At 61.4% G+C, this 102,258-nt stretch carries 100 protein-coding genes (1 of these 100 cut by a window edge); 56 read left to right on the top strand and 44 right to left on the bottom strand.

Going from position 1 to position 102,258, the window contains the following annotated elements; genetic code table 11:
- Together CAF73_RS10860 and CAF73_RS10855 are read right to left on the bottom strand one after the other, a co-directional pair.
- A partial coding sequence (locus tag CAF73_RS10860) for a YgcG family protein (RefSeq protein ID WP_085702669.1) occupies positions 1 to 682 on the bottom strand: 682 nt, incomplete at its 3' end.
- A 13-nt stretch (positions 683 to 695) separates the two neighbouring features.
- Positions 696 to 1,304 carry a LemA family protein gene (locus CAF73_RS10855; protein WP_085702668.1) on the bottom strand — a complete coding sequence of 203 codons (609 nt, stop codon included), beginning with the start codon at positions 1,302 to 1,304 and terminating at the stop codon, positions 696 to 698.
- A gap of 260 nt (positions 1,305 to 1,564) precedes the next feature.
- On the opposite strand from CAF73_RS10855, the gene bglX reads away from it, so the two are divergent.
- On the top strand, positions 1,565 to 3,856 hold the full coding sequence (gene bglX, locus CAF73_RS10850) for a beta-glucosidase BglX (RefSeq protein ID WP_085697471.1): 2,292 nt from the start codon (positions 1,565 to 1,567) through the stop codon (positions 3,854 to 3,856).
- Between the two features lie 134 nt (positions 3,857 to 3,990).
- Here bglX and CAF73_RS10845 read toward each other — a convergent pair whose 3' ends face one another.
- From CAF73_RS10845 to CAF73_RS10825, 5 genes are all read right to left on the bottom strand, one after another.
- Positions 3,991 to 5,148 (bottom strand): phosphatidylserine/phosphatidylglycerophosphate/cardiolipin synthase family protein, encoded by a 1,158-nt coding sequence (locus tag CAF73_RS10845; protein WP_085697470.1) that lies wholly within the window; start codon positions 5,146 to 5,148, stop codon positions 3,991 to 3,993.
- 1 nt (position 5,149) lies between these two features.
- A complete protein-coding gene (locus CAF73_RS10840; protein ID WP_085697469.1) occupies positions 5,150 to 5,740 on the bottom strand; it encodes a YceI family protein in 591 nt (196 codons plus the stop codon).
- 81 nt (positions 5,741 to 5,821) lie between these two features.
- The gene (locus CAF73_RS10835) at positions 5,822 to 6,124 is read right to left on the bottom strand and encodes an amidase (RefSeq protein ID WP_085702667.1); all 303 of its coding nucleotides are present in this window, start codon (positions 6,122 to 6,124) and stop codon (positions 5,822 to 5,824) included.
- Complete coding sequence (locus CAF73_RS10830; protein WP_085702666.1) at positions 6,121 to 7,200, bottom strand: serine hydrolase; 1,080 nt, start codon at positions 7,198 to 7,200, stop codon at positions 6,121 to 6,123. Before CAF73_RS10830 ends, CAF73_RS10835 begins: the two co-directional genes overlap by 4 nt.
- Before the next feature lie 180 nt (positions 7,201 to 7,380).
- The gene (locus tag CAF73_RS10825) at positions 7,381 to 8,259 is read right to left on the bottom strand and encodes an acyl-CoA dehydrogenase family protein (RefSeq protein ID WP_085702665.1); all 879 of its coding nucleotides are present in this window, start codon (positions 8,257 to 8,259) and stop codon (positions 7,381 to 7,383) included.
- A 153-nt stretch (positions 8,260 to 8,412) separates the two neighbouring features.
- Here CAF73_RS10825 and olsB point away from each other — a divergent pair, with 153 nt between their 5' ends.
- Positions 8,413 to 9,168, top strand: a complete 756-nt coding sequence (gene olsB, locus CAF73_RS10820) for an L-ornithine N(alpha)-acyltransferase (protein ID WP_085697465.1) — start codon at positions 8,413 to 8,415, stop codon at positions 9,166 to 9,168.
- A complete protein-coding gene (locus tag CAF73_RS10815; RefSeq protein WP_085702664.1) occupies positions 9,168 to 9,962 on the top strand; it encodes a 1-acyl-sn-glycerol-3-phosphate acyltransferase in 795 nt (264 codons plus the stop codon). Before olsB ends, CAF73_RS10815 begins: the two co-directional genes overlap by 1 nt.
- Before the next feature lie 14 nt (positions 9,963 to 9,976).
- On the opposite strand, the gene CAF73_RS10810 is transcribed toward CAF73_RS10815, so the two are convergent.
- Positions 9,977 to 10,549, bottom strand: a complete 573-nt coding sequence (locus CAF73_RS10810) for an ACP phosphodiesterase (protein ID WP_085702663.1) — start codon at positions 10,547 to 10,549, stop codon at positions 9,977 to 9,979.
- 171 nt (positions 10,550 to 10,720) lie between these two features.
- On the opposite strand from CAF73_RS10810, the gene CAF73_RS10805 reads away from it, so the two are divergent.
- Genes CAF73_RS10805 through CAF73_RS10795 form a run of 3 tightly spaced genes read left to right on the top strand, consistent with a single transcriptional unit; the run spans position 10,721 to position 13,302 of the window.
- Positions 10,721 to 11,023, top strand: coding sequence for a helix-turn-helix transcriptional regulator (locus tag CAF73_RS10805; RefSeq protein ID WP_065257584.1), 303 nt, complete (start codon positions 10,721 to 10,723; stop codon positions 11,021 to 11,023).
- Between the two features lie 33 nt (positions 11,024 to 11,056).
- The gene (locus tag CAF73_RS10800; RefSeq protein ID WP_085697462.1) at positions 11,057 to 12,220 is read left to right on the top strand and encodes an MFS transporter; all 1,164 of its coding nucleotides are present in this window, start codon (positions 11,057 to 11,059) and stop codon (positions 12,218 to 12,220) included.
- 32 nt (positions 12,221 to 12,252) lie between these two features.
- Positions 12,253 to 13,302 carry an alkene reductase gene (locus tag CAF73_RS10795; protein WP_085702662.1) on the top strand — a complete coding sequence of 350 codons (1,050 nt, stop codon included), beginning with the start codon at positions 12,253 to 12,255 and terminating at the stop codon, positions 13,300 to 13,302.
- A gap of 248 nt (positions 13,303 to 13,550) precedes the next feature.
- Here the strand turns inward: CAF73_RS10795 and emhR are convergent, their stop codons facing one another.
- The gene (gene emhR, locus CAF73_RS10790) at positions 13,551 to 14,183 is read right to left on the bottom strand and encodes an efflux system transcriptional repressor EmhR (protein WP_085697460.1); all 633 of its coding nucleotides are present in this window, start codon (positions 14,181 to 14,183) and stop codon (positions 13,551 to 13,553) included.
- A 266-nt stretch (positions 14,184 to 14,449) separates the two neighbouring features.
- Here emhR and emhA point away from each other — a divergent pair, with 266 nt between their 5' ends.
- Genes emhA through emhC form a run of 3 tightly spaced genes read left to right on the top strand, consistent with a single transcriptional unit; the run spans position 14,450 to position 20,232 of the window.
- Complete coding sequence (gene emhA / locus CAF73_RS10785; protein WP_039771445.1) at positions 14,450 to 15,607, top strand: efflux RND transporter periplasmic adaptor subunit EmhA; 1,158 nt, start codon at positions 14,450 to 14,452, stop codon at positions 15,605 to 15,607.
- Positions 15,608 to 15,610: 3 nt separating this feature from the next.
- Positions 15,611 to 18,775, top strand: a complete 3,165-nt coding sequence (emhB, locus tag CAF73_RS10780; RefSeq protein WP_085702661.1) for an efflux RND transporter permease subunit EmhB — start codon at positions 15,611 to 15,613, stop codon at positions 18,773 to 18,775.
- On the top strand, positions 18,772 to 20,232 hold the full coding sequence (emhC, locus tag CAF73_RS10775; RefSeq protein WP_085702660.1) for an efflux RND transporter outer membrane subunit EmhC: 1,461 nt from the start codon (positions 18,772 to 18,774) through the stop codon (positions 20,230 to 20,232). Before emhB ends, emhC begins: the two co-directional genes overlap by 4 nt.
- 57 nt (positions 20,233 to 20,289) lie before the next feature.
- Here emhC and CAF73_RS29755 read toward each other — a convergent pair whose 3' ends face one another.
- The gene (locus CAF73_RS29755; RefSeq protein WP_139832571.1) at positions 20,290 to 20,718 is read right to left on the bottom strand and encodes a hypothetical protein; all 429 of its coding nucleotides are present in this window, start codon (positions 20,716 to 20,718) and stop codon (positions 20,290 to 20,292) included.
- 393 nt (positions 20,719 to 21,111) lie between these two features.
- Here CAF73_RS29755 and CAF73_RS10770 point away from each other — a divergent pair, with 393 nt between their 5' ends.
- Both CAF73_RS10770 and CAF73_RS10765 read left to right on the top strand, forming a co-directional pair.
- Positions 21,112 to 22,371, top strand: coding sequence for an OprD family porin (locus CAF73_RS10770; protein WP_085697457.1), 1,260 nt, complete (start codon positions 21,112 to 21,114; stop codon positions 22,369 to 22,371).
- 167 nt (positions 22,372 to 22,538) lie between these two features.
- Positions 22,539 to 23,354 carry a methyltransferase domain-containing protein gene (locus tag CAF73_RS10765; RefSeq protein WP_085702659.1) on the top strand — a complete coding sequence of 272 codons (816 nt, stop codon included), beginning with the start codon at positions 22,539 to 22,541 and terminating at the stop codon, positions 23,352 to 23,354.
- 51 nt (positions 23,355 to 23,405) lie between these two features.
- Here CAF73_RS10765 and pcaC read toward each other — a convergent pair whose 3' ends face one another.
- The 12 genes from pcaC to CAF73_RS30160 all read right to left on the bottom strand — a co-directional run bounded on the left by pcaC (position 23,406) and on the right by CAF73_RS30160 (position 35,032).
- The gene (gene pcaC, locus CAF73_RS10760) at positions 23,406 to 23,798 is read right to left on the bottom strand and encodes a 4-carboxymuconolactone decarboxylase (protein WP_011332825.1); all 393 of its coding nucleotides are present in this window, start codon (positions 23,796 to 23,798) and stop codon (positions 23,406 to 23,408) included.
- A 10-nt stretch (positions 23,799 to 23,808) separates the two neighbouring features.
- Positions 23,809 to 24,600 carry a 3-oxoadipate enol-lactonase gene (gene pcaD, locus CAF73_RS10755; protein ID WP_085702658.1) on the bottom strand — a complete coding sequence of 264 codons (792 nt, stop codon included), beginning with the start codon at positions 24,598 to 24,600 and terminating at the stop codon, positions 23,809 to 23,811.
- A 12-nt stretch (positions 24,601 to 24,612) separates the two neighbouring features.
- Positions 24,613 to 25,977 (bottom strand): 3-carboxy-cis,cis-muconate cycloisomerase, encoded by a 1,365-nt coding sequence (locus tag CAF73_RS10750; protein WP_085702674.1) that lies wholly within the window; start codon positions 25,975 to 25,977, stop codon positions 24,613 to 24,615.
- Between the two features lie 47 nt (positions 25,978 to 26,024).
- A complete protein-coding gene (locus tag CAF73_RS10745) occupies positions 26,025 to 27,320 on the bottom strand; it encodes an MFS family transporter (RefSeq protein WP_085697454.1) in 1,296 nt (431 codons plus the stop codon).
- A 203-nt stretch (positions 27,321 to 27,523) separates the two neighbouring features.
- The gene (gene pcaG, locus CAF73_RS10740) at positions 27,524 to 28,090 is read right to left on the bottom strand and encodes a protocatechuate 3,4-dioxygenase subunit alpha (protein WP_085697453.1); all 567 of its coding nucleotides are present in this window, start codon (positions 28,088 to 28,090) and stop codon (positions 27,524 to 27,526) included.
- A gap of 1 nt (position 28,091) precedes the next feature.
- Entirely contained in the window at positions 28,092 to 28,796 is a 705-nt protein-coding gene (gene pcaH / locus CAF73_RS10735; RefSeq protein WP_011332820.1) for a protocatechuate 3,4-dioxygenase subunit beta, read from the bottom strand.
- Positions 28,797 to 28,832: 36 nt separating this feature from the next.
- Positions 28,833 to 30,038, bottom strand: a complete 1,206-nt coding sequence (gene pcaF, locus CAF73_RS10730) for a 3-oxoadipyl-CoA thiolase (RefSeq protein WP_176247721.1) — start codon at positions 30,036 to 30,038, stop codon at positions 28,833 to 28,835.
- Positions 30,035 to 30,814, bottom strand: a complete 780-nt coding sequence (locus CAF73_RS10725) for a CoA-transferase subunit beta (protein WP_085702656.1) — start codon at positions 30,812 to 30,814, stop codon at positions 30,035 to 30,037. Before CAF73_RS10725 ends, pcaF begins: the two co-directional genes overlap by 4 nt.
- A complete protein-coding gene (locus CAF73_RS10720; RefSeq protein WP_085702655.1) occupies positions 30,814 to 31,671 on the bottom strand; it encodes a CoA transferase subunit A in 858 nt (285 codons plus the stop codon). The genes CAF73_RS10725 and CAF73_RS10720 overlap by 1 nt, the downstream gene beginning before the upstream one ends.
- 282 nt (positions 31,672 to 31,953) lie before the next feature.
- Positions 31,954 to 33,300, bottom strand: coding sequence for an MFS transporter (locus CAF73_RS10715; protein WP_085697449.1), 1,347 nt, complete (start codon positions 33,298 to 33,300; stop codon positions 31,954 to 31,956).
- Between the two features lie 294 nt (positions 33,301 to 33,594).
- Complete coding sequence (gene pcaR / locus CAF73_RS10710) at positions 33,595 to 34,437, bottom strand: pca regulon transcriptional regulator PcaR (RefSeq protein ID WP_007917109.1); 843 nt, start codon at positions 34,435 to 34,437, stop codon at positions 33,595 to 33,597.
- Positions 34,438 to 34,864: 427 nt separating this feature from the next.
- A complete protein-coding gene (locus CAF73_RS30160) occupies positions 34,865 to 35,032 on the bottom strand; it encodes a hypothetical protein (RefSeq protein ID WP_170929711.1) in 168 nt (55 codons plus the stop codon).
- A gap of 46 nt (positions 35,033 to 35,078) precedes the next feature.
- Here CAF73_RS30160 and CAF73_RS10705 point away from each other — a divergent pair, with 46 nt between their 5' ends.
- Together CAF73_RS10705 and CAF73_RS10700 are read left to right on the top strand one after the other, a co-directional pair.
- On the top strand, positions 35,079 to 35,279 hold the full coding sequence (locus CAF73_RS10705) for a hypothetical protein (protein WP_007957826.1): 201 nt from the start codon (positions 35,079 to 35,081) through the stop codon (positions 35,277 to 35,279).
- A gap of 376 nt (positions 35,280 to 35,655) precedes the next feature.
- Positions 35,656 to 37,131, top strand: coding sequence for an inorganic phosphate transporter (locus CAF73_RS10700; protein ID WP_085697448.1), 1,476 nt, complete (start codon positions 35,656 to 35,658; stop codon positions 37,129 to 37,131).
- Between the two features lie 270 nt (positions 37,132 to 37,401).
- On the opposite strand, the gene ccoM is transcribed toward CAF73_RS10700, so the two are convergent.
- Both ccoM and CAF73_RS30155 read right to left on the bottom strand, forming a co-directional pair.
- A complete protein-coding gene (gene ccoM, locus CAF73_RS30660) occupies positions 37,402 to 37,518 on the bottom strand; it encodes a cytochrome c oxidase subunit CcoM (RefSeq protein ID WP_305880187.1) in 117 nt (38 codons plus the stop codon).
- 145 nt (positions 37,519 to 37,663) lie between these two features.
- Positions 37,664 to 37,825, bottom strand: a complete 162-nt coding sequence (locus CAF73_RS30155; protein WP_170929710.1) for a hypothetical protein — start codon at positions 37,823 to 37,825, stop codon at positions 37,664 to 37,666.
- A 185-nt stretch (positions 37,826 to 38,010) separates the two neighbouring features.
- Between CAF73_RS30155 and CAF73_RS10695 the strand changes: the two genes are divergently transcribed.
- From CAF73_RS10695 to CAF73_RS10685, 3 genes are all read left to right on the top strand, one after another.
- Positions 38,011 to 38,877, top strand: a complete 867-nt coding sequence (locus tag CAF73_RS10695; protein ID WP_085702654.1) for a LysR substrate-binding domain-containing protein — start codon at positions 38,011 to 38,013, stop codon at positions 38,875 to 38,877.
- A gap of 88 nt (positions 38,878 to 38,965) precedes the next feature.
- Positions 38,966 to 39,436, top strand: coding sequence for a RidA family protein (locus CAF73_RS10690; RefSeq protein WP_085702653.1), 471 nt, complete (start codon positions 38,966 to 38,968; stop codon positions 39,434 to 39,436).
- Complete coding sequence (locus tag CAF73_RS10685) at positions 39,433 to 40,644, top strand: aminotransferase class V-fold PLP-dependent enzyme (RefSeq protein WP_085702652.1); 1,212 nt, start codon at positions 39,433 to 39,435, stop codon at positions 40,642 to 40,644. The genes CAF73_RS10690 and CAF73_RS10685 overlap by 4 nt, the downstream gene beginning before the upstream one ends.
- Here the strand turns inward: CAF73_RS10685 and CAF73_RS10680 are convergent.
- Positions 40,614 to 40,955, bottom strand: a complete 342-nt coding sequence (locus tag CAF73_RS10680) for a hypothetical protein (RefSeq protein WP_007959194.1) — start codon at positions 40,953 to 40,955, stop codon at positions 40,614 to 40,616. The genes CAF73_RS10685 and CAF73_RS10680 overlap by 31 nt on opposite strands.
- 243 nt (positions 40,956 to 41,198) lie before the next feature.
- Here CAF73_RS10680 and rapA point away from each other — a divergent pair, with 243 nt between their 5' ends.
- Complete coding sequence (gene rapA, locus CAF73_RS10675; protein WP_085697444.1) at positions 41,199 to 44,045, top strand: RNA polymerase-associated protein RapA; 2,847 nt, start codon at positions 41,199 to 41,201, stop codon at positions 44,043 to 44,045.
- Positions 44,046 to 44,238: 193 nt separating this feature from the next.
- Here the strand turns inward: rapA and CAF73_RS10670 are convergent, their stop codons facing one another.
- Positions 44,239 to 45,588 (bottom strand): MFS transporter, encoded by a 1,350-nt coding sequence (locus CAF73_RS10670; RefSeq protein WP_085697443.1) that lies wholly within the window; start codon positions 45,586 to 45,588, stop codon positions 44,239 to 44,241.
- Between the two features lie 302 nt (positions 45,589 to 45,890).
- On the opposite strand from CAF73_RS10670, the gene CAF73_RS10665 reads away from it, so the two are divergent.
- Entirely contained in the window at positions 45,891 to 46,244 is a 354-nt protein-coding gene (locus tag CAF73_RS10665) for a YkgJ family cysteine cluster protein (protein WP_085697442.1), read from the top strand.
- 163 nt (positions 46,245 to 46,407) lie between these two features.
- On the top strand, positions 46,408 to 48,690 hold the full coding sequence (locus CAF73_RS10660; RefSeq protein ID WP_085702651.1) for a bifunctional diguanylate cyclase/phosphodiesterase: 2,283 nt from the start codon (positions 46,408 to 46,410) through the stop codon (positions 48,688 to 48,690).
- Here CAF73_RS10660 and CAF73_RS10655 read toward each other — a convergent pair.
- Positions 48,581 to 49,477 carry an NAD(P)-dependent oxidoreductase gene (locus CAF73_RS10655; RefSeq protein ID WP_007959172.1) on the bottom strand — a complete coding sequence of 299 codons (897 nt, stop codon included), beginning with the start codon at positions 49,475 to 49,477 and terminating at the stop codon, positions 48,581 to 48,583. The two genes, CAF73_RS10660 and CAF73_RS10655, sit on opposite strands and share 110 nt — an antisense overlap.
- Before the next feature lie 197 nt (positions 49,478 to 49,674).
- On the opposite strand from CAF73_RS10655, the gene CAF73_RS10650 reads away from it, so the two are divergent.
- On the top strand, positions 49,675 to 51,876 hold the full coding sequence (locus CAF73_RS10650; RefSeq protein ID WP_085697440.1) for a hypothetical protein: 2,202 nt from the start codon (positions 49,675 to 49,677) through the stop codon (positions 51,874 to 51,876).
- 332 nt (positions 51,877 to 52,208) lie between these two features.
- Here the strand turns inward: CAF73_RS10650 and CAF73_RS10645 are convergent, their stop codons facing one another.
- A complete protein-coding gene (locus CAF73_RS10645; RefSeq protein WP_085697439.1) occupies positions 52,209 to 52,514 on the bottom strand; it encodes a DUF2288 domain-containing protein in 306 nt (101 codons plus the stop codon).
- A gap of 350 nt (positions 52,515 to 52,864) precedes the next feature.
- Here CAF73_RS10645 and CAF73_RS10640 point away from each other — a divergent pair, with 350 nt between their 5' ends.
- From CAF73_RS10640 to CAF73_RS10595, 9 genes are all read left to right on the top strand, one after another.
- The gene (locus CAF73_RS10640; protein WP_064382946.1) at positions 52,865 to 53,992 is read left to right on the top strand and encodes a branched-chain amino acid ABC transporter substrate-binding protein; all 1,128 of its coding nucleotides are present in this window, start codon (positions 52,865 to 52,867) and stop codon (positions 53,990 to 53,992) included.
- 231 nt (positions 53,993 to 54,223) lie between these two features.
- Positions 54,224 to 55,147, top strand: a complete 924-nt coding sequence (gene livH / locus CAF73_RS10630) for a high-affinity branched-chain amino acid ABC transporter permease LivH (protein ID WP_007959165.1) — start codon at positions 54,224 to 54,226, stop codon at positions 55,145 to 55,147.
- Positions 55,144 to 56,400 carry a high-affinity branched-chain amino acid ABC transporter permease LivM gene (locus tag CAF73_RS10625; RefSeq protein ID WP_085697438.1) on the top strand — a complete coding sequence of 419 codons (1,257 nt, stop codon included), beginning with the start codon at positions 55,144 to 55,146 and terminating at the stop codon, positions 56,398 to 56,400. Before livH ends, CAF73_RS10625 begins: the two co-directional genes overlap by 4 nt.
- Positions 56,397 to 57,164 (top strand): high-affinity branched-chain amino acid ABC transporter ATP-binding protein LivG, encoded by a 768-nt coding sequence (gene livG / locus CAF73_RS10620; protein ID WP_085702650.1) that lies wholly within the window; start codon positions 56,397 to 56,399, stop codon positions 57,162 to 57,164. The genes CAF73_RS10625 and livG overlap by 4 nt, the downstream gene beginning before the upstream one ends.
- Positions 57,165 to 57,866: an ABC transporter ATP-binding protein gene (locus CAF73_RS10615; protein ID WP_003222380.1), complete on the top strand. Its 702-nt coding sequence runs from the start codon at positions 57,165 to 57,167 to the stop codon at positions 57,864 to 57,866.
- Positions 57,867 to 58,024: 158 nt separating this feature from the next.
- Positions 58,025 to 58,333: a DUF2282 domain-containing protein gene (locus CAF73_RS10610; RefSeq protein ID WP_085697436.1), complete on the top strand. Its 309-nt coding sequence runs from the start codon at positions 58,025 to 58,027 to the stop codon at positions 58,331 to 58,333.
- Between the two features lie 25 nt (positions 58,334 to 58,358).
- On the top strand, positions 58,359 to 59,246 hold the full coding sequence (locus tag CAF73_RS10605; protein WP_085702649.1) for a DUF692 domain-containing protein: 888 nt from the start codon (positions 58,359 to 58,361) through the stop codon (positions 59,244 to 59,246).
- Positions 59,243 to 60,001 (top strand): DUF2063 domain-containing protein, encoded by a 759-nt coding sequence (locus tag CAF73_RS10600; protein WP_085702648.1) that lies wholly within the window; start codon positions 59,243 to 59,245, stop codon positions 59,999 to 60,001. The genes CAF73_RS10605 and CAF73_RS10600 overlap by 4 nt, the downstream gene beginning before the upstream one ends.
- Positions 59,998 to 60,513 carry a DoxX family protein gene (locus tag CAF73_RS10595; protein ID WP_085697433.1) on the top strand — a complete coding sequence of 172 codons (516 nt, stop codon included), beginning with the start codon at positions 59,998 to 60,000 and terminating at the stop codon, positions 60,511 to 60,513. The genes CAF73_RS10600 and CAF73_RS10595 overlap by 4 nt, the downstream gene beginning before the upstream one ends.
- On the opposite strand, the gene CAF73_RS10590 is transcribed toward CAF73_RS10595, so the two are convergent.
- Entirely contained in the window at positions 60,462 to 61,370 is a 909-nt protein-coding gene (locus CAF73_RS10590; RefSeq protein WP_085683276.1) for a LysR family transcriptional regulator, read from the bottom strand. The two genes, CAF73_RS10595 and CAF73_RS10590, sit on opposite strands and share 52 nt — an antisense overlap.
- 103 nt (positions 61,371 to 61,473) lie before the next feature.
- On the opposite strand from CAF73_RS10590, the gene CAF73_RS10585 reads away from it, so the two are divergent.
- From CAF73_RS10585 to CAF73_RS10575, 3 genes are all read left to right on the top strand, one after another.
- A complete protein-coding gene (locus CAF73_RS10585) occupies positions 61,474 to 62,073 on the top strand; it encodes a short chain dehydrogenase (protein WP_085702647.1) in 600 nt (199 codons plus the stop codon).
- A 59-nt stretch (positions 62,074 to 62,132) separates the two neighbouring features.
- A complete protein-coding gene (locus CAF73_RS10580; protein ID WP_085702646.1) occupies positions 62,133 to 62,786 on the top strand; it encodes a COG3650 family protein in 654 nt (217 codons plus the stop codon).
- A 95-nt stretch (positions 62,787 to 62,881) separates the two neighbouring features.
- Positions 62,882 to 64,495, top strand: coding sequence for an NAD(P)/FAD-dependent oxidoreductase (locus CAF73_RS10575; protein WP_085702645.1), 1,614 nt, complete (start codon positions 62,882 to 62,884; stop codon positions 64,493 to 64,495).
- 65 nt (positions 64,496 to 64,560) lie between these two features.
- Here the strand turns inward: CAF73_RS10575 and CAF73_RS10570 are convergent, their stop codons facing one another.
- Complete coding sequence (locus CAF73_RS10570; RefSeq protein ID WP_085697429.1) at positions 64,561 to 65,655, bottom strand: PLP-dependent cysteine synthase family protein; 1,095 nt, start codon at positions 65,653 to 65,655, stop codon at positions 64,561 to 64,563.
- Between the two features lie 246 nt (positions 65,656 to 65,901).
- On the opposite strand from CAF73_RS10570, the gene nhaA reads away from it, so the two are divergent.
- The 3 genes from nhaA to CAF73_RS10555 all read left to right on the top strand — a co-directional run bounded on the left by nhaA (position 65,902) and on the right by CAF73_RS10555 (position 68,295).
- The gene (nhaA, locus tag CAF73_RS10565) at positions 65,902 to 67,089 is read left to right on the top strand and encodes a Na+/H+ antiporter NhaA (RefSeq protein WP_085702644.1); all 1,188 of its coding nucleotides are present in this window, start codon (positions 65,902 to 65,904) and stop codon (positions 67,087 to 67,089) included.
- 199 nt (positions 67,090 to 67,288) lie between these two features.
- The gene (locus CAF73_RS10560) at positions 67,289 to 67,558 is read left to right on the top strand and encodes a hypothetical protein (protein ID WP_085697427.1); all 270 of its coding nucleotides are present in this window, start codon (positions 67,289 to 67,291) and stop codon (positions 67,556 to 67,558) included.
- Positions 67,555 to 68,295: a zeta toxin family protein gene (locus CAF73_RS10555; RefSeq protein WP_085697426.1), complete on the top strand. Its 741-nt coding sequence runs from the start codon at positions 67,555 to 67,557 to the stop codon at positions 68,293 to 68,295. Before CAF73_RS10560 ends, CAF73_RS10555 begins: the two co-directional genes overlap by 4 nt.
- A 174-nt stretch (positions 68,296 to 68,469) precedes the next feature.
- Here CAF73_RS10555 and CAF73_RS10550 read toward each other — a convergent pair whose 3' ends face one another.
- Entirely contained in the window at positions 68,470 to 68,934 is a 465-nt protein-coding gene (locus CAF73_RS10550) for a glycine zipper 2TM domain-containing protein (protein WP_007969461.1), read from the bottom strand.
- Between the two features lie 166 nt (positions 68,935 to 69,100).
- On the opposite strand from CAF73_RS10550, the gene CAF73_RS10545 reads away from it, so the two are divergent.
- A complete protein-coding gene (locus CAF73_RS10545) occupies positions 69,101 to 69,337 on the top strand; it encodes a hypothetical protein (protein WP_039771369.1) in 237 nt (78 codons plus the stop codon).
- 5 nt (positions 69,338 to 69,342) lie between these two features.
- On the opposite strand, the gene pdxH is transcribed toward CAF73_RS10545, so the two are convergent.
- The 5 genes from pdxH to dinG form a co-directional block, all read right to left on the bottom strand.
- Positions 69,343 to 69,990, bottom strand: coding sequence for a pyridoxamine 5'-phosphate oxidase (pdxH, locus tag CAF73_RS10540; RefSeq protein ID WP_085702643.1), 648 nt, complete (start codon positions 69,988 to 69,990; stop codon positions 69,343 to 69,345).
- A gap of 24 nt (positions 69,991 to 70,014) precedes the next feature.
- Positions 70,015 to 71,118: an OmpA family protein gene (locus CAF73_RS10535; protein WP_085702642.1), complete on the bottom strand. Its 1,104-nt coding sequence runs from the start codon at positions 71,116 to 71,118 to the stop codon at positions 70,015 to 70,017.
- 113 nt (positions 71,119 to 71,231) lie between these two features.
- Positions 71,232 to 72,377, bottom strand: a complete 1,146-nt coding sequence (locus tag CAF73_RS10530) for a serine hydrolase domain-containing protein (protein ID WP_085702641.1) — start codon at positions 72,375 to 72,377, stop codon at positions 71,232 to 71,234.
- Positions 72,378 to 72,483: 106 nt separating this feature from the next.
- On the bottom strand, positions 72,484 to 74,964 hold the full coding sequence (locus CAF73_RS10525) for a beta-galactosidase (protein WP_085702640.1): 2,481 nt from the start codon (positions 74,962 to 74,964) through the stop codon (positions 72,484 to 72,486).
- A 95-nt stretch (positions 74,965 to 75,059) separates the two neighbouring features.
- On the bottom strand, positions 75,060 to 77,204 hold the full coding sequence (dinG, locus tag CAF73_RS10520; protein ID WP_085702639.1) for an ATP-dependent DNA helicase DinG: 2,145 nt from the start codon (positions 77,202 to 77,204) through the stop codon (positions 75,060 to 75,062).
- A gap of 99 nt (positions 77,205 to 77,303) precedes the next feature.
- Here dinG and CAF73_RS10515 point away from each other — a divergent pair, with 99 nt between their 5' ends.
- Complete coding sequence (locus tag CAF73_RS10515) at positions 77,304 to 77,768, top strand: CopD family protein (protein WP_085702638.1); 465 nt, start codon at positions 77,304 to 77,306, stop codon at positions 77,766 to 77,768.
- A 132-nt stretch (positions 77,769 to 77,900) separates the two neighbouring features.
- On the opposite strand, the gene CAF73_RS10510 is transcribed toward CAF73_RS10515, so the two are convergent.
- The 4 genes from CAF73_RS10510 to CAF73_RS10495 all read right to left on the bottom strand — a co-directional run bounded on the left by CAF73_RS10510 (position 77,901) and on the right by CAF73_RS10495 (position 80,601).
- Positions 77,901 to 78,659 (bottom strand): collagen-like protein, encoded by a 759-nt coding sequence (locus CAF73_RS10510; RefSeq protein ID WP_085697420.1) that lies wholly within the window; start codon positions 78,657 to 78,659, stop codon positions 77,901 to 77,903.
- Positions 78,652 to 78,930 carry a DUF1145 domain-containing protein gene (locus CAF73_RS10505; protein WP_085702637.1) on the bottom strand — a complete coding sequence of 93 codons (279 nt, stop codon included), beginning with the start codon at positions 78,928 to 78,930 and terminating at the stop codon, positions 78,652 to 78,654. The genes CAF73_RS10510 and CAF73_RS10505 overlap by 8 nt, the downstream gene beginning before the upstream one ends.
- A gap of 162 nt (positions 78,931 to 79,092) precedes the next feature.
- Positions 79,093 to 79,815 (bottom strand): OmpA family protein, encoded by a 723-nt coding sequence (locus CAF73_RS10500; RefSeq protein WP_085697418.1) that lies wholly within the window; start codon positions 79,813 to 79,815, stop codon positions 79,093 to 79,095.
- A 90-nt stretch (positions 79,816 to 79,905) separates the two neighbouring features.
- On the bottom strand, positions 79,906 to 80,601 hold the full coding sequence (locus tag CAF73_RS10495; RefSeq protein WP_011332779.1) for an OmpA family protein: 696 nt from the start codon (positions 80,599 to 80,601) through the stop codon (positions 79,906 to 79,908).
- A 199-nt stretch (positions 80,602 to 80,800) separates the two neighbouring features.
- On the opposite strand from CAF73_RS10495, the gene CAF73_RS10490 reads away from it, so the two are divergent.
- The 4 genes from CAF73_RS10490 to CAF73_RS10475 are packed head-to-tail and all read left to right on the top strand — an operon-like array spanning position 80,801 to position 82,505.
- Positions 80,801 to 81,298, top strand: a complete 498-nt coding sequence (locus CAF73_RS10490) for a DUF6231 family protein (protein ID WP_085702636.1) — start codon at positions 80,801 to 80,803, stop codon at positions 81,296 to 81,298.
- A 4-nt stretch (positions 81,299 to 81,302) separates the two neighbouring features.
- On the top strand, positions 81,303 to 81,779 hold the full coding sequence (locus tag CAF73_RS10485; RefSeq protein WP_085697416.1) for a YchJ family protein: 477 nt from the start codon (positions 81,303 to 81,305) through the stop codon (positions 81,777 to 81,779).
- A 31-nt stretch (positions 81,780 to 81,810) separates the two neighbouring features.
- Positions 81,811 to 82,296, top strand: a complete 486-nt coding sequence (locus CAF73_RS10480) for an LEA type 2 family protein (protein WP_085697415.1) — start codon at positions 81,811 to 81,813, stop codon at positions 82,294 to 82,296.
- Positions 82,297 to 82,301: 5 nt separating this feature from the next.
- Positions 82,302 to 82,505 carry an SEC-C metal-binding domain-containing protein gene (locus tag CAF73_RS10475; protein WP_003198420.1) on the top strand — a complete coding sequence of 68 codons (204 nt, stop codon included), beginning with the start codon at positions 82,302 to 82,304 and terminating at the stop codon, positions 82,503 to 82,505.
- Positions 82,506 to 82,664: 159 nt separating this feature from the next.
- Here CAF73_RS10475 and CAF73_RS10470 read toward each other — a convergent pair whose 3' ends face one another.
- A complete protein-coding gene (locus CAF73_RS10470; protein WP_085702635.1) occupies positions 82,665 to 83,222 on the bottom strand; it encodes a cysteine hydrolase family protein in 558 nt (185 codons plus the stop codon).
- Positions 83,223 to 83,369: 147 nt separating this feature from the next.
- Between CAF73_RS10470 and CAF73_RS10465 the strand changes: the two genes are divergently transcribed.
- The 11 genes from CAF73_RS10465 to pdeM all read left to right on the top strand — a co-directional run bounded on the left by CAF73_RS10465 (position 83,370) and on the right by pdeM (position 97,310).
- On the top strand, positions 83,370 to 84,014 hold the full coding sequence (locus CAF73_RS10465) for a glutathione binding-like protein (RefSeq protein ID WP_039771345.1): 645 nt from the start codon (positions 83,370 to 83,372) through the stop codon (positions 84,012 to 84,014).
- Positions 84,015 to 84,242: 228 nt separating this feature from the next.
- Positions 84,243 to 86,693 (top strand): penicillin acylase family protein, encoded by a 2,451-nt coding sequence (locus CAF73_RS10460; RefSeq protein ID WP_085702634.1) that lies wholly within the window; start codon positions 84,243 to 84,245, stop codon positions 86,691 to 86,693.
- Positions 86,694 to 86,871: 178 nt separating this feature from the next.
- Positions 86,872 to 87,906, top strand: a complete 1,035-nt coding sequence (locus tag CAF73_RS10455; RefSeq protein ID WP_085697411.1) for a ligase-associated DNA damage response exonuclease — start codon at positions 86,872 to 86,874, stop codon at positions 87,904 to 87,906.
- Positions 87,903 to 89,591 carry an ATP-dependent DNA ligase gene (locus CAF73_RS10450; RefSeq protein ID WP_085702633.1) on the top strand — a complete coding sequence of 563 codons (1,689 nt, stop codon included), beginning with the start codon at positions 87,903 to 87,905 and terminating at the stop codon, positions 89,589 to 89,591. Before CAF73_RS10455 ends, CAF73_RS10450 begins: the two co-directional genes overlap by 4 nt.
- A gap of 333 nt (positions 89,592 to 89,924) precedes the next feature.
- Complete coding sequence (locus CAF73_RS10445) at positions 89,925 to 90,707, top strand: transporter substrate-binding domain-containing protein (RefSeq protein WP_085683295.1); 783 nt, start codon at positions 89,925 to 89,927, stop codon at positions 90,705 to 90,707.
- A gap of 56 nt (positions 90,708 to 90,763) precedes the next feature.
- Positions 90,764 to 91,492, top strand: coding sequence for an ABC transporter permease (locus tag CAF73_RS10440; protein ID WP_085697409.1), 729 nt, complete (start codon positions 90,764 to 90,766; stop codon positions 91,490 to 91,492).
- Positions 91,489 to 92,199, top strand: a complete 711-nt coding sequence (locus CAF73_RS10435) for an ABC transporter permease (RefSeq protein ID WP_011332767.1) — start codon at positions 91,489 to 91,491, stop codon at positions 92,197 to 92,199. The genes CAF73_RS10440 and CAF73_RS10435 overlap by 4 nt, the downstream gene beginning before the upstream one ends.
- 12 nt (positions 92,200 to 92,211) lie before the next feature.
- A complete protein-coding gene (locus tag CAF73_RS10430; protein ID WP_085702632.1) occupies positions 92,212 to 93,330 on the top strand; it encodes a succinylglutamate desuccinylase/aspartoacylase family protein in 1,119 nt (372 codons plus the stop codon).
- 13 nt (positions 93,331 to 93,343) lie between these two features.
- Positions 93,344 to 94,108: an ABC transporter ATP-binding protein gene (locus CAF73_RS10425; protein ID WP_007954993.1), complete on the top strand. Its 765-nt coding sequence runs from the start codon at positions 93,344 to 93,346 to the stop codon at positions 94,106 to 94,108.
- 59 nt (positions 94,109 to 94,167) lie between these two features.
- On the top strand, positions 94,168 to 96,654 hold the full coding sequence (locus CAF73_RS10420) for a ligase-associated DNA damage response DEXH box helicase (protein WP_085702631.1): 2,487 nt from the start codon (positions 94,168 to 94,170) through the stop codon (positions 96,652 to 96,654).
- Complete coding sequence (gene pdeM, locus CAF73_RS10415) at positions 96,654 to 97,310, top strand: ligase-associated DNA damage response endonuclease PdeM (protein ID WP_085702630.1); 657 nt, start codon at positions 96,654 to 96,656, stop codon at positions 97,308 to 97,310. The genes CAF73_RS10420 and pdeM overlap by 1 nt, the downstream gene beginning before the upstream one ends.
- Positions 97,311 to 97,349: 39 nt before the next feature.
- Here pdeM and CAF73_RS10410 read toward each other — a convergent pair whose 3' ends face one another.
- Complete coding sequence (locus CAF73_RS10410; protein ID WP_085697404.1) at positions 97,350 to 97,559, bottom strand: hypothetical protein; 210 nt, start codon at positions 97,557 to 97,559, stop codon at positions 97,350 to 97,352.
- A gap of 106 nt (positions 97,560 to 97,665) precedes the next feature.
- Positions 97,666 to 98,232 (bottom strand): dCTP deaminase, encoded by a 567-nt coding sequence (dcd, locus tag CAF73_RS10405; RefSeq protein WP_007954988.1) that lies wholly within the window; start codon positions 98,230 to 98,232, stop codon positions 97,666 to 97,668.
- A 353-nt stretch (positions 98,233 to 98,585) separates the two neighbouring features.
- On the opposite strand from dcd, the gene CAF73_RS10400 reads away from it, so the two are divergent.
- Positions 98,586 to 98,795: a cold-shock protein gene (locus CAF73_RS10400; protein ID WP_002554837.1), complete on the top strand. Its 210-nt coding sequence runs from the start codon at positions 98,586 to 98,588 to the stop codon at positions 98,793 to 98,795.
- A gap of 118 nt (positions 98,796 to 98,913) precedes the next feature.
- Here CAF73_RS10400 and CAF73_RS10395 read toward each other — a convergent pair whose 3' ends face one another.
- Complete coding sequence (locus CAF73_RS10395; RefSeq protein WP_007954986.1) at positions 98,914 to 99,921, bottom strand: DUF481 domain-containing protein; 1,008 nt, start codon at positions 99,919 to 99,921, stop codon at positions 98,914 to 98,916.
- A gap of 177 nt (positions 99,922 to 100,098) precedes the next feature.
- Between CAF73_RS10395 and CAF73_RS10390 the strand changes: the two genes are divergently transcribed.
- The 3 genes from CAF73_RS10390 to CAF73_RS10380 all read left to right on the top strand — a co-directional run.
- A complete protein-coding gene (locus CAF73_RS10390) occupies positions 100,099 to 100,440 on the top strand; it encodes an MGMT family protein (RefSeq protein ID WP_170929714.1) in 342 nt (113 codons plus the stop codon).
- 43 nt (positions 100,441 to 100,483) lie between these two features.
- Positions 100,484 to 102,043: an AmpG family muropeptide MFS transporter gene (locus tag CAF73_RS10385; protein ID WP_085697402.1), complete on the top strand. Its 1,560-nt coding sequence runs from the start codon at positions 100,484 to 100,486 to the stop codon at positions 102,041 to 102,043.
- A 115-nt stretch (positions 102,044 to 102,158) separates the two neighbouring features.
- Positions 102,159 to 102,258 carry the 5' end (the start) of a proline--tRNA ligase gene (locus CAF73_RS10380; RefSeq protein ID WP_085697401.1) on the top strand. 1,616 nt of this gene lie beyond the right edge of the window, so the window shows 100 of its 1,716 coding nt (coding positions 1-100); the start codon lies at positions 102,159 to 102,161; the stop codon falls past the right edge of the window.

The raw sequence follows: 102,258 nt of genomic DNA, 5'->3' as shown, positions 1-102,258 counted from the left end.
GGTGGTGCTGGGCGGCAATCCACTGGACGAACCTTCCACGGTGTATGAGTCGGCCGGCGGGAAGGATACCGAGCATCTGGCAGACAAAAACAGTCAGGATGAACAACATCACTAGAAATACGAACAACGCCGGGTGCCGCGAGACGAAATCATCCGCAGGATCGCCGGCCGACTCATACACCGTGGAAGGTTCGTCCAGTGGATTGCCGCCCAGCACCACCAGCATCGCTGCCACGCCGTCACTGATGCCTTTACTGAAGTTACCGGCCTTGAACGACGGCGTGATCACCTGATGAATGATCACCGAGCTCTGGGCATCGGTCAGCCGGTCCTCCAGCCCGTAGCCGACTTCGATGCGCAACTTGCGCTCGTCCCGGGCGACGATCAACAGCGCGCCGTTGTTCTTGTCCTTCTGGCCGATGCCCCAGTGCCGGCCGAGTTCGACGCCGTAGTTCTCGATGGTCGCGCCTTGCAGGTTCGGCAAGGTCACCACCACCAGTTGCTCGCCGGTCACCTGTTCGTGGGCCTGCAACTGCTGGCTCAGTTGCGCGCGCACCGACGGTTCGATCATCTGCGCGTCGTCCACCACCCGCCCGGTCAGTGCCGGAAAGGTCAACTCGGCCCGGGCGCTGACGGCGAACAGCCACAGCATCAGCACCAGGCCCATCTTCAACACACGCATGGGCATCCCCGGCTCAGAACTTCACTTCCGGGGCCTTGTCCGCGCCGGGGCTGGTGGCTTCGAAGGTCTCGCGGATCGGCAGGTTGCTGTACATCACGCTGTGCCAAAGGCGACCCGGGAAGGTGCGGATTTCGGTGTTGTACTTCTGCACTGCCAGAATGAAATCCCGGCGCGCAACGGCGATACGGTTTTCCGTGCCTTCAAGTTGCGATTGCAGGGCGAGGAAGTTCTGGTTGGCTTTCAGGTCCGGATAACGCTCGGACACCACCATCAACCGGCTCAAGGCGCCAGTCAGTTGATTCTGGGCCTGATCGAACTGCTTGAGCTTTTCCGGGTTGTCGAGCGTGCTGGCATCGACCTGGATCGACGTCGCCTTGGCCCGGGCCTCGATGACTGCCGTCAACGTTTCCTCTTCGTGCTTGGCGTACCCCTTCACGGTTTCCACCAGATTGGGGATCAGGTCGGCACGGCGCTGATACTGGTTCTGCACTTGGCCCCAGGCGGCCTTGGCCTGCTCATCGAGGGTCGGGATGTTGTTGATGCCGCAGGCGGTCAACAATGTGGCCAGCACCAGCAGGGTGGCGACCTTCAATCGCGAGCGGTAGACAGGACTGACATTCATCGGACGGGTGCTCCCTTGCACATTTCAAGAATAATGAATCGCGAAACATTCTCAGCCGACGGTTGCGGCATAATCGCCCGCGCCACTGGATTGCAGCGGGCCGATGGGCTAAAAAGAGGCCCTGCGCGATCACGTCGCCGAAACTTTCGACGTACATTCGGCTGTCGTTTTCTGAATCAGCACCCGAACAACAATAGTCGCTCCCTAAATTTTGGCTGGCCGGCATTGCAACGCCGTTTAGGCCCTTGAGAAAACTATTCATGAAGAAGCTGTGTTTGCTGGGCCTGTTCGTCAGCCTGGCCAGTCATCAAGTACTGGCCGCCACGACCCCGGTACCCCTGGAAAACAAGGACGCGTTCATCAGCAACCTGATGAAGCAAATGACCCTCGACGAGAAGATCGGCCAGTTGCGCCTGATCAGCATCGGCCCGGAAATGCCCCGCGAGCTGATCCGCAAAGAGATCGCGGCGGGCAACATCGGCGGTACGTTCAACTCGATCACCCGCCCGGAAAACCGTCCGATGCAGGACGCTGCCATGCGCAGCCGCCTGAAGATTCCGATGTTTTTCGCGTACGACGTGATCCACGGTCACCGTACGATTTTCCCGATTCCGCTGGCCCTGGCATCGAGCTGGGACATGGACGCCATCGGCCAGTCCGGGCGCGTTGCCGCCAAAGAGGCCGCCGCCGACAGCCTCGACATCACCTTCGCGCCGATGGTCGACATCTCCCGCGACCCGCGCTGGGGCCGCAGCTCAGAAGGTTTCGGTGAAGACACGTACCTGACTTCGCGTATCGCCAAAGTCATGGTCAAGGCCTATCAGGGCGAGGCCCCGAGCGCGGCCGACAGCATCATGGCCAGCGTCAAGCACTTCGCCCTGTACGGCGCGGTCGAGGGCGGTCGCGACTACAACACCGTCGACATGAGCCCGGTGAAGATGTACCAGGACTATCTGCCACCGTACCGCGCCGCGATTGATGCCGGCGCCGGCGGCGTGATGGTGGCGTTGAACTCGATCAACGGCATCCCGGCCACCGCCAATACCTGGCTGATGAATGACCTGCTGCGCAAGGAATGGGGCTTCAAGGGCCTGGCGGTCAGCGACCACGGCGCGATCTTCGAACTGATCAAGCACGGCGTGGCCCGCGACGGGCGTGAAGCGGCGAAGCTGGCAATCAAGGCCGGCATCGACATGAGCATGAATGACACCCTGTACGGCAAAGAGCTGCCGGGACTGCTCAAGTCCGGCGAGATCGAACAGAAAGACATCGACAACGCAGTGCGTGAAGTCCTCGCCGCCAAGTACGACATGGGCCTGTTCAAGGACCCGTACCTGCGTATCGGCAAGGCTGAAGACGACCCGGCCGACACCTACGCCGAAAGCCGCCTGCACCGCGCCGACGCCCGCGAAGTGGCGCGTCGCAGCCTGGTGCTGCTGAAGAACCAGAACGAAACCCTGCCGCTGAAGAAAACCGCCAAAATCGCGCTGGTCGGCCCGCTGGCCAAGGCCCCGATCGACATGATGGGCAGCTGGGCAGCCGCCGGTCGTCCGGCGCAGTCGGTGACCCTGTTCGACGGCATGAGCAATGTGATCGGCGACAAGGCGAACCTGATCTACGCCCGCGGTGCCAACATCACCAGTGACAAGAAGATCGTCGACTACCTGAACTTCCTCAACTTCGATGCCCCGGAAGTGGTCGATGACCCGCGTCCGGCCAACGTGCTGATCGACGAAGCGGTGAAAGCTGCCAGGGACGCCGACATTGTGGTTGCCGCCGTGGGTGAGTCCCGTGGCATGTCCCACGAATCGTCGAGCCGTACCGACCTGAACATCCCGGAAAACCAGCGCGAGCTGATCCGTGCCCTGAAAGCGACCGGCAAGCCGTTGGTGCTGGTGCTGATGAACGGCCGTCCGCTGACGATTCTTGAAGAGAAAGAACAGGCCGACGCGATTCTGGAAACCTGGTTCAGCGGCACCGAGGGGGGCAACGCCATCGCTGACGTGCTGTTCGGCGACTACAACCCGTCGGGCAAGCTGCCGGTGACCTTCCCGCGTTCCGTGGGCCAGATCCCGACCTACTACAACCACCTGAGCATTGGCCGGCCGTTCACGCCGGGCAAACCGGGCAACTACACCTCGCAGTATTTCGATGACACCACCGGGCCCCTCTTTCCGTTCGGTTACGGCCTGAGCTACACCAGCTTCAGCCTGAGTGACATGGCGCTGTCCTCGACCACCCTGAACGCTACCGGCAAGCTCGACGCCAGTGTCATGGTCAAGAACACCGGCAAGCGCGATGGCGAAACCGTGGTGCAGCTGTACATCCAGGACGTCACCGGTTCGATGATCCGTCCGGTCAAGGAGCTGAAGAACTTTCAGAAGATCATGCTCAAGGCCGGCGAGCAGAAGGTCGTGCACTTCACCATCACCGAAGATGACCTGAAGTTCTACAACGCCCAGCTCAAGTACGCAGCCGAGCCTGGCAAGTTCAACGTGCAGATCGGTCTGGATTCACAGGACGTGACGCAACAGAGCTTTGAGTTGCTGTAATCCCGCGCCCCGATCGTTCCCACGCTCCGCGTGGGAATGCAGCCCGGGACGCTCCGCGTCCCAAAGCGGACGCAGAGCGTCCATTGAGGCATTCCCACGCGGAGCGTGGGAACGATCAAATCTGAAAACTGCACTTAGCCGCGTCTATCGAGCAGATTGACCACCACCCGATCCACCCAGCCCCAGATCCGCTGCTTCACCCGCCGCCACAACGGTCGGCGCTGCCATTCCTCCAGACTCACCTGCTGACTCAGGCCGAAGTCCTTCTCGAAACTCGCCACCACCGCTGCCGTCAATGACGGATCCAGCGCTTCCAGGTTCGCTTCAAGGTTGAAGCGCAGGTTCCAGTGATCGAAATTGCACGAACCGATGCTCACCCAATCGTCCACCAGCACCATTTTCAAATGCAGGAAACACGGCTGGTATTCGTAGATTTTCACCCCGGCCTTGAGCAGGCGCGGATAGTAGCGATGCCCCGCGTAGCGCACCGACGGGTGATCGGTGCGCGGCCCGGTCAGCAGCAGGCGCACGTCGAGACCACGGGCGGCGGCCTTGCGCAGGGAACGGCGGATTTTCCAGGTCGGCAGAAAATACGGCGTGGCCAGCCAGATCCGCTGCTGGCCGCTGTTCAGCGCGCGGAACAGCGATTGCAGAATGTCCCGATGCTGACGGGCGTCGGCGTAGGCCACACGGCCCATGCCCTCGCCCGTGTCCGGCACGCGGGGCAGCCGTGGCAGGCCGAAATGCGCGTTGGGCCTCCACGCGCGGCGGTGGCGGTTGGCAATCCATTGGCGGTCGAACAGCAATTGCCAGTCGAGCACCAGCGGGCCGGTGATTTCCACCATGACCTCGTGCCACTCGCTGGTGTCGTGGCCCGGCGTCCAGAACTCATCGGTGACCCCGGTGCCACCGACCACCGCCAGACGCTGGTCGACCAGCAACAGCTTGCGATGGTCGCGATAGAAATTGCCGACCCAGCGCCGCCAGTTCAGCCGATTGTAAAAACGCAGTTCGACCCCGGCACCGGTCAGCCGCCGACGCAACGTGAGGGTGAACGCGAGGCTGCCGTAATCGTCGAACAGGCAACGCACCCGCACGCCCCGCTCTGCCGCCAGCACCAGCGCCTGCACGATGGTTTCGGCACAGGCGCCGGCCTCCACCAGATACAGCTCCAGTTCGATCTGCTCGCGGGCGCGGGCGATCTCGTCGAGCATGCGCGGGAAGAATTGCGGGCCGTCGATCAACAGCTCGAAGCGGTTGCCATCACGCCACGGAAATACCGCGCCGCGCATGTCAGCGCGCCGTGAAAATCAGCACCGCACCCACCGGCACCGACAGACTGATGGCCGACAGGCCGGCCATGTTGCGCAGGCTTTCCAGGCCCGGCAGCAGATCGAAATCCTCGGCGCTGATCACCAGCGGTTCCAGGGTCACCACTTGAAAGCGTCGGTCATCGAGGCGCGTGGCAAGCAATTCGGCGGGATATTCGCGCTGTTTGCCATGCAGATTGACGGTCAGCGGCAGGCGCAATTCAAGCTGCGCGCCAGGGGCCAGATCGTTGATCGGGCGCAGGTCGATCCGGGTGCTGATGGTCGCTTCGGGGAATTGCTCGATCTGGAACAGTTCCTTGCGCATGCGCTCGTCGCGCAGCGGGATGCCGCTGTTGATCGAATCCAGTTCGACTTCGACCACGGCGCGGCCATCGGGATCGACCTTGCCGTGCAGCACCAGAAAGCGCTGCACTTCAGAAATATTGGCGTTTTTCGTGCTGACGAACGACAGCCGCGACGACTCGCCGTCCAGATACCAGTTGGCCTGGGCCGGCAGCGCAGCAGCGCCCAGCAGCAGGCCGGCGAAGGCGTTGCGCAGAGAACGGTTGAACATTGAAGACTCGTGGGGCCGATAAACCTGCACGAACCTTAACTGCCTGGAGCCGGGTTGCAAACCGGCAGTTCATTTTGCTGATCAGGGATTGAGACGACAGCCCTGACGCTCGCCCTGCCATTGGGCGCTGTTGCTACGGCCCATGCCGCTGGCACTGATGAGTTTTTGTGCAGCGTTATCGGTCAGCTCAGCGGGCAACCACTGCTTGACGTAACCCCGGCAATATTCGGCGTCGTTGTTCATCACGTAGCGGCACGAACAATATTCCTTGGCGGTATAGGCGCTGATGATGTCCGGGAAGGCCCACAGGTTTTCCCGTTCGTGCCAGCCCCAGCCCAGCAGCACGACAAACAGCACCAAAAGAATGCGACTGAACAGTTTCATGGCCGCACCGCCGCGAGCACGCGCTTGAGCAATTCGTTGTGGCGATAGCTGCCGTCGCGGTCATCGCCGTAGCGCACGATCACCAGTTTTTCGCTCGGGATCACGTACAGCGCCTGGCCCCAATGGCCGAGGGCGGCAAAGGTGTCGGGCGGTGCGTCGGGCCACGGAGAAGGCGCGCCATCCGCCGGGCGATTGAGCCACCATTGGCCGCCGGGCACGGCTTCGTCCTGATGAGCCTTGTAGCCGGCGAAGGGTTGGCGGTTGAAGGCGACCCAATCCCTGGGCAGCAACTGCCGGTCGTTCCAGCGTCCGTCACGCTCCATCAACAGGCCGATTCGCGCCAGATCCCGGGCCGTCATATAAGCGTAGGAAGAGGCGACGAAGGTGCCTGTGGCGTCGGTTTCCCAGGTGGCGTGGCGGATGCCCAGGGGATCGAAAAGTGCTGTCCACGGATAGTCCGGATAACGCTGTGGGCCGACGATGGTTTTCAGTGCGGCGGCCAACAGATTGCTGTCACCGCTGGAATAACGGAACGCCTGACCCGGTGGAGCGTAGCGGTCGTGATCGGCGGTGAAGGCGGCCATGTCGCGGTGGCCACGGGTGTAGAGCATCGCCACCACCGAGGATTTCAGCGGGGCGTATTCGTAATCTTCCTGCCAGTCGATGCCCGAGGCCCAGTGCAGCAGATCCTTGAGGGTGATGGCCGGGTGTTTTTCCAGCGCCGGGTAGAACGTTGCGGCCGAGTCCTCGAGCTTGAACAGGCCTTCGCCGTACGCCACGCCGAACACCGTGGCCATCAGGCTTTTGCTGATCGACCAGGTCAGGTGTGGAGTGTCGGCGGTGGTTGCGTCGCCATAGCGTTCATAGACGATCTGGCCGTCGCGGATCACCAGCAAGGCGTCGGTGCGGATGCCCTGGCGAGTGTCGTCGTCGCGGGCGGCAAAGGCGTAAGCCTCCAGTGCCTCGACGGCCTGGCCGTTGAGTTTCGGGCCGGTCGGCCACTGCTCGCCCGGCCATTGTTCGGCCTGAACCGTGAAGCTGATCAACAGCAGAAACAGGGACAGGCCTTTGAACATGGTGAGGGCTCTTGGGGAGAACCTGCTGAGGGTAGTCAGGGTTGATGACAGATTTGAGAATTTGGCCGCCCATGAAACCGCCATCGCTGGCAAGCCAGCTCCCACAGGGGTAGAGGATTGCCATTGATAGCCTGTACACCAGCGACTGTGTGGGAGCTGGCTTGCCAGCGATGAGGCCGGTCAGTCCAGCGCCAACGCCTTGGCCAGGCGTTTGGCCCGCGCGCCCGCCGCCAGTTGCATGACCGATTGATCGCGCTGCCACATCGCCGCCCACTCGGTATTGCCGTCACGCAGGGCCTGATCGACTTCCGCTTTGAGCCCGTCAAACTGCGCAAACAAGCCACCAAGCAACACATGCCCGGCGGGATTGTTCGGTGGCTGCCGACTGACTTCCGCACACCCGGCCAACAGCGCCAGCAAGCGCAATTGCAACGGCTGTGGCCAGCCGCTGTCCTGACCGACGCCGTACAACCAGGCAGTCATCGCGCTGAGCACATAGATATCTTCAAGGGTGCGGAACGGTTTGACGTAGGCATCCCAACCGTCCCCGGCGAGCAGCTCGCACAACGCTTCATCGAGATGCAGTCGGCCATGGCTGATGTCCGGCATCAGCGGCAGGGCCGGGAGCTTTTCCACCCGCACACCGGGCTCACCGGGATAGACCACCGCCAGGCTCAGGCGCGGTGATTCGCCGGGTTGCTCACTGCGTGCGGCGATCAGCAGCCAGTCCGCCGCATCGCCGGCGGTGACGAAATCCTTTTGCCCGGTGAGGCGCAGGTCCGTGAGCCGGGTCTGCATGTCCGCCGGGCGCAGGCTGCGCTGTTCAGTCGCACACAACGCACCGAGGCTTGGTGGCGCGCTTGGCCAGAGCATTCGCAACGCCGCCTGATAGCCCACCAGAAACGCCAGCCCCGGCGTCGCCATCCGCCGCCCGCCTGCCACCGCCAGTTCGAACGGCGTCACGCTGCCCAGTTGCTGCAGCAACGTGGCGAAGCCCTCCGCCAGATCGGCATCGGCGGGCAGGCGTTCGCGGCATTCAAGCAGGATCGACCAGGTCATCAGAGGCTCCTTGTGGGCTGTCATATAAGCATCACCAAACATTCATGGCGATGACACCGGGGCTACATAGCCTGACTTTGCACAACACGGCTGCATAAAGAAAGTCGATCGGCTGCAACCCATGACGGGTTCAAGGCCCGTACGGAGATTCACATGACTCAGATCGCCCGCATCAGCGACACCGGCAATGAACGCCGCCTGCAAGCCGAACGCCTGATCGGCGCCGAGGCCTTGCAGCAAGCCCAGGCCTTGCGCTTCAACGTGTTCAGCGGCGAGTTCAACGCCAAGCTGAACGGCGCGGAGCTGGGTCTGGACATGGATGACTATGATGTTCACTGCAGCCACATCGGCGTGCGTGACCTGAACACCGGCCGTCTGGTGGCAACCACCCGTTTGCTCGATCACGCTGCCGCCAGCAGCCTGGGCAAGTTCTACAGCGAAGAAGAATTCAGCCTGCACGGCCTCGCCGGCCTGCAAGGCCCGATCCTGGAAATCGGTCGCACCTGCGTCGACCCGGCCTACCGCAACGGCGGCACCATCGCCGTGCTGTGGGGCGAACTGGCCGAAGTCCTGAATCAGGGCGGTTACAGCTATCTGATGGGTTGCGCGAGCATCCCGATGCAGGACGGCGGCGTGCAGGCCCACGCGATCATGCAGCGCCTGCGCGAGCGTTATCTGTGCACCGAACACCTGCGCGCCGAACCGAAGAATCCGCTGCCTAGCCTCGACATTCCATCGAACGTGATCGCCGAAATGCCACCGCTGCTCAAGGCCTACATGCGCCTGGGCGCGAAGATCTGCGGCGAGCCGTGCTGGGACGAGGACTTCCAGGTCGCCGACGTGTTCATCCTGCTCAAGCGCGACGAGCTCTGCCCGCGCTACGCCAAACACTTCAAGGCGGCCGTGTGATGAGCCGGCTGCGGGTGTACGCGCGGATCGCGCGAGTGCTGCTGGTGGTGACGCTGGGCCTGAGCATGGCCAGTGTCTTCGGCGTTTTCGAACGCCTGGGGCTGGCCCACTCGATGGAACGTCGGCAGCGCTGGTCGCGGTTTTTCATGGCGCGCCTGAGCAATGCCCTGCCCTTTCGTGTGACCGTTCACGGCGAGCTGCCAAAACAGCCGATGCTGTGGGTCAGCAACCATGTGTCGTGGACTGACATTCCGCTGCTCGGCATGCTCACGCCGCTGTCGTTTCTGTCCAAGGCCGAAGTGCGCACCTGGCCGGTGGCCGGCTGGCTGGCGGCGAAGGCCGGCAGCCTGTTCATCCGTCGCGGTGCGGGCGACAGCCAGTTGATCCGCAAGCAGATGACCCGTCACCTGCAAACCGATCATCCGTTGCTGATGTTCCCGGAAGGCACCACCACCGATGGCCGTTCGCTGCGCACCTTTCATGGTCGCCTGCTGTCGGCGGCGATTGATTCCGAGGTGATGCTGCAACCGGTGGCGATCCGTTATCTGCGCAAGGGCAAGATCGATTCGCTGGCGCCGTTCATTGGTGACGATGATCTGCTGTCGCACCTGATGCGTCTGTTCAGCAACGACTGCGGCGATGTCGAGATTCACCTGCTCAAGCCGATTGCCTGCCAGGGCCGGGAGCGCGCGGCGCTGGCGTTCGAGGCACAGCAGGCGGTGCAGAAAGCCTTGTTCGGCGATGTACTCAAACCGGTCGAAGCGCAACACGCCCGCGATCTGATCGCGGCCTGATCGGCGACTTCCGCCTACAGCTGCCGGCCGGCAAAGTCCTGCAGCTGTGGGTAGAACAAACGAAAGTCTTCGCTCAACGGTTCATACAACCGCCGCAAGTCTTCCATCGCCCCCGCCAGTTCTTCAGGTCGGGTCAGGCGCCGGGAGATCCCGCGCAACACCTGTTCCAGCACTTCGAATTGCTGATACGAACCCAACCAGTCATTGGCCACCATGTGCGGGACGATCTTCGCCAGGCGCTCGGGCAACTGCCGCTCGCTGGACAGCACACGGTAAACGTCGGAGGTGAACTGGGCGAGCGGGCGGTCGGCGTACAGCGTCCAGTCCCGGGCCAGGCAATGGTCGAAAAACACGTCGAGGACGATGCCCGCGTAACGACGGCGGGTCCTGGAGAACCGCGCCAGTGAGACATCCACCAGCGGGTGGCGATCGGTGAACACGTCGATCTGCCGATGCAGGGCAATCGCCGCTTCGATCTCCGGGTCGAACTGCCCTTGCAGCCGCCCTTTGACGAAATCGCCATACAGACTGCCAAGCAGTTGACCGGGACGCTGGCCACCGAGGTGTAAATGTGCGAGATAGTTCATGGGCGCAGCTTAGCACCGCGCCCGCGTTTGTTTACACCTCACATATCGTTATAACCCGATATACCGATTTATGCGGTCATCAGATCAAATTCATATTGGTATATCGCGAAGTACCGATTTAAAGTTCGCCCCATCGCGATATAGCGCTACACACATCTTGAGCACCCAGCCATGAACATTGACCTCGACGAAATAATAAAAGCCCTGGCACACCCAGTACGGCGAGACATCCTCAACTGGCTGAAAGACCCGAAAGCCGAGTTTCCGGAACAGATCCACAACCACGAGTACGGCATCTGTGCCGGGCAGATCGATCAACGCTGCGGCCTGTCGCAATCGACCGTTTCCGCCCACCTGGCCACCCTGCAACGGGCCGGGCTGATCAGCAGTCAGAAAGCCGGCCAGTGGCACTTTTTCAAACGCAACGAGGACGTGATCCAGGCGTTCCTCAGCACCCTCAGCAAAGAGCTCTGACCCTTAACGTCAGCCAGCCAAAAGGAACAAACGATGCCCCTCTCACTATTCATACTCGCCTTGAGCGCCTTCGCCATCGGCACCACCGAGTTCGTCATCATGGGCCTGCTGCCCGATGTGGCGGCCGACCTCGGTGTGTCGATCCCCGGCGCCGGCTGGCTGGTGACCGGTTACGCTCTGGGCGTGGCCATCGGTGCACCGTTCATGGCAATGGCCACTGCACGACTGCCGCGCAAGGCTGCACTGGTGGCGTTGATGGGCATCTTCATTATCGGCAACCTGCTTTGCGCGATCGCCAGTGACTACAACGTGCTGATGTTCGCCCGAGTGGTTACCGCTCTCTGCCACGGTGCGTTCTTCGGCATCGGTTCGGTGGTCGCGGCCAACCTGGTCGCTCCGAACAAACGCGCCTCGGCCGTGGCCCTGATGTTCACCGGCCTGACCCTGGCCAACGTGCTGGGCGTACCGCTGGGCACCGCCCTCGGTCAGGAAGCCGGCTGGCGCTCGACCTTCTGGGCAGTGACCGTGATCGGTGTGATCGCGCTGATCGGCCTGATCCGCTTCCTGCCCGCCAAGCGTGACGAAGAAAAACTCGACATGCGCGCCGAACTGGCCGCGCTCAAAGGCGCCGGTATCTGGCTGTCGCTGAGCATGACCGCGCTGTTTGCCGCCTCGGTATTCACCCTGTTCACTTACGTCGCACCGCTGCTGGGCGATGTCACCGGTGTCTCGCCCCGAGGCGTGACCTGGACCCTGATGCTCATCGGCCTGGGCCTGACCGTCGGCAACATCATCGGCGGCAAACTGGCCGACAGGGGCCTGGCCGCGACGCTGATCGGCGTGTTCATCGCGATGGCCGTGACCTCCACGGTACTGACCTGGACCAGCATCGCGCTGATCCCGACCGAGATCACCCTGTTCCTCTGGGCCACCGCGTGTTTCGCCGCCGTGCCGGCCCTGCAAGTGAACGTCGTGACCTACGGCCAGGCCGCACCGAACCTGGTGTCGACCCTGAACATCGGCGCCTTCAACGTCGGCAACGCCCTCGGCGCCTGGGTCGGCGGCAGCGTCATCGCCCACGGCTACGGCCTGACAAGCGTGCCTCTCGCCGCAGCGGCGCTGGCGGTCCTCGCGCTGCTGGTGACCCTGATCACATTCCGCCAGAACGGCAATCCCGAGCTGGCCACCGCTAACTGATTCACTCACTTACCTCACGAGGGTTGTATCTCATGGCAACGATTTTCGATCCGATCAAACTGGGCGACCTCGAGCTGTCCAACCGCATCATCATGGCGCCGCTGACCCGCTGCCGCGCCGACGAAGGCCGCGTACCCAACGCGCTGATGGCCGAGTACTACGTACAACGCGCTTCGGCCGGCCTGATCATCAGCGAAGCCACCTCGGTGACCCCGATGGGTGTCGGCTACCCGGACACCCCGGGCATCTGGTCCAACGACCAGGTGCGCGGCTGGACCAACGTGACCAAGGCCGTTCACGCAGCCGGCGGCAAGATCGTTCTGCAACTGTGGCACGTCGGCCGGATCTCCCACCCGTCGTACCTGAACGGCGAAGCGCCGGTTGCACCGAGCGCCATCCAGCCAAAAGGCCACGTCAGCCTGGTTCGCCCGCTGGCCGACTATCCAACCCCTCGTGCGCTGGAAACCGCTGAAATCGCCGACATCGTCGACGCCTACCGCGTCGGCGCGGAAAACGCCAAGGCCGCCGGCTTCGACGGCGTGGAAATCCACGGCGCCAACGGCTACCTGCTCGACCAGTTCCTGCAAAGCAGCACCAACCAGCGCACCGATATCTACGGCGGCTCCCTGGAAAACCGTGCCCGTCTGCTGCTGGAAGTGACTGACGCGGCCATCGAAGTCTGGGGCGCCGGCCGTGTTGGCGTGCACCTGGCTCCGCGTGCCGATTCCCATGACATGGGCGACGACAACCTGGCCGAAACCTTCACCTACGTCGCTCGCGAGCTGGGCAAGCGTGGCATCGCCTTTATCTGCTCCCGCGAGAAAGAAGGCGCCGACAGCCTCGGCCCACAACTGAAAGAAGCCTTCGGCGGCGCATACATCGCCAACGAACGTTTCACCAAGGAAAGCGCCAACGCCTGGCTGGCAGCGGGCAAGGCTGACGCTGTGGCATTCGGTATCCCGTTCATTGCCAACCCGGACTTGCCGGCTCGCCTGAAGGCCGACGCGCCGCTGAACGAACCGCACCCGGAAACGTTCTACGGCAAAGGTGCGGTCGGTTACCTCGACTACCCGACTCTGTAAGCCATACCGCAGAAACGCAAAAGCCCCCGACTCGCGAGAGTCGGGGGCTTTTTATTGGTCGCTGGGTGGGCGGCCGTTCACATTCGTTCACAGGCTCGACACAAAATCCCTACAAAATACGTAGCTCGCTACATATCAACCCGCGCCGCAGAGGTATATAAAAGCATCCCATTGCAGCGGGGCGAGTGAACACGGACCTTCATCCGCATCCTTCATTGACACAAACTGATCCAATAACGAATTTTGTTTCATTTGCGCAGGCTGGGGCTCAGGCGCAGCATGTCCAGCCCGGTATCGACCCAGCGCTCGGCCTCGGCGTAGAGTTCGAAGCTGTCCGGCGCCAGGAGCCATCCATAAAGAAGGCCGTCGATATAGGCGTGAATGCTGATGGCTGCCCGGGCAGTGTCGAGGTCTGCCGGCAGCTGCCCACGATTGACCGCATTACTCAATGTCAGCGCGATCCGCACATTGCAATCGAGGCTGGCGGTCCGGCGCTGCTGGCGCAGATCGCACATTTCATCGGTGAACTCGCACTTATGAAACAGAATTTCGTTGATGCGCCGGGTTTTTGGGTCCAGCGCAATTTGATGAAACAAATGAATCAGCAACTTGCGCATGCAGCCCAGCGGATCGGGTTCGTCCTCGCTTTCGCTGGCCTTTGCCAGTTCATCCAGCGGTTCCTTCAGCGTATCGAGCATCGCCTGCAACAGATCGGCCTTGTTGCTGAAGTGCCAGTAGATGGCACCGCGCGTTACACCCGCAAGGCTCGCAATGTCGGACAGCGTCGTACGGGCCACGCCCCTTTCATAGAAAGCTTTCTCGGCGGCTTCCAGAATCTGGCTTCGCGTTTCCTGAGCTTCCTCTTTGGTGCGACGAACCATGGCAGTAAAACCTCAAACAGGATGTTTCAGGGATGGCTGAATATCCGCTGAATAAAAAGGGGTGAATCTCTCGCGGATCGACTCCCCGGCCTACAATTTCAGACCTTGCCACGACTTTTGTAACCGGTTGGGTACGCAGCCAAGGTGTTTACAAACAACCATGAACGTAAGTATATTCATTAGCAAGCTACTTATCCACCCGGTAACCCTTTTTTACCCTTCCACACTTCTTGTGCGCTTTTCGCGCGCCTGACCCGAGGATCTTCATGCAATTCAAGCCAGCTGTTACCGCTCTGGTCACTGCCGTCGCCCTGGCATCGCTGCTCAGCGGATGTAAAAAGGAAGAGGCGGCTCCCGCCGCACCACCTCCTCAGGTCGGCGTCGTCACCCTGCAACCACAAGCCTTTACCCTGACTTCCGAACTGCCGGGCCGCACCAGTGCGTTCCGCATCGCCGAAGTTCGTCCGCAGGTCAACGGCATCATTCTCAAGCGTCTGTTCAAGGAAGGCGGCGATGTCAAAGCCGGCCAGCAGCTGTATCAGATCGATCCGTCGGTCTATGAAGCGACCCTGAAAAGCGCCGAAGCCAACCTGCGCTCGACCAAGTCGATCTCCGACCGCTACAAGCAACTGGTCGACGAGCAGGCGGTCAGCCGTCAGGAATACGACACCGCCGTGGCCAACCGCCTGCAATCGGAAGCGTCGTTGCAGAGCGCACAGATCAACGTGCGCTACACCAAGGTCTACGCACCGATCTCCGGTCGTATTGGCCGCTCTTCGGTGACCGAGGGCGCGCTGGTCAGCAGCGGCCAGACCGACGCGATGGCCGTGATCCAGCAACTGGACCCGATCTATGTCGACGTCACCCAGTCCTCGGTCGAGTTGCTGGAACTGCGCCGCGAGCTGGAAAGCGGCCGTCTGCAGAAAGCCGGCGACAACGCCGCTGCGGTCAAGCTGACCCTGGAAGACGGCAGCCAGTACAAGCTCGACGGTAAGCTGGAATTCTCCGAAGTGTCGGTCGATCAGACCACTGGTTCCGTGACCCTGCGCGCTGTGTTCCCGAACCCGGATCACACCCTGCTGCCGGGCATGTTCGTCCACGCGCAGTTGCAGGCCGGTGTGAACAGCGCCGCGATCCTCGCACCGCAACAAGGCGTGACCCGCGACCTCAAAGGCACTCCGACCGCGCTGGTCGTCGGCCCGGACAACAAGGTCGAACTGCGTCAGCTCAAGGCCAGTCGCACCGTCGGCAGCCAGTGGCTGATCGAAGACGGCCTGAAGGCCGGCGATCGCCTGATCACCGAAGGGCTGCAATTCGTCAAACCGGGTGTTGAGGTCAAACCGACCGAAGCGACCAACGTCGGCAAGAAGAACCCGGCCCCCGCTCAGGCAGCTGACAAAGCCGCCGGCGGCAAAGGGGAGTAATCCATGTCAAAATTTTTCATCGACCGTCCGATTTTCGCCTGGGTAATTGCCCTGGTGATCATGCTGGTCGGGGCACTTTCGATCCTGAAGCTGCCGATCAACCAGTACCCGAGCATTGCGCCACCGGCCATTGCGATCTCCGTGACCTACCCGGGTGCTTCGGCACAGACGGTTCAGGACACCGTGGTCCAGGTGATCGAGCAGCAACTCAACGGTATCGACAACCTGCGTTATGTGTCCTCGGAAAGTAACTCCGACGGCAGCATGACCATCACCGCGACCTTCGAGCAAGGCACCAACTCCGACACCGCGCAGGTCCAGGTCCAGAACAAGCTGAACCTGGCCACCCCGCTGTTGCCGCAGGAAGTGCAGCAACAGGGTATCCGCGTGACCAAGGCAGTGAAGAACTTCCTGCTGGTGATCGGTGTGGTGTCGCGTGACGGCAGCATGACCAAGGACGACCTGTCCAACTACATCGTGTCGAACATGCAGGATCCGATCTCGCGGACCGCCGGTGTCGGTGACTTCCAGGTCTTCGGTGCCCAGTACGCGATGCGCATCTGGCTCGACCCGGCCAAGCTGAACAACTTCAACCTGACCCCGGTCGACGTGAAAACCGCGATTGCGGCGCAGAACGTCCAGGTTTCGTCCGGTCAGCTCGGTGGCTTGCCTGCCGTGCAGGGCCAGCAGCTGAACGCCACGATCATCGGCAAGACCCGTCTGCAGACCGCCGAGCAGTTCAAAGAGATTCTGCTCAAGGTCAACAAGGACGGCTCGCAGGTTCGCCTCAAAGACGTCGCCGACGTAGGCCTGGGTGGCGAGAACTATGCGATCAGCGCCCAGTTCAACGGCAGCCCGGCTTCCGGTCTGGCGGTGAAACTGGCCAACGGCGCCAACGCCCTCGACACTGCAAAAGCACTGCGCAACACCATCGACAGCCTCAAGCCGTTCTTCCCGCAAGGGATGGAAGTGGTGTTCCCGTACGACACCACCCCGGTGGTGACCGAGTCGATCAAGGGTGTGGTTGAAACCCTGGTCGAAGCGATCGTGCTGGTGTTCCTGGTGATGTTCCTGTTCCTGCAGAACTTCCGCGCCACCGTCATCACCACGATGACCGTGCCAGTGGTACTGCTGGGTACTTTCGGCATCCTCGCGGCGGCCGGGTTCAGCATCAACACCCTGACCATGTTCGGCATGGTGCTGGCCATCGGTCTGCTGGTGGACGATGCCATCGTCGTGGTGGAAAACGTCGAGCGGGTCATGGCCGAGGAAGGGCTGTCACCCAAGGAAGCGACCAAAAAGTCCATGGGCCAGATCCAGGGCGCCCTGGTCGGTATTGCCCTGGTACTGTCGGCGGTTCTGCTGCCGATGGCGTTCTTCGGTGGTTCCACCGGCGTGATCTACAAACAGTTCTCGATCACCATCGTCTCGGCCATGGCGCTGTCGGTACTGGTTGCGCTGATTTTCACCCCGGCGCTGTGCGCCACCATGCTCAAGGCGATTCCGCACGGCGAACATGGCACCCCGAAAAAAGGTTTCTTCGGCTGGTTCAATCGCAACTTCGACCGCAGCGTCAAAAGCTACGAGCGCGGTGTCGGTAACATTCTGCGTCAGAAAGTGCCGTACCTGCTGGCCTACGCGCTGATTCTGATCGGCATGATCTGGCTGTTCATGCGTATTCCATCGTCCTTCCTGCCGGAAGAAGACCAGGGCGTACTGTTCGCCCAGGTGCAGACCCCGGCCGGTTCCAGTGCCCAGCGCACTCAGGTGGTCGTGGATGAAATGCGTGAATTCCTGTTGCGTCCGACCAAGGATGGCGGTGAAGGCGACGCCGTAGCGTCGGTGTTCACCGTGACCGGCTTCAACTTCGCCGGCCGTGGCCAGAGCTCGGGTATGGCATTCATCATGCTCAAGCCGTGGCACGAGCGGAACGCCGACAACAGCGTGTTCAAACTCGCCGCACGCGCCCAGCAGCACTTCTTTACCTTCCGCGATGCGATGGTATTCGCCTTCGCTCCGCCAGCGGTACTGGAGCTGGGTAACGCCACCGGTTTCGACGTGTTCCTGCAAGACCGTGCCGGTATCGGTCACGATCAGCTGATGGCTGCGCGCAACCAGTTCCTCGGCATGGCCGCGCAAAGCAAGGTGCTCACGCAGGTACGTCCGAACGGTCTGAACGACGAGCCGCAGTTCCAGCTGGAAATCGATGACGAGAAGGCCAGTGCCCTGGGCATTACCATCGCCGACATCAACAACACCCTGTCGATTGCGCTGGGCAGTAGCTACGTCAACGACTTCATCGACCGTGGTCGGGTGAAGAAGGTGTACGTGCAGGGCCGTCCGGACTCGCGCATGAGCCCGGAAGACCTGAAGAAGTGGTACGTACGCAACGCCACCGGCACCATGGTTCCGTTCTCCGCGTTCGCCAAGGGCGAGTGGATCTACGGTTCGCCGAAGCTGTCGCGTTACAACGGTGTGGAAGCGGTCGAGATCCTCGGTGCCCCGGCGCCCGGCTACTCCACCGGTGAAGCCATGGCCGAGGTCGAGGCGATTGCTGCCAAACTGCCGAAGGGTGTCGGTATTTCCTGGACCGGTCTGTCCTATGAAGAGCGTCTGGCAGGTTCGCAGGCGCCGGCACTGTTCGCGCTGTCGCTATTGATGGTGTTCCTGTGTCTGGCGGCTCTCTACGAGAGCTGGTCGATTCCGATCGCCGTCGTGCTCGTCGTACCGCTGGGGATCATCGGGGCATTGCTGGCGACCAGTCTGCGCGGTCTGTCCAACGACGTGTACTTCCTGGTGGGTCTGTTGACGACCATTGGTCTGGCGGCGAAAAACGCCATTCTGATCGTCGAATTCGCCAAGGAACTGCACGAACAGGGCAGCAGTCTGCGCGATGCCGCCATCGAGGCTTGCCGCATGCGTCTGCGTCCGATCATCATGACGTCCCTGGCGTTCATCCTCGGCGTGGTGCCTCTGGCAATTTCCACCGGGGCAGGTTCGGGCAGCCAGCACGCAATCGGCACCGTGGTGATTGGCGGTATGATCACTGCCACCGTTCTGGCGATCTTCTGGGTCCCACTGTTCTTCGTCACTGTGTCGTCCATGGGTCAGCGCAAAAACGCCGACAAGGATGACACCATCGAAACTCCTAAAGAGGCTGGCCAATGAGCAAGTCGCTACTCTCCATCGCAGTCGCCGCGTTCGTGCTGAGCGGTTGCTCGCTGATACCGGATTATCAGCAGCCTGAAGCACCGGTGGCTGCGCAATTCCCGCAGGGCCCGGCGTACTCGCCGGCCGAGGCACCGGCGCAGGCCGCTGCCGAACAGGGCTGGAAGCAGTTTTTCCATGACCCTGCCCTGCAGCAGCTGATCCAGGTCGCCCTGGAAAACAACCGCGACCTGCGTGTCGCGGCGCTGAACATCGACGCCTACGCGGCTCAATACCGCATCCAGCGTGCCGATCTGTTCCCGGCCGTGTCGGCCAATGCCAGCGGTAGCCGTCAGCGGGTTCCGGCCCGTGCGTCGCAGACCGGTGATTCGACGATCACCAGTTCCTACTCCGCTACCGTCGGCATCAGCGCCTACGAACTCGACCTGTTTGGTCGGGTTCGCAGCCTGAGTGAACAAGCGCTGCAACAATACTTCGCCACCGAAGAAGCGCGCCGCAGCACCCAGATCAGTCTGGTGGCCAGCGTGGCCAATGCCTACCTGACCTGGCAGGCCGACAAGGAACTGCTCAAGCTGACTCAGGACACCCTCGGTGCCTTCGAGGAAAGCTACAAGCTGACCAGCCGCAGCAATGAAGTCGGTGTGGCTTCGGCGCTGGACCTGGCACAGTCGCGCACTTCGGTCGAGAACGCCCGGGCTCAACTGGCGCGTTATACCCGCCAGGTCGCCCAGGACGAAAACAGCCTCACTCTGCTGCTCGGCACCGGTGTGCCGGCCAACCTGCAAGCGGCCAAACCGCTGTCGGATGACCTGCTGGCCGACGTGCCGGCCGGCCTGCCGTCGGATCTGCTGCAACGTCGTCCGGACATCCTTCAGGCCGAATACAACCTGAAGGCGGCCAACGCCAACATCGGCGCGGCCCGCGCAGCGTTCTTCCCGAGCATCAGCCTGACCGCCAACGCGGGCAGCCTGAGCCCGGACCTGTCCGGCCTGTTCAAGGGCGGTTCGGGTACGTGGCTGTTCCAGCCGCAGATCAACCTGCCGATCTTCAACGCCGGCAGCCTGCGCGCCAGCCTCGACTACGCCAAGATCCAGAAGGACATTGGCGTGGCGAACTACGAGAAGTCCATTCAAACGGCCTTCCAGGAAGTCGCCGATGGCCTGGCCGCGCGCCAGACCTACACCGAGCAGTTGCAGGCCCAGCGTGATTTCGTCGCTGCCAACCAGGACTACTACCGTCTGGCCGAGCGTCGCTATCGCATCGGCGTCGACAGCAACCTGACCTTCCTCGATGCCCAGCGTCAGCTGTTCAGTGCCCAACAAGCCCTGATCACCGACCGCCTCGCGCAGCTGACCAGTGCGGTCAACCTGTACAAGGCACTGGGCGGTGGCTGGAATGCGCAGACCGCGCAGAACGAGCCGCTGAAAGAAGAAGCGCCGAAGATGAAGTTGTTCTGACTCAAAAAAAGCCCACTAAACAGTGGGCTTTTTATTGCAGCGACAAAACTTCAATAATCATTTTTCCTCTACTTTAAACTCTTCGACTACCACCTTTTGCTCCTCTGGTACTCCACTCTCTTTAATTCGGAACGACAAAGAACCTTCAATCAAGTTAGCTGTTAATGAAGATGAAAATTTTTTCAATTCAATTTCACCTGTACCACGAACGCCGAAGAGTCCCTCCAGCGTTCCCACTCCCCAGGTTGCGGATACCGTCGACTCACTTTCTTTTATTTCGATGGGATACGTTCCAGTAGTTAATTTACTACTGCACTTCAGTTGCAAAACTGGTGCTTCTTCACCATCGTTTCCAAAATAAGCGAGCAAAGCAAATTTTTCCCCTTTAGGGAAAAACCTAAAAGAAGTGGTATGAAGTGTTACCACCTGACCACCTATATGATGTTGCACCGTCATTGAACCAACAGGCTGCTTTGAACTATTCATATCATTCGTCCCATAAAAAATTGAATTTCATATTTACCTTGCACAATAACGTTAGGGAAAATCCGCAATCAGAACAACTGTCATATCTGACAGGTCCAGCAACAATTAAAGATGGTTGGATTTAATATTTAGATCGAAATATTCTAAATGTCAGTCATCTATCTTGCGTTCGATAATCGCCCAAAACCCGCTTTTGCCAATTGAACCCTCCAGTTAATTCCCCGCACCATTTGCCCTACAAAACCAATAACAACAGGTTCGACACCATGCTCCCGCGCCCTGCTCCATCCGGCTGATCGCCGCCGCTCGCCCCCTGATTCCATTGAATTCCTGCGCCTCAGAAACGGCCGCAGCGTCCCCGTTCGCCCAAAAAAACAAGAGAGACCCGAGAACATGACAACGTCCCCTGCGCCCTACGCACTTCCCGGCCTGATCGCCCTCGCCCTGGCCGGCGTCGCGCTGCCCGCCGCGGCTGAAGAAGCCGGTTTCATCGAAGGGGCCAAGGTCAACCTGAACCTGCGCAACTTCTACATCAACCGTAACTTCACCAACCCGACCAAGGCTCAGGGCAAGGCTGAAGAGTGGACGCAGAACTTCATCCTCGACGCCAAGTCCGGCTTCACCCAGGGCACCGTCGGGTTCGGCATCGATGTACTGGGGTTGTATTCGGTGAAGCTCGATGGCGGCAAAGGCACGGGCGGCACGCAACTGTTGCCGCTCGATCGTGACGGGCGCCCCGCGGACAACTTCGGCCGCACCAACGTCGCGTTCAAGGCAAAGCTGTCGCAGACCGAAGTGAAGGTCGGCGAGTGGATGCCGGTGCTGCCGATCCTGCGTTCGGACGACGGTCGCTCCCTGCCGCAGACCTTTCGCGGCGGGCAGATCACCTCGAAGGAAATCGACGGCTTGACTCTCTACGGCGGCCAGTTCCGCGCCAACAGCCCCCGTGACGACAGCAGCATGAGCGACATGTCGATGACCGGCAAAGCCGCTTTCACCTCCGATCGCTTCAACTTCCAGGGCGGCGAATACGTGTTCAACGACAAGCGCACCCAGATCGGCCTGTGGAACGCCGAGCTCAAGGACATCTACAGCCAGCAATACGTCAACCTGATTCACAGCCAGCCGGTCGGCGACTGGACCCTGGGCGCCAACCTCGGTTTCTTCTACGGCAAGGACGACGGCAGTGCCCGTGCCGGCGACCTCGACAACAAGACCTGGTCGGGCATGTTCTCGGCGCGATACGGCGGCAACACCTTCTACGTCGGCCTGCAAAAGCTCACCGGCGACAGCGCCTGGATGCGCGTCAACGGCACCAGCGGCGGCACTCTGGCCAACGACAGCTACAACGCAAGCTACGACAACGCGCAGGAACGTTCCTGGCAACTGCGCCACGATTACAACTTCGCCGCCCTCGGCGTGCCCGGCCTGACCCTGATGAACCGTTACATCAGCGGCGACAACGTGCACACCGGCACCATCACTGACGGCAAGGAATGGGGCCGCGAATCGGAACTGGGCTACACCGTACAAAGCGGCGCGCTCAAGAACCTGAACGTCAGATGGCGCAACTCGACCATGCGTCGTGACTTCAGCAACAACGAGTTCGACGAAAACCGTCTGATCGTCAGCTATCCCATCAGCCTGCTCTAGGCCGCCTGTCCGAATGGCTGGCGTTGCACCAGCCATCATCTAGAGTGGAAAAACCTGAAGGACTCAGGTGCTCCACCCTCTTCGCTTCCGTTATCTGTTGATGTAGGTCCTCAAGACTTGGCCAGGTTGTCATCGGAAGACCCTGCTGATCACCGGAGGACCACCTCATGATCACCCGACTCAAACCGGCTTCCGCCGACAAGGACTGGGATGCCAAGGCGTACCAGCAGTTTTCCCGTCTCAGGCAACAACCGGTCGATGAATTGCTCGGTCGTGTCGACCTGGACGATCCTCAACGCATTTATGACCTCGGTTGCGGGACCGGGATTGCCACGAAGGTTCTGGCAGATCGCTGGCCGCTGGCAAACCTCAAAGGCATCGACAGTTCGCAGGACATGCTTCAGGTCGCCCGTTGCCTGCCGATCAAGGCGCGCTGGCAACACGCCGACCTGCAACGCTGGAAACCCCGCAAGCCGGCCGACCTGTTGTTCGCCGCAGCCGTGCTGCACTTCATCGATGACCATCGAACGCTGTTGCCGGGATTGCTCCGCCACCTCAACCTTGGCGGTTGTCTGGCCGCGCACATGCCGGACTGGCGCGATGCGCTGTGGTACCGGCTGATGCTCGACACCCTCGACGATGCCGGCCCCGGTGGCAAACCGTTGGGCAGCCCACAACTGCGCGAGCGCATGGCGGCCCGGCCGTTATTGTCGCTGGAGGATTACTACCGTTTGCTTGCGCCACTGACCCGGTCGCTGGATATCTGGGAAACCGAGCAGTTGCAGGTGGTCGACGGCAAGTCGCCGGTATATGACTGGGTGAAGGTGTCGGCGCTGCGACCGGTGATGCTGGGGCTGACGTCAGAGGAACAGGCGCGCTTCATTTATCACTACCTGATGCGGGTACATGCGCATTATCCGCAGGAGGAAAACGGCCATACGTTGTTTGCGTTCAAGCGGATTTTCATTGTCGCCAAGGTGTGAGGTTCGAAGGATCGCAGTCTTCAACTGGCTGCGATCCTTTGAATTCAACGATTACTCGCGTGATTCGGTGCCCAGCTCATCCCAAACCGACTCGGCCAGATGAAACGTCGCATTCGCCGCCGGAATCCCGCAGTAAATCGCGCTCTGCATGATCACTTCCTTGATCTCGCCGCGACTCACGCCATTGTTGGCCGCCGCGCGCAAGTGCAACTTGAGTTCACCTTCACGGTTCATGCCGATCAGCATCGCGATGGTGATCAGGCTGCGGGTGTGACGCGGCAGGCCCGGGCGAGTCCAGATATCGCCCCAGGCGTGACGGGTGATCATCTCCTGGAATTCCGAGTTGAACTCGGTCAGCGTGGTCAGGCTGCGATCGACATGAGCGTCGCCGAGCACCGCGCGGCGCACTTGCATGCCGTCGTCGTAACGTTGTTTCTCGTCCACGGGAATCCCCTCAATCGGCCAGCAAAAAGGTCAGCACACGGTCGCTGAACGCGTCGCCGGCCTGAACGTTGGAAAGGTGCGCCGCATAAAACTCGGCGTACTCGGCACCGCGCACGTGCTCCTGAATGAAATGCCCGCCGGACGGTGGCGTCACCGCATCTTCGGTACCGGCGATCACCAGCAGCGGCGCCGTGATCGACGCCAACTGCTCGCGGAAATCCGCATCGCGTACCGCTGCGCAGTTGGCGGCGTAACCTTCAGGATTGGTCGCGGCCAGCATGTCGGTGATCTGCTTGGCCGCTGCGGGATTGGCGGCAGAAAAGTCCGGGGTAAACCAGCGGGCAATCGATGCATCGCGCAACGCGACCATCGCCGCCGGGCCGTCGCGCAGCACGGTTTCGATGCGCGGGTTCCACACCGACGGATCGCCGATTTTCGCCGCAGTGTTGCACACGATCAGTTTGTTCAGACGTTGGCCGGCGTTGATCCCCAGCCACTGGCCGATCAGGCCGCCCATCGACAGACCGCAGAAGTGCGCGCGTTCGATATGCAGCGCATCCAGCAGCGCCAGCACGTCGCGGCCCAGTTGCTCGATGCTGTAAGGGCCCGGAGTCACCAGAGACTGGCCGTGACCGCGCGTATCAAAACGCAGCACCCGGAAATGTTCGGTGAAGGCCGGCATCTGCACGTCCCACATGTGCAGGTCGGTGCCCAGCGAGTTCGACAGCACCAGCACCGGCGCATCGACCGGGCCTTCCAATGTGTAATGCAGTTCGCCATCGGCGAGTTGAACGAAAGCCACAGCCCTCTCCTTTCAATCAGACAATGCGTTGTGTTCGGCCACTGCCCGCTCGACCCAGACCTGCGCCTGACCAAGGTAGTGGGCGGGATCGAGCAGATGATCCAGTTCGGTAGCACTCAGTTCGGCGGTTACCTGCGGTTCGTCACCGAGTACCGCCCGCAGTTGCCGCTGTTCGGCCACCGCCCGTTTGCAGCATTGCTCGAGCAGATGATGCGCGGTATCGCGGCCGACCCGTTGCGCGAGCACAATGCTCACCGCTTCGGCCAGCACCAGGCCTTGGGTCAGTTCCAGGTTGCGGGCCATGCGCGCGGCATCGACTTCCAGACCGTCGGCCAGCAGCCGGGCCTGTTTCAGCGCGCCGGACACCAGGCAGCAGATTTCCGGCAGGGTTTCCCATTCGGCGTGCCACAGGCCAAGGCTGCGTTCGTGCTCCTGAGGCATGGCGCTGAACAGCGTCGACACCAGCCCCGGCACCCGCGTCGCCGCGCCGATCAACACCGCCGCGCCCACCGGATTGCGTTTGTGCGGCATGGTCGAGGAACCGCCCTTGCCCGGTGCCGAGGGTTCGAACACTTCCGCCGCTTCGGTCTGCATCAACAGGCTGATGTCGCGGCCGAATTTGCCGAGGCTGCCGGCGATCAGCCCAAGCACAGCGCCAAATTCGACGATGCGATCACGCTGGGTATGCCAAGGCTGTTCCGGCAAAGTCAGTTGCAGTTCTTCGGCCAGCGCCCGGGCAATCGGCAACGCCTGCTCGCCGAGCGCAGCGAGGGTGCCGGACGCGCCGCCAAATTGCAGCACCAGCAGCCGTGGCTTGAGTTCGCGCAGACGCTGCCGGCTGCGGGTCACGGCGCCGAGCCAGCCGGCGATCTTCATGCCGAGCGTCACCGGCGTCGCATGTTGCAGCCAGGTGCGCCCGGCCAGCGGTATCGCGGCGTGGCGCTGCGCCTGAATGGCGAGGGAGTCGGCCAGCTGCGCCAGCTCCCCTTCAATCAACTCCAGCGCCTGACGCAATTGCAGCACCAGCCCGGAATCCATCACATCCTGGCTGGTAGCCCCCAGATGCACGTAGCGCTCGGCTTCGGCATCGGTCGCGGCGATCTGTTTGCCCAACGCCTTGACCAGCGGAATCGCCGAATTGCCGGCCGTGGCAATCGCCTCGCCCAGCGCTGCGAAATCAAACAACCCGGCGCGGCAGGCGTTTTCGATCGACGCCACAGCACCCGCCGGAACCAACCCGATCCGCGCTTCGGCCCGGGCCAGCGCCGCTTCGAAGTCGAGCATCGCCTGCACCCGGCCCTGATCACAGAACACGTCGCGCATATCGCGGGCAGTAAAGTAGGCATCGAACAATTGATTGCCCGGTCGCTGAGTCATAAACAGTCCTTGCCGGCGCGGGCCGATGTGGCCCGCGCGCATCGGTTTTAAAGGTCGTGGTGCAAATACTTCGCTTCTTTGGGCAGGCGCAGGCTGAACAGGAACGCCACGGCCATCATGATCGTGACATACCAGTAGAACGCGTTTTCCATCCCTCCAGCCTTGAGGCTCAGGGCGACGTATTCTGCCGAACCGCCGAAGATCGCGTTGGCCACCGCATACGCCAGGCCGACGCCGAGGGCGCGGACTTCCGGCGGGAACATTTCGGCTTTCACCAGGCCGCTGATCGAGGTGTAGAAACTGACGATCGCCAGCGCCAGAGTAATCAACACGAAGGCCAGGAACGGGCTGCCGACACTTTTCAGACTGAGCAGGATCGGCACCGTGAACAGCGTACCGAGGCCGCCGAACCAGAGCATCGAGTTACGTCGGCCGATCTTGTCGGCGAGCATGCCGAACAGCGGCTGCATGCACATGTACAGGAACAGCGCGCCGGTCATGATGTAACTGGCGGTCTTGGCGTGCATGCCGGCGGTGTTCACCAGGTACTTCTGCATATACGTGGTGAAGGTGTAGAAAATCAGCGAGCCGCCGGCGGTGTAGCCGAGCACGGTGATGAACGCAGCCTTGTGGTCGCGCAACAGCGCACTGATGCTGCCGGCGTCCTTGTGCTCACGCGTTTCCTTGTTGGTGGTTTCTTTCAGCGTGCGTCGCAGGAACAACGAAATAAGCGCCGCCACCGCCCCGACCACGAACGGAATCCGCCAGCCATAGGCACGCAATTCCTCTTCGGACAGGAACTGTTGCAGGATCACCACCAGCAGCACCGCCAGCAGTTGCCCTCCGATCAGGGTCACGTACTGGAACGAGGCGAAGAACCCGCGCTGCCCCTTGAGCGCGACTTCGCTCATGTAGGTCGCAGTGGTGCCGTACTCACCGCCCACCGACAGGCCTTGCAGCAGACGCGCGAACAACAGCAGCAACGGCGCCCAGACGCCAATGTCCTTATAAGTTGGCAGACAGGCAATCAGCAACGAGCCGAAGCACATCATCAGGATCGAAATCAACATCGAGTTCTTGCGCCCGTGCTTGTCCGCCACCCGACCGAATATCCAGCCGCCGATCGGTCGCATCAGGAACCCGGCGGCGAATACGCCTGCCGTGTTTACCAGTTGCACCGTGGGGTTGTCGGAGGGGAAGAACGCCGGGGCGAAATAGATCGCGCAGAAGGCGTAGACGTAGAAGTCGAACCATTCGACGAGGTTGCCGGACGACGCGCCGACAATGGCAAAGATGCGCTTGCTGCGCTCTTCACCGGTGTAATGGGAGGTGAGGGTTGTCATTGTTTTTCACTCGATAGGGACAGTGAGAGTCTAGACACACTTCGCAACAGTCCCGTTCCACATTGGATCACCAACCAGACCCGATCTCTGATCGTTCCCACGCTCCGCGTGGGAATGCCGCCATGGACGCTCTGCGTCCACTGTGACGCGGAGCGTCACGGTATGCATTCCCACGCAGAGCGTGGGAACGATCAGTATCCGGTTCAATAATCGAAGAACACGGTTTCCGCATCAGTGCCCTGCAGGATCACATTCCACTGATAAACACCCGCTGCATCCGGCTTCGCCAGCAACGTGGCGCGGCGCTCGGCCGGTACGCATTCGAGCAGCGGGTCATTGACGTTCGCCGGATCGCCTTCGAAATAAATCCGCGTCAGCAAGTGCTTCACCAGACCGCGCGCGAACACCAGCACCACCAGATGCGGCGCCTGGGTCGTGCCCTTCAGGCCTTCGACCGTGCCCGGCTTGATCGTGGTGAAACGGAAGCGCCCTTCGGCATCCACCGGCACCCGGCCGAAGCCTTCGAAATTCGGGTCGAGCGGTTTGGCCTGCTCGTCTTCCGGGTGATCGTATTTGCCGGCGGCGTTGGCCTGCCAGACTTCGAGCATGGCGTCGTTGACGACATCGCCGTTGCCATCCACCACTTGCCCGCTGATCGCCACGCGCTGGCCGAGGGTCAGTTCATTGGCGAGGTGTTCACGGTTCAGCCAGGTCAGGCCGATGTGGTAATACGGCCCGACGGTGTGGGACGTGGTCGCAGTCAGGGTCATCTCATTTCTCCATCGGCGTGGCTTCGCGGCCGCGCAGCACGATGTCCCAGCGATAAGCGAGGGCGTAGGACGGAATGGTTTTTTCCAGATCGAAAGCGGCGATCAGGCGTTCCTTGGCCGAGGTGTCCGGCACGCAGTTGTAGATCGGGTCGTACGCCAGCAGCGGATCGCCCGGGAAATACATCTGCGTGACCAGGCGCGTCAGAATGCTCGGCCCGAACAGCGAAAAATGTACGTGCGCCGGGCGCCAGGCGTTGTGGTGATTGCCCCACGGATAGGCGCCGGGCTTGATGGTCTGGAACTGATACCAGCCGTCGGCGTCGGTCACGGTGCGGCCGGTGCCGGTGAAGTTTGGGTCCAGCGGTGCGTCGTGCAGGTCGCGGGCATGGTTGTAGCGACCGGCGGCGTTGGCCTGCCAGATCTCCACCAGAATCCCCGGCACCGGCAGACCGTCTTCATCGAGCACACGCCCGTGAATAATGATCCGCTCGCCAAGCGGTTCACCCTGATGCTGGGCGGTAAGATCGTTATCGGTGTCGGCCACACGCTCGGCGCCGATGGTCGGGCCGGTGATTTCCGACAACGAGTGCGGCAGAAACACCAACGGCTTGGACGGCGAACGCAGATTGGTGGATTGATAGGTCGGGTGCAGGTACGGCGGCTGGGTGCCTTCCTGCGGGCGGCGGTAACCAGGCTTGTCAGTCATTTCGCTTTCCTCTGTTCAATTCGTCACGGCTGTGTGTCAGATGCGTTCGATGGCCAGGGCCAGACCCTGGCCGACACCGACGCACATGGTCGCCAGACCTTTCTTGCCGCCGGTCTTTTCCAGCTGATGCAGGGCGGTCAGCACCAGTCGCGCGCCGCTCATGCCCAACGGATGACCCAAGGCAATCGCGCCGCCGTTCGGGTTGACCTGGGCCGCATCGTCCGCCAGCCCCAGCTCGCGCAATACCGCCAGACCCTGGCTGGCAAACGCTTCGTTGAGTTCGATCACATCGAAATCGCTGACCGCAACGCCGAGGCGTTCAGTGAGTTTGCGCACCGCCGGCACCGGGCCGATGCCCATCACCCGTGGCGCAACCCCGGCACTGGCCATCCCCAGCACTTTGGCCCGGGCGGTCAGACCATGTTTTTTCACCGCTTCGGCCGAGGCCAGAATCAGCGCGGCGGCACCGTCATTCACCCCCGAAGCGTTGCCGGCGGTGACCGTCTTGTCCGGGCCGTTGACCGGTTTGAGTTTGCTCAACGCTTCAAGCGTGGTGTCGGCGCGAGGGTGTTCGTCCTGGCTGACCACGGTTTCGCCCTTCTTGTGGGCGATCCGCACTTCGACGATTTCCTCGGCGAAGTAGCCGGCAGCCTGGGCAGCGGCAGTACGTTGCTGGCTGCGCAGCGCGAAAGCGTCCTGGTCCTCGCGGGAAATTTCGTAATCGTCGGCGACGTTGTCGGCAGTCTGCGGCATCGCATCCACGCCGTACTGGGCCTTCATCAACGGGTTGATGAAACGCCAGCCGATGGTGGTGTCTTCCAGCTTCATGTTGCGCGAGAACGCCGCATCAGCCTTGCCCATCACGAACGGCGCGCGGGACATCGACTCGACGCCGCCGGCAATCGCCAGCTCCATTTCGCCACTGGCGATGGCGCGGAACGCCGTGCCAATGGCATCCATCCCCGACGCGCAGAGGCGATTGAGGGTGACGCCCGGCACGCTCTCCGGCAGACCGGCCAGCAGCAGCGCCATGCGCGCGACGTTGCGGTTGTCTTCGCCGGCCTGGTTGGCGCAGCCGAGGAATACTTCGTCGATGGCGCTCCAGTCCACCGACGGATTGCGCTCCATCAGGGCCTTGATCGGCACGGCGGCCAGGTCGTCAGCGCGAACCGCCGCCAGACCTCCACCGAAACGACCGATGGGCGTACGAATCGCATCGCAGATATAAACGTCGCGCATCATGCTTCTCCCGGTGCCTGGCCGTGGGCCGCTGCGGTACGGGCTTCGAGATCGCGCAGGGCGGCCAGCTCGACTTCGGTCGGTTCAGTAGTGGTGGCCACACTGTCGGCAAAACGAATGGCCCAACCGGTGGCGGCGACCACTTGCTCACGGGTCACGCCCGGGTGCAGCGCGGTGACCACGAACTCGTTGGTGCCCTCTTCCGGCTCCATGATGCACAGGTCGGTGATGATCCCGACCGGGCCAGCGCCCGGCAGGCCCAGACGTTTGCGCGAATCGCCGCCCTCGCCATGGCCGACCGAGGTGATGAAATCGAGCTTGTCGACAAACGAACGCGCCGACTGCTTGAGGATGATCAACACGCTTTTGGCGGAGCCGGCAATTTCCGGCGCGCCACCGGCACCCGGCAAACGGACCTTCGGCTGGTGATAGTCGCCGACCACGGTGGTGTTGATGTTGCCGAAACGGTCGACCTGCGCTGCGCCGAGGAAACCGACGTCGATGCGCCCGCCCTGCAGCCAGTAGCGAAAAATCTCACCGGTCGGCACGACGGTGTCAGCGGTTTCCGCCAGTTCGCCATCACCGATCGACAATGGCAATACGCTGGGTTTAGCGCCGATCGGGCCCGACTCATAGATCAGCACCATGTCCGGCGACGAGGTCAGGCGCGCCAGGTTGGCGGCTTTCGACGGCAGGCCGATGCCGACGAAGCACACCGAGCCGTTCTTCAGGCGACGGGCCGCGGCGACGGTCATCATTTCATTGGTGGTGTAAGTCATTACTTGGCCTCCGAAGCAGCGGCCAACTTGGCCTGGAACTCGCTGAAATCAGCGCAGCCATGGATGTATTCGTTGATCCACGCAGTAAACGTCTCACGGTCGCGGGCGATCGGATCCCACGCCTGATAGAAACGGTTGTCACGCTCGGTGTAACCGTGGGCGTAGGACGGATGCGCGCCACCGGGTACATGACAGACCGCGCTCAAGGCCCAGGTCGGCAGCACGCAGGCGTTCATCGGCGCGTTGAGGTTGTCGACGATTTCTTCGACGGTGACGATGCAACGCTTGGCGGCCAGTGCGGCTTCTTTCTGCACACCGAGAATGCCCCACAGCAGCACGTTGCCCTGACGGTCGGCCTTCTGGGCGTGGATCACGGTCACGTCCGGACGCACCGACGGCACCGCCGCCAGTACTTCGCCGGTGAACGGACAAGTCACGGATTTGATCAGCGGGTTGACCTTCGGCAGGTCGGAACCGGCGTAGGCCCGCAGCACTGCGAACGGTAGGCCGGAGGCGCCGGCGATGTAGGCGTTGGCCAGGTCAGCGTGGCTGTGCTCTTCGATTTCCAGGGCGTGCGGCCATTGTTTCTCGACCGCGTCACGCAGGCGGTGCAGCGAACCCACGCCAGGGTTGCCGCCCCAGGAGAAGATCAGCTTGCGTGCACAGCCGGCGCCGATCAGTTGGTCGTAGATCAGGTCAGGCGTCATCCGCACCAGGGTCAGATCTTTCTTGCCCTGACGAATGATTTCATGACCCGCCGCCGTAGGGATCAGGTGAGTGAAGCCTTCGAGCGCGACGGTGTCGCCGTCGTTGACGAATTGCTTCACCGCGTCGTGCAGCGAAAGGATCTCAGCCATGGAGCGGGCTCCCGTTTCTGTAATGAATCGCCAGTGAATAAAAAGGCGCGAGGTTCTGCGCCGGAGTCACTGAAGATTAAGCCGCTGATTTTCGCCAAACAATCCGATAATCGACTGAGCGTTCGTTTATCGAACAGATTGTTATCAACCTATCTTTCCGTCACTGATCGTTCCCACGCTCTGGGTGGGAATGCAGCCCGGGACGCTCCGCGTTCCTTCGGGATCCCAACGTGGAGCCACCGCTGAGGCCAGTTCGACGTGGGAACGATCCTGCAATGAAACTCAAGTCGCGTCCGCGTGACTGACCAGGCCCTTGATCACGACCGCTGCCGTAGCCAGGCCCGCCGGAATCACCAGCGCTGTCAGCACTTGCTCGAAATTCCAGCCCAGGCCCAACAGGGTGGCGCCCATCCACGCCCCGAGAATCGCGCCGAAGCGGCCGATCCCGAGCATCCACGAGACACCGGTCGCGCGGCCCTGAGTCGGATAAAACCGCGCCGCCAGCGAGGGCATCGCCGATTGCGCGCCGTTGACGCACATGCCCGCCACCAGCACCAGCGTCGCCAGCAGCGTGATGTTGCCCAGGCTCTGCCCCACGGCGTAGGCAAACACCCCGGCCAGCAGGTAGAAAATGCCGATCACCTTGTGCGGATTGAACCGGTCCATCGCCCAGCCTACGCCGACCGCGCTCAACACCCCGCCGAACTGGAACAGCGCGCCGATAAACGCCGCCTGCTCCATGCTCGCGCCGCTGTCACGCATCAGGGTCGGCAGCCAGCTGGTCAACAGATAAACGATCACCAGACCCATGAAGTAGGTCAGCCACAGCAGCAACGTACCGACGCTGTAAGTGCCGGAGAAAATCACCGCGAACACGTTGCGTGCTTTGACGGTTTTCTGTTCCGGCACACTGAAACTCGCGGCCTGAGCGACGGTGGCAGGATCAATGGGGGCGAGAGTCTTGCGTACCTTGTCGGTGCCGCGATTGCGCACTACCAGATAACGCGCCGATTCCGGCAACCAGAGCAGCAACACCACAGCGAGGATCAGAGGCAGAATCCCGCCGATCAGCAATAGACTGTGCCAGCCAAATGCCGGGATCAGCTTGGCCGAAATAAATCCGCCGCCGGCCATGCCGAGGTTGAAGCCGCAGAACATGCTGGTCACCAGCAACGACTTCTTGCGCTCCGGGGTGTATTCCGACAGCAGCGTGGTAGCGTTCGGCATGCCGGCCCCCAGCCCCAGACCGGTGAGGAAGCGCAGCACCAGCAACTGATCGACGTTGGTCGCGTAGGCCGAGGCCAGGCTGAAACCACCGAACAGAAAAACCGCGCCGACCAGTACGACTTTTCGCCCGAAGCGGTCAGCCAGCGGACCGGAGCCCAGCGCACCGAAGACCATGCCGATCAGCGCGGCGCTCATCACCGGGCCGAGGCTGGCGCGGTCGATGCCCCAGTCCTGGGAAAGCGCCGGAGCAATAAAACCCATGGCCGCGGTGTCGAGGCCATCGAGGAACACAATCAGGAAACACAGGATCACGACGCGCCACTGATAGCGCGAGATCGGTTGGGCATTGATGAAGGACTGCACATCGAGGCAGTGACCTACAGCGGACTGAGGCTGGTTCATTATTTTTATTCCACGCAAAAAACGCAGTCGAACGGCGGCCGGCCAGAGAGCGGCACGGTCACAACTATATAAGGAAGAAATCGGGCGTTGCGCTAATGCCGGCAACAGGAACAGGAGCGGCGACAGTCGGGGAACGTGCGCATGGGAAGTTGCCTCTTGTCATTATTATGGGAGTCGACAATCCGGCGAGCTCATTCACATTCGCGCCGGATGACGCTGCCGCGACATTAATGATCCGAGGGTTTTAGCGTCAATTCGATAAACGCAACTCTGTGCGTTTATCGAACAGGTTCATCAGGCGAACAACTGCGCACTGAGGTCACGACTGGCGCTCAACAGGCCGGGCAGAAAGCGCTGCTCAAGTTCGGTGCGGCTGACGCGACCGGCGTGGGTGCTGACATTGAGCGCGGCCACCACTTGGCCGGAAGCATCGTAGACCGGCACGGCAATCGAACGCAGGCCTTGCTCCAGTTCCTGATCGACGATGCACCAGCCCTGCTGCCGGACTTCCTGCAAACATTCGAGCAAGGCGTCGGGGGTGTGAATCGTGCGGCTGGTCTTGGCCACCAGTTCGGCGTGGTCGAGGTATTCGCGCAGCGAGGTGTCGTCCAGCGCTGCCAGCAGAATCCGTCCCATGGACGTGCAATACGCCGGCAAACGCCCGCCCACCGAGAGGTCAACCGAAATCAGACGCTGAGTGGTTGCCGAACGGGCGATGTAGAGGATGTCGTCGCCCTCCAGTGTGGCCATGTTGCAGGCTTCGTGCAGTTGCTCGCTCATGCGATCAAGGTACGGCTGGGCCGAGACCGCCAGCGGTGTCGAGGACAGATAGGCGTGTCCGAGGGTCAGCACTTTGGGCAGAAGTGAATAAGTGCGCCCGTCGGTGGTGGCGTAGCCGAGTTTGATCAGTGTGTGCAGGCAACGGCGCACGGCGGCGCGGGGAATTTCCGTGCGGTGGCTGATCTGGGCGATGGTCAGGTGGCGCTTGCGCTCCTGAAACGCCTGCACCACCGCCAGGCCACGGGCCAGTGAGGTCATGAAATCCGGATCGCCGGTCAGGGCCTGGATACGCTTGGCCGGCGAAGCGACGATCGGCGGCGCTACCGAGGTGAAGGAATTGCGCATTTGATCGTTCATGTGGTTCCTTTTTTTCTTGTTCGGATCAACGGCTATACAAGCGGCTCGCCGGCAGATACACAAGCGACAGACCGCCAACATCGGGCGATTATCGAACCGTCGACCGATAATCGCAATCGCCCTGACCTCCTCCGGCGGGCTGCTCCGAGCAGTTTTGAACCTGGAACGCCTGCATAGTTAACGAGCCTTAGTTGTCCGACTAAATGGCGCCAGAAATCAAACACTGCGCAACAAAGATGCAACTATTGCCGGAAGTTGCACGTCACAAAACAATCACACATGCGCAAACGTTTTTAACTTGGCAAAGATAGTCAATCCCGAATCGGCCGCTATAATGCACCTCAGTGACACCGCGCTTTTTATTTGCCGACGGTGCCACCCGCTGGCGCGATGTCCATCGCCGCCAGCCCCGGCCAGCGCCTGATGCTCATTGCTCATGCACCGCCAGCGCGCTCGCTGAAACAGGAAACTGATGCTGCGTCAGTTTTAATCTGGTGCCGTAGCCGCCTGCAACATGGAAGTCCCGGCCGTCTTCCCGATAACACCGCTGCCTGTCCAGGCAAGCGTTGGTCGACGAACCGGTTAAATGCTTCATGCAGTGCGTTCACCGGATATTTATCTCAACTCATACAGGTAGCACTGTGACGAAAGACGAACTGCGCGCGGAACTTGAGCGCCAGGAACAACGTTACAAGGAAGTTTACGGCGGGGAAGTCACCACCTACGCCGCCCAGCCCGAACCGGAACGCAAAGCCTGGCGTAAACGCCCTACCGTTCAGGATCAGGTCTTCCAGCAAGAACTGAAAAAAATGGAAGAGGAACTCAAAGCCGAAGAGCCTTGAAACCGTCCTTTGCATCTTTCGAGGGTAAGCGTACTCACCGGGTTACAAGCACGGTGGACTGACGATGCCTTGCGCGCCCGCTACCCGCGGGCAGCGGCCAATTCCCCCTGTATTGCGCAGGTCTGGAGTGTGTCAGACGCGTTTCTCAGATATTTCATACAAGTTTCAGCCTCCTCCCGACAACCGGCCAATTCGCCTACGCCTCGCATTTTTATCAATTGAATCAATGGCTTGCAAAACCATGCAGAAAGCTGGGGTAATGCACCTTGATACAAATTAATTTGGCGAAGTCGGTAACCGATGAGCAGGTAGGGGATCGATTTCCAGTCTTTTCTGGCATAATCGCGCCCCCTTATGACCGGGTCAGAAAACCTTCATGATCGATTTATTCAGCGGACTGGATGCCTGGGTGCTTGTGAGCCTCCTGCTCGCCCTGACATTTGTCCTCGCCTTCGAGTTCATCAATGGATTTCATGACACCGCTAACGCGGTAGCCACTGTTATCTACACCAAAGCGATGCCGCCTCACCTGGCGGTGTTCTTCTCGGGCGTGTTCAACTTCCTCGGCGTATTGCTGGGCGGCGTTGGCGTGGCGTATGCCATCGTGCACCTGCTGCCCGTAGAACTGTTGATCAACGTAAACACCGGCCATGGTCTGGCAATGGTGTTCTCGCTGCTCGCCGCCGCGATCGCCTGGAACCTGGGCACCTGGTACTTCGGTATCCCGGCCTCCAGTTCGCACACGCTGATCGGTTCGATCCTCGGTGTCGGCCTGGCCAACGCCCTGATCAACGAAATTCCACTGGCCGACGGCGTCAACTGGCAGAAAGCGATCGATATCGGCGCCTCGCTGGTGTTCTCGCCGATGGCGGGCTTCCTGATCGCCGCGCTGGTGCTGATCGGCCTGAAATGGTGGCGCCCGCTGTCGAAGATGCACAAGACGCCGGAACAGCGCCGCAAGATCGACGACAAGAAGCACCCACCGTTCTGGAACCGTCTGGTCCTGGTGATCTCGGCCATGGCCGTAAGCTTCGTGCATGGTTCCAACGACGGTCAGAAAGGTATCGGCCTGATCATGCTGGTACTGATCGGTATCGTGCCTGCGCAGTTCGTCCTCGACCTGAACAGCACCACCTACCAGATCGAGCGTACTCGTGACGCGACCCTGCATCTGAGCCAGTTCTACAAGCGCAACGCCGACACCCTGGGCGAGTTCCTGGCGCTGGGCAAAAGCGTGGAAGGCGACCTGCCGGAGAAATTCCGTTGCAACCCGCAACAGACCGAACCGACCATCGCCGCCCTGCTCGACACCCTTAAAGGTGTAGCGGACTACCACTCGCTGTCCTCGGAAAGCCGCATCGAAGTGCGTCGTTACCTGCTCTGCCTGGACGACACTGCGAAGAAGGTCAGCAAACTGCCAGGCCTGGCCCCGCGTGAGAAATCCGACCTGGACAAGCTGCGCAAAGACCTGACCACCACCACCGAATACGCCCCGTTCTGGGTGATTCTGGCGGTCGCCCTGGCCTTGGGCCTGGGCACCATGGTCGGCTGGAAACGCGTGGTACTGACCATCGGCGAGAAGATCGGCAAGCAAGGCATGACCTACTCGCAAGGCATGTCGGCCCAGATCACCACCGCCAGCCTGATCGGCCTGGCCAACATCTTCAGCCTGCCGGTATCCACCACCCACGTCCTTTCCTCGGGCGTGGCCGGCACCATGGTCGCCAACAAAAGCGGCCTGCAAGGCGGCACGGTGAAAACCATCCTGCTGGCCTGGGTCCTGACCCTGCCGGCCACCGTCGCCCTGTCGGCCGGCCTGTTCTGGCTGGCGTCGAAAGCGCTGGGTAGCTGATAGACAGCTGTAATGAAAAAGGCGTGATTCGCAAGGATCACGCCTTTTTTATTGCTTCCAGAAATGGGACGCGGAGCGTCCCGGGCGGCATTCCCAAGCAGAGCGTGGGAACGATCAAAGCAAAAGCAGTCCGCCAGCCGCAACACCCGAAAAACCGATATTCACAAAAAACACTCAAAGCATGGTCGGCCAAAAGGCCGCCAGGAAGACAAAAAAAAGGGCAACCGAAGTTGCCCAAAATGCCTTGCGTGCTCATCAAATCCAGAAGAATCAACGCTTCTTGCGCTTGTTCGCATCCTTCCAGATAAAAAATCCAAACCCTGCAAAAAACAGAACCATCAGGCCCACAGTCAGGACCCCGGCAAACACCACGTTATCGAAAAACATGACTGGCCTCCTGGCCCCTGCTCTGCTGCGATGGAACCAAGTTAACCAATCAGGCAGGCGCAGGAATTGACCGGGATCAATGCCGGTCACCGCACGGAGGAAAGGAAGGGAAATAACTGACCTGCATCAAAGGATGCAGGGGAGATCAACGCTTTTTCGGTTTGTTTTTTGGCTTTTTTTTCGGCTTGCCCAACGGCATGGCCTGCTCGAAAGCCTGGCGTACCTCATTCAGGCGCTTCTCGTTGAGGTCATGGATACGCTTGGCGCGTTCAGTGTTGAGGTCGATCAGCTTGTCGTCTTGGCTCATGGCGTTCGGTGCATCGCTTGGACTGAATCACAACTGCCGGTTCACCGACAGGACTGCGCCAATAATGCGGCCTGACGCAGGCGCTGACCAGCCACTGACCTAAACGCTGTACAACAATTCATGTACCGCCCACCGGATTTGCCCGCACAATCGGCGCTTTGCCGTTAATAAGAAGGATCTGCGTCGTGCCCCTGCATCAGGATCTGCCCCCGCTGATGGCCTTGCGCGCTTTTGAAGCCGTGGCCCGTCATTTGAGTTTCATCAAGGCTGCCGATGAGCTGTCGGTGACCCAAAGCGCGATCAGCCATCAGGTGCACAAACTCGAAGAATTCCTCGATCAGCGATTGTTCGTGCGCCGCACCCGGGCGATCGATCTGACACCTGCCGGCGAACAGTATTACCGGCAAATCCAACCGGCCCTGGCCGCGATTGCCGCCGCCACCCACGAACTGCGCGGCGAGCGCCCCACCACTCTGCGCATCGGTCTGCTCGCTTCCTTCGCCACTTTATGGCTGGCACCACGTCTGGCGGACTTCCACGCGAAATACCCGAACATCCATGTCGAGCTGCTGCCCGCCGTGCAACTGGCCGACGTCGACGCCGGCGAGGTGGATCTGGCGATCCGCTATGGCAAGGGCGGCTGGGCGAGAGTCGAGGCCCGCCGGTTCATGGGCGAAACCCTGACACCGGTGTGCAGCCCGGCCTTCAAGGCCAAAGGCGTGAACAACGGGCCCTTGCTGATGGCCAAATCGCACCAGCCGTTCGAATGGATCGACTGGCAGCAACACAGCGGCATCGATCTGGCTCATGTGCCCAGCGTCATGCTCCACGACTACAACATCGTCGTCGAAGCGGCCGTGGCCGGTCAGGGCATTGCCATGGGTCGCCAGCGAATGATCGAACGACGAATCAAGGAAGGCGCCCTTGTGCCGGCCTTCGACACGCCGCCGATGCTCGGCGATATCGGCTATTGGCTGGTCACCCCGCAACGCCCGCCCACACCGGCGGCGCAAAGCTTCTGCCAGTGGCTGGAGGAAACCGCGAACGCGTGAATTTTTTGGATACGTCGGATTAAATCTATCCGTTTGTCGCCCTTCCCTCGGGACAACATGCTGAAGCCTTCATTCAGGAGGACTTCCCATGACCGATTCCCTCAGCCAACGTGTTCAACAACTCGGCCTGCGCCTGCCCGAACCGAGCCAGCCGATCGCCAATTACGTCAACCACGTGGTCAGCCAGAACAATTTGTTCATCTCCGGGCAGATTCCGTTGCTCGACGGCAAACCTGCGTTCATCGGGCGACTGGGCGAAGCGATCTCCGAGGAAGAAGGTGCCAACGCCGCCGAATTGGCGGCCCTGGGGCTGCTCGCCCAATTGAGCCATGCGCTGGGTGACGACCTGTCGAAACTGGTGCGCATCCTGCGCCTCGGGGTTTTCGTCGCCGCCGCACCGGACTTCAAGGCTCAGGGCGTCGTTGCCAACGGCGCCTCGAATCTGCTGGTCAACGCTCTCGGCGACAAGGGCCGTCACGTGCGCACCGCAGTCGGCGTGTCGAGCCTGCCGGCCGGCGTGGCGGTGGAAATCGACGCGATTTTCGAGATCAAGCCGTGAACATCGACGACCTCACGCACCTGCGCGCCGCCACACCCGGCTGCGCCCAGGTGATCCACTTCAACCACGCCGGCGCCTCGCTGCCAAGCCAGGCTACCCTCGACGCAGTGATCGAACAGTTGCAACGCGAAGCGCTCGGCGGGCCAATGGAATCGGCAGACAACCGGGTACAGGAACGCGCGCGCAATGCGGCCGCCGCCCTGCTCAACGCCGAACCCGAGGACATCGCCTTCGCCAGCAGCGGCTCGGCAGCCTGGAGTCAGGCGTTCAACGCACTGGGGCCGTGGCAGCCCGGGGAGCGAATTCTGGTGGGCCGCCATGAATGGGCCGGCAATCTGGCATGCATGGCCGAAGCGGTGAAGGCCGGCGCGCGGCTTGAAGTGATTCCTTGTGACGCCCATGGTGCGGTCGACCCGCAAGCTCTGGCGCAGATGATCGACGGCCAGGTACGGCTGATCGCACTCACCTGGCTGCCGGCCAACGGCGGCCTGATCAATCCCGCCGCGCAGATCGGCCGCGTGGCGCGGCGCCACGGCATCCCTTATTTCATCGATGCCGGTCAGGCGCTGGGGCAGTTGCCCTGTGACGTTCAGGCGTTGCAGTGCGACATGCTCAAGGGTGCCGGACGCAAGTTTCTGCGCGGCCCGCGCGGCACGGCGCTGATGTACATCCGGCCGGCATTTTTGCAACGGCTGCTCCCCGTGCAACGCGATGTATTGTCGGCGCCGTGGGACGGCAGACGATTCACCCTGCGCGACGACGCGCGCCGCTTTGAAACCAGTGAAGTATCGCTGGCCCTTCTGGCCGGGCTGGCCAATGCGCTGGAAGAGTACAACCGCCTCGGCGCAATCCCGGTTCGCCAGCAGATCGAACAACTGAGCAGCGAATTGCGCCAACGCCTGAAGGCGATTCCCGGCCTGACGCTGCGGGATCTCGGAGCGACCCACCAACAATCCGGGCTGATCGCCTTCACGCTGGAAGGCTGGGACAGCGTGGCGCTGAAGCAGACATTGGCCGAACGGCGAATCAACATCGGCGCCAATGGCGTGGCCTACACGCCGCTGGACATGCAGGCGCGCGGGCTGACAAATATCGCGCGGGTGGCGGTGAGCTATTTGAACACGCAGGAAGAGATCGACGTGTTGCTGGAAAACCTGACGGAATTGGCCGCCCGGCCTCAGATTTCGATGTCGACCCAAAGCCCCTGACGCGGCTGATCTTCCATCAGCGGTGCCACCGGCACGGTGTTGTCGGCATTCAGTTCGGTACCGGGCACGGCGAGATGCGCTTCGGGGTCATCGTCGGCTTCGCGGCGCCGGCGATCGCGCTCCTGCTGGCGGCGCTGCTCTTCGCGCAGCAGATAGCCGTCCTCTTCCGGATCGCGCTTTTGCAAGTCGATGGTGCTTTCGTTGGAGCTTTCCTGCACCGGCACCACAGGGGGAATATCCGGTCGCTGGCGGATCGGATCCTGCTGGGAGGTGATCGGCACGGCGCTCAGGGGGAGCATCGGTGGCAGCATATGAAGGGTCTCCTGTCAGCAGGTTATCGGCGGCGCCCAGGGTGCCTTGAGCCATCGGTCGCAAACTTGTGACCGGTTTGGCACTCAGGGGTGCCGCAACATCCCGTAAAACCGATGCATGACCTAATCTTCCCTGCAATTGGCCGATTGCGTTTAAAAGCCGGGCCGAGGCTCCTTATCCTTTGGCCTCGGGCCCTCATTCCGTTAAGATAGCCCGCTTTTTCAAGGTGGGAGTCAGGCAGCATGGCGCAGCAGTATCAACCGGGGCAACGCTGGATCAGTGACAGCGAAGCAGAGCTTGGTTTAGGCACCGTTCTGGCACAGGATGGCCGCTTGTTGACCGTGCTTTACCCGGCCACTGGCGAGACTCGCCAGTACGCGCTACGGAATGCGCCCCTCACCCGCGTGCGGTTCTCGCCCGGCGATTCGATCACGCACTTCGAAGGCTGGAAGATGACTGTCCAGCAAGTCGACGACGTCGACGGCCTGATGGTCTACCACGGCCTCAACGCGCAGAACGAAGCCGTCACCCTGCCGGAAACCCAGCTGTCGAACTTCATTCAGTTCCGTCTGGCCAGCGACCGCCTGTTCGCCGGCCAGATCGACCCGCTGGCGTGGTTCTCCCTGCGCTATCACACCCTGGAACACACCAGCCGCCAGTTGCAGTCTGCGCTCTGGGGCCTGGGTGGCGTGCGTGCACAACCGATCGCCCACCAGTTGCACATTGCCCGTGAAGTCGCCGACCGCATTGCGCCGCGTGTATTGCTGGCGGACGAAGTGGGTCTGGGCAAGACCATCGAAGCCGGTCTGGTGATCCATCGCCAGTTGCTGTCGGGCCGCGCCAACCGCGTGCTGATCCTCGTTCCGGAAAACCTCCAGCACCAATGGCTGGTGGAAATGCGCCGGCGTTTCAACCTGCAGGTCGCGCTGTTCGACGAAGAACGCTTTATCGAAAGCGATGCCACCAACCCGTTCGAAGACACCCAACTGGCGCTGGTGGCGCTGGAGTGGCTGGTCGACGATGAAAAGGCGCAGGACGCCCTGTTCGCTGCCGGCTGGGACCTGATGGTGGTCGACGAAGCCCACCATCTGGTTTGGCATGAAGACAAAGTCAGCCCGGAATACTCGCTGGTCGAACAACTGGCCGAAGTCATTCCCGGCGTGCTGCTGCTCACCGCGACACCGGAACAACTCGGTCAGGACAGCCACTTCGCCCGTCTGCGCCTGCTCGATCCGAACCGTTTCCATGACCTGGCCGCCTTCCGCGCCGAGAGCGAAAACTATCGCCCGGTGGCCGAAGCCGTTCAGGAGCTGCTGGACAAGGGGCGCCTGTCGCCGGCCGCGCACAAGACCATCCACGGCTTCCTCGGCAACGAAGGTGAAGCCCTGCTCACCGCCGTCAACGATGGCGACAGCGAAGCCAGCGCCCGACTCGTGCGTGAACTGCTCGACCGCCACGGCACCGGCCGCGTGCTGTTCCGTAACACCCGCGCCGCCGTGCAGGGTTTCCCGGAGCGCAAACTGCACCCGTACCCGCTGCCGTGCCCGGACGAATACCTGGAACTGCCGCTGGGCGAACACGCCGAGCTGTACCCGGAAGTCAGTTTCCAGGCCCAGCCGGACGCCAGCGAAGAAGAACGCTGGTGGAAATTCGACCCGCGCGTCGAGTGGCTGATTGACCAGCTGAAAATGCTCAAGCGCACCAAAGTGCTGGTGATCTGCGCCCACGCCGAGACCGCGATGGACCTGGAAGACGCCCTGCGCGTGCGCTCCGGCATCCCGGCCACGGTGTTCCACGAAGGCATGAACATCCTCGAGCGTGACCGCGCCGCCGCCTACTTCGCCGACGAAGAGTTCGGCGCGCAGGTGCTGATCTGCTCGGAAATCGGCAGCGAAGGTCGCAACTTCCAGTTCGCCCACCACCTGGTGCTGTTCGATCTGCCGTCGCACCCGGACCTGCTGGAGCAGCGGATCGGTCGTCTGGACCGGATCGGCCAGAAGCACATCATCGAACTGCACGTGCCGTACCTGGAAACCAGCCCGCAAGAGCGCCTGTTCCAGTGGTACCACGAAGCGCTGAACGCGTTCCTCAACACCTGCCCGACCGGCAACGCCTTGCAGCATCAGTTCGGCCCGCGCCTGCTGCCGCTGCTCGAAGAAGCCGACGATGGCCAGTGGCAAGCGCTGATCGACGAAGCGCGCACCGAGCGCGAGCGACTGGAAGCCGAGCTGCACACTGGTCGCGACCGCCTGCTGGAACTCAACTCCGGCGGCGCCGGCGAAGGTGAAGCGCTGGTCGAGGCCATCCTCGAACAGGACGATCAGTTCGCCCTGCCGATCTACATGGAAACCCTGTTCGACGCCTTCGGTATCGACAGCGAAGACCATTCGGAAAACGCTCTGATCCTCAAGCCGAGCGAGAAGATGCTCGACGCCAGCTTCCCGCTGGGCGACGACGAAGGCGTGACCATCACCTACGACCGCAACCAGGCGCTGTCGCGCGAAGACATGCAGTTCATCACCTGGGAACATCCGATGGTGCAGGGCGGCATGGATCTGGTGCTGTCCGGTTCGATGGGCAACACCGCCGTCGCGCTGATCAAGAACAAGGCGCTCAAACCAGGCACCGTACTGCTGGAACTGCTCTACGTCAGCGAAGTGGTTGCCCCGCGCTCGCTGCAACTGGGTCGCTACCTGCCGCCGGCCGCCCTGCGCTGCCTGCTCGACGCCAACGGCAACGACCTGTCGTCGCGTGTGGCCTTCGAAACCCTGAACGATCAACTGGAAAGCGTGCCGCGCGCCAGCGCGAACAAGTTCATCCAGGCCCAGCGCGACCAGCTGACGCCACGGATCAACGCCGGTGAAAGCAAGGTCGCCCCACGCCACGCCGAGCGCGTCGCCGAAGCCCGCCGTCGTCTGGCAGCCGACACCGACGAAGAACTGGCGCGCCTGACCGCGTTGCAAGCGGTCAACCCGACCGTACGCGACAGCGAACTGGACGCCCTGCGCAAGCAGCGTGAACAAGGTCTGGCGATGCTCGACAAAGCGGCGCTGCGACTGGAAGCGATCCGGGTGCTGGTAGCGGGCTGAACCGCCCTGCTCCATCGCCAAAAATGAAAAGGCCCGCAGTGATGCGGGCCTTTTTTGTACACCGCAGATCGTTCCCACGCTCCGCGCGGGAATGCCTCAAGGGACGCTCCGCGTTCCAGCTCTTGAATGGGACGCAGAGCGTCCCGGGCTGCATTCCCACGCACGCGTGGGAACGTTCAGGCGATGCAGGTCATCAAGCGGTAACGGCCTGACTCTGCGGCTCAACCACTGCCACCAGCCCTTCCTTCATCCGCTTCGCATCCCGCACAAAACACCGCGACGCGAGGAACAGGAACACCATGGTCAGGAACAGCGCCGCCGGAATCAGGTACATCGCATCATGCAGGCCGACAGCCTTGAACGCTTCGGTCATCTGCTCGGCACCCGCCGAGACCATCGCCGACTTGGCGAAGTGATCCGACAAACCGCCCACCACTACCGGCCCCAGGCCGCCGCCGAGCAGATACAACCCGGCGAAGAACAGCGCCATCGCCGTAGCCCGCAGGCGCGGCTCGACCACGTCCTGAATCGCCGTATACACGCAGGTATAGAAGTTGTAGGCGAACAGCCAGCCAACGCTGAACACCGCGACAAACACCCCGATCTCGATACGCCCGGCATGCAGCGCCCACGCCGTGCAAAGGGTCGAGATGATCAGGCTGAACGCGGCAAACAGCAGTCGCCCGTTGGCCACCCGCTGGTGAATCTTGTCGGCGATCCAGCCGCCGAGGGTCAACCCGACAAGCCCGGTCACACCGACGATCACGCCGGTCGCCACCGCCGCTTCCTGCAACGGCATCAGGAAATAACGCTGGAGCATCGGCACCAGGAACGAGTTGCAGGCGTAGGTCGCGAAGTTGAAGCACAACCCGGCCATCACCAGCCACAGGAAGGTCGGCACGGCGAGAACGCGGCGGATCGGCTTGTCGACTTTCTCCTGGGACACCTGCACGGTTTCCGCCGCGCCGCGCTTGGGTTCCTTGATGAAGAACATGAACACCGCCAGCACCAACCCTGGCACGGCGGCAATAAAGAACGGCGCGCGCCAGCTGTCGAACGCCTTGACCATCCAGCCGATGGTGAAGAAAGCCAGCAGCAGCCCCAGCGGCAGGCCGAGCATGAAAATGCCCATGGCCCGAGCGCGGCGATGGGCCGGGAACAGGTCGCCGATCAGTGAGTTGGCGGCGGGTGCGTAACTCGCTTCCCCGATGCCGATCCCCATGCGCACCAGCAGGAAACTCCAGAAACTGCCGACCAGACCGTTAACGGCAGTCAGCGCGCTCCAGGTCGCCAGGCCCCAGCCCATCAGTTTGCTGCGCGAACCGGTGTCGGCCAGGCGCCCCAGTGGTAATCCGGCAATCGCGTAGACCAGCGTGAACGCGGTGCCGACGATCCCGAGCTGGAAGTCGCTGAGGTGCCATTCCATGCGGATCGGTTCGATGATGATCGCCGGAATGGTGCGGTCGAAGAAATTGAACAGGTTGGCGAGGAACAGCAGGAACAGAATGCGCCAGGCATTCGCCGCTTGGGTCGAGTTCTGCATGGGTCCGTCTCTTTATTGTTATTGGGGCTTCACTGCCAACGCATCCGAGCCCGGGACCTGCAATCTAGTCACGCTCGTCGGGGCTGTCTGTCATCATTCGTCAGCCTGATGACAAGCCATGGCCGTGTAACGAAACGTAAGCCCTTGAAATGCTTCGAATCCCCCTGAAACCGGGGGTTTCGCGGAAAAATCCGGCAATGAAAAAATACTTTCGCGCCCCCCTTCCCAACGCCGTGGCAAAGCCTAGAATGGCCGCCGGATCCGTCCGGATCCTGCCGATCAATCCCTTTGATACCCCGCCCATGTCCGAAGCCAGTCCGTGTCTGAATTGCGGTGCCTGCTGTTCCCATTTTCGTGTTTCTTTTTTCTGGGGTGAATGCGCATCCTCCGGCGGGACAGTCCCCGATGAACTGGTCACTCAGATCACGCCCAGCCGGGTCGCGATGATCGGCACCGACCGCAAGGCGCCGCGCTGCACCGCGCTGGAAGGCGAAGTCGGAAAGTCAGTGGCCTGCACGATCTACGACAAGCGTTCCAGCCCCTGCCGCGAGTTCGAAGCATCGTGGGAAAACGGCGCGCAGAACATCGACTGTGACAAGGCACGTGCCCGTTTCGGCCTGCCGCCACTGCAACCGCACTGGAACGAAGTCGCCTGAACAGCGGCATCCGGGCACTTAGCGCCAATCGCTATGACGCTAATGCCGAAATCATTAGCGCCAATGTGCCACTATCGCTTGCACGGCAAAAACCGCCTCTATACTCCAGACATTCGCCTGCGTTGATGACGCAGTAAGGACGCACTCAGAGACGGGGCATGCTATGGAGTGGCTTGGTTTGCAATTTGTTGCCGAGCAGCCGGAGAGCGGGCAGGTCATCCTCAATTGCACACACAATCCCCTGTTGGTGCTGGTGGCCTACCTGGTCGCCTGCGCCGCGAGTTTCGCCACCCTCGACATGGCCGAACGGGTCGCCCACGCTGAAGAACCCGGTTCGCAGCGACTGTGGCGCTGGATCGGCGCAACCTGCCTGGCCGGCGGCATCTGGGCCATGCATTTCATCAGCATGCTGGCGTTCCAGGCGCCGATCGACATTCAGTACGATCTGCCCGTGACCCTGTTTTCGCTGTTAATTGCGTTACTCGCATCCTGGCTGGCGATGCACACCCTGAGCACGCCCCAACCAAGCCTGCTGGAATACCTCAAGACCGCCATCGTCATCGGCCTTGGCATCGCCGGCATGCACTACGTCGGCATGGCGGCCATCGAATCCGCCGCCACGACTTACTACCAACCCACTCTGTTCATCTCATCGATCGTGATCGCCATCGGCGCCAGCTTCGCCGCGCTGTGGGTGGCCGGTCATCTGCGCGAAGGCAACGGCCTGCACATCCAGATGCTCAAATACGTGGCGGCGCTGATTCTCGGCGCGGGCATCCTCAGCATGCACTTCACCGGCATGGCGGCACTGCAACTGGTGCTGCCCGAGGGGCAATTGCCGACTCAGGCGTCGCAAACCAGTCACTTGCAGTTGGGCCTCACCGTCGCGTTGATCACATTGCTGATCCTCGGCAGCGCCATCAGCGCCGCATTGGCCGACAAGAAGCTGCAGAACAAGGAACACGACCTGCGCCGGGTCAACGCCCTCCTCAGCCAGCTCGATCAGGCACGCATGTCGCTGCAGCACGTGGCCAACTACGACGCCCTGACCAACCTGATCAACCGGCGCGGTTTCAATCAGATCTTCGCGGAAAAACTCAGCCAGAAATCCAGCGAAGGCGGCATGCTGGCCGTGATGTTTCTCGATATCGACCACTTCAAACGCATCAACGACAGCCTCGGCCATGACGCCGGCGATCAACTGCTCAAGGTTATCGCCCAGCACATCAAGGGCTCGGTCCGTAGCCATGAAGACGTGGTGGCGCGGTTTGGCGGCGACGAGTTCTGCATCCTGATCGGCCTGCGCGACCGCGAAGAAGCGCGCAATCTGGCCCAGCGCATCATGCTCAAGATGAAAGAGCCGATCGAACTGGCCGGACGGCGCATGGTGATGACGACCAGCATCGGCATCAGCCTGTTTCCCGAAGACGGCACGACCTGCGATGAACTGCTCAAGCACGCAGATCTTGCGCTGTACCAGTCCAAGGGCGCCGGGCGCAACGGCGTGCACTTCTTCGATTCCAACCTGAAAAACCGCGCCAGCCTCGAGTTGCAACTGGAGGAAGAACTGCGCCATGCGCTGCGTGAAGAGAACGGCCTGCTGCTGTATTACCAGCCGATCTTCGAACTCAAGACCGGCAAGGTCACCAAGCTCGAAGCGCTGATCCGCTGGCAGCATCCGGTGCACGGCCTGCTCACCCCGGATCGCTTCATTGCCATCGCCGAAAACAACGGCCTGATCGCCGAGCTCGACAACTGGGTCCTGCGCAAGGCCTGTGAAGACCTCGGCGAGTTGTCGCGCCATGGTTGCGAAGACTTGAAGATCGCCTGGAACTGCTCACCGCTGAATCTGGCCCGGGAAGAACTGGCCAATGAAATCGAGCATGCCTTGCGCAGCGCCGGCGTCGCCCCGGAACGGCTGGAACTGGAAGTCACCGAAAACGCCTTGATGGGCAACATCGCCAACACCCTGGTGCTGTTGCGGCAGATCCGCGCCCTCGGCGTGTCACTGTCGATCGACGACTTCGGCACCGGCTATTCGTCGCTGGCCTACCTCAAGCGCCTGCCGCTCAACACCTTGAAGGTTGATCGCTCGTTCATCCTCGACATTCCCAAGGCCACCGCCGACATGGAGATCGTCCAGGCGATCATCGTCATGGCGCACACCCTGCATTTACAGGTGGTCACCGAAGGCGTCGAGAGCCTGGAGCAATACGAGTTCCTCGAGCGCTCGGGCTGCGACTTCATTCAGGGTTACCTGCTCAGCCGCCCGGTGCCACTGGCGGAACTGCGCCCGGTGCTGGAGGAAATCAACCAGCGCAAACACGCGCACACGGTCAATCCGCTGAGTCTGGCGCGCGGTACATTTGCACCAGTGTCGCTGGATCCTTCTGCAAAAAGCCTTGTGCCCCATGCAGGCGCATCAGTTGTGCGGCCAATCCGCTGATCGGCGTGGCCGAGCCGGTTTCCCGGGAAAACTTCACTGCGGTATCCAGATCCTTGAGTAGCGTGCGCACGTGCCACTTCACCGGCTCGAAACGGCTTTCGGCCATTTGCGGGGCGAGGATCTGCAACGGTCTGGAATCGGCAAAGCCACCGGCCAGCGCCTCGGCGATCAGGCTGGCATCGACCCCGGCCTGTTCGGCCAGCGCGACCACTTCGGCGATCACCAGCGCATTGCAGGCAACGATCATCTGGTTGCAGGCCTTGGTCACCTGGCCGGCGCCGACGCCGCCCATGTGCGTGACGCGCTGCCCGAGTTCGAGCAACACCGGGCGTACCCGATCAAGGTCCGCTGCATCACCGCCGACCATGATCGCCAGACTGCCCGCCTCGGCCCCGACCACTCCGCCGGACACCGGCGAATCGAGCCAGGCCATGCCCGTCTTGCCGGCAAGCTCAGCCGCCATTTCTCGGGTGGCCGTCGGTTCGAGGCTGGAAAAGTCCACCAGCAACTGACCGGGTTTCGCCCCTTCGGCCACGCCGGCCGGGCCGAACACCACCTCGCGCACCACCGCCGTGTCCGCCAGGCACAACATCACCACATCAGCCTGTTCACAGAGTTCGGCGGGGGTTGCCACCTGCCGGGCGCCGGCCTCGACCAGCGGCGCGCACTTGGCCGGGTTGCGGTTCCACACGGTCAACGGATAACCGGCGGCCAGCAGACGGCGGCACATCGGCAGGCCCATCAGGCCGATTCCGGCAAACCCCAACGAAGGTCGCGTTGACATCATTTAGCCTCCTTTTGATTAAAGATCGCCGAATAATGGCCGATCCATCATCAATCAGGAAAGGATTCCCCCGCGCGGCACTCAGGCCATCACCCTGACGCACGGGCCAAACACGCGCAGAAAAAAGACGCGAGATTCCCATTCCGTGAGGCTCGACGACAGCGGTCGCCGATCCAACCAGTCCAGGTAAATGGCGCACAATGACTTCTAAAAACAATCCGGCCACTGCGGTATCCGATCTGACTCTGAGCCCTGCGGCGAACAGCCCTGCCCCAATGAAGCCATTGCCACCTTCGCGTCCGCTGGGCACCCAGCAATACCTGTATTTCACCGAAACCAATACCGACCGCATCCTCGACAATCTCGATGGCCTGCGTGACCTGGTGTTCCCGCGCCCGCCGCATCTGGAAGGCGACAACGAACAGCACAACGACCAGGAATTCCCCTCGGTGTGCCTGATCGGCCTCGGTCGCTGCGGCTCCAACATCGCCCTCGACGTGGCAGAGCTGGTGTACAACGCGCGCAAGTTCTACCTCAACGAATTCAACAACGAAGATCGTCCTTCGAGCGAGCGTCGCCTGGCCGACAAAGGCTACAGCCCGGCCCAGTGGATCAAGACCAACCTGCGGATCGGCCCGAACAAGGGCAGCAAACCGGTGTTTCTGGTGGAACCGCTGGTGATGCTCGGCGACCTCGACAAGGACATTGCCGGGCGCATCCGTTTCTCGCGCAAGGGCGAAAAAAGCGGTTTCCTGCGCGATTACAGCAAGATGAAGATCATGGACTTGTCGGAAGTCCACGCCGGTGGCGCCGGTAACGCGCCGATCCTCGGCCAGTATCTGGCGAAGATCATCCTCAACAAGGACACCCAGCGCTTCTCCAGCCCTGACTGGAAAATGATCCACTCGTACCTGATCGACAGCTGCGGGATCAAGGCCAACCAGTCGCGCCTGTATTTCTCGATCTTCAGTGCCGGCGGCGGTACCGGTTCGGGCATGGCCTCGGAATTCGGCCTGGCTCAGCAGCACTCGTACATGAACAAGACGTTCGACACCAAGCCGATGGACGAGCATGACGGCAAGAGCGGTCATTCGTTCGTGTTCGAACCGATCTTCACCAGCGGCATCTGCGTACTGCCGAACATTTCCGACCACCGCAGCGAAATGTCCGAGGCGCTGCACATCAACGCCGGTCGCCTGCTGTGCAAATACCTGTCGGAAGAATGGGATTTCTCGTACAACTTCGCCAACGAAGACAGCAGCGAAGCCAGCGTCATGGGCCGTATCCGCCCATGGAACGCGATGATGCTGATCTCCAACGACATCATGCGTTACGCCGAAGAGAGCGATGACGGCAACATCCAGAACATTGATGTCAATGCGATGGAGAAACACGCCAACCAATATATCTCGCAGCAGATCTTCAACATTCTGACGGCCCAAGCGGTTACGACCGACTACGACCAGAACTATTTCCGTCGCGCCGGCATCGACATCGGCGAGACCATTCGCCTGGATGCCAACGACCTGTTCATGAGCCTGGCCGGCCCGGTGGCGATTGCCTACGCCGAGTCCGTGGTGCCGGAAACGCCGCCGCCGAGCAGCGACAAATTCAAGGTATTCGACAAAGAGCCGCAACGCCTGAACATCGACGACCTGTTCTTCCGCTCGATCGACCTGCCGCACTTCAACAAAGTGACCCAGGCCATCGAAGGCATCAGCCTGTTGCCGATCGAGTCCAAGCGCTATCGCGCGTCGCTGGAGCAGTACAAGAATTCCGGCTACGACGCGGCCGCGCTGCACGACCTGCACTTCTTCAAGAACTGCTCGTCGGTGGTCTCGATCGTTTCGCTGCCAAAAGACTACAAGCTGTCGTACATGGACCTGAACCGGTTGAAGACCCACCTCAACAGCCTGTTCCCCAACACCACGCTCAAGCGCTACGCGCTGGTGATAGGCGCCTCGGCCAACCTGTCGCTGACCACCCTGATCGCCAAGAGCCCTTGCCTGTCGGACGACTTCCTGACGCTGATCGTGGCGTTCATCAAGCGTTGCTTCGCCAAGACCCCGTACCGTTTCGATGACACCCTGGACAATTCGATCCTCGATTTCATCATCAGCGAAGCATTCGACGAAGACCGCATCGACGACCTGCTGAACGAGTTCGAGAACCCGGCGAAAATCCTCGATACCAACTGGTATGCGATCAAGCCGATGTACGAGAAGAAGTACCGCGAGCTGATCAACGACAAAGAGAAGTTTGTCTCGATCAACGACATTCGCCTGTCGCGCGATTGCGTGAAGAAGTCGATCAAGTACCTGCGCGAGATCTACCGTCACCGGATCGGCAAGACCAAGGTTATTTCCCTCAATAACCATACTGGCAAGTCTTACTCGGTCTGATCGAAGACCGGGTCGCCCCCATCGCTGGCAAGCCAGCTCCCACAGTTTTCGTGGTGTCCACAATATTGTGTTCACTCGGCCCCTGTGGGAGCTGCGGTGCGACGACTCGACTTGCCAGCGATGAGGCCCCGAAATTCCCTGAAAATTTCAGTCTTTCCAACATCCCGAAACAATTAAGCAGCCGTTAGGCTGCTTACTGAACTGTGCCCGTTACGTTTACGTCACCGTTATGCCACCCACGCTTGTGGCATTTCTCTACGGCAACGTGCCATCACGCTACTCGGCTACACACTTTTTCCCGGCAGTGACACGCACCACAAAAGGGCATCGATTCAGCGCGACGCCCTTTCCTGGATCAGAATCCACGGTCGCACCACAACCGACCACAACTCGGGATCGCGCTCAAGAATGTCTTGCGCCCGCGGCGCAGAGAGCTTGGCGACCTTATCTTCGCCCAGCCAGGCAGCCACTTTCGCGCTCTGATTCGATGCCATTGCCTCTGCCACGGCGATCAAATCCAGCTCGGCGCTGACCCATAACAGGTCACCCTTGGCAAAGAAGGGCTCCAGCTCCTTCCACGTAATAGTTGCGGTTTCACCAAGCAGCTTGGCATAGAGGGTGCTAGGTTCTTGATTCATGGGACTGTCCGGAAAAGAAATCGGCGCGAATGATAACGTCGGTGGTCCGGCAGAAAAACCCGGTTGCAAAAGGCCGTACCGAACGAAAAGAGCAGGAACGCCAGGGAATGCTGATGATTGGGTATAAACCCTCTGAACGCCCCGCCGCAATTCTGTCTTTTTCTTTCATTTAAGCGACACCCTCAGGTTTTGCCCCCTGGCGCCAGCTTCCCAGGCCAACAACCGGCGCTCTACACTGTACCGGTACAGTTGCCGGGGGCTTTTCCGGAGGGTATCGCCTAGATATCTGTCCCGGTTCTGCTGCTACGGCGTCAGGACTCTAAAAAATACAACAGTAAGAGTGGAGCACTATGACTAAGGCTACTAAGCAGATTTCCAAACTGTTTGCCGCTATGGTTCTGGCCGGGGTTGCCAGCCATTCGTTCGCGGCTGACACCATCAAGATCGGTATCGCCGGCCCCAAAACCGGTCCAGTAGCCCAGTACGGCGACATGCAGTTCAGTGGCGCGAAAATGGCCATCGAACAGATCAACGCCAAAGGCGGCGTCGACGGCAAGAAGCTCGAAGCCGTTGAATACGATGACGCTTGCGATCCTAAACAAGCGGTAGCGGTTGCGAACAAGGTCGTCAACGACGGCGTCAAGTTCGTGGTCGGTCACCTGTGCTCCAGCTCCACTCAGCCTGCTTCGGACATCTACGAAGACGAAGGCGTGATCATGATCACCCCGGCTGCCACCAGCCCGGACATTACCAACCGTGGTTACAAAATGGTCTTCCGCACCATCGGTCTGGACAGCGCCCAGGGCCCTGCCGCCGGTAACTACATTGCCGATCACGTGAAGCCGAAAATCGTCGGCGTGCTGCACGACAAGCAGCAGTACGGTGAAGGCATCGCCACCGCCGTCAAATCCACCCTCGAGAAGAAAGGCACCAAGGTTGCCGTGTTCGAAGGCGTCAACGCCGGCGACAAGGACTTCTCCGCGATCATCGCCAAACTCAAGCAAGCCAACGTCGACTTCGTCTACTACGGCGGCTACCACCCGGAGCTGGGCCTGATCCTGCGTCAAGCCCAGGAAAAAGGCCTGAAAGCCAAGTTCATGGGTCCGGAAGGCGTGGGTAACGACTCGATCACCCAGATCGCCAAGGACGCATCCGAAGGCCTGCTGGTGACCCTGCCGAAATCCTTCGACCAGGATCCGGCCAACGTGGCCCTGGCCGATGCATTCAAGGCCAAGAAAGAAGACCCGAGCGGTCCGTTCGTGTTCCCGTCCTACTCGGCAGTTGAAGTGATTGTCGGCGGTATCGCTGCGGCCAAGTCCGAAGACCCTGCCAAAGTGGCTGAAGCCATTCACGCCGGTACTTTCAAGACCCCGACCGGCGATCTGAGCTTCGACGCCAAGGGCGACCTGAAGGACTTCAAATTCGTGGTTTACGAGTGGCACAACGGCAAACCTAAAACCGAAGTGTCGCCTCAGTAAGGCGCTGCCTGACTGACTGCCAATAAAGCCCACGGCGTGCCGTGGGCTTTGTTTTACGAATGTATTGGGCCGCGCTGGCGTGATCCGCCAGTCTCCCCACCTGAAAATCTCAAAACCGTCATCAGCGGTTCGCTGGCAAAACCCGGATTCGAAGTGGATAAAGATCCACGGGACCGGGCGGGAAAATGACTCCACCAGTGAAATGCGTATCAGGTTTTTAGGAGCGCTGTAATGCCTGACATCTATCACTTCTTCCAACAGCTGGTTAACGGCTTGAACGTTGGCAGCATGTATGCCCTGATCGCCATCGGCTACACGATGGTCTACGGCATCATTGGAATGATCAACTTCGCCCACGGCGAGGTGTACATGATCGGTTCCTACGTGGCGTTCATCGCCATCGCCGGGCTGACCATGATGGGACTCGAAAGCGTCCCGCTGTTGATGACCGTGGCGTTCATCGCCAGCATCGTCGTCACCAGCTCCTACGGTTACAGCATCGAACGCATTGCCTACCGCCCGTTGCGCGGCAGCAACCGTCTGATCCCGCTGATTTCCGCGATCGGTATGTCGATCTTCCTGCAGAACACGGTTCTGCTGGCGCAAGACTCCAAGGACAAAGCTATCCCCAACCTGATTCCGGGCAATTTTGCCTTCGGCCCAGGTGGCGCACATGAAGTGCTGATTTCCTACATGCAAATCGTGGTGTTCGTGGTGACCCTGATCGCCATGCTCGGCCTCACGCTGTTCATCTCCCGCTCTCGCCTGGGCCGCGCCTGCCGCGCCTGCGCCGAAGACATCAAGATGGCCAACCTGCTGGGCATCAACACCAACAACATCATCGCCCTGACCTTCGTCATCGGTGCTGCGCTGGCGGCCGTCGCGGCCGTGCTGCTGAGCATGCAATACGGCGTGATCAACCCGAACGCCGGTTTCCTCGTCGGCCTCAAGGCCTTCACCGCTGCGGTACTGGGCGGGATCGGCAGCATCCCCGGCGCCATGCTCGGCGGGCTGGTGCTCGGGGTGGCGGAAGCCTTTGGTGCCGATATCTTCGGCGACCAGTACAAGGACGTCGTGGCTTTCGGCTTGTTGGTTCTGGTGCTGTTGTTCCGTCCGACCGGCATTCTGGGCCGTCCGGAGGTTGAGAAAGTATGAACAGGAATCTTAAACAGGCGCTGTTCAGCGCCTTGCTGGTCTGGGCCGTGGCCTATCCGGTACTGGGACTGAAACTGACCATCGTCGGCATCAACCTGGAAGTGCACAACACCAGCCCGGCCATTCTGGCGACCATCGCCATCTGCTCGGTGCTGATGTTCCTGCGGGTGCTGTTCAACCAGCAGATCAGCAAGGCGTGGCGTTCGTCGCCGGGCATGCCGCTGATCCCGGCCAAGGCCAGCAACTTCCTGACCCTGCCGACCACCCAGCGCTACTTCATCATCGCGCTGATCATCGGTGCGCTGGTGTGGCCGTTCTTTGGCTCCCGTGGCGCGGTGGACATCGCGACGCTGATCCTGATCTACGTGATGCTCGGCCTGGGCCTGAACATCGTGGTCGGTCTGGCCGGTCTGCTCGACCTGGGTTACGTCGGCTTCTACGCCGTCGGCGCCTACAGCTACGCGCTGCTGTCGCACTACTATGGCCTGAGCTTCTGGATCTGCCTGCCGATTGCCGGCCTGATGGCGGCGACGTTCGGCTTCCTGCTCGGTTTCCCGGTATTGCGTCTGCGCGGCGACTATCTGGCGATCGTGACCCTGGGTTTCGGGGAAATCATCCGCCTGTTCCTGCGTAACCTGACCGACATCACCGGCGGCCCGAACGGCATCAGCAACATCGAGAAACCGACGTTCTTCGGCCTGACCTTCGAACGCAAGGCCGCGGAAGGCCTGCAAACCTTCCACGAGTACTTCGGCCTGGAATACAACTCGATCAACAAGGTGATCTTCCTCTACCTGGTTGCCCTGCTGCTGGCGCTGGCGGCGCTGTTCATCATCAACCGCCTGCTGCGCATGCCGATCGGCCGTGCGTGGGAAGCACTGCGTGAAGATGAGATTGCCTGCCGTGCGCTGGGTCTCAACCCGACCGTGATCAAGCTGTCGGCGTTCACCCTAGGCGCGAGCTTCGCCGGTTTTGCCGGCAGCTTCTTCGCCGCCCGTCAGGGTCTGGTGACGCCGGAATCGTTCACCTTCATCGAGTCGGCGATCATCCTCGCCATCGTGGTGCTGGGTGGCATGGGCTCGCAGCTGGGCGTGATTCTCGCGGCCGTGGTGATGATCCTGCTGCCGGAAATGATGCGTGAGTTCAGTGAGTACCGCATGTTGATGTTCGGCGCCCTGATGGTGCTGATGATGATCTGGCGACCTCAAGGTCTGCTGCCCATGCAACGTCCTCACATGGAGCTGCGCAAATGAGCCGCGAGATCCTGAAAGTCGAAAATCTGAGCATGCGCTTCGGCGGCCTGCTGGCGGTCAACGGCGTGGCCCTGACCGTGAAGGAAAAACAGGTGGTGGCACTGATCGGGCCGAACGGCGCCGGCAAGACCACCGTGTTCAACTGCCTGACCGGTTTCTACCAGCCGTCGGGCGGCAGCATCCTGCTGGACGGCGAGCCGATCCAGGGCCTGCCGGGCCACAAGATCGCCCTCAAAGGCGTGGTGCGCACGTTCCAGAACGTGCGGTTGTTCAAGGACATGACGGCGGTCGAGAACCTGTTGATCGCCCAGCACCGTCATCTGAACACCAACTTCCTGTCCGGCCTGTTCAAGACCCCGGCGTTTCGCAAGAGCGAGCGCGAGGCCATGGAGTTCGCCGAGTACTGGCTGGAAAAGGTCAACCTGAAAGAGTTCGCCAACCGCCCCGCCGGCACCCTGGCCTACGGTCAGCAGCGTCGCCTGGAAATCGCCCGCTGCATGATGACCCGTCCGCGGATTCTCATGCTCGACGAACCGGCCGCCGGCCTGAACCCGAAGGAAACCGAAGACCTCAAGGCGCTGATCAGCGTGCTGCGTGAAGAGCACAATGTGACCGTGCTGCTGATCGAACACGACATGAAACTGGTCATGAGCATTTCCGACCACATCGTCGTGATCAACCAGGGCACGCCTTTGGCCAACGGCACGCCGGAACAGATCCGCGACAATCCTGAAGTGATCAAAGCCTACCTGGGGGAAGCGTAAATGCTGCAGTTCGAAAACGTTTCCACCTTCTACGGCAAGATCCAGGCCCTGCACAGCGTCAACGTCGAAGTCCGCCAGGGCGAGATCGTGACCCTGATCGGCGCCAACGGTGCCGGCAAGTCCACGCTGCTGATGACGCTGTGCGGTTCGCCGCAGGCCCACAGTGGCAGCATCCGCTACATGGGTGAGGAACTGGTCGGCCAGGACTCGTCGCAGATCATGCGCAAAAGCATCGCCGTGGTGCCGGAAGGCCGTCGGGTGTTTGCCCGCCTGACTGTCGAAGAAAACCTGTCCATGGGCGGATTCTTCACCGACAAGGGCGACTATCAGGAACAGATGGACAAGGTTCTCGGACTTTTCCCACGCCTGAAAGAACGCTTCAACCAGCGTGGCGGCACCATGTCCGGCGGCGAACAGCAAATGCTCGCCATCGGCCGCGCGCTGATGAGCAAGCCGAAACTGCTCCTGCTCGACGAGCCGTCGCTGGGCCTGGCACCGATCATCATCCAGCAGATCTTCGACATCATCGAACAGCTGCGCAAGGACGGTGTGACGGTGTTCCTGGTCGAGCAGAACGCCAACCAGGCGCTGAAAATCGCCGACCGCGCCTACGTGCTGGAGAACGGCCGGGTGGTCATGCAAGGCACCGGTGAAGCGCTGCTGACCGACCCGAAAGTACGCGAGGCGTACCTCGGCGGTTGATGGATCGCAGCAAACAGAAAACGGCCTTCGGGCCGTTTTCTGTTTGTGCCGGAAAAAAACTTTTACCGATCGCTGTAACGCATCGCCAAGTCGTTTCTCTAGTGGGGCAAGCAAGCGCATTCGCTTGTTCAACCCAAGTAAAAGACCGGAGAAACATCATGACTGCTACCACCCGCACCCTGTCCGCCACCGCCCTGGTTCTGGCCCTCGGTTCTGCCCTGAGCATGGCCGCCGTTTCGACCGCTCAGGCCGCCGACAACAGCAACATGGAAAAATGCTTCGGCGTGGCCATGAAAGGTCATAACGACTGCGCCGCCGGCGCCGGCACCACCTGTGCAGGCACAGCGAAAATGGATTACCAGGCCAACGCCTGGAAATTCGTACCGAAAGGCACCTGCACCACCACCGAAAGCAAGACCTCGCCGACCGGTTTCGGCCAGATGGAAGCCTTCAAGGCCAAGTCCTGATCCACGGCCTGCCCGAGTGACGAACATGATCACCTCCTGCGACCATGCCTCCCCCCGCACTCGGGCAGCCCTCACCGGGCTCCCGCCCCGCGCCGGGCTGGGGCTCAAGACCGGGCACTTTCGTGAAGTGCTCGGTTCTCTTCCGGGCATCGGATTCTTCGAGGTCCACGCCGAAAACTACATGGTGGCCGGCGGCCCGTTCCATCATTTTCTGGGTTTGATCCGCGAGGCGTATCCGCTGTCGCTGCACGGTGTCGGGCTGTCTATCGGTACCGAAGGCGCGCTGGATGTCCAGCACCTCAAACGCCTGGCGGCACTGATCGAGCGCTATCAACCCCAATCCTTTTCCGAACACCTGGCCTGGTCCAGCCATGGCCCGGTGTTTCTCAATGATTTGCTTCCTCTGGCGTATGACACACCGACGCTGAACCGCGTCTGTGACCACATCGACCAGGTGCAGAACACCCTCAAACGCCCGATGCTCCTGGAAAACCCGGCAACCTATCTGGCGTTCGAGCGCTCGACCATCGACGAAGCGGATTTCATCCGTGAAGTCGTCCGGCGCAGTGGCTGCGGCCTGTTACTGGACGTGAACAACGTCTACGTCTCGTGCATCAACCATCAACGTGATCCCTTGGCCTATCTCGACGCACTACCTCTGCGCGCGGTGGGCGAGATTCATCTGGCGGGGTTCGCTGAAGACTCCGACAGCCTCGGTGATCGTTTGCTGATCGACGATCACGGCGCGCCAATCGATCAAGCCGTCTGGTCTTTGTACCGGCAAGCGCTGGAACGCGTCGGCCCGGTGGCGACGCTGATCGAACGGGACAATCAGGTGCCGGCCTTTAACGTGCTGTTGGCAGAAGCGCAGCAAGCCGATGCGCTGTTGCTGGGTGCGGGAGCTCGGCCATGAGCACTCAAACCGCGTTCAGCGCCGCGTTGCTCGATACCGGGCTGCCCTGCCCCGACGGTTTGTGCAGCGCCAACGGCGCCGATCCGGCCAGCCGTTTCGCGGTCTACCGCAACAACGTGCAGGGTTCGCTGATCAACGCACTGGCCGACAGCTATCCCGTGGTGATGCAGTTGGTGGGTGACGAATTCTTCCAGGCCATGGCCGGCGTTTTCGTGCAAAGCCATCCGCCACACAGTCCGTTGATGAGCGACTACGGCAGTGAGCTGGCGGACTTCATCAGCAGATTCGAACCTGCCGCGAGCGTCCCCTATCTGGCCGACGTCGCGCGGCTGGAACGCTTGCGCACGCTGGCTTATCACGCGGCCGATGCTTTGCCTTTGAGTCAGGAGCGGATCGCCGCCGTGTTTGCAGATGCCGATGCGCTGAATGAACTGCGCATCGGCCTGCACCCTTCGCTGCATCTGCTCGATTCAAGCTTCGCCGTAGTGAACATCTGGGCCGCGCATCAGCACGACGCCACACTGGCCGGGATCGATCCTCTTCACGCCCAACACGCGTTGATTCTGCGCAACGGACTGGAGGTCGAGGTGTTCGCCGTGGATCGCGGCGCCGGCCAGTTCATTCGCCACCTCAAGGCCGGCCTGTCACTCACGCAGGCGCTGGAGTCCGCCGAAGCCTTCGACCTCAGCCAGACCCTCGCCCTGCTGATCAACCGCCAAGTCATCACTCATTTCTATCCAAAGGTGTCGTCATGAACAGTCTCGTTGCGCGCGCCATCGCGCTGCTGGAAAAAATCCCACACAGCCTGATCGCCTTCATCGCGCGTTTTTCCATCGCGGCGGTGTTCTGGAAATCCGGACAGACCAAGGTCGAGGGCCTGGCCATCGACCTGATCGACGGAACATTCCAGATTGGCTGGCCGCATCTGGCGGACTCGACGATTCCGCTGTTCCAGAGCGAATACCACGTGCCGTTGCTGTCGCCGGACATCGCCGCGCACATGGCGGCGTTTGCCGAGCACTTCTTCCCGATGCTGATCCTGATCGGCTTCGCCACACGGTTTTCAGCGCTGGCCTTGCTGGGCATGACGCTGGTCATCGAGCTATTCGTCTACCCCGACGCCTACCCGACTCACGGCACCTGGGCAGCGGTTCTCCTGTACCTGATGGCCACCGGGCCGGGCAAAGTGTCGATCGATCACTTGATCGCCAGGCACTACAACCGGTCCAGCGCTTCGCCGCTGAGTTTGAACCAGCCGATCAGGTAATCCGCCAGCACCTGAGTACGTTTCGGTAATCCCCCCTGATAAGGGTGCACCAGGTACATCGGCATGCGACGGGTCTGAAAATCGCGAAGGAGCCAGCGCAATCGGCCGTCAGCCAATTCCGCCTGCAACAGATAGGACGGCAGGCGAGCGATCCCGGCGCCGGCCAGTGCGGCTTTCTTCAACAGGTTGTAGTGATTGCTGGCGAACGGTCCCGACACCCGCACCCGCAGCAGTTCGTGTTGCTGGTGATAAAGCCATTCCTCGCGACCGCTGTAATGACTGTTGAGCAGGCAACGGTGTTCGGCCAGTGCCTGCGGCGTCAGTGGTTCACCAAAACGTTCCAGATAGGCGGGGCTGGCGCAGGTCATTTCCTGCCAGGCCAGCAGCGGCCTGGCCACCAGTCGCTCGTCATTGGCGACCTCGGTGCGAATCGCCAGATCGAAGCCGTCGCGGGACAGGTCGCGGTAGCTGTTGTTCAGCTCCAGTTCGATCTGCACTTCGGGGTATTTCTGCGAGAAGTCCAACAGCAAACCGTCGAAGAACGTTTCTCCCAGCGACACCGGAACCGTCATACGCACCGGGCCAGCCATGTCGTCCTTCAATCGCGCCAATGCCTGACGCGCTCGCTCTACCTGGACTACAAGCGCCTGTGCCTGTGGCAACAACGCCGCACCGGCCGCGGTCAGGCTCAGCCGACGCGTCGTACGTTGCAGCAACACCACGGAAAAACGCGCCTCCAGCTGACTGATACGCTTGGACAACTGCCCCTTGCTGCACCCCAATTGCTGCGCCGCCAGGGTAAAACTGCCGGCCTCGATCAACACCGCGAACGCCGCCAGATCATCCATCTCGCTCATGGATTGTTTCCATTTGAAAACCAAAGGTTGCTCATTAGTGCGCTTATCCGCAGAAAAAACCACTCTAGACTGAAACCTCGTTCAATCACTTGAGGCAATCACGATGAAAATTCTGTTGATCGGCGCCGGCGGCACCATCGGTTCGGCGGTGGACAAAGAGCTGTCGCAGCGTCATGAAGTCATTCGTATCGGCCGCAACAGCGGCGATTTCCAGGTGGATATCAGCGACAGCGCATCGATTCGCAAATTGTTCGAACAGACCGGCAAGTTCGACGCGCTGGTGTGTGCCGCCGGCAACGTAACCTTCGCCCCGCTGGGTGAAATGACCGAAGACAGCTTCGCCCTCGGCCTGAAAGACAAGTTGATGGGCCAGGTCAATCTGCTGTTGATCGGCCGCGAATTCGCCAACGACGGCGCATCCTTCACCTTCACCACCGGCGTGCTCAGCCACGATCCGATCCGCAGCGGCGCGTCGGCTGCACTGGTCAACGGCGCGCTCGACAGTTTCGTCCGCGCAGCGGCCATCGAGCTGCCACGCGGTCTGCGCGTCAACTCGATCAGCCCGACCGTGCTGGTGGAAGCCATGGGCAGTTACGCCCCGTACTTCCGTGGCTACAAGCCGGTTCCTGCGGCGGATGTGGCATTGGCCTACGCCAAAAGTGTCGAAGGCTTGCAGACAGGTCAGACATTTCACGTGGGCTAAACCCTTGTGATGAACGGTCAGCCTGCGTAACGTGGCGACACTTGTCTGGAGAGCCAAAGATGCGTGTTGCCCGTTCCCTGATCGTTGTTGCCCTGCTCCCGTTGTTTGCCGCGTGCCAGTTGTTCGATGGTGCGCGGGAAAGTGCCTCCCACGTCGGCCAGACGCGGATGCAGGGACAACTGACCGCTGCCGACGGCAAACTGGTGTTCCAGGCGTGCGGCGAGCAGCGCCAGTACGTGGTCAATGACATCGGCGGCACCAGCATCCTGCAAGAGGCCGCCACCCTGGCCGATCAACAGGGCAAGTTGTTCGCCGACGTGCGCGGAAAGATCGCCGGCGACCGCCTCGACCTGACGCAGCTCTATCGCGTCGAACGTTCCGGCACTGCCTGTGACGACCCCAACTTCAAACAGCTGATCCTGCGCGCCTCCGGCCATGGCCCGGAATGGAACGTCAAGGTCAGCGGCAAGGGCCTGGTCCTCGACCGCGAAGGCCAGCCACCACTCGCCGTGCCCTACGTCGAAGAGCAACTGGGCGACGGTCGTTTCAACCTCAGCAGCGAAGCCAACAACCAGCGCATCGAGTTGTGGGTAGCGCCGCAGCGCTGCGTCGACAGCAACACCGGCAGCGTGCAGCACATGAGCGCCGAGTTGCGTATCGACGGCAAGGTACAGCGCGGTTGCGGGTATTTCGGCGGTTCACGTAACGACTGATCGTTTTACCCTCACGGGATCCGGCCGTTGCGGCTTATAATCGCCGCCTTCAAACGCCCTGGCGCAGTTGTGCGCCCCGCGAACCGGATCCTGTCATGTTACGAATCACCGAACTCAAGCTGCCGATCGACCATCCCGACGAAGACCTGCGCGCTGCCATCGTGCAACGCCTGGGCATCGCCAGCGATGACCTGCTCGATTTCACCTTGTTCAAGCGCAGCTACGATGCGCGCAAAAAGTCCTCCGAACTGTGCTTCATCTACACCATCGACCTCGAAGTGCGCGACGAGGCCAAAGTGCTGGGCAAGTTCGCCGACGACCGTAACGTCAACATGGCGCCGGATGTCAGCTACAAATTCGTCGGCCAGGCGCCAAGCGACCTGAACCAGCGCCCGATCGTGGTCGGGTTCGGCCCGTGCGGGATCTTCGCCGGCCTGTTGCTGGCGCAGATGGGCTTCAAGCCGATCATCCTCGAACGCGGCACCGAAGTGCGCCAGCGCACCAAGGACACCTGGGGCCTGTGGCGTAAAAGCGTGCTCAACCCCGAGTCCAACGTGCAGTTCGGCGAAGGCGGCGCGGGCACGTTCTCCGACGGCAAGCTGTACAGCCAGATCAAGGATCCGAAATTCCTCGGCCGCAAGGTTCTGCATGAATTCGTTAAGGCCGGCGCGCCGGAAGAAATTCTTTACGTCAGCAAGCCGCACATCGGTACGTTCCGTCTGACCGGCATGGTCGAGACCATGCGTGAAGAAATCCGCTCTCTGGGCGGTGAAGTACGCTTCCAGGAGCGTGTCACCGACGTGCTGATCGAGGACGGCCAACTGGTCGGCGTCGAACTGGCCAGCGGCGAGATCCTGCATTCGAAACACGTGATTCTGGCGCTGGGCCACAGTGCCCGCGACACTTTCCGCATGCTCCACAGCCGTGGTGTGTTCATGGAAGCCAAGCCGTTCTCGGTGGGTTTCCGCATCGAGCACCCGCAATCGCTGATCGACCGCGCGCGCCTCGGCAAGTACGCCGGCCACCCCAAGTTGGGAGCCGCCGACTACAAACTGGTGCACCACGCCAAAAACGGCCGTTCGGTCTACAGCTTCTGCATGTGCCCGGGCGGCACGGTGGTGGCGGCGACTTCCGAGCCGAACCGCGTAGTCACCAACGGCATGAGCCAGTACTCGCGTAACGAGCGTAACGCCAACTCCGGCATCGTTGTCGGCATCACCCCGGAAGTCGATTATCCGGGCGGCCCGCTGGCCGGGATCGAGTTGCAGGAACGTCTGGAATCCCACGCTTTCATCCTCGGCGGCAGCGACTACAAGGCGCCGGCGCAATTGGTCGGCGACTTCATCAATGGCATTCCTTCGACCGAGTTGGGCGAAGTCGAGCCGTCATACAAACCGGGCGTCGCTCTGGGCGATCTGGCCCTGGCGCTGCCGGAATTTGCCATCGAAGCCATTCGTGAAGCATTGCCGGCGTTCGAGAAACAGATTCGCGGTTATTCACTGCACGATGCGGTGCTGACGGGAATCGAGACCCGCACCTCGTCACCGCTGCGCATCACGCGTAACGAGGCGCTGCAGAGCATGAACGTCAAAGGTCTGTTCCCGGCCGGCGAAGGCGCGGGTTATGCGGGCGGGATTCTGTCGGCGGGTGTGGACGGGATTCGGATTGCGGAAGCCGTGGCACGAGACATCCTGGGCCTCGAAGCCTGATAAACAAGCTTTGAAGTGACACAACCCCTGTGGGAGCGAGCTTGCTCCCACAGGGGTATTCGGCGTCAGATATTGGCGCGTAATACGCTGGCCGGCAGCGCCTCACCCCGTTCGGCACTCGCCGCCACGACCGCTATCAATCCCTCCAGCTCATAACCCTGCGCCTTGAGCCACGCCTGATCGTAGTAGGTGTCCGCATAGCGCTCGCCGCCATCGCACAGGATCGCCACGATCGACCCCGACTCCCCCGCCGCTTTCATCTGCTGCGCCGCCATCAACGCACCGATCAGGTTGGTCCCGCTCGACCCGCCCACATGCCGGCCCAGACGCTGCGCCAGGTAATGCATGGCCGCCAGCGACAAGGCATCCGGCACCTTGACCATCGCATCGATCACCTTGGGCAGGAACGACGCCTCCACCCGTGGCCGGCCGATGCCTTCGATCCGCGAACCGTGATCCAGCCGCAAACTCGCGTCGCCGGTCTGGTAGTAGTCGAAGAACACCGAACGCTCGGCGTCGGCGCAGAGCACACGGGTGCAGTGCTGGCGATAACGCACGTAACGGCCGAGGGTCGCGGTGGTGCCGCCAGTGCCGGGGCTGGAAATCAACCAGGTGGGGCACGGGTGTTGCTCGTAGCGCATCTGCTGGAAGATCGACTCGGCGATGTTGTTGTTCGCCCGCCAGTCCGTGGCGCGCTCGGCGTAGGTGAACTGGTCGATGAAATGACCGTCGTGCTCGCGGGCCAGGCGTTCGGACTCGGCGTATATCTGCGTCGGGTCTTGCACCAGATGACTCTGGCCACCGTAGAACGCAATCTGCGCGATCTTTTCCCTGGACGTGGTCGCCGGCATCACCGCAATGAACGGCAGGCCGAGCATCCGCGCGAAGTACGCTTCGGAAATCGCCGTCGAACCGCTGGACGCCTCGATCACCGGCGCGCCGGGTTTCAGCCAGCCGTTACACAAGGCGTAGAGAAACAGCGAACGGGCCAGCCGATGCTTGAGGCTACCGGTCGGGTGGCTGGATTCATCCTTGAAGTACAACTCGATGCCCGCGAACCCCGGCAGCGGCAAGGGGATCAGGTGAGTGTCGGCGCTGCGCTGGAAGTCCGCTTCGATGATCCGGATGGCTTCGCGGGCCCACTGTCGGTTGTCGCTCATGGCTGTCGTTCTCATTGAATCGGGCAGAAGTGCCTTCACAGGCTCAGCCCCCAAGCTTAGGAAAAAACCTACAGCACTGACAGATACAGCTGAGCTTCAATACCTTTGGCAACTGCTAGGCTCTGCTGCAGGTCTGGCATGCGCCTTGTAACCATATATAACAAAAAAGAATATAACTTTTGTTTTAACAACTAACAGTACGGGTTAGGGTGTGCCACCTTTTGACTTTATCGATGGAGATCGACCTTGCCTCTGCGTAGCACTTTCACGCGTTTCTTTCAGTTGGAAGCTGCCAGCGGTCTGTTACTGATCGCCGCGGCCATCCTGGCTCTAATCATCAACAACTCGCCGCTGTCGTGGTTGTACAGCGGCCTGCTCGACACTCCGGTGGTGGCGCAGATCGGCGCGTTGAAGATCGCCAAGCCCCTGCTGCTGTGGATCAACGACGGTCTGATGGCGCTGTTCTTCCTGCTGATCGGCCTGGAAGTGAAGCGCGAAGTGCTCGACGGCCAGTTGTCGAAACCGTCGCAGATCGTCCTGCCCGGCGCGGCGGCCATCGGCGGCATGCTGGTGCCGGCGCTGATCTACTGGTTCCTCAACCGTGACAACCCGGCCGCCCTCGACGGCTGGGCCATTCCGACCGCCACCGACATTGCCTTCGCCCTCGGCGTGCTGGCCTTGCTCGGCAAGCGCGTGCCGGTGTCGCTGAAGCTGTTCCTGATGACATTGGCCATCATCGACGACCTCGGCGCCATCGTGATCATTGCGATCTTCTACTCCGGCGAGCTCTCGACCCTGTCGCTGGGCCTCGCTGCCGCGTGCATCGCGGCGCTGGTGGCGATGAACCGGCTCGGGGTGGTCAAGCTCGGGCCGTACATGATCATCGGGTTGATCCTCTGGGTCTGCGTGCTCAAGAGCGGTGTTCACGCGACGCTGGCGGGTGTGACCCTGGCTTTCTGCATTCCGCTGCGCACCAGGAATGCCGAGCCTTCGCCACTGCTGACCCTCGAACACGCGCTGCACCCGTGGGTCGCCTACGGCATCCTGCCGCTGTTCGCCTTCGCCAACGCCGGCCTGTCGCTGACCGGCGTGACCGCCGAAAGCTTCACCCACCAGGTTCCGATGGGCATCGCCGTCGGCCTGCTGCTGGGCAAGACCATCGGCGTGTTCGGCCTGACCTGGCTCGCCGTCAAATCCGGCATCGCCGCCCTGCCCGAGAACGCCAATTGGGGTCAGGTGCTGGGCGTGGCGATGCTCTGCGGGATCGGCTTCACCATGAGCCTGTTTGTCGGCTCCCTCGCCTTCGTGCCGGGTGCCAGTGAATACGCCGGGATGGACCGGATGGGCATTCTCACCGGTTCGGTGTTCGCGGCATTGATCGGTTATGCAGTAACGTTGGCGGCGAGCAGAAAAAGATCCACTAAAAGCAGTTAACACGATCAATACGGCGCCTCTCGCTGGAAGGCCCAGGATTCAATGAAAGATTCACACACATGATTGGGCTCCAGCCCCCTGCAAACCGTTGGTAAGTGTCCCGTTGGTGCTGCTCGCAGCGCTTAACCTGAGCCTTTCAAGTGTGCTATATCTTCTGTTGACAGCAGCGTTACCCCAGAACGTTTTTTCGGAGTTTTCCATGTCACGCAAAGCAGAAAAGCGCCCAATGACGGACAGTCAGATCGCCGTGCAGGAATCTTATATTCCGGACATTGCCCTGAAAGCGTTCAATAACGCCTACAAAATGGCACTTGCCAATGGGGCTGCGGTGCTTGTCGCCAAAGATGGTCAGTTGTTTGAAGTGACAGAAAAGTCTTCAGTCGCACTGCGTTCGATCGGCACCTATGGAAACCTGAAAAGCGGGACTCGCCTGCACATCAGCAAACTGTCTAAACAGGTCGTTTCTTGAGCACACCGAGGATACGTATATTCGCCGGACCAAATGGATCAGGAAAAAGCACCTTTAATCGGTTGGTTCCTGCGCATCTATTAGGCAATTACATAAACCCGGATGATATAGAGCGTGCAATCAAAGACACTGGATATTTTGATTTCACCACCTATCGCATCGAATCTCACAAAAATGACATTTTCGACTTTTTCCGCAGCCACGCCCTGCTGAAAAAAGCTCCGGAGTCATTGGCAAAATTGGATTCGATTGCGATTGAAGGTGACAGGCTCAGCTTCTCGGATACTCAAATCGACTCATATGTAGCCTCCGCTCTCTCCGACTTCATACGGCGTTCTCTGATCAAAGAGAAAATCAGTTTTACGTTCGAAACTGTAATGTCCTCCTCAGACAAGGTCGATTTGCTCTACGAAGCCCAGAGATCCGGGTATAGGGTTTACGTCTATTACGTTGCAACAGCCGACCCGGAAATCAATGTTGCCAGGGTTGCCTATCGCGTATCGCAGGGTGGTCACAACGTTCCTCCTGAAAAGATACGAAAGCGTTATTGGAGATCTCTGGCGCTTCTATCGGACGCAATCCTCACCTCGAACAGAGCCTATATCTTTGATAACTCCGACGAAGGTAGCGAAGGACTGACACATGTAGCAGAGATTACGGACGGGGAGCTGATTGAAATTAAATCAGACGTACAGCCACCTTGGTTTAAAGAGTTCGTACTCGATAAACTGATCTAGATCACAAGCCTTCGACTTCTCTTAATGTCGGCCCTTATTCACGTCGAAAATCCCCCACGCCTTTAAAGATACGTCCTACCAAATCGCATTCGTCTATCGCGATCCCTGCTGAACACCAAACAAAAACCCCGACCAGTCACCTGATCGGGGTTTTCCTTTACCGCTCGTTTGCGCTTAGTGCGAAACGCGGCTGGTCCCACCGACAGTCGAAATCCGTACCCGCTCACCGACGCGGAACACTTCATTTTCCTGAACCTGCTGCACGTAGGCGCGCATGCTGCCGTCGTCTTCGCGCACGGTGATTTCGACACCTTGAGTGCGGGTCAGGCCTTCTTCAGTGGCCGAACCGATCAGGCCGCCGGCCACGGCACCGATAACGGCTGCAACGATGCTGCCTTTACCGCCGCCGATGGCGCTGCCGCCGACACCGCCGACCACTGCACCGGCGGCGCCGCCGATCGGGGTCTTGGTGCCTTCGATTTTCACCGGACGCAGGGATTCGATGGTGCCCATGCGAATCGTCTGCACGCGACGCGCTTCGTCACGGGAGTAGGAGTCACCGGTCAGGCTCGACTGGCAGCCGGTCAGCAACATCGCCATCGTGGAAAAGGAAGCAACCAGCAGAACAGACTTACGCATAGCATCAACTCCAAAGGACAGGTATTCATTAAACTCCGCAGCTTGACGCCTGTCACGACGTGGCCCGGATAAAGTTGCTTTCATTCAGGTCCGGTACAGGCACCCGCGAACTCACCCAACAGTAGCGCCAAATCCCATTTCCTGCGCCGTCGACCCAAGGATTTCCATGGATTACTTCATCATTGTCGTCACCACCGCCGCCGGCCTGTACTTCCACTGGTGGCTGTATGTGCGGATCAAACGCTGGATGGATCGCGATCTGGCCTTGTCACTGGCCGGCAAGGATGAAGGCAAACGCGCATTCATGCTCGAACGGCTGGAGCAGGCTCAGGCACAGAAGATCAAGCGCCGGGACCTGCCGAAGTGGCTTGAGGCCGCTGCGGCAGGTTATCCCGCTCGGTAGACTGCTCAGGGTGCCAGACGTTCAAGAATCCACTCGGCGCCCTGCACACGGTAGTTGAGGCGATCGTGCAAACGGCTCGCGCGGCCCTGCCAGAACTCGATGCGTTCGGGGAGCAAGCGGTAGCCGCCCCAGTGTTCCGGGCAGTGAGGCTGAGTGTCGGTGAAGCGCTGTTCGGTCGCCTTGAGCAAGTCTTCCAGTTCACCCCGGCCGTTGATCACCCGGCTCTGCGGTGAAGCCCAGGCGCCCAGTCGGCTGCCCAGCGGTCGCACCTGATAATACGCGTCGGACTCTTCGGGCGAGACCTTCACCACCCGCCCTTCAATCCGCACCTGGCGCTCGAGGGTCGGCCAGAAGAACGTCATGGCCGCGAACGGATTCGCGGCCAGATGCTGGCCCTTGGCACTCTCGTAGTTGGTGAAGAAGGTGAAGCCCTGCTCGTCCAGCCCCTTGAGCAGCAGAATGCGGCAATGCGGACGGCCGTCCGCATCCACCGTGGCCAGGGTCATCGCGTTGGCTTCCACTGGCGCCTGTTCGGTTTTCACCGCTTCGGCAAACCACTGGTGAAACAACGCAAAGGGCTCGGCCGGGGCTTGCGCCTCGGTCAGGCCGTCCCGGGTGTAATCACGACGCATATCTGCCAGAGACTGGGTCACGGCGCATTCCTTTTCGTTAGCGGATCACTTTTTGGTGGTATCGGTCGCAGCGACTTTCTTGTCAGTTGCGGCAGCTTTGGCGGGCGCGGTCTTTTTCGCCGGAGCCTTGGCCGGGGCCTTCTTCGCTGGAGCCTTGGCAGCAGCTTTCTTGGCCGGGGCCTTTTTGGTGGCCGGTACGTCGGCTTTCTTCGCAGCCGGCGCCGGGGTCACCGGTTTGGCGGCAGGCTTGACGTCCTGAGCGGCGACCATGGTCACTGGCTTCGGTGCTGGCATGTTGTACTTGCTCAGCAGCGCAACCATGGTGTTCTGCGGGGTCACCAGCAGTTCGACACGACGGTTGAGGGCACGGCCTTCAACGCTGTCGTTGGCGGCGCGCGGTGCTTCGGAACCCATGCCGCGCAGCATCAGGCGATCACGCTGCAGACCGCTGAGACGGAAGATCGCCGCCACCGCCTGGGCACGTTCCTGGCTCAGCTTGATGTTGGCCGGAGCGGCACCGGTGGTGTCACTGTGACCGAGCACCAGTACGGCGGTTTTCGGGTCGGCTTCAAGGATTTTCGCCACGCGGGTGAACGGGCCGAGTGTCACTGGCAGCAGCATGGCCGGGCGATCCGGGTTGAACGAGCCTTCCACCGGCGCGGTTACGACCAGTACGTTTTCACGACGCTCGAGTTGCAGGTTGCTGTCCTTGATCGCGGTGCGCAAGCGCGGCTCGTAATCATCCAGCCAGGCCTGAGTCACTTTCGGATCGGGCATCGGCACGACTTTGGCCGTGTCCTGCTCCTTGCCGCCAAACGGCCACCACCATTTGCCGCCCTTGTCGGCCTCAGCCTTGGCGACTTCGACCGGTTTTGCCTCGGGCTTGGCTTCAGCTTTCACTTCAGCCTTGTCCGCCGAGTCGTCCGAACCAAACGGCCAGTACCAGGGGTTGCTGCTCTCGGCCTTGGCCACCGGCGCGGCAGCAGCCGGTTTCAACGGTGCGGGTGCCGGAGCCGGCTCCTTGGCGGCGACTTTGTCGGAAGAACCGAACGGCCACCAGCTGCCGCCATCGGCGTCGTTCTTCGGAGTCTGTGCACAACCGGTGATTGCGAAACACAGGGCCAGGGCGAGAGTTTGTTTGGACGACATTGGAAACCCACAAAAAGAATTAGTGAACAATCAGAGGACTTTCGCCCGGATAAACAGACGCTTTGAAACGAAAATCGCCATGAGGTTCCGGCCCTGGAACCTCGGGCGACGCTTTACAGACAAGTGGCAAGTACCCGCGCCAGCTTCTGCGCGCGCGGATCCATCAAGACGTACGGCCCCAGTGTATTTGTCACAAATCCAAAGGCCACATCGTGCTCCGGATCAGCAAAACCGATGGAACCGCCGGCACCCGGATGCCCGAATGCACGCGGGCCGAGGCCGTAAGTGGCATTCGGCACGTCGGGTTGATCGAGCATGCAGCCGAGACCGAAACGGGTGCGGGTCAGCAAGGTCTTGTCCTCGCCGAGGCTGTGTTCGCGGGTCAATTCGTCGAGCATTTCGCTTTCCAGCAGGCTGCCGTCGAGCAGACCGGCGTAGAACCCTGCCAGACTGCGGGCATTGCCGTGGCCGTTGGCCGCTGGTTGCTGCATGCGCCGCCATTCCGGCTTGTTGGTGCTGGTGAGCACCGACGGCGGATTGGTGAAGGCCCGGGTGGTCATGGCTGTCGGCTCACGCATGGTCACTTGCAGCAGGCGCTGGGCGGCCGCATCACCGGTGTTGCCCTTGCCGCGGGCGATGTGCGCCACGCGATGGAATTCTTCGTCGGCCAGACCGACATGGAAATCCAGCCCCAGCGGTTTGGCGACCCGCGCCACAATCGATTCCCCCGGCCCGCGACCGTCGGCGCGCCGCAGCAATTCGCCGATCAGCCAGCCGTACGTGATCGCGGCATAGCCGTGACCGGTGCCCGGCGTCCACCACGGTGCTTCGGCCGCGAGGGCGTTGACCATGGTTTGCCAGTCGTACAGCGCTTCAGGTGCCAGCAATTCGCGCAGGGCCGGCAGACCGGCCTGATGGCAAAGCAATTGGCGCAGGGTGACGGATTGCTTGCCGGCGGCAGCGAATTCCGGCCAGTAACGGGCGACTGGCGCATCGAGCTGCAACTTGCCTTCGGCAACCAGTTGCAGCGCGGTGACGGCGGTGAAGGTCTTGGTGCAGGAGAACAGGTTGGCGATGGTGTCGCTGTGCCAGGCCTCGGCGCCGTCCTTGTCGGCGGTACCGGACCAGAGGTCAAGGACGGTTTCCCCGCCAACCCGGATGCACAACGCGGCGCCGCGTTCCTGGGGATCGTCGAACAGTGCGGCGAAGGCTTCGCGCACCGCTTCGAATTGAAGCTCGTAATGTCCCTGAATCTGCACCCGCAACTCCCCCGCGAAAACGCTCTACAAAGTGGCCCGCATTGTTCCAGCCCGTGAGGGTTTTGGGAACTGCTGCGGGCCGGGCGGTCTTCAGGTTTCGTAACGATCAGTGACCGTTGCCGGAATGCCCGCCGCTGTGGCCAGCGCCCTGCCCCGGGCCTTTGCCGGCGTCAGCCTTGCGGCCGCCTTCGGCTTCGTGGCCAGCCTTGTCCGATGCGGCAGCCGCTTTTTGCGCCTCTTTGTTCAACTGATCGACGGTCGCCAGGTTGCTCTTGCGCACGGCTTCGACAAAACCCTGGAACGGCAGATCAGTAACGCCAACCAGACCAAAGTGACCGTTCTCGCCATCGAGCAGGCGGCCGGTCACCGGTTGATCCAGATACTGGAACCAGTGCACGCCGACAATCGACGGTTCGCTCAGCGCCTGCTTGAGGAAGTTGGCGTAGGCCGGGCCTCGGTCTTCTTCCTTGCTCAACGGGGTCACGCCGCCCCAGAACGGGCCACGGTCGGTGGAGCCGAAGTTGAATTCGGTGATCAGCACCGGTTTGTCGAGGCTGCGCAACGCGGCAAAGTCATAGCCGTCCTGCGGTTGCAGGGTGTACATGTTGAAACTCAGCACGTCGCAATACTGGGCGCAGGAGGCCACGGCTTCCGGGGTGCTGGTGGCGAAACGGCCGCCGAGCAGCAACTGGTTCGGCGCATGCCATTTCAGCGAGTCGGAAATGGTCTTGAAGTAGGTGTCGGCAAAAACCTTCTGGAAGTATTTGAAGTCGGCCTCGATTTCCGGATGCTCCGGATTCGGCAGTGGCGCCTCGAAACCCGGGTCTTCCATCAATTCCCATGCCGGCAGATCAATCCCCCAGGCCCTCGACAGCCCCGCCTGGTTGCGGTACTTGTCGCGCAACTGCTTGAGGAACGCACGTTTGGCCGGCACGTCTGTAGTCATTTTCAAGGTGCCGTAGGCCAGCGCGTAGCGAGATTTCGGATCATCTCCGGGGCCGGCCCAGGCCAGTTCGTTGTCGGCGAAGTAGCCGATCAGCCACGGATCATCGCGATGATCGCGGGCGGCAATCGCCACGGCGCGCTCGGTGGCCATGGCGAAACGTGGATCAAACGGGTCAGGCATGCCGCCCCACCAGTCGGTGCCGGTGCTGATGCTGGTGTAGTCGCCGACGATTGACAGCGGCAAGGTGTACGGCATGCGCTCGGCGTCACCGAGGACGGGGGCGCTCCAGTTACCGATGGTGTTGAAGCCCCAGGCTTGCAGGCGATCAAGGGTGTGGCTGGCCCACTTTTGCTCGTCGACCGTGTTTTTGCACGGTGTCGCTACGCTTTGCCCGGTGGTAGCAGCCGACTCGGCAACCCCGGCTTTCGGCTGTTCGGAGGCGGCTACCGGTGCACTGGCGTTGGTTGCCGCCTCTTCTGCGGCACCAGCCTTGGCGGCTTCGGCCACTCCGGCCTTGTTGTCGCTGTCCGGGATGCAGGGCTCGCCATACAGGCGCTGAAGGTTGGCGCCGTAGAAGTCGTACCAGCGCCCGAAATTGTAACCACGGCCCTGATCGACACCGTTACCGCCACGGTTGTCACCTTCGCCGAAGTGGCTGGCCAGCGGCTCTCCTGGTTTGGGCAGGGATTCGAACATGTATTCGCGACCGGCCACGTAGGTCTGGTTGACCTCGGGGCTGACAGTGTTTACGCCCAGGGAATAGAACGGATGGCCCTCGGGCGTCACCAGATACCAGCGACCGTCACGCTTTTCGGTGCGGAAGAAACCGCTGGCCTTGAACGCCGGGCCTTTATTCCAGCCACCGAACTTGTCCAGCGACGACTTTTCGCGCTCGGCCAGCCAGGTTTTCAGTTGTTGCTGTTCTTTGGCGGCGGCGGATTTCAGTTGTTCGTCGTTGGCGACTTTTTCCGGCCACTTACCGCGAGTCGATTGGCCATAGGCATCCACCAGATTGCCGTAGGCGGATTTGATCACCTCACCTTCGTCCTGCACGCCAAAACGCTCAAGCAACAGACTTTGCGCGGCTTTCGGCTGGTCCATCGACAGGCTGACCGACACTACCTGGCTGCGATCCAGCTCACCGCTGCTGCTCGCCAGCAGGACGCGCTGCCCGTCAATCGTCATCGGCATCACGGGCCCGGCCTTCATGCCCTGGCTCAGTGGCGAGGTCGCGGTCAATGGCACCAGCAAGGTCTGCGCCGGGCCGGCCGGCAGATCAACGCGGCTGACCAGGGTCTTGCCGTCGTTACTCTGGATTTGTACGTAGACGGTCACCGCCCAGTTCATCGCACTCTGGATGCGCAGGCTCATCATGCCGGACTGCGACCAGTCCCAGGCACCGGTCTGCGGGGACAGACGCAAGGTCGGGCGGGCCGTCGGATTGAACGTCACCCGGCGCAGCACTTCACCTTCCGGGGTCTGCTCGGCATTGGCTTGCGGCAGGTCGGCGTTTTCGGTCGCCACTTTCACCACATCGGCGGGGCGGACAAAGTTGAACAGGGTCTGCTGGCCGGCAGGTGCCGCCAGCAAGGGGCCAGCGAAAACCAGGGCAAAAATGGCAGGCAACGAACGACGAATCATGAGAACGGAATTCTCCCTAACGACCCGCAAGGGCCAATGGAAAAGCAATGACAGAGAGATAGACAGCGCGGCGGGCAAAACTGCCCACCGATGTCTCAGGATATTTCACGACGGAAAGGAGGCAACGCATTGAGGATCGCCTTGCCGTAGCGCTGGGTGACCAGTCGCCGATCCAGCAAAGTGATGGTGCCGCGGTCTTCTTCGGTGCGCAGCAGACGACCACAGGCCTGAACCAGCTTCAGCGAGGCGTCGGGCACCGAGATTTCCATGAACGGATTGCCGCCCCGGGCTTCGATCCATTCAGACAACGCGGCTTCGACCGGATCGTCCGGCACCGAGAACGGGATCTTGGCAATCACTACGTGCTCGCAATAGGCCCCTGGCAAGTCCACACCCTCGGCGAAACTGGCAAGACCGAACAGCACGCTGGAATCGCCGCCATCGACCCGCGCCTTGTGCTTGTTCAGGGTTTCCTGCTTCGACAGGTTGCCCTGAATGAACACTTGCTTGCGCCAGTCGCGGTCAAGGCCGTCGAACACGTCCTGCATTTGTTTGCGCGACGAGAACAACACCAGACTGCCGCGAGAGCCTTCCACCAGTTCCGGCAGATCGCGGATGATCGCGGCGGTGTGGGCGGCGGCATCGCGCGGGTCGGCCTTGAGGTCCGGCACCCGCAACACTCCGGCGTCGGCATGATGGAACGGGCTCGGCACCACGGCGGTGACGGCTTTTTTCGGCAGGCCGGCGCGCATGCGGAAGCGATCGAACGTGCCGAGCGCGGTCAAGGTCGCGGAAGTCACCAGGCAGCCGTAGGCCACGTTCCACAGACTGCGGCGCAGGGTTTCGGCGGCGAGGATCGGGCTGGCGTTGACCTCGATATCGAACAGCGAACCGCTTTCGGCCAGGGTCAGCCAGCGGGCCATCGGCGGGTTGTCTTCCGGGTCTTCGGCGGTGAATGCGGTCCACAGTTCCCAGTTGCCGGAGGCACGGGACAACAGGCTGCCGAACAGTGGATACCATTCTTCGGCCTGATTGCTGGCGATGCCGATGTTGACCTCGCCGTCCATGCCTTCCTTGAGCAGATCCGTCAGGCGGGTGAACAGATCGTTGAGGCGGGCGAAGCCTTTTTTCAGCTCGATGCCCAGCTCGCGCATGTGTTCGGGAATCACCCCGCCGATGAAGCGATGACGCGGGCGTTCGCGGCCCTCGACGTCTTCGCCGGGCTTGAAATCGGCAATCTGTTCGCAAGCGGTGAACATGAACTGCTGCTGGGTCTTGATCTCCCGCGCCAGCTCCGGCACCTGCTCGATCAGCTTGCCGAGGTCACCCGGCAGCGGGTGCTGGGCCAGCAGTTTGGTGAGGTTCTTGGCGGTGGTTTCCAGCCAGTCGGCGGTGGAACGCAGGCGCGTGTAATGGGCGAAGTGGCCGATGGCCTTGTCCGGCAGGTGATGGCCTTCGTCGAACACATAAATGGTGTCGCGCGGATCGGGCAATACCGCCCCGCCGCCCAGCGCCAGGTCGGCCAGCACCATGTCGTGGTTGGTGACGATCACGTCGACTTTGCCCATGCCTTCGCGGGCCTTGTAGAAGGCGCACTGGCCGAAGTTCGGGCAATGCCGGTTGGTGCACTGGCTGTGATCGGTGGTCAGGCGCGCCCAATCGGCGTCTTCCAGCGCGTTGGGCCAGCTGTCGCGGTCGCCGTCCCATTTATTGCCGGCGAGCTTCTCGATCATGCTGGTGAACAGCTTCTGACTGGCCTCATCGACCTCGATCTTGAAGCCTTCTTCTTCGAACAACTGGGCGGTGGCGGTCTGGGCATGGCCTTCCTGCAGCAGCATGTCGAGCTTGGACAGGCACATGTAGCGGCCACGGCCCTTGGCCAGGGCGAAGCTGAAGTTCAGCCCGCTGTTGCGCATCAGGTCGGGCAAGTCCTTGTAGACGATCTGCTCTTGCAGGGCGACGGTGGCGGTGGCGATCACCAGGCGTTTGCCGGCCAGTTTCGCCGTCGGGATCGCGGCCAGGCTGTAGGCCACGGTCTTGCCGGTACCGGTGCCGGCTTCCACCGCGACAATCGCGGGGTCGCCACTGCGCCGGCCTTCGTCATCGGTGTCGATATCCCCGAGGACCTTGGCGACTTCAGCGATCATCAGGCGCTGGCCGTAACGCGGCTTGAGGCTCTTGGCCTCTAGAAAACGCGAGTAGGCGCCCTGGATCGTGGTTTTGAGTTCAGTGCTGATCATTGAGTGTCGGGCGCAAAAAACGCTGGATAAATTTTCAGTGGTTCGAATGGGGGGCTATCATACCCCGCGAATCGATCCCGCGCAGAACGGAGTACCCCAATGACACCTTTTAGCCTCGTTTACCCCATCCATGTACTGGCCGCGCTGGTGTGGGTCGGCGGTATGTTTTTCGCCTGGATGGTGCTGCGTCCTGCGGCGATGAAGGCGCTGGACGGTCCCGGGCGCCTGACGCTCTGGGTGGAAGTGTTTCAAGGTTTTTTTCGTTGGGTGTGGGGGGCGGTGATTTTGCTGCCGGTGACCGGAGTAGGCATGTTGCATCTGCAACACATCGCCTTCGATAGCGCGCCGCGTTACGTGCAAGTGATGATGGGGTTGTATGTGGTGATGACTGCGCTGTTCATCCGCATTCAGGCATTGATGCTGCCGGAACTGCGCACGGCGGTGCAGGCGAAAGACTGGCCGGCCGGTGCGGCAGTGCTGGGGCGGATTCGCAAGGTGGTGGGGTTCAATCTGCTGGTCGGGATGGTGCTGGTGGCGATTGCCGCAGCGCGACCGTCGTTCTGAAGTGATGCTGGTCGTTCCCACGTCGAGGCGTCGAACCGTCCGCGTGGGAATGCAGCCCGTGACGCTCCGCGTCACTGGACGCGGAGCGTCCCTTGAGGCATTCCCACGCAGAGCGTGGGAACGATCAATCGGTCAGAGGCGCTGTACGGTGACAGACCCCGCCGCACCCGCAGGCCCCGGCTGTCCGTCGGCCCCCGGTTTGCCGCTCTTGCCACCATCGGCACGATAGACCAGGCAGCCCTTGGACTTGCCACCCGCACCCGGCTTGCCCCCGGGACCGGCCGGACCACCGGCACCGCCGGCGACTTCGACCTTGATCAGCTCGGCCGGAAATTCCCGCGGCACTTCAAGACGCACCAGTGCGCCCGGTGCCCCTGGCTGACCGTCGCTACCGTTGCTGCCATCAAAGCCGCGCCCTGCCTGACCCCAGGTGCAACCCGGCTCCTGACCGTTGGCGCCATCGAGCCCGACAAAACCCGGCGCACCGGTACCGCCACGGGCATCGACCACCAGTTTCGGCGCATTCAACGCTTTGAATTGCAGATTCAGATTGCGCCCGGCGCGGGCGGCTTTTTCGTACGTCCCCGGCGCGCCACGGGCGGTGATCTGGCTGCCTTCGGCGAGTTCGGCGCGGATGACTTTCATATCCAGCGCCTGTTCGCTCGGCACGATGGCGATGCGTGCTTCGTGGCCCAGCTGCAATTCACCGACATTCAGTTCGGTCACGTTCGAAGGAATCAGCAAGGTGCCGTAATCGGCGACCACCAGTTTTTCCAGCTGCAAGGTGCTGGCGGTGTTCGGCAGACGCATGAGGGAGTTGGTTTCGACGCTGACCACCTGGGCGCAGGCCAGGGGACTGATGAATGCAGCGAGCAGGCAGAGTTTACGCATGGGAAGCCTCCGGAGCGGCCGGGGCCGGGATGGTTTGCAGGTGGAATACGCCGAACAACAGGATGCGGCCACGATCACGCCAGGGGTGAGAGCGACCCTTGAGGCTGCGATTGCACAACAGCACTTCGAGTAGGTGGATCGCCAGCAGCAGACCGGCGGCCAGATTGACCATCAGGTGCAGCGGATGAACAAACGGCACCAGCTGATTGGCCAGCACCACGCAGCAGAACAGCAGGGTCAACAATCGCCCCAGCCCACAGAACACCTTCATACGCTCCCCCGTGTTGCGAATTATTCTTTGGGCGCACAGTAACGGCTTCTGCAGGGGATAAGCCAGAGGGGAAAATGAAAAAAACCGGTCCGCCGCCGGATGGCTGCCGGTTCGACGAGATTCATCGACCGACAGCTCTAGCCTGCAGACTACAGACGTTATCTAACGATTGATGTGCAGTTCCACCCGACGGTTCTGCGCACGCCCCTCATCAGTATTGTTATCGGCGACCGGTTCGCTTTCGCCGCGCCCTTCACTGGTGAGTTTGTTCGGCGCCAGGCCCTGGCTCAGCAAATATTCCGCCACGCTGCTGGCTCGACGTTCCGAAAGCGCCTGGTTATAGGCATCCGAACCCTTGCTGTCGGTGTGGCCGATGACCTTGATGCTCACCACATCGGCATTGCGCAGTTTGTCCATCAACGTGTCCAGCTGGCTTTTGGCAGCGGGTTTCAAATCGGACTTGTCGAAATCGAACAACACGTTACCGGCGTCGTTGAGGGTGATGACTTCGGTTTGCGGGGCCGGTTCGGCCGGTTTCTCGGTGACCGGGTATTGCGGCAACGGACAGCCACGATGATCGACCGGAGTGTTGGCCGGGGTGTCGGGGCAACGGTCGCGGCGATCGAATACGCCGTCGTCGTCTTCATCGCCATCCTGGGCGTAACAGATCAATCCGCCAGTGAGGATCCCCAGCGCAGCGCCACCGCCGGCCCAGCCGCTATTTTCGAGCGCGCCGAGACCGCCGCCGACCAGTCCGCCAATAAGGCTGCAGATCGGCCAGGTACGTTGATTGAGGGGAGCGGTGCCATCGCTGTGGGTGGCGCAACCGGTCAACAGGCTGCCCAGCAGCAGAACCGGCAAGACGGACCTTGTAAGAACACTCATCGTTAAAGCTCCTGTGTCACCGGCCCATACCGGTTACACAGGAGTAAAGACCCGCATCCGCGACTGCACAAGCCGCGGATGCGAGGGGGGCTAGCGGTTGATTTTGATTTCGGTACGACGGTTCAGCGCGCGACCGTCGGCAGTTTTGTTGTCTGCCACCGGCTGGCTTTCACCGGCACCGGTCACCGACACGAAGCTGCTTTGCGGTACGCCGCTTTCGACCAGGTACTTGACCACCGAGTGCGCACGGCGGTCCGACAGTTTCTGGTTGTAGGCATCGCTGCCGACGCTGTCGGTGTGGCCGGTCACGGTCAGTTGCGCCGTGCTGGATTCCTGTTTCAGGCGCGAAGCGACTTTATCCAGGACCAGTTTGTCGGCCGGAGTCAGCGTGGCCTTGTCGAACTGGAAGTGAACATCGCGGATGACAATGGTTTCTTCCTTGACCACTACAGCTTCTTCGACCACTGGCGCAGGGGCTGGTGGAGGGCAGCCGTCAGCATCGACCTGTACGCCTTTAGGCGTGCCCGGGCACTTGTCGCGACTGTCCGGCACACCATCGCCGTCTTCATCGCCATCACCGTGAACCCAGCAATAGGCTGCTGCCGTACCGCCGACGAGTAACGCGCCATACCCCGCCCATGCGGAGCTTTCGGTCGCACCGAGGCCCGCACCGACGACACCGCCGACTGCCGCACAGGTCGGCCAGTCGGTTTTCTGCAAACCTGCACAACCAGTCAACACACTGGTTAGCAGAACCAAGGGTAATGCTGTCCGAACTATGCTCATCTAGTTTTCTCCTGAGGGATCGGCTTAGAACCGATTCAGGGAGTAAAGACCGGAGTTTTAATCTCCGCCAGCAATAGGCCATTGCCGTTTGTGCGCCTGTTCACGGGACTTCGGCGAATTTGCCGCAAACCCGCAGGACAGAGATCTAGGCCTTGGCGTCCGGGCAGGCTAGTCTTGGCGCTCTGATTGAGGAGCTTCGATGAACGTTGCCATTTCTTCCCGCACCCCGCAGCAGGCGTTAGCCGCCCTGCTCGACCGCTACGCCCCGGCACGCCTGCTGCTGATCGGCGCCAGCGAATTCCCGGCGCTGGCTGCCTTTAAGCAGGCGCACCCGCAGACCTGCGTCGCGCACGCCGCGCCCGGTGCGCTGCCGGCCGAACTGGCGGCCCAACGTTTCGACCTGGCGCTGGTGGTCGATTGCCTGGAACATTTGCCCAAGCGCGACGGCCTCAATCTTTTGGGCGGGATCCGCAACCTCAACGCCAGCCGCATCGCGGTGCTGGCGGATCTGCCGGCCAGCGGCTGGCAGGAAACCGATTTTTATTCCCTGGCCCTGCAGGCCAGCGAACGCTTCGCCCGGGACGAACAGGTGCTGACCCTCTTCACCTACGATCTGCTTGACTACAAACAAGTCCCCGACTGGCTCAATTCGCGGTTCTGGGCCAATCCGGAAAACTTCGGGAAATACTGGTGGTAATTCAATGAGTACAGCCATTTGCCCTTGCGGCAGCGGCAACCTGCTGGATGCCTGCTGCGGTCCTTATCACGCCGGCCACCCGGCCCCGTGCGCCGAAGCCCTGATGCGTTCGCGCTACAGCGCCTACGTGCTGGGTCTGGTCGATTATCTGGTGGCCACCACCCTGCCCGCCCAGCAAGCGGGGCTGGATCGCCAGTCGATCAGCAACTGGAGCGCCCAGAGCACCTGGCTCGGTCTGGACGTGGAAAGCTCGGAAGTGTTCGGCGGCCAGCCGGAACACGCGTTCGTCACGTTCACTGCGCGCTGGCATGACGGTCAGGGCGAGCACAGCCACCGCGAACGCTCGTCGTTCGTGCAGAACAGCGGGCGCTGGTATTTCATCGACCCGACCGTGCAACTGAAGCTGGGCCGCAACGACGCCTGCCCGTGCGCCAGCGGCCAGAAGTTCAAGAAATGCTGTGCGGGGTATTTCGGCAGCTGAGGCTAGACTGGGCCGCAAAGGGAGTTAAACCATGCTCGGTCATTGGCGCACATTTCAGGTCCTTTCACTGCTCGTGTTTCTGGGGCTCGGCGGCTGCGCGTCCTGGTTCAGCGACGACTCCCGCGATCCCGCCGTGCACCTGGTGAAAGTCGAAGTAGTACGCGCCAGGTTGCTGGAACAGAAATTCATCCTGCACTTTCGCATCGACAACCCCAACGACAGCGACCTGACCGTGCGCGGCCTGGAATACCGCATACACCTGGCCGACATGCTGCTGGCCGAAGGCGAGCACGAACACTGGATCACGGTGAACCCCAAAAGCAGCGCGTTCTACAACGTGCCGATCCGTACCAACCTGTGGCCGAAGGTCAAAGAGGTGGTGAAAATGCTGAAAAACCCGAACCAGCAGATTCCCTATCGGCTGGAAGGCGAGATGGAAACCGGTTTATTCATCGCTCACTACGTGCACCTGGCGCGCAATGGCGTGATAATCCCCGCCGATTTGATTACGGAGTGACCCCGATGACCCAGCAACCTCATGTCCATGGCCCTGACTGCAACCACGATCATGACCACCACCATGATCACGACCATGGCCATGTCCACGGCCCGAACTGCGGCCACGCCCACCAGGAACCGGTGCGCAATGCCCTGAAAGACGTTGGCCGCAACGACCCTTGCCCATGCGGCAACGGCAAGAAGTTCAAGAAGTGCCACGGCGCTTGATGTTTCGGGCGAAGACCGACTTCGCCTGATACACCGCTTTCGCGAGCAAGCTCGCTCCCACAGGGATCGCGTTCCGTCAGGAGCAACTCGGTCGAATGTGGGAGCTGCGGTGCGACGATTCGACTTGCCGGCGATGGCGGCGGCACATTCAGCAAAGCCCTATCGGGCCGCAAGAATCTCGGCACTGCCAACCACCGTCGCATACTCCCCGTGCAGATTCCCCAGCGACATGGCATGCACCTCTTGCGCCGAACGCAGCGTGCCGAAATAGTCAGCCTTGTCGAAGGTAAAGCACGCATCCTCCGCCACCCACGCCTCGAACCCCAGATTGCCCGCCGTGCGTGCCGTGGACTCCACCGAGTTGTTCGTCGCCACGCCGACAATGATCAACTGCCCGATCCCCGCCTCACGCAGCTTCGCCTCGAGCCCCGTCGCACAAAACGCATCCGGTACCTGTTTCCGGATCAGCCATTCGCCGTCCTGCGGCAAGAACCGGTCCTGAAATTCCACCCCTGACTGCTCTGGACAGAACACTGATTGCGGCGAGCGCGACAGGTGCTGCACATGAATCACCGGCCGCCCGCTGCGCCGCCAGAAGCCCAGCAAATCGAGGATCCGCTCTTCGGCCGACGGATTGTTCCGCCGCCCCAGACGCGGTTCCAGAATGCCTTTTTGCTGGTCGATGATGATAAGTGCAGCGTTGGCCTTGAGCTCCATGGCGATTTTTCTCACGCAGGGTCATTGAATTTCCCGTACTTGAGCATCACCTCCTGTGAGTAAGCAAGCTATCGAACGCACACAGGACAACCTGAAGCCGGCGTTTGCTGTCCGCACGTAAGTCATTTTCCTGATTTGGAGTTTTCCATGATCGACCTGTATTACTGGACCACGCCCAACGGCCACAAGATTTCCCTGTTCCTCGAAGAGGCGGGCCTGCGCTACGACGTGCACCCGATCAACATCAGCCAAGGCGAGCAGTTCCAGCCGCACTTTCTGAAAATCGCGCCAAACAATCGCATCCCGGCCATCGTCGATCATGAGCCGGCCGATGGCGGCGAACCGTTGTCGCTGTTCGAGTCCGGGGCGATCCTGCTGTACCTCGCGGAAAAGACCGGCAAGTTCCTGCCCAAGGATCTGCGTGGCCGCCAGGTGGCGCTGCAATGGCTGTTCTGGCAAATGGGCGGCTTGGGGCCGATGGCCGGGCAGAACCATCATTTCAGCCAGTTCGCCCCGGAAAAAATCCCCTACGCGATCAAGCGCTACATCGACGAAACCGCGCGCCTGTACGGGGTTCTGGACAAGCAACTGGCGAACAATGAGTTCGTCGCCGGCAGCGAATACAGCATCGCCGACATGGCGATCTACCCGTGGATCGTTTCGCACAAGTGGCAGAGCCAGAACCTGGAAGACTTCCCGAACGTGCAGCGCTGGTTCAACCACATCAAGGATCGCCCGGCGACCGTGAAGGCGTATGCGCTGGTGCAGAAGATCAATCCGCCAAAGTCCTGACCTGTCTTGATCGTTCCCATGCAGAGGCGTCGAATCGTGCGCGTGAAAATGGGCCGCAGAGCGGCCCGGACTGCATTCCCGCGCAGACGGTTCGGCGCCTCGACGTGGGAACGATCTGCATGAGCGGGAAGAAATAACCGCTCGCCCCGCTTGCGCGGCCCCCACCTGCTCACTAACGTAGCGGCTTTATTGCGCCCCCAGCCTCTACACCCCCGCAGGAGCTTTGCCATGGCCTCGCCAGCCCTTTCACATTTTCTTCCCCGGTTCGGCGTTGCCGCAGCAGTGGCCGGTGTTCTGAGCCTGACCGGTTGTCAGACCTGGAACGCCCAGGACACCCTCCCGCCGACCTCCGGTGTGCAGCCGCTCAAGGGCCTGGCGCAGAACGTTTCGGTACGCCGCAATGCCATGGGCATGCCGCTGATCGAAAGCAACAGCTTCCACGACGCACTCTTCGCCCTCGGCTACGTGCATGCCAGCGACCGGATCAATCAGATGGTCACCCTGCGCCTGCTGGCCCAGGGCCGTCTGGCGGAAATGTCCGGTTCGTCGATGCTCGATGCCGACCGTTATATGCGCGCCGTCAACCTGAAGAAAAGCGCCGGCGAGCTGTACAAGGCCTCGTCGCCACGGCTCAAGCGCTTTTTCGAAGTCTATGCCCGGGGCGTCAACGCCTACCTGTTCCGCTACGCCGACAAACTGCCGGGGGATCTGGCATCCAGCAGCTACAAGCCCGAGTACTGGAAACCGGAAGATTCGGCGCTGATCTTCTGCCTGCTGAATTTCAGCCAGTCGGCCAACCTGCCGGAAGAAATCGCTTCGCTGGTGCTGGCGCAGACCGTGACCAACGACAAACTGGCGTGGCTGACGCCGTCCGCCCCTGACGAAAACCTGCCGCTGGCCGAGGCCGACAAGCTGCAAGGCATCAAGCTCAACGGGCAGATTCCGGGGCTGACGGAACTGAGCAACGCCAGCGAACAACTGGCCGCCATCAACCTGCTTGGCACTCAGTCGTCGAACAACTGGGCCATCGCTCCGCAACGCAGTCGCAGCGGCAAGAGCCTGCTGGCCAGCGACAGCCATGGCCCGCTGGCCGCGCCGTCGCTGTGGAGTTTCGTGCAGATCCGCGCACCGAAATACCAGGCCGCCGGCGTGACCGTGGCGGGTCTGCCCATGGTGCTCGGCGGCTTCAACGGCAAGGTGGCGTGGAGCCTGACCAGCGTGCTCGGCGATAACCAGGACCTGTTCCTGGAAAAAATCCGTCGTCAGGGCAGCACGCTGTCCTACGAGGTCAACGGCAAGTGGCAACCGGTCGCCGTGCGCAACGAAACCTATTTCGTCAAAGGCCAGCGGCCAATTCGCGAAGCGGTGTACGAAACCCGCCATGGCGCGCTGCTCAACAGTGTTCAAGCCGCCGCTCAGGGCGCAGGTTTCGGCCTGGCCCTGCAGACGCCGAGCTTCACCGACGACAAATCCCTCGATGCGTTTTTCGATCTGAGCCGCGCCCAGAACGTTGAACGCGCCTCGGACGCCAGCCGGGAAATCCGCGCCATCGCGTTGAATCTGGTGTTTGCCGACGCCAGCAACATTGGCTGGCAAGTCACCGGACGTTTCCCGAACCGCCGTGAGGGCGAAGGCCTGCTGCCGTCGCCGGGCTGGGAAGGTCGCTACGACTGGGACGGCTACGCCGACCCGATGCTGCACCCCTACGATCAGGATCCGGCCCAGGGCTGGCTCGGCACCGCCAACCAGCGGGTCATTCCCCATGGCTACGGCATGCAACTGTCCAATTCCTGGGCGGCGCCGGAACGTGGCGAGCGCCTGGCTGAACTGGCCGGCAGCGGCAAACACGATGGTCGCAGCGTGATCGCCATGCAGTACGACCAGACCACCACCTTCGCTGCCAAGCTGAAGAAAATGTTCGAAGCACCGGGCATGGCGCAGCCGCTGAAACAGGCGATCGACGCGCTGCCGGACGCCGAGCGCAGCAAGGCCCGCGAGGCCTACACCCGTCTGATGGCGTTCGACGGCAAGCTCAGCCCGACTTCCGCCGATGCGGCGATTTACGAGCTGTTCCTGCAGGAAAGCATGAAGCAGATTTTCCTCGACGAACTCGGCCCGCAAAACAGTCCGGCGTGGAAAGCGTTTATCGCCAACGGCGATCTGTCCTACGCCACACAGGCCGATCACTTGCTGGGCCGCGAAGACAGTCCGTTCTGGGACGACGCCCGTACGCCGCAAAAAGAAGACAAACCGGCGATCCTCGCCCGCAGTCTGGCGGCTGCGATCAGCGCTGGCGACAGTCAGTTGGGTGGCGACCGCCGGTCGTGGCAGTGGGGCAAACTGCACCGCTACGAGTGGAAGAATGCCAACGGCCAGACTGTTCGCGGCCCGATCGCGGCGGGCGGCGACCACACCACGCTCAACATGGCGGCGTTTGCCTGGGGCCAGGACTTCAACACCACCCGTGCGCCGTCGATGCGTTTCATCGTCGACTTCGGTCAGAGCGAGCCGCTGATGGGGCAGAACGGGACGGGGCAATCGGGTAATCCGGTGAGCCCGAACTACCTGAACGGCATCGATCCGTGGCTCAAGGGCCAGTACATCGGCCTGCCGATGCAGCCGCAGAACTTTGACCGGGTGTATGGCAAGACGCGGTTGACGCTTACCCCCGGCAAGTAATCCCCCCACAGTTGATCATTCCCACGCTCCGCGTGGGAATGCCTCAAGGGACGCGGAGCGTCACGGGCTGCATTCCCAAGCAGAGCGTGGGAACAATCATGTGACAGTAAAAAACTCGATAGAACTTCTGACTTCGCGCCTGCCTCATAGCTAACAAGTCCTCCATTCCGGTAACACCATGGACCTTGTTATCGCTCGCCCCGAAGGCCTCTACTGTCCCGCCGGGGATTTCTACATTGACCCGTGGCGGCCCGTCGAGCGCTCGGTGATCACCCATGCCCACGGTGATCATGCCCGTGGCGGCAACCAGCATTACCTGGCCGCCAGCCCCGGCGAAGGGATTTTGCGCGCGCGCCTGGGCCAGGACATCAACCTGCAAACCCTCGACTACGGCCAGCGCCTGACCCACCACGGCGTCACCCTGAGTTTTCATCCCGCCGGCCATGTGCTCGGCTCGGCCCAGGTGCGGCTGGAATACGGCGGCGAAGTCTGGGTCGCGTCCGGCGACTACAAGATCGAACCCGACGGCACCTGCGCGCCGTTCGAACCGGTGCGTTGCCACACCTTCATCACCGAATCGACCTTCGGCCTGCCGATCTATCGCTGGCAGCCGCAGGCGCAGGTGTTCGCCGAGATCAACCAGTGGTGGCAGGCCAACATCGAGGCGGGCAAGGCCAGCGTGCTGTTCTGTTATTCGTTCGGCAAGGCCCAGCGGATTCTCCACGGCATCGACGAAACCCTCGGGCCGATCCTCAGCCACGGTGCGGTCGAGCCGCTGAACCGGGTCTACCGCGAGGCCGGCGTCTACCTGCCGCCGACGATCTACGCCGGCGACGTGAAAAAGAACGACCCGATCATGCGCCAGGCGCTGGTCATCGCCCCGCCGTCGGCCGGCGGCAGCAGCTGGATGCGCCGGTTCGGCGATTACAGCGACAGCTTCGCCAGCGGCTGGATGCGCCTGCGCGGCACCCGCCGGCGGCGCGGGGTCGATCGCGGGTTCGTGCTTTCGGATCATGCCGACTGGCCCGGCCTGTTGTGGGCCATCGAACAGACCGGTGCCGAACGGGTCATGGTCACCCACGGCTCGATTGGTGTACTGGTGCGCCATCTGCGCGAAAAAGGGCTCGACGCCCAAGGCTTCAATACTGAATACGGTGACGATGAAGAAGAGCATTCCACCGCCACGCCCGCCGTCGCCGAGGTGCAGCCATGAAAGACTTCGCCGGGTTGTACGCCGAACTCGACGCCACCACCTCCAGCAACGCCAAACTGGCGGCCATGCAGACTTACTTCGCTCAGGCGCAACCGCAGGATGCGGCGTGGGCGGTGTACTTTTTGTCCGGCGGGCGGCCTCGGCAACTGGTGCCGGTGCGGATCCTGCGGGATCTGGCGGTCGAAGTGTCCGGGCTGGAGCCGTGGCTGTTCGAGGAGAGCTATCAAGCAGTCGGCGACCTGGCGGAAACCATCTCGCTGGTGCTGCCGGAACACCCGCACACCTCCGAGGCCGGCCTCGCCGAATGGATCGAAGCCAAACTGCTGCCCTTGCGCGGTGAAACCCCGGAATACCTCGCCCACCAGTTACCCGCACTGTGGGCGCAACTGGATCGACCGAGCCTGATGCTGTGCATCAAACTGATCACCGGCAGCTTCCGGGTTGGCGTGTCCAAATTGCTGGTGACCCGAGCCCTGGCTTCCATGGCCGGGCTCGACAGCAAACGCGTGGCGCAACGGCTGGTGGGTTACACCGACTTGTCCAACCGGCCGAACGCTGACAGCTACCTGAAACTGATCGCGCCCGAATCCAGCGATGAACACGCCCAGCGCGGAGGCCAGCCCTACCCGTTCTTCCTCGCCCACGCGCTGGCGCAACCGGTGGAAACCTTCGACACCCTGCTCGGGCCTGCAAGCAACTGGCAGGTGGAGTGGAAGTGGGATGGTATCCGCGCGCAGGTGGTAAAGCGCGACGGCAAATTGTGGGTCTGGTCCCGGGGCGAAGAGCTGGTCACCGAACGTTTTCCCGAACTCGCCACACTGGTGCAAGGGTTGCCTGACGGCACAGTGATCGATGGTGAGATCGTGGTGTGGAAGAACAACCGCCCGGTCACCGAAGACGCGTTCGATCCCCAGTCGACGCAAGCCCCGGCGGTGCAACCCTTCGCGCTGTTGCAACAGCGGATCGGCCGCAAGTCGCTGGACCGGAAAATCCTCGAAGACGCGCCGGTGGTGGTACTCGCCTATGACCTGCTCGAATGGCAGGGCGAAGACTGGCGCAACCAGCCCCAGGCCAGACGTCGTGAGCAACTGGAGCAGGTCATCGCCAAATGCAACAACCCGGTGCTGCTGCCTTCGCCGCTCCTGACGGGTGATGACTGGCTCGATCTCGCCCGCCAGCGTGAGGCCTCCAGGCGACTTGGGGTCGAAGGCATGATGCTCAAGGCCCGGGATGCGATGTACGGCGTCGGCCGCACCAAGGACATGGGCGTGTGGTGGAAATGGAAGGTCGATCCGTTCAGCGTCGACGCGGTGCTGATCTACGCCCAGCGCGGGCATGGGCGCCGCGCCAGCCTCTACAGCGATTACACCTTTGCGGTGTGGGACGGCCCGCCCGGTTCCAGTGCGCGGGCGCTGGTGCCGTTCGCCAAGGCCTATTCCGGGCTGACCGATGCGGAAATGCGCGAAGTGGACAGCATCGTGCGCAAGACCACCGTGGAAAAATTCGGTCCGGTCAGCAGCGTGACACCAAGCCTGGTGTTCGAACTGGGCTTCGAAGGCATCGCCCTCTCCCGCCGGCACAAAAGCGGCATCGCCGTGCGCTTCCCGCGCATGCTGCGCTGGCGCCAGGACAAGACCGTGGATGAGGCCGACAGCCTGGCGACCTTGCAAGAGCTGTTGGTCTGACTCCTTCCCCCGATACTCCCCCTCACCCCGATCGTTCCCACGCTCCGCGTGGGAATGCCTCAATGGACGCTCTGCGTCCGCTTTGGGACGCGGAGCGTCCCGGGCTGCATTCCCACGCAGAGCGTGGGAACGATCCCCTGAACCATCCTGGTGCAGCTTTTGCGGCGCGCCCGTTTTCGTGCACTGACCGGCCCCGGCATGCACTTCCTGCACCTTTTAAAACACTTGTTCGGGACTCTGGTTCGGAAATTGCTACTTTCTATAAGTCGTAAGCGCTCCAGTAACAATCATTCCGCGCCACAAGCGCTCATATTGGTTCTTAGGGATTGAATAATGAAAAAAGCATTGCTGACCCTTTCTGCACTGGCGTTGTGCATGGCCGCCGGCTCCGCGCTGGCCAAGGAATACAAAGAACTGCGGTTTGGCGTTGACCCTTCCTACGCACCGTTCGAGTCGAAAGCGGCAGACGGCAGCCTGGTTGGCTTCGACATCGATCTGGGCAACGCGATCTGCGCCGAGTTGAAGGTCAAGTGCAAATGGGTCGAAAGTGACTTCGACGGCATGATTCCGGGCCTCAAGGCCAATAAATTCGACGGTGTGATCTCGTCGATGACCGTGACCGAAGCCCGTGAAAAAGTCATCGACTTCTCCAGCGAGCTGTTCTCCGGCCCGACTGCCTACGTGTCGAAGAAGGGTTCCGGCATCACCAACGACGTCGCGTCGCTGAAAGGCAAAACCGTCGGCTACGAGCAAGGCACCATCCAGGAAGCCTATGCCAAAGCCGTGCTGGACAAGGCCGGCGTGAAAACCCAGGCCTATCAGAACCAGGATCAGGTGTATTCCGATCTGACTTCCGGCCGTCTCGATGCGGGCATTCAGGACATGTTGCAGGCCGAACTGGGCTTTCTGAAGTCGCCACAGGGTGCCGACTATGCTGTCAGCGAGCCGGTCGACAACCACTTGCTGCCAGCCAAGACCGCTGTCGGTATTAAGAAAGGTAACACCGAGCTGAAAGCGCTTTTGGATAAAGGTATCAAAGCGTTACACGATGATGGCAAATACGCCGAGATTCAAAAGAAACACTTTGGCGATCTGAATCTGTACAGCGGCAAATAATGCCCCGGCGCCCATCCTCGATGGGCGCCTTTTTCATTCAGTCAGGTTGCTGATTTATGTTCGAAAACCTCTTACAAAATCTGGGGCTCTCCGCCTTCAGCCTCAAGGGCTTTGGCCCGTTGCTGTTGGAAGGCACCTGGATGACCATCAAATTGTCGGCGTTGTCGCTGCTGGTGGCCGTGTTGCTCGGCCTGCTCGGCGCCAGTGCCAAGCTGTCAAAAGTCAAACTGCTGCGCCTGCCCGCCCAGATCTACACCACGCTGATTCGCGGGGTGCCGGACCTGGTGCTGATGCTGCTGATCTTCTACAGCCTGCAAACCTGGCTGACGACGCTCACCGATTACCTGGAATGGGAATACATCGAGATCGACCCGTTCAGCGCCGGGGTCCTGACCCTGGGCTTCATTTATGGCGCGTACTTCACTGAAACCTTCCGCGGGGCGATTCTCGCCGTGCCACGCGGTCAGGTCGAAGCCGCCACCGCCTATGGTCTCAAGCGCGGCCAGCGCTTTCGTTTCGTGGTGTTCCCGCAAATGATGCGCTTCGCCCTGCCAGGCATCGGTAATAACTGGATGGTGATGCTCAAGGCCACCGCGCTGGTCTCGATCATCGGCCTGGCCGATCTGGTCAAGGCCGCGCAGGACGCCGGCAAGAGCACCTATCAGCTGTTCTATTTTCTGGTTCTCGCCGCGTTGATTTACCTGCTGATCACCAGTGCCTCGAACTTCATTCTGCGCTGGCTCGAACGCCGCTACGCCGCCGGTGCACGGGAGGCCGTACGATGATCGAACTTCTGCAGGAATACTGGAAAGCCTTCCTTTATACAGACGGCCAGAACATCACTGGCCTTGCGATGACGATGTGGCTGCTCAGCGCGTCGATCTTCTTCGGTTTCATCGTGTCGATTCCGCTGTCGATCGCCCGCGTCTCGCCGCACTTCTACATCCGCTGGCCGGTGCAGTTCTACACCTACCTGTTCCGTGGCACGCCGCTCTATATCCAGTTGCTGATCTGCTACACCGGGATCTACAGCCTGGCCGCCGTGCGCGCGCAACCGCTGCTCGACAGTTTCTTCCGCGATGCGATGAACTGCACGATCCTGGCCTTCGCCCTGAACACCTGCGCCTACACCACGGAGATATTCGCCGGGGCGATCCGCAGCATGAACCACGGCGAAGTCGAAGCGGCCAAGGCTTACGGGCTGACCGGGTGGAAACTCTATGCCTACGTCATCATGCCGTCGGCGCTGCGCCGGTCGTTGCCGTACTACAGCAACGAAGTGATCCTGATGCTGCACTCGACCACCGTGGCCTTCACCGCGACCATCCCCGACATCCTCAAGGTCGCGCGGGACGCCAACTCGGCGACCTTCCTGACCTTCCAGTCGTTCGGCATCGCCGCCCTGATCTACCTGACCATCACCTTTGCGCTGGTCGGCCTGTTCCGTCTTGCCGAACGCCGATGGCTGGCCTTTCTCGGCCCGACCCACTAGGACCCTTTTGAGATGCGCCACCAGATACACGACCTGCTGGCCCCGCTGCCGGGGACCGCACGACAGATTCACAGCTTTCACTTCGGCCCGGACAAGGCCCAGGGCAAGATTTACATCCAGTCCTCGCTGCATGCCGACGAACTGCCCGGCATGCTCGTGGCCTGGCACCTCAAGCAGCGTCTGGCGGAGCTGGAAGCCGCCGGGCGCCTGCGCAGCGAAATCGTGCTGGTGCCGGTGGCCAACCCGGTCGGCCTCGAACAGGTGCTGATGGATGTGCCGCTGGGCCGCTACGAGCTGGAGAGCGGGCAGAATTTCAACCGCTGGTTCGTCGACCTCAGCGAAGAAATCGGCAACGAAATCGAAGCGCAACTGAGCGACGACCCGCAGCGCAACCTCGAATTGATCCGATCCAGCCTGCGCAACGCACTCGACCGCCACACCGCCACGACTCAGTTGCAATCCCAACGCCTGACCCTGCAACGGCTGGCCTGCGATGCGGACATGGTTTTGGACCTGCATTGCGATTTCGAATCCGTGGTTCACCTCTACACCACGCCCGAGGCCTGGCCGCAGGTCGAGCCGCTGGCGCGCTATATCGAATCCCAAGCGAGCCTGCTGGCCACCGACTCCGGCGGCCAGTCGTTCGATGAGTGCTTCACCCTGCTGTGGTGGCAATTGAAGGAGCGCTTCGGCGAACACTTCGACATTCCGCTCGGCAGTTTCTCGGTCACCGTCGAGTTGCGCGGTCAGGGAGATGTCACCCATCCGCTGGCCAGTGGCGACTGCCAGGCGCTGATCGATTACCTGATCCATTTCGGCGCCATCGTCGGCGAACCGAAAGCCTTGCCGACACTGCCACATCCCGCCACGCCTTTGGCCGGCGTGGAACCGGTCGCCACTCCCGTCGGCGGCCTGCTGGTCTACAGCGCCACACCCGGCCAGTGGCTGGAAGCCGGGCAGAAAATCGCCGAAATCATCGACCCGATCAACGACCGGGTCACGCCAGTCCATTGCACCGCTTCCGGTCTGCTCTATGCCCGCTCGCTGCGGCGCATGGCCACCGCCGGGATGGTGATCGCCCACGTCGCGGGCGCCGAAGCCTATCGCAGCGGCTATCTACTTTCGCCTTGAGGATGCCTGTTCCATGTACAAATTGACCGTTGAAGGCCTGCACAAAAGCTATGGCGACCATCAGGTGCTCAAAGGCGTCTCGCTCAAGGCCAAGACCGGCGACGTGATCAGCCTGATCGGCGCCAGCGGCTCGGGCAAAAGCACCTTTTTGCGCTGCATCAACTTTCTCGAACAACCCAACGACGGCGCGATGAGCCTCGACGGCCAGGCGATCCGCATGGTCACCGACCGCCACGGCATGCACGTCGCCGATGCCGATGAACTGCAACGCCTGCGCACGCGGCTGGCGATGGTGTTCCAGCATTTCAACCTGTGGAGCCACATGACCGTGCTGGAAAACATCACCATGGCCCCGCGCCGGGTGCTGGGTTGCAGCAAACAGGAAGCCGACGACCGCGCCCGGCGATATCTGGAAAAGGTCGGTTTGCCGGCGCGGGTGGCCGATCAGTACCCGGCGTTCCTCTCCGGCGGCCAGCAACAACGGGTGGCGATTGCCCGCGCGCTGGCCATGGAACCGGAAGTCATGCTGTTCGACGAACCGACTTCGGCACTCGACCCGGAACTGGTCGGTGAAGTGCTCAAGGTGATCCAGGGCCTGGCCGAGGAAGGCCGGACCATGATCATGGTCACCCATGAAATGAGCTTTGCGCGCAAGGTCTCGAGCCAGGTGCTGTTTCTGCACCAGGGGCTGGTGGAAGAAGAAGGTGCGCCCGAAGAAGTGCTGGGCAATCCGAAAAGCGAACGTCTGAAGCAATTCCTCAGCGGCAATCTCAAGTAAAACTATTGCCCCGCCGGCGCGGTCTCTGAAGGAACACTTTCAGAGCACACGTCGCCGGCATGGGCACTTCCACCGACTTCGCCAAACTTTGGTTCAGCGCCCGCGACTGGAAGCCGTTCGCCTTTCAAAAACAGGTGTGGGCGGCGGTCAAACGTGGCGAATCCGGCCTGCTGCACGCCAGCACCGGCGCCGGTAAAACCTACGCGGTGTGGTTTGCCGCGCTCAATCGCTTTGCCCGCTCCGGGCCTGTTGCCGAAACCACCCGTAAACGTCCACCGCCCGCCGAACCGCTGACTGTCTTGTGGATCACGCCGATGCGGGCGCTGGCCGCCGACACCGCGCGCGCCTTGCAAACGCCGCTGGACGATCTGCAGATTCCCTGGAGCGTCGGCCTGCGCACTGGCGACACCGGCAGCAGCGAACGCGCCCGGCAGAACCGGCGACTGCCCACCACACTGATCACCACCCCGGAAAGCCTGACCTTGATGCTCGCCCGCGCCGACGCGCAAACGGCGCTCTCGACGCTGCGCATGGTCGTGGTGGATGAATGGCACGAATTGCTCGGCAACAAGCGCGGCGTCCAACTACAACTGGCCCTCGCCCGGTTGCGGCGCTGGCACCCGGGACTGATCGTCTGGGGTGTTTCTGCGACGCTCGGCAATCAATCCCACGCCGAACAGGTACTGATCCCACAAGGCGGTGGCATCAGCATTCAGGGGAAAAGCGAAAAGTCGCTCAAGGTCGACACCTTGCTCCCACCGGCCATCGAACGCTTTCCATGGGCCGGGCATATCGGTTTGAAGATGTTGCCGCAGGTGGTCGCCGAACTGGACGTCTGCGCCAGCAGCCTGGTGTTCACCAATACCCGGGCGCAATCGGAAATCTGGTATCAGGCCTTGCTGGAAGCGCGGCCGGACTGGGCCGGGTTGATCGCCTTGCATCACAGTTCTCTGTCCCGCGACACCCGCGACTGGGTTGAGCAGGCGCTGAAGAATGGTCAGCTCAAGGCCGTGGTCTGCACGTCGAGTCTGGATCTGGGGGTGGACTTCCTGCCAGTGGAGCGGGTGCTGCAGATTGGTTCGGCCAAAGGTGTCGCGCGGCTGATGCAGCGTGCCGGGCGTTCGGGCCATGCGCCCGGTCGAACGTCGCGGGTAACATTGGTGCCGACCCATAGCCTGGAACTGATCGAAGCCGCTGCTGCTGGTGATGCCGTAGCACAGCGGCGGATCGAACCTCGATTGTCACCGCACAAACCGCTGGATGTGCTGGTGCAGCATCTGGTCAGCATGGCCCTGGGCGGTGGCTTTATTCCCGATGAGTTGTACGAGGAAGTCCGTGGTGCCTGGGCCTATCGCGACCTGACACGTGCAGACTGGGCCTGGGCGCTGGCGTTCGTACGCCACGGCGGGATGTCGCTGACGGCGTACCCGGATTACCGCCGGGTCGAACCGGATGAGCACGGGATCTGGCGGGTCCCCGATGCACGGCTCGCACGCCGCCATCGCATGAGCGTCGGCACCATCGTCAGCGACGCTTCGATCCATTTGAAATTCTGGAGCAAGGGCGGTGGCGGCAAGCAACTGGGCAGCGTTGAAGAGGGCTTTATCGCCCGCCTCAAACCCGGCGACGGCTTCTTGTTCGCCGGGCGCTTGCTGGAGTTGGTGCGGGTGGAAAACATGACTGCCTACGTCAAACGCAGCACGGCGAAAAAAGCCGCTGTACCGCGCTGGAATGGCGGGCGTATGCCGCTGTCCAGCGAACTGGCGCAAGCGGTGGTCAGCCGGTTCAGCGCGGCGGCAAACGGTGAGTTTGCCGGCCCGGAAATGCAGGCGTTGCGACCGTTGCTGGAAACGCAGCTGCGCTGGTCGGGCCTGCCGACCGTTAACAATCTGCTGGCCGAAGTGCTGAAATCCCGCGAAGGCTGGCACCTTTTCCTCTACCCGTTCGCCGGACGCCAGGTGCATCTGGGACTGGCCAGCCTGCTGGCGTGGCGGGTCAGTCAGCGCCTGCCTGTGACCTTCTCGATTGCGGTCAACGATTACGGCCTGGAATTGCTCAGCGCGACGCCCGTTGACTGGCCTGTGCAACTGGATGACGCGCTGCTCAGTCCCGAGGATTTATTGAGGGATGTGCTGGCCAGCCTCAACGCGGGCGAACTGGCGCTGCGCAGGTTTCGGGAAATCGCCCGGATTGCCGGTCTGGTGTTCGCCGGTTACCCCGGTGCGCCGAAAAGCACTCGTCAGGTGCAGGCCTCCAGCGGGCTGTTCTTTGAAGTGTTCAAACAATACGACGCCGACAATCTGCTACTGGCACAGGCCGGGGAAGAGGTCCTGCGCGAAGAGCTGGATATTCGTCGGCTGGAACAGACATTGGAGCGAGTCAACCGGATGAAACTGGACATGCACCTGATCAAACGTCCCACACCGCTCGGCTTTCCATTGCTGGTGGAGCGCATGCGCGAAAGCATGAGTTCGGAAAAGCTCGCCGACCGCATCCGCCGCATGGTTGGCGACCTGGAGAAAACCGCCGACAAGGGCCAATCCTGATGAACGCGCCCTATCCTGTGCGCCTGGCAGGCGAAGACCTCTGGTTGCTGCCGGAAAAGGCGCTGTACTGGCCGGCGCAACAGGCGTTGCTGATCGCTGATGTGCATTTCGGCAAGGCTGCCGCTTACCGGCGCCTGGGGCAACCGGTGCCGCAGGGCACCACGGCGAGCAACATCGCCGTGATCGAGCAGCTGCTGGCGAAACTGCCGTGTCGGCAACTGATCTTTCTTGGGGACTTTCTGCACGGGCCCGGCTCCCACGCTCCCGACACCTTGCAGGCATTGGCGCAATGGCGGGCGCGGCACGCCGATCTGCCGATCACGCTGATTCGCGGCAATCACGATAAACGTGCCGGTGATCCACCGCAGATCCTGAACATTCGAGTGGTGCCCGAACCCCTGTTGCTAGGGCCTTTCGCGTTGCAGCACGAACCCGAACCGCACCCTGAACGCCACGTCCTTGCAGGCCACGTACACCCGGTTTTTCGATTGAACGGCAAGGGGCGTCAGCGTTTGCGGCTGGCGTGCTTCAGGCTGGGAGAACGCATCAGTCTGCTGCCGGCCTTCGGGGCCTTCACCGGCGGTTATCCGGTGGAGAAGGAAGACAGCTGTCGGATCTTTGTCATTGGCGACAACGAAATATGGCCCGTCGGCTGAAGTCCTGCTCAGGACTCAGCCGACGGGCCATACATTCAATCAAGCGACAGGCGCGGGTGGCGGTTTGTCCGGCAACGTAGGCTCGCCGGGCTCGGTCGGTTCTTCGTTGGGGGTATCGGGATCGGGCTGGTGAGGAATTCCGCCAGCCATGGCGATGGGTGGGTGTGCCAACAAGGACCAGGCCAATACGCCAACCTGATTGGGCTCGAGCCTTGCCAGTTCGGCAGTGATTTGCGGATCGATCTTCATGGAGCACTCCTCGGCGAAGGCCCGTTTCGCTGTCCGCGAATCGGGCAGTACACCTCATAGAGTGTCTACCCGCCGAAGAATTCCCGGTAACTGCCGGATGGACGGCTCAGGTACGTGGCAAGGTCACGCCACGCTGGCCCTGGTACTTGCCGGCGCGATCCTTGTAGGAGACTTCGCATTCCTCGTCGGATTCAAGGAACAGCATCTGCGCCACGCCTTCGTTGGCGTAGATCTTCGCCGGCAGGTTGGTGGTGTTCGAGAACTCCAGGGTCACCTGGCCTTCCCACTCGGGCTCGAGCGGGGTGACGTTGACGATGATGCCGCAGCGAGCGTAGGTGCTCTTGCCCAGGCAGATGGTCAGGACGTTGCGTGGAATACGGAAGTATTCAACGGTCGTGGCCAGGGCGAAGGAGTTCGGCGGAATGATGCAGACGTCGCTGTGGACGTCGACGAAGCTGCCGGCATCGAAGTTTTTCGGATCGACGATGGCTGAATTGATGTTGGTGAACACCTTGAAATGATTGGTGCAACGCACATCGTAGCCATAGCTCGACACACCGTAGGAGATCACACGGCTGTCGTCGCTGCCACGTACCTGGCGCTCGACGAACGGCTCGATCATGCCGTGTTCCTGCGCCATGCGGCGAATCCACTTGTCCGATTTGATGCTCATGGCGGGTGTCCTGAATAGCGAGGTGGAAAAAATCTGTCCGGCATCTTACCGGGCGCGCCGCCGGGTTCAAAGTCCGGGCTGCAAATCTCGCCGAACGTGCAGGAATTACGCGGCCTGGCGACGAACCGTCAGACCGCCGATCCCTAAAACAGAGAAACCTTCGCAAGAAGCATTGGCACGTTCCGGAAAAAGGGTTAAGGTGGCGCCACTGTGCTGCTTGTGTCACTGAGAATCTCTACACGATATGTTGAATTTCGATCCAACCATCTACAAGAATTTTTCCTGCTCTTTGCACTCAGTCTCGGCCAGGGTTCTTCCTGAGTCGCAGTTATCTTTGTTCAAGGAGTTACACCATGTCTAATCGCCAAACCGGTACCGTTAAGTGGTTCAACGATGAAAAAGGCTTCGGCTTCATCACCCCACAATCCGGTGACGACCTGTTCGTTCACTTCAAAGCTATCCAATCCGACGGCTTCAAAAGCCTGAAAGAAGGCCAACAGGTTTCTTTCATCGCTACCCGCGGTCAGAAAGGCATGCAAGCTGAAGAAGTACAAGTTATCTAACTTGTAGCTTCTTTAGTAAAAGGCCCCGCCCTCAAAAGCGGGGCTTTTTTGTGAGCGTCTGTTTTTCCGGGCGCAAAAAAAGATCGCAGCCTTCGCAGGCTGCGATCTTTTTTGTTGTTTACCAGGCGACGCCGAAACCGGCGGTGTAGCGGGTCTTGCTCAGGTCCGCGTCCTCGGTGCCGCTGATGATGTCGCGCTCGGCCTTGAGGTTGAGGGAGGCCCAGTCGGTGACCTTGTAGCGCAGGCCCATTTCCGCATCCAGAGCATAGTCGGCCACACCGGACAGCGGCTTGCCGACTTCGCCATTGGTGAAGAACTCGACTTTCTTGCCGATCAGGTAGCGGTTGTAATCCCACTTCATCGCGACCGAATAGAAGTTGTCCTTGCTGCCATCGCGATACTGGTAGTCGGTGCGGTTGAGCAGCGAGCCCAGGGAGAATGCCCCCAGCTCGTCATCCCAGAACTGGTAACCCGGACCTGTACCGACCACGCGCTGACGCGCCAGCTCTTCGATGTGGTCGCGCTTGTAATTCAGGCGCCCCTGCCAGAACCACTTGTCCGTCAGGAAACGGTCGAGTGCATACTCGGCGCGCCAGTTGTCGGTGGTGGTCACGTCGTCCTGCACTTCGCGGTTGTACTCGCCCTCGGCGGTGTGGCGCCAGCGACCATGGCGGGCGGACGTCTTGAAGCCGATGTCGTAATCGTCGGTGTCCTTTTCCGCGCGCTGATAATCCAGCGCCAGATCGACGTTGCCCTTCCACACCAGATCCTCGACCACCGGTTTGGGTTTGAGAATCTGCTGAATGCTCGCCAACTCCACGGTTTTCGGCGCTTCGCCGTTGGCCAGGGTGACCTTGCCGTCTTCGGCAGCGCTCAGCGACTTGGCCTTCTCGCCGTTGTAGGCGTCCTGCTTGACCAGCAACTCCTGATCGCTCTCCAGCGTCTTGACCTGCTTCCAGTCAATGGTCACTGCGCCCGCGTACTGGGTCTGGACCAGCAACTTGCCACCGTCGAACAGCGTGATTTTGCCGCTCAGCTTGTCACCGTTCTTCAACCAGACGGTGTCGGCAAGCAGGGGTGTGGACGCACTGAAGACAGCAAGGCACAGCAGGGTTCTGGACAACATAAGCAAATCGGGGACTCAAGTTTGCGAAAAAATGGTCGGCATTATCCGTAGGAATAATTCCCTGACAAGGAATGACCCGGCTATTTCTATTGAGTTCATTTCTCAATTGCCCTTGCACCGATTACGCTTGAGGACATAACGCGATCAAGTTCAGGAACCGCGCACGTGACAGACCCGATGCATGCCTGCGAAAACGATCCGCAAATCCGACGCACGGCACTCTATTCCACCCTCGCCCAAGTGCCCGAGGGCAAGGTCGTCAGCTATGGTCAGTTGGCCGAACTGGCGGGGTTGGGGCGCGCCGCCCGCTGGGTCGGCCGGACCCTGAGCCAATTGCCCGGCGATACCAAACTGCCCTGGCACCGCGTACTCGGCGCCGGCGGTCGGATCAGCCTGCCGGCGGGCAGCCCGTCCGGGGACGAACAGCGGGCGCGATTGCGCATGGAAGGCATCACCATCCTGAACAATCGTGTGGATATTCGGCGCCATGGCTGGCGTCCGGTAGAGCACAGCGGTTAGAGTGCGCGCTTTGTTTTCGCAATCTTGAGGCAGACTTCAGCCCATGCCCCGTAAAACCTGGCGCGCCGCGCTCGCCGCCTATGCCAGTCCTTCGACGCTCGTGCTGTTGTTGCTGGGTTTCGCCGCCGGCCTGCCGTACATGCTGGTGTTCTCGACACTTTCGGTCTGGCTGCGTGAAGCCGGTGTGGCCCGCGAGACGATCGGCTACGCCAGCCTGATCGGTCTGGCCTATGCCTTCAAATGGGTCTGGTCGCCCCTGCTCGATCAATGGCGCCTGCCGTTGCTCGGCAAGCTGGGGCGCCGTCGCTCGTGGCTGGTGCTCTCACAGACGCTGGTGATCCTCGGCCTGATCGGCATGGGCTTTTGCGACCCGCAGAAACACCTGTCCTGGCTGATCGCTATCGCAGTGATCGTCGCCTTCGCTTCCGCCACCCAGGACATCGCCGTCGACGCCTATCGCCTGGAAATCGCCGAAGACAACCGTCAGGCCGCTCTGGCCGCCAGTTACATGTCCGGTTATCGGGTGGCGGCCCTGCTCGCGACCGCCGGTGCACTGTTCTTCGCCGAAGGCTTCGGCTCCACCGGGTTCAACTACCAGCACTCCGCCTGGACCGGCACCTACGTGCTGTTCGGCGCCTTGATGGTCCCTGCCCTGCTCACCACCCTGCTGATGCGCGAGCCGCCGGTGCCATTGCGCACTCAGTTGCAGGCCGGGCGCTACACCTTCATGCATCAGTTGATGTCGGTGTTCGTGCTGATCATTTTGCTGGTCTCCGTCCCGGCGATGTTCACCCAGCTCTACAACACCGATTTCGCCAGCGTGCTGTTTGGTGACATGAGCCCGCTGGACCTGCTGCTTGAAGACCGGGCGTTCCTGCGCGCGATTCTTTACACCACGCTGACCTGCCTGTGCCTCTCGGCCATGGGCCGTCGCGGTCTGGCGCCGGTGCTGACGCCGGTCAACGACTTCATCCTACGCTACCGCTGGCAGGCGCTGCTGCTGCTCGGCCTGATCGCCACCTATCGGATGTCCGACACGGTGATGGGCGTGATGGCCAACGTGTTCTACATCGACCAGGGCTTCACCAAGGACCAGATCGCCAGCGTCAGCAAGATTTTCGGTCTGATCATGACCCTCGTCGGCGCCGGCATGGGCGGTCTGCTGATCGTGCGCTTCGGCATCCTGCCGATCCTGTTCATCGGCGGCGCTGCGTCGGCGGCCACCAACCTGCTGTTCCTCATGCTGGCGGACATGGGCCCGAACCTGCAGATGCTGGTGGTGACGATCTCTCTCGACAACTTCAGTTCCGGTCTGGCCACCTCGGCGTTCGTCGCCTACCTGTCGAGCCTGACCAACCTGAAGTTCTCCGCCACTCAATACGCCCTGCTCAGCTCGATCATGCTCCTGCTGCCACGCCTGATCGGCGGCTACTCCGGCGTGATGGTGGAGAAATTCGGTTATCACAACTTCTTCCTGATCACCGCGCTGCTCGGCGTGCCGACCCTGGTGCTGATTGCCCTGCACTGGTTCCAGGAAAGCCGCCGCGAAGGTCCGACGCCGACGCCGGAACCTGCACCGACCTCCGTCGTGGAAGAATCGTAAGACATCTCGCACCCGGCGAGAGGGTTCGCGCCGGGGTTGCACTTCTGTACGTCGGCGGATCTCGCCGTTACACTGCTCCGTCATTTCCAGTCATAGCAACCGACAACGGCCAACCATGCGCACCAGTCAATTTTTGCTCGCCACACAGAAAGAAACGCCTTCCGACGCGGTCGTGATCAGCCATCAGCTGATGCTGCGCGCCGGCATGATCCGCA

The sequence above is a fragment of the Pseudomonas sp. B15(2017) genome, from assembly GCF_002113215.1.
Lineage (GTDB): Bacteria > Pseudomonadota > Gammaproteobacteria > Pseudomonadales > Pseudomonadaceae > Aquipseudomonas.
The sequence above is the reverse complement of the archived record's forward strand: the minus strand, read 5'-3'. Positions and strand labels throughout refer to the sequence as shown.

What these genes read in the sequence shown, in the direction of transcription:
- CAF73_RS10490 (WP_085702636.1), top strand. Translation starts at nt 80,801, where the DNA reads ATGAACGTTGCCATTTCTTCCCGCACCCCGCAGCAGGCGTTAGCCGCC.
- CAF73_RS10690 (WP_085702653.1), top strand. Translation starts at nt 38,966, where the DNA reads ATGACCGATTCCCTCAGCCAACGTGTTCAACAACTCGGCCTGCGCCTG.
- emhR (WP_085697460.1), bottom strand. Translation starts at nt 14,183, where the DNA reads ATGGTTCGTCGCACCAAAGAGGAAGCTCAGGAAACGCGAAGCCAGATT.
- CAF73_RS10585 (WP_085702647.1), top strand. Translation starts at nt 61,474, where the DNA reads ATGAAAATTCTGTTGATCGGCGCCGGCGGCACCATCGGTTCGGCGGTG.
- CAF73_RS10845 (WP_085697470.1), bottom strand. Translation starts at nt 5,148, where the DNA reads ATGCGCGGCGCGGTATTTCCGTGGCGTGATGGCAACCGCTTCGAGCTG.
- emhB (WP_085702661.1), top strand. Translation starts at nt 15,611, where the DNA reads ATGTCAAAATTTTTCATCGACCGTCCGATTTTCGCCTGGGTAATTGCC.
- CAF73_RS10640 (WP_064382946.1), top strand. Translation starts at nt 52,865, where the DNA reads ATGACTAAGGCTACTAAGCAGATTTCCAAACTGTTTGCCGCTATGGTT.
- livH (WP_007959165.1), top strand. Translation starts at nt 54,224, where the DNA reads ATGCCTGACATCTATCACTTCTTCCAACAGCTGGTTAACGGCTTGAAC.
- CAF73_RS10800 (WP_085697462.1), top strand. Translation starts at nt 11,057, where the DNA reads ATGCCCCTCTCACTATTCATACTCGCCTTGAGCGCCTTCGCCATCGGC.
- CAF73_RS10645 (WP_085697439.1), bottom strand. Translation starts at nt 52,514, where the DNA reads ATGAATCAAGAACCTAGCACCCTCTATGCCAAGCTGCTTGGTGAAACC.
- CAF73_RS10485 (WP_085697416.1), top strand. Translation starts at nt 81,303, where the DNA reads ATGAGTACAGCCATTTGCCCTTGCGGCAGCGGCAACCTGCTGGATGCC.
- CAF73_RS10670 (WP_085697443.1), bottom strand. Translation starts at nt 45,588, where the DNA reads ATGCAGAACTCGACCCAAGCGGCGAATGCCTGGCGCATTCTGTTCCTG.
- CAF73_RS10700 (WP_085697448.1), top strand. Translation starts at nt 35,656, where the DNA reads ATGATCGATTTATTCAGCGGACTGGATGCCTGGGTGCTTGTGAGCCTC.
- CAF73_RS10840 (WP_085697469.1), bottom strand. Translation starts at nt 5,740, where the DNA reads ATGTTCAACCGTTCTCTGCGCAACGCCTTCGCCGGCCTGCTGCTGGGC.
- pcaG (WP_085697453.1), bottom strand. Translation starts at nt 28,090, where the DNA reads ATGACCCTGACTGCGACCACGTCCCACACCGTCGGGCCGTATTACCAC.
- CAF73_RS10580 (WP_085702646.1), top strand. Translation starts at nt 62,133, where the DNA reads ATGCGTGTTGCCCGTTCCCTGATCGTTGTTGCCCTGCTCCCGTTGTTT.
- CAF73_RS29755 (WP_139832571.1), bottom strand. Translation starts at nt 20,718, where the DNA reads ATGAATAGTTCAAAGCAGCCTGTTGGTTCAATGACGGTGCAACATCAT.
- dcd (WP_007954988.1), bottom strand. Translation starts at nt 98,232, where the DNA reads ATGAGCATCAAATCGGACAAGTGGATTCGCCGCATGGCGCAGGAACAC.
- CAF73_RS10570 (WP_085697429.1), bottom strand. Translation starts at nt 65,655, where the DNA reads ATGAGCGACAACCGACAGTGGGCCCGCGAAGCCATCCGGATCATCGAA.
- CAF73_RS10795 (WP_085702662.1), top strand. Translation starts at nt 12,253, where the DNA reads ATGGCAACGATTTTCGATCCGATCAAACTGGGCGACCTCGAGCTGTCC.
- CAF73_RS10655 (WP_007959172.1), bottom strand. Translation starts at nt 49,477, where the DNA reads ATGATGTCAACGCGACCTTCGTTGGGGTTTGCCGGAATCGGCCTGATG.
- bglX (WP_085697471.1), top strand. Translation starts at nt 1,565, where the DNA reads ATGAAGAAGCTGTGTTTGCTGGGCCTGTTCGTCAGCCTGGCCAGTCAT.
- CAF73_RS10590 (WP_085683276.1), bottom strand. Translation starts at nt 61,370, where the DNA reads ATGAGCGAGATGGATGATCTGGCGGCGTTCGCGGTGTTGATCGAGGCC.
- pcaH (WP_011332820.1), bottom strand. Translation starts at nt 28,796, where the DNA reads ATGACTGACAAGCCTGGTTACCGCCGCCCGCAGGAAGGCACCCAGCCG.
- CAF73_RS10770 (WP_085697457.1), top strand. Translation starts at nt 21,112, where the DNA reads ATGACAACGTCCCCTGCGCCCTACGCACTTCCCGGCCTGATCGCCCTC.
- CAF73_RS10545 (WP_039771369.1), top strand. Translation starts at nt 69,101, where the DNA reads ATGGATTACTTCATCATTGTCGTCACCACCGCCGCCGGCCTGTACTTC.
- CAF73_RS10595 (WP_085697433.1), top strand. Translation starts at nt 59,998, where the DNA reads ATGAACAGTCTCGTTGCGCGCGCCATCGCGCTGCTGGAAAAAATCCCA.
- CAF73_RS10765 (WP_085702659.1), top strand. Translation starts at nt 22,539, where the DNA reads ATGATCACCCGACTCAAACCGGCTTCCGCCGACAAGGACTGGGATGCC.
- CAF73_RS10430 (WP_085702632.1), top strand. Translation starts at nt 92,212, where the DNA reads ATGCGCCACCAGATACACGACCTGCTGGCCCCGCTGCCGGGGACCGCA.
- CAF73_RS10425 (WP_007954993.1), top strand. Translation starts at nt 93,344, where the DNA reads ATGTACAAATTGACCGTTGAAGGCCTGCACAAAAGCTATGGCGACCAT.
- CAF73_RS10815 (WP_085702664.1), top strand. Translation starts at nt 9,168, where the DNA reads ATGAGCCGGCTGCGGGTGTACGCGCGGATCGCGCGAGTGCTGCTGGTG.
- CAF73_RS10435 (WP_011332767.1), top strand. Translation starts at nt 91,489, where the DNA reads ATGATCGAACTTCTGCAGGAATACTGGAAAGCCTTCCTTTATACAGAC.
- pcaF (WP_176247721.1), bottom strand. Translation starts at nt 30,038, where the DNA reads ATGATGCGCGACGTTTATATCTGCGATGCGATTCGTACGCCCATCGGT.
- pdeM (WP_085702630.1), top strand. Translation starts at nt 96,654, where the DNA reads ATGAACGCGCCCTATCCTGTGCGCCTGGCAGGCGAAGACCTCTGGTTG.
- CAF73_RS10810 (WP_085702663.1), bottom strand. Translation starts at nt 10,549, where the DNA reads ATGAACTATCTCGCACATTTACACCTCGGTGGCCAGCGTCCCGGTCAA.
- CAF73_RS10500 (WP_085697418.1), bottom strand. Translation starts at nt 79,815, where the DNA reads ATGAGTGTTCTTACAAGGTCCGTCTTGCCGGTTCTGCTGCTGGGCAGC.
- CAF73_RS10525 (WP_085702640.1), bottom strand. Translation starts at nt 74,964, where the DNA reads ATGATTCGTCGTTCGTTGCCTGCCATTTTTGCCCTGGTTTTCGCTGGC.
- CAF73_RS10825 (WP_085702665.1), bottom strand. Translation starts at nt 8,259, where the DNA reads ATGACCTGGTCGATCCTGCTTGAATGCCGCGAACGCCTGCCCGCCGAT.
- CAF73_RS10615 (WP_003222380.1), top strand. Translation starts at nt 57,165, where the DNA reads ATGCTGCAGTTCGAAAACGTTTCCACCTTCTACGGCAAGATCCAGGCC.
- CAF73_RS30160 (WP_170929711.1), bottom strand. Translation starts at nt 35,032, where the DNA reads ATGAAGCATTTAACCGGTTCGTCGACCAACGCTTGCCTGGACAGGCAG.
- CAF73_RS10400 (WP_002554837.1), top strand. Translation starts at nt 98,586, where the DNA reads ATGTCTAATCGCCAAACCGGTACCGTTAAGTGGTTCAACGATGAAAAA.
- CAF73_RS10830 (WP_085702666.1), bottom strand. Translation starts at nt 7,200, where the DNA reads ATGTTCAAAGGCCTGTCCCTGTTTCTGCTGTTGATCAGCTTCACGGTT.
- CAF73_RS10385 (WP_085697402.1), top strand. Translation starts at nt 100,484, where the DNA reads ATGCCCCGTAAAACCTGGCGCGCCGCGCTCGCCGCCTATGCCAGTCCT.
- CAF73_RS10625 (WP_085697438.1), top strand. Translation starts at nt 55,144, where the DNA reads ATGAACAGGAATCTTAAACAGGCGCTGTTCAGCGCCTTGCTGGTCTGG.
- CAF73_RS10750 (WP_085702674.1), bottom strand. Translation starts at nt 25,977, where the DNA reads ATGACTCAGCGACCGGGCAATCAATTGTTCGATGCCTACTTTACTGCC.
- CAF73_RS10605 (WP_085702649.1), top strand. Translation starts at nt 58,359, where the DNA reads ATGATCACCTCCTGCGACCATGCCTCCCCCCGCACTCGGGCAGCCCTC.
- CAF73_RS10575 (WP_085702645.1), top strand. Translation starts at nt 62,882, where the DNA reads ATGTTACGAATCACCGAACTCAAGCTGCCGATCGACCATCCCGACGAA.
- CAF73_RS10745 (WP_085697454.1), bottom strand. Translation starts at nt 27,320, where the DNA reads ATGACAACCCTCACCTCCCATTACACCGGTGAAGAGCGCAGCAAGCGC.
- CAF73_RS10550 (WP_007969461.1), bottom strand. Translation starts at nt 68,934, where the DNA reads ATGCGTAAGTCTGTTCTGCTGGTTGCTTCCTTTTCCACGATGGCGATG.
- CAF73_RS10855 (WP_085702668.1), bottom strand. Translation starts at nt 1,304, where the DNA reads ATGAATGTCAGTCCTGTCTACCGCTCGCGATTGAAGGTCGCCACCCTG.
- CAF73_RS10805 (WP_065257584.1), top strand. Translation starts at nt 10,721, where the DNA reads ATGAACATTGACCTCGACGAAATAATAAAAGCCCTGGCACACCCAGTA.
- CAF73_RS10390 (WP_170929714.1), top strand. Translation starts at nt 100,099, where the DNA reads ATGCATGCCTGCGAAAACGATCCGCAAATCCGACGCACGGCACTCTAT.
- emhA (WP_039771445.1), top strand. Translation starts at nt 14,450, where the DNA reads ATGCAATTCAAGCCAGCTGTTACCGCTCTGGTCACTGCCGTCGCCCTG.
- CAF73_RS10450 (WP_085702633.1), top strand. Translation starts at nt 87,903, where the DNA reads ATGAAAGACTTCGCCGGGTTGTACGCCGAACTCGACGCCACCACCTCC.
- emhC (WP_085702660.1), top strand. Translation starts at nt 18,772, where the DNA reads ATGAGCAAGTCGCTACTCTCCATCGCAGTCGCCGCGTTCGTGCTGAGC.
- dinG (WP_085702639.1), bottom strand. Translation starts at nt 77,204, where the DNA reads ATGATCAGCACTGAACTCAAAACCACGATCCAGGGCGCCTACTCGCGT.
- CAF73_RS10470 (WP_085702635.1), bottom strand. Translation starts at nt 83,222, where the DNA reads ATGGAGCTCAAGGCCAACGCTGCACTTATCATCATCGACCAGCAAAAA.
- CAF73_RS10660 (WP_085702651.1), top strand. Translation starts at nt 46,408, where the DNA reads ATGGAGTGGCTTGGTTTGCAATTTGTTGCCGAGCAGCCGGAGAGCGGG.
- CAF73_RS10515 (WP_085702638.1), top strand. Translation starts at nt 77,304, where the DNA reads ATGACACCTTTTAGCCTCGTTTACCCCATCCATGTACTGGCCGCGCTG.
- CAF73_RS10715 (WP_085697449.1), bottom strand. Translation starts at nt 33,300, where the DNA reads ATGAACCAGCCTCAGTCCGCTGTAGGTCACTGCCTCGATGTGCAGTCC.
- rapA (WP_085697444.1), top strand. Translation starts at nt 41,199, where the DNA reads ATGGCGCAGCAGTATCAACCGGGGCAACGCTGGATCAGTGACAGCGAA.
- CAF73_RS10535 (WP_085702642.1), bottom strand. Translation starts at nt 71,118, where the DNA reads ATGTCGTCCAAACAAACTCTCGCCCTGGCCCTGTGTTTCGCAATCACC.
- CAF73_RS10420 (WP_085702631.1), top strand. Translation starts at nt 94,168, where the DNA reads ATGGGCACTTCCACCGACTTCGCCAAACTTTGGTTCAGCGCCCGCGAC.
- CAF73_RS10410 (WP_085697404.1), bottom strand. Translation starts at nt 97,559, where the DNA reads ATGAAGATCGATCCGCAAATCACTGCCGAACTGGCAAGGCTCGAGCCC.
- CAF73_RS10480 (WP_085697415.1), top strand. Translation starts at nt 81,811, where the DNA reads ATGCTCGGTCATTGGCGCACATTTCAGGTCCTTTCACTGCTCGTGTTT.
- CAF73_RS10610 (WP_085697436.1), top strand. Translation starts at nt 58,025, where the DNA reads ATGACTGCTACCACCCGCACCCTGTCCGCCACCGCCCTGGTTCTGGCC.
- CAF73_RS10680 (WP_007959194.1), bottom strand. Translation starts at nt 40,955, where the DNA reads ATGCTGCCACCGATGCTCCCCCTGAGCGCCGTGCCGATCACCTCCCAG.
- ccoM (WP_305880187.1), bottom strand. Translation starts at nt 37,518, where the DNA reads ATGTTTTTCGATAACGTGGTGTTTGCCGGGGTCCTGACTGTGGGCCTG.
- CAF73_RS10395 (WP_007954986.1), bottom strand. Translation starts at nt 99,921, where the DNA reads ATGTTGTCCAGAACCCTGCTGTGCCTTGCTGTCTTCAGTGCGTCCACA.
- CAF73_RS10510 (WP_085697420.1), bottom strand. Translation starts at nt 78,659, where the DNA reads ATGCGTAAACTCTGCCTGCTCGCTGCATTCATCAGTCCCCTGGCCTGC.
- olsB (WP_085697465.1), top strand. Translation starts at nt 8,413, where the DNA reads ATGACTCAGATCGCCCGCATCAGCGACACCGGCAATGAACGCCGCCTG.
- CAF73_RS10720 (WP_085702655.1), bottom strand. Translation starts at nt 31,671, where the DNA reads ATGGCTGAGATCCTTTCGCTGCACGACGCGGTGAAGCAATTCGTCAAC.
- CAF73_RS10445 (WP_085683295.1), top strand. Translation starts at nt 89,925, where the DNA reads ATGAAAAAAGCATTGCTGACCCTTTCTGCACTGGCGTTGTGCATGGCC.
- CAF73_RS10495 (WP_011332779.1), bottom strand. Translation starts at nt 80,601, where the DNA reads ATGAGCATAGTTCGGACAGCATTACCCTTGGTTCTGCTAACCAGTGTG.
- CAF73_RS10600 (WP_085702648.1), top strand. Translation starts at nt 59,243, where the DNA reads ATGAGCACTCAAACCGCGTTCAGCGCCGCGTTGCTCGATACCGGGCTG.
- CAF73_RS10835 (WP_085702667.1), bottom strand. Translation starts at nt 6,124, where the DNA reads ATGAAACTGTTCAGTCGCATTCTTTTGGTGCTGTTTGTCGTGCTGCTG.
- pcaR (WP_007917109.1), bottom strand. Translation starts at nt 34,437, where the DNA reads ATGAACGATCAAATGCGCAATTCCTTCACCTCGGTAGCGCCGCCGATC.
- CAF73_RS10725 (WP_085702656.1), bottom strand. Translation starts at nt 30,814, where the DNA reads ATGACTTACACCACCAATGAAATGATGACCGTCGCCGCGGCCCGTCGC.
- CAF73_RS10560 (WP_085697427.1), top strand. Translation starts at nt 67,289, where the DNA reads ATGTCACGCAAAGCAGAAAAGCGCCCAATGACGGACAGTCAGATCGCC.
- CAF73_RS30155 (WP_170929710.1), bottom strand. Translation starts at nt 37,825, where the DNA reads ATGAGCCAAGACGACAAGCTGATCGACCTCAACACTGAACGCGCCAAG.
- CAF73_RS10650 (WP_085697440.1), top strand. Translation starts at nt 49,675, where the DNA reads ATGACTTCTAAAAACAATCCGGCCACTGCGGTATCCGATCTGACTCTG.
- CAF73_RS10455 (WP_085697411.1), top strand. Translation starts at nt 86,872, where the DNA reads ATGGACCTTGTTATCGCTCGCCCCGAAGGCCTCTACTGTCCCGCCGGG.
- CAF73_RS10465 (WP_039771345.1), top strand. Translation starts at nt 83,370, where the DNA reads ATGATCGACCTGTATTACTGGACCACGCCCAACGGCCACAAGATTTCC.
- CAF73_RS10475 (WP_003198420.1), top strand. Translation starts at nt 82,302, where the DNA reads ATGACCCAGCAACCTCATGTCCATGGCCCTGACTGCAACCACGATCAT.
- CAF73_RS10505 (WP_085702637.1), bottom strand. Translation starts at nt 78,930, where the DNA reads ATGAAGGTGTTCTGTGGGCTGGGGCGATTGTTGACCCTGCTGTTCTGC.
- CAF73_RS10665 (WP_085697442.1), top strand. Translation starts at nt 45,891, where the DNA reads ATGTCCGAAGCCAGTCCGTGTCTGAATTGCGGTGCCTGCTGTTCCCAT.
- CAF73_RS10460 (WP_085702634.1), top strand. Translation starts at nt 84,243, where the DNA reads ATGGCCTCGCCAGCCCTTTCACATTTTCTTCCCCGGTTCGGCGTTGCC.
- livG (WP_085702650.1), top strand. Translation starts at nt 56,397, where the DNA reads ATGAGCCGCGAGATCCTGAAAGTCGAAAATCTGAGCATGCGCTTCGGC.
- CAF73_RS10440 (WP_085697409.1), top strand. Translation starts at nt 90,764, where the DNA reads ATGTTCGAAAACCTCTTACAAAATCTGGGGCTCTCCGCCTTCAGCCTC.